A 115,343-nucleotide genomic window follows, 5' to 3' on the forward strand; every position below is an offset into this window, starting at 1 on the left:
GGCCCGCCGGTGCGGGCCGGAGCACCGTGCGGCCGTCGTTTAGAACCAGCAACATCACTACCGTCACACATCATGCTGCAGAACCCAGCTGACACCTCGGGCCACAAGGGGGCTGCATTCCAGGACAGGAACCCAGGCGCGATTGGCCCGCCGGCGCAGGCCAGAACGCCGCACCGACGCAGGCCAGAATGCTGCGCCGCACCGACCAGAACACCGCACAGCCCCGGACCAGAAGCCGGAAACAAGAAACGACACCCAAACCACCCCGGTCGGGGCCCCGCAGGATGGTGATACATTGCCAATAGCCCATACATGCGGGTGAACGCACGCCCCAGCACCGCACCCCGACCATCACGCCGAAACCGTCCCATGCCCCTGAACGAAGACATCCTCATCAACGTCACCCCCTTTGAAACCCGCGTAGCCCTCACCAGCCAGGGAGTAGTACAAGAACTGCACATCGAGCGCAGCATCCAGCGCGGCTTCGTCGGCAATCTATATCTGGGACGAGTGGCCCGCGTACTGCCGGGCATGCAAAGCGCCTTCGTGGACATCGGCCTGGAGCGGGCAGCCTTCATCCATGTGGCCGACCTGCGCCAGAACCGTCACGCGCGCAGCAGCGGCAGCGAACACACGCCGCAAATCCCCATCGAAAAGCTGCTGTTCGAAGGGCAACCCCTGTTGGTACAAGTCATCAAAGATCCCATCGGCACCAAGGGTGCCCGGCTTTCAACTCACATCAGCATCGCCGGGCGCATGCTGGTCTACCTGCCACACGAACCGCACATCGGCGTCTCCCAGCGCATCGACAATGAATCCGAACGCAACGCCCTTAAAGAACGCATGCTCGCGCTGCTGCCCGAGGACGAAGCGGGGGGCTTCATCGTGCGCACCCAGGCCGAGGGCGCCAGCGACACAGAGCTGGCCGCCGACATTCAATATCTGCACATGCTCTGGGGCAACATCCAGACGCGCATCCGACAGGTGCCCGCGCCTTCCGTGGTCTACACCGAACTCACCCTGGCGCAACGCGTGCTGCGCGACATGGCGTCGCCCGACACCAGCAGCATCACGGTGGATTCGCGCACCGTCACCCAGGAGCTGCTCGACTGGGCGCAGCGCTACACGCCGTCCGTGGTCGAACGCATCCACCATTACAGCGGCAACCGGCCGCTGTTCGACACGGCCAACGTGGACGAAGAAATCGCCCACGCACTGTCGCGCCGCGTGAATCTGAAATCCGGCGGCTATCTCATCATCGACCAGACCGAGGCGCTGACGACGGTGGACGTGAACACGGGCGGCTACGTCGGCGGGCGCAACTTCGACGACACCATCTTCAAGACCAATCTGGAAGCGGCGGTGGCCATCGCCCGCCAGCTGCGCCTGCGCAATCTGGGCGGCATCATCGTGTTGGACTTCATCGACATGGACGACCCGCGGCACCAGGAATCGGTGCTGGCGGAGCTGCACAAGGCGCTGGCGCACGACCGCACACGCATGACGGTGAGCGGCTTCAGCCAGCTGGGGCTGGTGGAGATGACGCGCAAGCGCACACGCGATTCGCTGGCGCACCAACTGTGCGAGCCCTGCCCCACCTGCCAGTCGCGCGGGTCGGTGCGCACGGCGCGCACCCTGTGCTATGAAATCTTGCGCGAAATTCTGCGCGAGGCGCGGCAGTTCGACCCCAAAGAGTTTCGCATCGTCGCCGCGCAGTCGGTCATTGACTTGTTTCTGGAAGAGGAAAGCCAGCACCTGGCGATGCTGGGCGACTTCGTCGGCAAGCCGATTTCACTGGCGGTGGAAGTCAATTATGGGCAAGAGCAATACGACCTGGTGCTGCTGTAGACGACCGGGCGATCGGGCCTGCCACGTTGTCGCCAGTGCGGCGACCTAGCCGGCGAAACCTCACTCGCCCACGTCCAGCTTGTTTTCCCAGCTCTTGTCGGCCCGGCAGCTGTCGGGTTTCATCATGGCGGTGAGCATCTGATGCACGCGCCCTATCTGGCCCGGATAGTAGCTATAGGCCTTGACGTTGACCGAGCGGTCTTCGAGCAGCACCAGCGACAGCACCACGCTGTGGGCCCAGTCGGCATCGGGGCTGGGTCGGTACACGATGCGGCCATACGATGCTTGCCGGGGCTCCATCTCGAAGGTGTAGGTCTGCCCGCAAACGGCCGCATGGCGAAACAGGTTTTGCTGTGCCTTGGCAAAATCGATGGGCAGGCGGTTGCGCTCGGTGATCTGGTAACGCGAGGTTTCGAGCTCGTTGAGGGTGAGGCCGACTGGCTGGTTGGCGCAGGCGGACAGCACGGCCAGAGAGGCCAGGGCAAACAGGGCTTTCATGTGGATACTCCTGAAAAATGACCGGCCGCCAGGGCTCGGGCTCGCCTACGGCGATGGCTGCCTGCCACCGGGCCGTGGCCACAGCGCACTCAGGCAAGCCCATCGGCGGCTGAAAGAGGGTCTGTCGACGCCCGCAGTGCGGGGCTGTCATCGTCGCGAAACTGCAGGCGGTACAGGCTGGCGTACAGGCCGCCCAGGGCGAGAAGATCGGCGTGCGTGCCCTCTTCCGCGATGCGCCCGCGATCCAGCACGATGATGCGATCAGCCTTTTGCACCGTGCTGAGCCGGTGCGCGATGACCAGCGTCGTGCGCCCGGCCATCAGGCGTTCGAGCGAGGCCTGCACCTGGCGCTCGGATTCGTTGTCCAGGGCGGACGTGGCTTCATCCAGGATGAGGATAGGCGCATTTTTGATGAGCGCGCGGGCGATGGCCAGGCGCTGGCGCTGGCCACCCGACAGGGCGCTGGCGTTGCTGCCCACCTGGGTATGGATGCCCTCGGGCAGGGTATCGACGAAATCGAGCAGACTGGCGGCCTCGAGCGCCGCCCGTACGCGTTCTTCGGGCACTGCGTCGCGGATGCCGTAGGCGACGTTCTCGGCGATCGTCCCTTCGAACAGCACCACGTCCTGACTGACCAGGGACAGCTGCGAACGCAGGGCCCGCAGGCGGAATTCACGCACGTCGATGCCGTCGATGAGAACTTGCCCGCCGGTGGGCTCGATGAAACGCGGCAGCATGTTGACCAGCGTGGTCTTGCCGCTGCCCGAGCGCCCGACCAGGGCGACGGTCTGCCCGGCGGCGACCGACAGCGAGACTGATTCAAGGGTGTTGGCCGCCGCCTCGGGGTAGCGGTGACTGACGGCCTGGAACTGCACGTTGCCACGCAGGCGCCCGGCGACGTCGCGGGTGCCGGTGTCCTGCTCGATGGGATCTTCGATAAGGGAAAACACGCTTTCCGCGGAAATCAGCATGCGCTGGGTGGCCCCGGCAATGTTGGTGAGCCGCTTGAGGGGATCGAAAATCTGCCCCAGGGCCGCCATGAAAGCGGCGAAGCTGCCGACGGTCAGCCCTTCGTGATTGGCCTGGTACAGCGCCACCGCCACCACGATGGCCACCGACAGCGCGACGAAGAACTGCGAGATGGGCGACATGGCCGAATCGGCGCTGGCCGCGCGCATGGAAAAGCGGCGCAGGCGCGCATTGACGTAGGCAAAGCGCTCGCGCTCGCGCGTGTAGCCGTCGAACAGCTTGATGACGCGCTGCCCGGCAATGCCCTCGGACACGACCCGCGTGAGTTCGGCGTTCATGTTGATGGTGTCGCGGTTGATGCGCCGCAGCCGACGAACGAAGTAGCGCCCGGTGAGCACGGACAGCGGCAGCATGACGAGCACGATGAGCGTGAGCTGCCAGGACATGTACAGCAGCACCGCCAGCAGCGCCACGACCGTGAGCGATTCGCGCACGATGACGCGGATCACCTCGGTGGACAGGCCGCTGACGTTACCCGCATCGATGGTGAAGCGGTTGAGCAGACGCCCACGGTCGCTCGCGCGGAAGGTTTCGTCGGCCATGCCCAGCAGGCGCTCGAACATTTCGCGGCGCAGGCCCAGCAGCATGTTGCTGGCGACCCAGGACATGAGATAGGTGCCGCCGAACGTGGTGATGCCGCGCAACAGCATGAGCCCGACCACGGCCAGGGGAATCGACCAGATGTATGACGGTTCGCTGCCGTTGAAGCCTTCGTCGAGCAGGGGTTTCATGATGACGGCCAGGACAGGCTGCGTGGCCGAGGCGATGCTCAGCAGCACCAGGGCCAGCAAGGCGATTTTCCAGTCTTTGCCCAGGCGCTGATAGATCTGGCGCCAGAGTTCCAGGCGCACGGGACGGCTGCTGGTGGTCTGATCAGAATCGGATTTCAACCGGCACGCTCTCTTATATACTGTCGGAAACCACGCATTTTAGCCTGCGGCACACGGTGTCCGGCGCTCGCGTGCAGATTCAGGCTGCCGCGCGACACCACGCCGCCCGCGGGCGACCGGAGCCCTCGCGTTGACACCCACCGTCAGACCCGCCCTTTATGTCCGCCTGCCCAACTGGGTGGGCGACGTCTGCATGAGCCTGCCCAGTCTGCAAGCCCTGCTCGACACGGGGCTGCCGGTCGTCGCCTGCGCGCGCCCGTGGGCGCAAGACCTGTTGGCGGCCTACCCGTTGGCTGGTTTCATCCCCATGCAGGGCACTTGGCGCGCCGACCGCGCCGCCGTGCGGCGGCACCTGAAACAGGCGGGCTACAACCGGCCCCGCGGCCTGCTGCTGCCCGATTCGCTCTCGAGCGCGCTGGTGTTCCGCTTTGCCGGCATCGCCTGCGCCGGATACCGCGACGACGGGCGCAGCCTGCTGCTGCGCTGGCCGTGCCGCAAGCCCAAGGGGCCGCTGCATGCGGTGCAGTCCTGGTATCACCTGACGCGCTTCGCCCTGGGGCAATGGCACCTCGCGCACACTGGCCCGGCCGAACCCGCCGACGAACTCAGCTGGACGGCCACGCAGGCCCACGAACAACAAGCCATCCAGGCCCTGGCCCAGGCGGGCCTGCGCCAGGGGGCCTTCGTCCTCATCGCGCCCACCGCCGTCGGCCTGCACAAGGGCCGCATCAAGGCCTGGTCGGGCTTCGACGGCCTGACACAATCGCTGCAGGCGCGCGGCCTGGCAGTGGTCATGGCGCCCCCGTCGGCCGAACGCGAAGCAGCCCAGGCAGCCGCGCCCAGCGCCCAGCTGCTGCCGCCCCTGGGGCTGGGGGCCTTCGCCGCCCTCACCCGCCACGCCGCGCTGGTGGTCTGCAATGATTCCGGGGTGTCCCATCTGGCCGCCGCCGCGGGCGCCCGGCAGCTCACGCTGTTCGGGGTCACCCACCCGACGCAGACGGGGCCGTGGTCCAATCGGGCCACGCGCCTGGGGCGCATGAACGCCTGGCCCACCGCCACCGAAGTCTTCTCCACCGCCATTGAACTGCTGAATCCCTCTCCTGCCGCATGAGCGTGTCCGAATTCCTCACCAATCTGGTCGTCCCCCTGAACCTGTCCATCACCCTCGTGCTGCTGGCGCTCGTGCTCGCCATCATCCGCTGGCGCAAGACGGCGGCCCTGCTGGCCACGATCGGCCTGGCCTGGGCGGTCTTCTGGTCGCTGCCCACCTCGTCGCTGTGGGCCGGCGGGCTGCTGGAACAACGCTACCCGCACCAGGCGGCAGACGCCCTGCCCAGCGTCCAGGCCATCGTCGTGCTGGGCGGCAACACGGCCAACGGGCGGCAAAACTGGTTTGAATCCTACGACCGCAAGACGGCCATCTTGCGCACGGATACCGCGGCACAGCTGTACGCCGCCGGGCGCGCGCCGCTGGTGATCGTCTCGGGGGCGGCGCTGGACGGCGGCGTCAGCGAGGCCCGGGTGATGGCCGCATCGCTCGAACGCGACGGCGTGCCGTCCGCCGCCATCGTCCAGGAAGACCACAGCCTCACCACGCACCAGAACGCGGTCTACACGGCCCGGCTGCTGCGCCAGCGCAATATTCAGCACTTTTTGCTGGTCACGTCCGCTCTGCACATGCCCCGCGCCATGGCCAGCTTTCAAAAGCAGGGCTTCAGCCCGATTCCGGCGCCATCGCCAGCCCAGATCGTGGTGCCTGAAAAGCCGGACTTTTCTTTCTGGCTGCCCGACTGGCGGGCCCTGGAAGCCAGCCGCTCGATCGTGAAGGAATACCTGGGCCTGCTGGTGTACTGGACGCGCGGTTGGGCCTGAAAGGCTGGATCACGCGCGTGCCGGAGGCGAGGCCACGTCAGGCCCGCCCGTGGGGCGCCGCGCAGCGCTCGCGCAGCACCTCGTCGTACAGCGCCAGGTAGCGGCGCGCCACTTCTGGCCAGGCATGGCGCGCCAATACCTGCCGCATCCCCTGCCGCAGATGGACGCGCAAAGCCTCATCCGAGCACAGCCGCGCAACGGCCGCCGCCAGCTCGTCAGCCCGCTCGGGGTGGCTGATAACCAGCGCCTCGTCGCCGTCTTGCACGTACTGGGCAAAGCCGCACCACGGCGCGGGGCTGAGCACCACTGGCAGGCCGAAGGACATGGCCTCGAGCGGCGCCATGCCGAAGCTGTCGTTGAGGGTGGGATGCACGTAGAGATCCGCCGCCTGATAGTAGGGCGCAACGTGCGAGGTTTCGGCCACCAGGTGCACCCGGCGGCGCACGGCCTCGGGCGCCTGCGCCACGCAATCGCGGGCGGCGGCATTGGCCCCCACCACCAGTAGCAGCACGTCGTCGGGCAGCGTCGTGAGTGCATCGAGCACGGTGGGCAGACCCTTGCGCATGGGGTTGCGCGCCACCAGCAGGCACAGGGTGCCGTGCGCGGGCAGGCCCAGTTCGGCACGGCGGCGTTGGCGCTGCCCGGCCGATACGGCAGGCACCGCCGCCACGCCGGGGGCGATGACCGGGAAGTCGGCGACGGGCCGCCGGTAGGCCTGTTCGAGCTGGTGCGCAATCAAGTGGGACACCGCCACCACCCGATGGCCCGGGCGCGCATGCACACGACGCGCCTCAAGCCCCAGGTAGGTCTGCACACGCGGACTGATATACGAAAACAGCCGTTTGACGGCCCCCACGGGCTGCACCCGCCAGCGATAGCGCACGGGCGTGACGTGGATGACTTCAACATCGCCGCACCAGCCGTTCATGTGGGAATGCACGATGTCGAAGCCCTGCCGCGTCAGGCGGGCGGCGCGGCGCGCGAACAGCCAGACCCGCACCCAGCTGGGCCAGCGGCGGCTGAGACGGATGGCGTGAAAAGGCAGCCGCAACTCACAGGCGGGATCGTATTCTCGAGCGAAGACCGTGACGCGGTGCCCTGCGGCGACCAGCTCGCGCATGAGCGCCACGCCGTAGGCTTCGGCGCCGCCAAAGCGGCTGCCGAAGCGATCGACGACGAAGGCGATGGAAAGGCTGTCAGGCGCGGCGGACATCGATGCCGCGGACGCCTGCCCGCCAGGCAACGGCGCACCGGACGAAGGTATGCCGGATGGCTGCGTGCCGGACGGCGGCGCACTGGAAAATGCTCCGGCAGACGGCGGCCCGCCCTGCGGCCCCGGCGTGGCAGCAGGGTTCATGCGCCCCCCATCTCGGCCTGGCGACGCTTGCGGTCTTCGAGCTGCGTGAGGCACTTCTGTAAAAAACGGACGAGCAAAGTGGAGCGCATGACAGCGACGCGCGGCAGGCCGAAGAGATCGTCCTGCGGGCGCGCCAGCCCGCGGGCGGTGGTGGTGGCCGTCTCGTAGCCCGCCTCGCGCGCACAAGCCGCCAGCGCGGCCGTGTACTTGCCATAGGGATAGCAGAAGGCGCGCACCGGCGCACCGGCCAGTTGTTCGAGCGCATCGCGGGAATCGCGGATTTCGTTGGCGGCCAGCTCGGGCGACAGGCGCGGCAGCACGGGGTGGTTAAGCGTGTGCGAACCGACTTCGTGCCCTGCGGCCAGCCAGTCGCGCAGGCCTTGTGCCGACATGAGCGGCGCGGTCGGCACGCCTTCGGCCTGATCCCAGAGATTGCTGCCCCCCAGCTGGCGTACGACAAAATAGTTGGTAGCGTGAAACCCGCAGGCTTCGAGGACGGGCACGGCATGGTCGAGCACGTTCTGGTAGCCGTCGTCGAAGGTAATACCAAAGACCTTGCCCTGTTTTTCCCCCCGCAGGTAGGGCATGAGCCGCGCCATGGACAGGCCCCGGTAGCCCAGCAGCCGCAGCCAGCCCATTTGCCGCCGGAAGTCGCGCGGATGCACCGTGAGCCCCCGGTAGGGCGTGCCGCGTGGATTGGGCTCGCCAATCTGGTGGTACATAAGAATGGGAATCATGGGCAAATTATATCGGCACACTCAGGACTGGGCGCAGACCCGCTGGTAGAAATCCAGCGTCTGCCGGGCGATGAGCGGCAGGGAAAACAGGCTCAGGGCGCGCTCGCGCGCGGCCTCGGCCATGCCCGTGGCCTCGCGGGGAGCCGCCAGCTGCCGCGCCAGCCATTGCTGGACGGCCGGCACGTCGCCGGCCGGCACAATCCAGCCGTCGATGCCGTCGCGCACCAGCTCGGGCAAACCGCCCGCATTGGAGACGAGCGTGGGCAGGCCCATGGCCAGCGACTCGCAGGCGGCATGCGAGCCCGCCCCGCGCGGCGACAGCACAACGCCGACGTCGCAAGCCGCCAGCACTCGGCGCGGGTCGTCCACCTGACCGGGAAAAACCACGTACGACGTCATGCCCAGCGCATTGACTTCTTTCCGCTGCTGTTCGGAAGGCGGATCGCCCGCAATCAGCAGGCGGAAGCGGCGGCGCTGCGTCAGGGGCAGCTTGGCCACGGCCTGCACGAGCGTCATCCAGCCCTTGCCTCCGACGCAGCCCAGCACCAGCACCTCGCTCGGGATGGCGCCCAGAAACTGCTGGCGGGCCTGAGCGCCGAACGACGCCGTCTGGGGCCGGAACCAGTCGGTATCCACGCCCGGACGGATCGTCTGCACGCGGCGCACGCCGTAGGCAGAAGCCATCAGCTGGCGGCTGGACGCATCGCAAGTGCCAATGACGCCGTCCGTGCCCAGCCAGGCGCACAGCTTGTGGCCCAGAGTCCGCACACTGGCGCCATCGTGCCGCGTCCAGAGAATGTGCGGTTTCTTGTGCAGGTTCAGGCTTGCCAGCAGCACCTGGCGGTGATCCGCCAGGCCGTTGACGTGCACCAGATCGAACCGCTCGTCGCGCAACAGGGTGCGCAACGCCAGCGTCTGGATCAGCAAGGGCCTGCGCCGGGTGCCAAAGGCGAGATCCCAGCAGCGGATGCCGGGCAATTCGCTGACCTGGGCATACAGGCGGCTGGCCGCCGGTGTGGCGATGGTCAGCTGATGTGTCTTGCGAAACGCGCGCACCAGGCCGGCGACGTACGCGGCGGATTCGTCCTCGTCTTGCGCAAGGGCATTGGTATACAGGATTTTCATGTTGTTACGGCGCCTTGTCGCCCGCCTGCCGTCGGCTCAGGCAATACAGCTTGACGTAACGGTAATAGCTGCCCGTGGCCGCCATTCCGGCCAGCACCAGGCCCTGCCAGCCGTCGAGAAAGCCGCGCCTGAGCCAGTAATGGCGCACGAACGTCCAGGCGGCGTGCCCGAAGACACCGGGCAGGCTGGTGCGGCGCCCCTTGTCGTGGGCAGCCTGCGCGGCCTCGGTGGAATAGCGGTTGATCTTGTCGATGAAGACTTCGAGGCTGGCGTACGGATAATGCAGGAAATGGCCGGACAGGGTGTCGATGCGCCCCTGCACGCGCACGTGCTCGTGCACGCGCGCCTCGCTGAAACGCCCGGCGTCACGACGAAACAGACGCACGACATAATCCGGCCACCAGCCGCTATGACGTATCCAGCGGCCGCAGAAATTGGACAGGCGGGCGATGCGGTAGGCGGTCGCCCGCGGCTGCTGCAACACGTGCTGAATGGCCTGGGCCAGCTCGGGCGTGACGCGCTCATCGGCGTCGATGGACAGCACCCAGTCGCCCGTCGCCAAGTCGAGGGCGCGGTTTTTCTGCGGCCCGAAGCCCGGCCAGTCGACGCTGGACTCGACCCGCGCCCCGTGTTGGCGTGCGATGGCGCACGTCGCATCGCTGCTGCCCGAGTCGAGCACGATGATTTCATCCGCAAACCCCAGGGATTGCAGGCAGGCGCCAATGTGCGCCGCTTCGTTCTTGGTGATGACGATGACGGAGAGCCTCATGCGGCGAAGCCCCAAGAACACGGCGGCGTGCGGCGCACCTGTCGTGACAGGCGTTCAGCCGACATAGGACAGCCCCTTTTTCCAGCGCTTCCAGGTGTTGAAGGCAGGTGCCAGCAGCGGGTGGGCGGCCACCTGAATTCGACGGCCCAGCGAGGCCCCCGTGGTATCGCGCACGGCAAAGCGGTAGATCGACGCCAGATCGCTGCCGGGCCGGTTGCGGCCAAACGCGCGCGTGGTGTAGAGATGCTGGAACCCGGCCTCATGCGCAATCCGCACGTAGTCGGCATCAAAGTAACCCTGTGGCCAGCAAAGCTGATCCGACACCTCGCCCAGCTGCTCACGCAGGCAGGCGCGGGACTGGGCCAGCTCGTCGCGCATATGGGCATTTTTATTGTCGGCATCCAGCAAATCCCAGCGGGTATGGGTGTGCGTGTGACTGTGGAACTCGACGGTGCCTTGATCTTGCAGCGCGCGCACCTCGGACCAGCGCAAGATAGCCTCGTCGGCGCGTCCCTGCGCGATCCGGCGCTCGCACTCGCGGTGTTCGGGGGTCTCGGGCAGCGGGTCGGGCCCGCCCAGGCAGGGCCGCACAGGCCCCTGCCCCACCCAGCCCGTCACCAGAAAAATGGTGGCACGCATGTGGTAGCGGCGCAGCAGCGGCGCCGCATACACCCAGTTGTCCAGGTAACCGTCGTCGAAAGTGATGAGCACCGAGCGGCGCGGCGCGCCGCCGTGCCGGACGTGGCGGATGAATTCCGCTGTGCTCAGCGCCGTATAGCCGCGCCGGGCCAGCCAGCGCAGCTGATCTTCAAAGTGCTCGGGTGTGGTCGTGATCATGCCGCCACCGGGGCGCACGTGATGGTACATCAGCACGGGAACGATATTGCCAGCCATCAGCTCACCTCTTTCAGCCACTGGGTATAGCACTGCTCGGTGTTACGCACGAGCGCGTCCAAGGTGAAGCGGCCCTCTTCATGGACTGCCCGCTGCCCAGCTTGACCCATGGCTCGGCGGCGTGCTGGATCGTCTACCAGCGCCTGGATGGCATCGGCCAGCGCCGTTTGATCATGCAGGGGCACCAGCAGGCCCGTCACGCCGTCGTGCAACATCTCGGCGACGCCACCCACATCCGTGCCGATGACCGGCAGCCCTGCCGCGGCGGCCTCGACGAACACGGTGCCCGACGCTTCTTGTTCGGTTGCCAGGGCGAAGAGATCGAAGGCGGCCAGCACGTTGGCGATGTCATTCCGCCGACCGGTGAACAGCACCTTGGCCTGCAAGCCAAGACTGTGTACATACGCCTGCAAGGCCTCGAAGGTAGGCGAGCCGTCGCCCACCAGCACGAGAAACACGTCCGGGCGCTGCCGCAGCAGCCCCGCCATGGCGTCGATCAAGGCCCGATGGCCTTTTTTCTCGCGCAGGACGGCAACACAGCCGACCACCACCGCCGCGTCGGGCAGCCGCAGCTCGGCACGCAGCGTGGACTGGGCAACGGGGGGCGGCAGCGCAATGGGCGAATATACCGTTGCCACCCGGTCGGGCGCGGCGCCGCGTTCGATGAGCAGACGGCGCACGTGCTCGCTGACCGTCGTCACGCAGTGCGGCACCCAGGTATAGGCCAGCAAAGACTTCGGCCTGACTGCCAGGTGGCGGGTGCGCACGATAAGGGGCGTGCCCGCCAGGCGCGCGGCCACGCCGGCCAACAGCGTATCGCGGCGGCTATGCGTGTTGAGCACGTCGAAGCGGCCTGCTCGAAGAATAGCGCGGGTCTGCCACACGCCTCGCACATAATTGCGCAGGCCGTCCATCGGCAAGGTATGTACCTGAAACCCTTCGTCGCGCAAGCGTGTCGTCAGCTTGGCGTGCGGCTGGCACAGGGCTTCGAGATGATGTCCAGCAGCCCGCATGGCGCACATTTCCTTGAAAATACGCCCTTCCTGGCCACCAAAACCGGTAGCAGCCTCAGCGTGCAGAATGCGCAGCGGCCTCATCCGTAAAATACCTCGACCTGGTCGTAGGACAGCCACTGGCGCGCGTTGGCGATCAGGGTGTCGTCCATGCGCACGCGCCATTCGTCGCCCAGGCGCAGCAGGCACGAAAAGCCCGGCTGCTGCAGGCGCAGTTCGACGGGCACGCCGGATTCCGAACGCCAGTCGCCCAGCAGCGTCTGCAGCTGGTCGGGACTGAGGCCCCGGGGGGCGGACAGGCGCAGGCTGCGCGCGCGGGTTTCGCGCACGCGCTGCAGGTCGTAGAGTTCGTCGGCCGAGACGCGCAGGCCGCCCGAATAATCGTCATGGCTGACGCGCCCCTGGATGACCAGCGGGCGGTCTTCTTTGAGGCTGTTGCGGTACTGTTCGTACATCTCGTTGAAGATCGCCACTTCGATCTGCGCGCTGCCGTCGTCCAGCAGGGCGTAGAGCATTTTGCCGCGCTTGGTCATGCGCACGCGCACGGCGGCCAGCACGCCGGCCAGCCATTGCTGGCCGCGCGCGGGCGCCAGGCGCGCCAGCGGCGTGGGCGCCACGCGGCGGATTTCATCGCGCCAGGCGTCAAACAGATGACCGCTGAAATAAAAGCCCAGGGCGGTCTTTTCTTCGGTGAGGCGGGTTTGCAAATCCCAGGGGGTGACGCGGGCCAGCTCGCCCGCCACCAGCTGGTCGGACTCATCGGCAAACAGCGAGCACTGGTTGGCGTTGCGTTCGGCCTGCTCGGCCGCCTCGATGGCGCTGGAGAGTGTCGCCAGCAGCGCGGCGCGGTTTTCTTCGAGCGTGTCGAAGGCACCGGCGCGGATAAGCGCCTCGATGGTGCGCCGGTTGACCGTATGACGATCGACCCGGGCGCAGAAATCGAACAGGCTGGCAAAGGGGCCGCCCGCCTCGCGCGCCGCCAAAATGGCCTCGACCGCCGCCTGGCCGGTGCCCTTCACGCCCCCCAGGCCATAGCGGATGGTGCGCGGCGGCTGGCCCTTGGCCGTGTGCTCGTCGGCCACTGGCGCAAAACGGTAGCCCGAGGCGTTGACGTCGGGCGGCAGCACGGCCACGCCGTTGTCCAGGGCATCGCGCCAGAACACCTGGATTTTGTCGGTGTCGTCCATGTCGGACAACATCGTGGCGGCGAGGAATTCGGCCGGGTGATAGCGCTTGAGCCAGGCCGTCTGGTAGGAAATCAGGGCGTAGGCCGCGGAGTGACTCTTGTTGAAGCCATAGCCCGCGAACTTTTCCATGAGGTCGAAGAGGTGGGCGGCGAGGTCGGCATCGTAGCCCTTCTTGACCGCGCCCTCCTGGAAAATGGCCCGGTGCTTGGCCATTTCCTCGACCTTCTTCTTGCCCATGGCGCGGCGCAGCAGGTCGGCGCCGCCCAGCGAGTAGCCGCCGATGATCTGCGAGATCAGCATCACCTGTTCTTGGTAGACGATGACGCCGTAGGTGCTCTTGAGCACAGGTTCGAGGTCGGGATGGAAATAATCGACTTCGGCGCGGCCATGCTTGCGGTTGACGAAATCGACCACCATGCCGGATTCGAGCGGCCCCGGACGGAACAGCGCCAGCAAGGCGATGACGTCTTCGAAGGTGTTGGGCTGCATGCTCTTGAGCAGCTCTTTCATGCCACGCGATTCGAGCTGGAAGACCGCCGTGGTGTTGGCCGAGGACAGCAAGGCGTATGTTTCAGCATCGTCGAGCGGCAGGCTCATGATGTCGAAGTCGCGCTTGTCGGGATTGAACTCGCGCACGTAGCGCACGGCCCAATCCAGAATGGTGAGGTTGCGCAGTCCCAGGAAGTCGAACTTCACCAGCCCCACGTCTTCGACGTCGCCCTTGTCGTATTGCGAGACCACGCTGGTTTCGCTGCCCGGCTGGCAGTACAGCGGGGTGTAGTCGGTGAGCTTGCCGCGCGCGATGATGACGCCCCCGGCGTGCATGCCGATGTTGCGCGTCAGCCCTTCGAGCGGCCTGGCCAGGTCGATGAGCGCGTGGATTTCCTCGTCGGTATCGTAGCGCTCGCGAAAGGCGGGTTCGTTTTCCAGCGTGCGTTCGAGCGACCAGGGGTCGGCTGGATTGAAGGGGATCATCTTCGACAGGTTGTCGCAGACGCTATAGGGCATTTCGAGCACCCGACCCACGTCGCGCACCACGGCCTTGGCGCCCAGGGTGCCGAAGGTAGCGATCTGGCTGACGGCATCGCGGCCGTATTTTTCTTTGACGTACTCGATGACGCGTTCGCGGTTGTCCTGGCAGAAATCGACGTCGAAGTCGGGCATGGAGACCCGCTCGGGATTGAGAAAGCGTTCGAACAGCAAGTCGTAGCGCAAGGGGTCGAGGTCGGTGATGCCCAGGCTGAAGGCCACCAGCGAGCCGGCCCCCGAACCGCGCCCGGGGCCCACGGGCACCCCATGCCCCTTGCCCCAGTTGATGAAGTCTTGCACGATGAGGAAGTAGCCCGGAAAGCCCATCTTGACGATGGTCTGGCATTCGCGGTCGAGCCGCTCTTGATAGGTGGGCATCTGCCGGGCGCGTTCGGCGGCATCGGGATACAGCTGCGCCATGCGCCGCTGCAGGCCTTCGTTAGCCAGGTGCACCATGTAATCGTCGAGCGACACGCCGTCGGGCGTTGGAAACAGCGGCAGTTCGGGGTGGCCCAGGGTCAGCGTGAGGTTGCAGCGCCGGGCGATCTGCACGGTATTGGCCAGCGCCGAGGGCACGTCGGCAAAGCGGCGCGCCATCTCGTCGGTGTCCGGCATGTACTGTTCGGCCGTGAAGCGTCTGACGCGGCGCGGGTTGCCCAGCAGCTCGCCCTCGGCAATGCACACGCGCGCCTCGTGCGCGCGAAAATCGCTGGGTTCGATGAACTGGATGGGGTGCGTGGCCACCACGGGCACGCCGCATTGTGCCGCCAGCCGCAAGGCGGCCTGCACATAGGCCTCGTCGCCGTCGAAGCCGGCGCGCTGCAGCTCGATGAAATAATTGCCGGGAAAATCGGCCGCCCACTGTCGCGCGAGACGGGCAGCCTCGTCTTCGCGCCCGGCTTCGAGCGCGCAGCCGACGTCGCCCGCACGCGCGCCCGAAAGCACGATGATGCCGCTTGCGCCCGACAGCCACTCGCGGCGGATTTCGGCCCGGCCGCGCTGGCCGCCCTCGATCCAGGCGCGGCTGAGCAGCTGGCACAGGTGCAGATACGCAGCGTGCTGCGGGGCCAGCAGCAGCACGCGGAACGGCTTGTCGGTGTCGTCCGGGTTGTGCAGCCAGACGTCGCTGCCCGCCACCGGCTTGATGCCCGCCTTGCGCGCCGCCCGGTAGAACTTGATCCAGCCAAAGAGATTGCACAGGTCGGTGAGCGCCATGGCGGGCTGGCCAAAGGCCTTGGCCCGCTTGATGAGGTCGGGGATGCGCGCAATGCTGTCCACCACCGAAAATTCGGAGTGGCTGCGCAGATGGACAAAAGAAGGGCTTGCGGAAGACATCGTCATGGGGGAATTGTACTGAAGGGCGCCGGGCTAACGCGGCATGGCCGCCCAGGCTTTTTGCAGGCGCTTGACCGACACCGGAAACGGCGTGCGCAGGGTCTGTGCGAACAGGGCCACGCGCAGCTCTTCGAGCTGCCAGCGAAAGGCTTCCAGCTGCGCGTCGGGCGCCCCCTTGAGGGCGGCGCGCGCACGTTGCCAGGGCGTGATCAGGGGCGCCATCTCGGCCATCAGGCGCGCGTCGCGGTCGGGATCGTCGCGCAGCTTGTCGATGCGCATCTGCACGCCTTTCAGATAACGCGGCACGTGCTTGAGCTGTTCGGGCGGCGTGTCGCGCACGAAGTAGTGGCCCACCAGGACGTCCAGCTGCAGGCGCATGTCTTGTTGCGCCTGGGGCCACGAGCGGGCCTGGGGCAACTTTTTCTGCACGGCGGCGCGCTCCTGCAAAATGGCCGACACCAGCCGGGCAAGCTCCTGGGCCAGCAAGCCCAGGCGCGCGCGCCCCTCGTCGCAACGCGCGGCAAAGGCCGCGGCGTCCTCGGGCCAGGGATCCATCAGGCAGGCCTGCGTGACGGCGGCGTCGATCAGCTGGTCGCGCAGCTCTTCCTGGGTGCCCAGATCCATATACAGCATGGCCATGCGGGTGAAATCGGGCAGGTTCTTTTCCAGATAGCGCACCTGCTCGCGCAGGGCCAGGCGAAAAAGCCGCCGCAAGCCCCCCTGATGCACCCGGCGCGCCTGCTGTGGATCGTCAAAGACGTCCAGCTCGCAGCAATCGCCCCGATCGCGCAGGGCCGGATAGCCGATGAGCGACTGGCCGCGCCGATGGATTTCCAACAGCTCAGGCAAGGCGCCGAACGTCCAGCCAGTGAGGTTTTCGTGCTCCAGTACCTGGGCCGCCGCCTGGTCGCGAGCGGCCAGCTGCTGAAACGAGGCCTGCGCCTGACGGCCATGCTCGGCACGCAGCTGGTCGAGGCTGCGCCCGCCCGAGAGCATGCGGCCATGCTCGTCCACCACCTTGAAATTCATGAAGAGGTGCGCGGGCAGCGTTTCGAGCTTGAAGTCGGTGGGCAGCACGCGCACGCGGCGCTGATCCCAGATGTCGCCGATGAGCGCATCGATCAGCCCCATGCCGGGATCGGCGGCGCGCTCGAACCAGCGCTCGTGAAAGCCGGCGGCGTAATCCGGCAAGGGTACGCAGTGGCGGCGCAATTTTTGCGGCAACGATTTCAGCAGCAGGTGCGCCTTTTCTTTCAGCATGCCCGGCACCAGCCATTCGCAACGCGCGGCATCGATCTGGTTGAGGGCAAACAGCGGCACGGTGAGCGTCATGCCGTCGCGCGGCGAACCGGGCTCGAAGTGATAATCCACGGCCAGCTCGGCGCCCGCCCACCGCAGGTGGCGCGGAAACACCTCGGTGGTGACGCCCGCCGCATCGTGCTGCATGAGGTCGTCGCGGTTGAGGTTCAGACGCTTGGCCGCCTGCGGGTCGAGCGTGGCAAACCAGGCTTCCAGCGAGGCCGTCTGGCTGATCTCGGGCGGAATCTGCTGGTCGTAGAAGGCGTAGATGAGCGCGTCGTCCACCAGGATGTCGGGACGGCGGCTTTGATGCTCCAGGCGCTCGATGGAGGCGATCAGGCGGCGGTTGTGCGCGATGAAGGGCAGCTTGCTGTCGATATCGCCCGGCACCAGCGCGTCGCGGATGAAGATCTCGCGCGCCGCCTTGGGGTCGATGCGACCATAGTGCACGCGCCTGCCGGTGTACACCGGCAGGCCATAGACCGTGCCGCGCTCGTTGGCCACCACCTGACCGGCCTTTTTTTCCCAACGCGGATCCGACCAGGCGCGCTTGAGCAGGTGCGCGCCCGCGCGCTCGACCCAGGTGGGCTCGATCTGGGCCACGCAGCGCGCATACAGGCGCGTGGTCTCGACCAGTTCGGCGGCCAGCACCCAGCGCCCGGCCTTTTTCTGCAGCGGCGAACCCGGATGGATGGCGAAGCGGATGTCGCGCGCGCCCTGGTACAGGTTGGCATCGTCGGACTTCATGCCGATATTGCCCAGCAGGCCCGCCAGCAAGGCCAGGTGGATCTGTTCGCGCGTGGCGGGCGTCTGGTTCAGGCGCCAGCCCTGCTCGCGCGCCAGGGTGAGCAGCTGCACGTGCGTGTCGTGCCATTCGCGCAGGCGGATAGGCGAGAGAAACTTGGCGCGCAGCTGCTCGGTCAGCCTGCGCTGCGAGGCCTTGTGCGCCACCTGCTCGCCATACCAGGCCCAGAGCTTGAGCCAGGCGAGAAATTCGGACTGCTTGTCGCGGAACTGCGCATGGGCGTTGTCCGCCGCCTCGCGCGCCTGCATGGGGCGGTCGCGCGGGTCTTGAATCGACAGGGCCGAGGCGATGACGAGGATTTCCGCCAGGCACTGCTGCTCGTGCGCGGCGAAGATCATGCGCGCCACGCGCGGGTCGACCGGCAGCTTGGCCAGCGAACGGCCCACGGCGGTGAGGTGATTGCGCTCATCGAGCGCCCCCAGCTCTTGCAGCAGCTGGTAGCCGTCGGCAATCGCACGCCCCGTGGGCGGTTCGACGAAGGGAAAGGCCTCGACGTCGTCCAGGCGCAAGGCTTTCATGCGCAGGATGACGGCGGCCAGCGAAGAACGCAGGATTTCGGGGTCGGTAAACGCGGGCCGCTGCTTGAAGTCTTGCTCGCTGTACAGCCGCACGCAGACACCCGGCCCCAGACGCCCGCAGCGTCCGGCACGCTGGTTGGCCGAGGCCTGGCTGATGGGCTCGATGCGCAGCTGCTCGACCTTGCTGCGCCACGAATAGCGCTTGATGCGCGCCAGGCCGCTATCGACCACGTAGCGGATGCCCGGCACCGTGAGCGAGGTTTCGGCCACGTTGGTGGCCAGCACGATGCGCCGGGTATTGCCCTTGGGGTGAAAAATCTGCTCTTGTTCGGCGCGCGACAGGCGGGCATAGAGCGGCAACACCAGCGCGCCCACCGGATGGCGCTTGCGCAAGGCCTCGGCACACTCGCGGATTTCGCGCTCGCCGGGCAGAAACACCAGCACGTCGCCCGTGCCGTGGCGGGCGCACTCGTCCACCCCGTCCACCACGGCATCGACGAGGTCGCGTTCTTCATCGCCCCGGCCTTGTGCGGCATCGTCCGCCGTGTCTTCGCGCACGGGGCGGTAGCGCAGCTCGACGGGATACAGCCGCCCCGACACCTGGATGACAGGAGCCGGACGATTGGGCGTGCCGAAATGCTGGGCAAAGCGGTCAGCATCGATCGTGGCCGAGGTGATGATGAGCTTGAGATCCGGGCGGCGCGCCAGCAGTCGCTTGAGAAACCCCAGCAGGAAGTCGATGTTCAGGCTGCGCTCGTGGGCCTCGTCGATGATGAGGGTGTCGTAGCGGCGCAGCAGCGGGTCGCGCTGCGTTTCGGCCAGCAGGATGCCGTCGGTCATCAGCTTGATGGCCGTGGCTGGCCCGGCGCGCTCGCTGAAGCGAATCTGGTAGCCCACCCAGTCGCCCAGCTCAGTCTTGAGTTCTTCGGCCACGCGTTGGGCCACCGACGTGGCCGCCAGCCGGCGCGGCTGGGTGTGGCCGATCATGCCCTGGCGGCCGCGCCCCAGTTCGAGACAGATCTTGGGCAGCTGCGTGGTCTTGCCCGAGCCCGTCTCGCCGCAGACGATGACCACCGGGTGCCCGGCGATGGCGCGCGCGATCTCGTCCCGGCAGGCGCTGACGGGCAGCTCTTCGGGATACTGGATGGCGGGCAAGGGACGATCGCCCGCGCCCGCGGGCTGGGGGCCGGGCGCGGGGCGGGCATGGGCGCGGGCGCCCGCCGCGCGGGGGGCTCGTCGAGAGGGGCGCGTGGGCGGCACGGCGGCGTCAGGGGTCTTTTCTGGCAAAGCAAGGAATCCCGCAAAATGAAGTCGGCCCACACGCCAATGGGGTGGGCCAATCCCTTATTATAATTTCGAGGTCTAGCCCCGCCACGAACCGTCTGCCATGAGCGCCACTGAAACCGATACCTACTCCGCCCAGGATGCCCCCGAGTTTGCCGCTGCCCAGTTCGTGCGCTGGTTTCGCGAGGTGGCGCCCTACGTGCACGACTTTCGCGGCAAGACCTTCGTCGTGGCCTTTGGCGGCGAACTGATCGAAGACGGCGGCCTCGAAGACCTGGTGGCCGACCTGTCCCTGCTGTCGGCGCTGGGCATCAAGCTGGTGCTCGTGCATGGCTCGCGCCCCCAGGTCAACGAACAGCTGCGCCTGAAAGGCTACAGCACCCAGTTTGGCCGCGGCACCGAACCCACCACGCCCGAGGCCCTGGAATGCGCCAAAGAGGCGGCGGGCGAAATCCGCCTGGACATCGAGGCCGCCTTCAGCCAGGGCCTGCCCAACACGCCCATGTCGCACGCCAAGATTCGCGTCATTTCGGGCAACTTCGTCACGGCGCGGCCCGTGGGCGTCATCGACGGGGTGGACTACAAGCGCGCGGGCACGGTACGCAAGCTGGACATCGACGCCATGCGCAACGTCATCAGCCAGGGGGCTATCGTGCTGCTGTCGCCCCTGGGCTTCTCGCCCACCGGCGAAGCCTTCAACCTCGCCATGGAAGACCTCGCCACCAACGCCGCCGTGGCCCTGCGGGCGGAAAAACTCATTTTCCTGACGCAGAACCGCACCGTCACCGAAACCGACGGCTCGGTGGACACCGAACTCGCGCGCGCCGACGCCGACGAACTGCTGGCACAAGACATCCTGGACGAAGACACCAGCGCCTTCCTGCGCCACGCCTCGCTGGCCGTCAAGCGCGGCGTGGCGCGCGCCCACCTCGTACCCTATACGCTGGACGGCAGCATTCTGCTCGAAATCTTCACCCACGACGGCGTGGGCACCATGGTGGTCGAAGACACGCTCGAAGATCTGCGGCCCGCCGTGGCCGACGACGTCGGCGCCATCGTGCAGCTCATCGAACCGCTCGAAGCCGACGGCACGCTGGTGCCGCGCGGACGCGCCGTGATCGAGCGCGACGTCGAACGCTTCACTGTGCTGGAGCACGATGGCGTCATCTACGGCTGTGTCTCGCTCATCCCCTACCTGGACGAAGGCATGGCCGAAATGGCCTGTCTCATCGTCCACCCCGAATGGCAAGGCGCGGGCGACGGCGAAAAGCTGCTACGCCACGCCGAGGCCAGCGCCCGGGCGCTGGGCGTGCGGCGCCTGTTCGTGCTCACCACGCGCACCTCGCACTGGTTTCTCAAACGCGGCTTCGTGCAAGGCGGCGTCTCCGACCTGCCCCACGACAAACGCGCCCACTACAACCGCTCGCGCAACAGCCTGGTCTTCATCAAGCGACTATGAAAATTCTCGTCACCGGCGGGGCCGGCTTTATTGGCTCGGCCCTGATCCGCCACGTGCTGACGCACACGCGGCACACCGTGGTCAACATCGACAAGCTCACCTACGCGGGCAACCTGGAATCACTGACGCCGGTCGCGGATCACCCAGGCTATGCCTTCGAGCAGCTGGACATCTGCGATGCGGCGGGCCTGGCGCGGGCCTTCGCCAGGCACCAGCCCGACGCCGTCATGCACCTGGCCGCCGAATCGCACGTGGATCGTTCCATCGACGGGCCGGCGGCGTTCATCCAGACCAATATGGTGGGCACCTACACGCTGCTGGAAGCGGCGCGGCACTACTGGACAGGTCTGGACGCCCCTGCCCGGCAGGCGTTTCGCTTCCACCATATTTCCACCGACGAGGTGTACGGCGACCTGGACGGCACCGACAGCCTTTTCACCGAAGCCACGCCCTACGCGCCCAGCTCGCCCTATTCGGCCAGCAAGGCCGGTTCGGATCACCTGGTACGCGCCTGGCACCGCACCTACGGCCTGCCGGTGCTGGTGACCAACTGCTCGAACAACTACGGGCCGTATCACTTTCCAGAAAAACTCATTCCGCTGGTGATCCTCAACGCGCTGGACGGCAAGCCGCTGCCCGTCTACGGCGCAGGCCTGCAGGTGCGCGACTGGCTGTACGTGGAAGACCACGCGCGCGCCCTGCTGCGCGTGGTCGAGGCCGGCACGCCGGGCGACACCTACAACATCGGCGGCCACAACGAGCAGCGCAACATCGACGTGGTGCGGGCCATCTGCGCCCTGCTCGAAGAACTGGCACCGCAACACCCCGCCGGGGTGCGTCGGTATGCCGATTTGATCACCCACGTGACAGACCGCCCGGGCCATGACCGGCGCTACGCTATCGACGCGGCAAAAATCCAGCACACCCTGGGCTGGACACCGGAAGAAACGTTTGCCAGCGGCCTGCGCAAGACCGTGCAGTGGTATCTGGCGCAGCGCGACTGGTGCCGACGCGTGCAGGACGGCAGCTATCAGCGCGAACGCCTGGGCCTCGCGCCGCAAATCGCAACAGCCACCAAGGATACGGCTGTCAAAGGGTCGGGCGCTGCGATCGCCGACAGTCCGACAACAGGCGCGCACGGCAGCGCATCGTGCTGACGTCCGGCCAATCGCCGTCCGCCACAGGCGACGGCCTTGGCACCGGCCCGCGCATTCTGGTCACCGGGGCCAATGGCCAGCTGGGCCGTGCGCTGCAGGCCCTGGCAGCGCGCGAGACAGGGGCTGCGCGCTATTGCTTCGCCAGCCACCAGCAACTGGACATCACCCAGCCCGAAGCGCTGACGCGCTGGCTGGACGCGCATCCCGCCGACTGCCTCATCAACGCGGCGGCCTACACGGCAGTGGATCAGGCCGCACACGAGCCGCAACAGGCACTGGCCCTGAACGCCAAGGCGCCGGGCCAAATGGCCCGGCTGTGCGCCGCGCGTGGCGTGCGCCTGCTGCACGTTTCCACCGACTACGTTTTTGACGGGCACCTGGGGCGTCCTTACCGCGAGACCGACCCCGTCGCACCCCTGAATACCTACGGACGCAGCAAGCTGCTGGGCGAGCAGGCCGTCTTGCAGGCGGTGCCCGAGGCGCTGATCATCCGTACCAGCTGGGTGTTCAGCGCCTGGGGCGCAAACTTCGTGCGCACGATGCTGCGCCTGGGGCGCGAACGCGAGCAACTGCGCGTGATCGCCGACCAGCGCGGCGGGCCTACCTGGGCGGGGCACCTGGCGCACGTGCTACACGCCCTGGCGCTGCGGCCCGCCGCGCAAACGCCTGGCGGCCTGTACCACCTGAGCGGCAGCCCGGATGTCAGCTGGTACGAATTCGCCCTGGAAATCTTCCAGCAGGCACTGGCGCTGGGCTTGATTGTGCGAGTCCCCGCCGTGACCCCCATCGCCGCACACGAATGGCCTTCACCCGAGCCGCGCCCCGCCAATAGTCGGCTGGACTGCGCCCGCCTGGAATCCCTGCTGGGGCCCGTCGCCCGCGACTGGCGCGCCGGCTTGGCCTGCGTGCTGCAAGACTGGCAGCGGCAGGGCCTGTGACCCGGGCTTCCAGCACCCCGCCCACTCGCCCGACGGCATGCATCGTGCCTGCCAGCAACCGGCTTCACAGTCGGCAGGGGCCTGCCACTAAAATAGCCGTTGCCGCATTCACGCTTCAAGCATTCATCGAGGACACTGCCGTCATGGCCCGCACGATCTACTGCCACAAACTCAAGCGCGAGGCCGACGGCCTCGACTACCCGCCCTACCCTGGCGATCTGGGCGTGCGCATCTGGCGCGAGATATCCAAAGAAGCCTGGGCCGCCTGGCTGGACATCCAGACGCGCCTGGTCAATGAAAACCATCTCAGCCTGGCCGAGCCCGAAGCCCGCCGCTTTCTGGCCGAGCGCATGAAGGCGTTTCTGTTCGAGGACGAACACGTCGAAGCGCAGGGCTACACGCCGCCGGGCACCTGATACGCCACCGATCGCCTGATCGGCACAGCGGCCATACCCGTACGCAGCACCGCAGCAAGCGGGCGTCCGGGCAACAGGGCAGCAAGCGGCCTAGTGCCGCGGCTCGGGTGGCTCGCCGCGCGCCATGCGCTCGGTGTTGTTGACCCCGGTATGGCGCACGTCGTCGCCGCGCACCATGTAGATGACGCGTTCAGCCATGTTCTTGGCATGGTCGCCAATGCGTTCGAGCGCCCGGGCGATGAAGATGAGATCGATGGAGTGCGAAATGGTGCGCGGGTCTTCGATCATGTAGGTGATGATGTGACGCAGCGAGGCCTTCCACTCTTTATCGACCTCTTTGTCGTTGCGCACCACCTGGGCGGCGGCCACCGGGTCTTCGCGGGCAAAGGCGTCCAGCGCCGCGCGGATCATCGCCGCCACGGCGTCGCCCATGTGACGCAGTTCGACCACGGGTTCGTAGCTGGAATCGCCCTCGTGCAGGCGACGCGCCACCTTAGCGATCTTGTCGGCCTCGTCGCCGCAGCGTTCCATGTCGGTCAGCATCTTGGAAACCGACAGCAGCAGGCGCAGGTCGACCGCCGTGGGCTGATTGCGGGCAATCAGCTGGCTGATGCGCTCGTCGATATCGACCTCGAACTGATTGACCTGCCGCTCGCGCTCACGCACGCGTTCGACCAGCTGCACTTCGCCCTCGGTCAGCGCCTGGATGCCGTCGAGCACCATGGATTCGACCAGGCCACCCATCTGCAGGAACATGGAGCGCGTGGTTTCGAGTTCGCTGTGAAATTGCTTATTGGTGTGTTCCAGCATCGGAGACCTCTATCCGCCTGCCGCGCAGGCGCATTCAACGAGCGCAAAGCGTACCATCACGCCCGGCAATTGCAAAGAAAAGAGCGTTGTGGACATCCCGTGCGCTCGTCGGCGATCTGGCGCATGCAGCCAGCCACCTGGTGGCAGGATAGCAAGCCGATATGACAGCGGCGTGACAGCCGCCGCCAGCCATCAACCATCAGCCACTAGCCGTCAGCCACCGCCAGCTATCGGCTACCGGCCTCCCCCCACTGGAACAACGGTGCGGGAACAACGGCTGCTTCACCCCGCCCGGGCGTGCCCTCAGTCTTGCAATTCCAGCCGCGACACGCCGTTTTGCCCGGCCACCAGGGCCACGTGGGCCCCCGAAATGGCAAACAGGCCGCAGCACACCACGCCCGGGATGTTGTTGAGCATGGCTTCGAAGGCAATCGGGTCGCCGTAGCGCAACCCGGCCACGTCGAGAATCTGGTTGCCGTTGTCGGTGGTAAAGCCCGCACGCAGCACGGGCTGGCCGCCCAGCTGGCGCACTTCGCGCGCCACGGCCTCGCGCGCCAGGGGGATGACTTCGATGGGCAGCGGAAACGCCCCCAGCTGCTCGACCAGCTTGGACTCATCGACGATGCACACGAAGCGATCCGCCACCGAGGAGACGATTTTTTCGCGCGTCAGCGCCCCGCCCCCACCCTTGATCATGCTGAGCTGATGATCGACTTCGTCGGCACCATCCACGTAGAGCGCCATGGACGACACGTCGTTGAGATCCAGCACCGTGACGCCCGCCGCCCGCAGGCGCTGCGTGCTGCGCTCGGAGCTGGACACCGCCGCCTTGAAATCCGCCCGGTGGGCGGCCAGCAGATCGATGAAGCGATCCACGGTCGAGCCCGTGCCCACCCCCAGGATGCTGTCGGGCTGCAGCTGTGGCAGCACGTAATCGAGCGCGGCCTGGGCGGCCTGCTGTTTGAGTTCATCCTGGGAAAACATGGGGAGCGTCCGTTCGATATCGTGATCAGAAGACGCCTATTTTACGGGGGAGCCCCGACCACGGGCAATTGAGCCGGGCAAGGCCGCCATCGAGCACGGCAGGAACCGGCCCAAGCCAACCGCCCCGCCACGCCGACACCCCGCAAAAGCCTGCCCGCGTCAGTGGGGCCGAGGACGGTTGGAGCCTGCCGCCGATTAACGGTGCCTATTGACGATGCGCGTGTATTCGATGGCCCCTGTCGTTCCATTGACGTAGAGTTTCACGCGCTGGCCCTGCGCATTGGTGGCCTTGACTTCGTAACGACCATCGTCCCAATCAATTTCGCTGATGCTGTGCATGCCGGCGTCCTGCATACGTTTGAAAACCTGTCTGATGTCCAGCTGCGCCCCTCGCGGCGCGAGCGAGGCAGCAGCCTGGGCGGGCGCAACTGGCGTGGCCGACGCGGGCGAGGCCGACTGCGCCTGAGCCCCCAGAGACGTCGATAAGGCAAAGGCGGCGGCAGAGGCGATGAGCAGACGACGAGTAGACAGAAAGGTCATGGTGTATCTCCTTGGGATGAAGCCCTGAAATGTGTTGAAGCAAGGGCATTATTTCAGGGAGCGCATGAACCGACGGTGAAGGGTCTGTTCATGGGGTGTTCACCTTGGCACGGAGACTGGCCGATCTGATCGCGCGTCTACCCGTCGCCGCAGGGCCGCCAGGTCAGGCCCGAGGCCTGCAACGGAGCCATGTCTCGTTCCCCGCCCCTCCTTGGAACAGGCCCATCCAAACCCTCCGTCGCCAAATTTGCAATAATTCGGCGTCTCCCGAACGCAACCCTATCATGTTCGACCTATTCTCCGGCCTGCCGCTCGCGGTTGGGCTCAGCCTGGTGCTGGCGCTGGCCTTGGTGCTGGTCTTCGAATTCATCAATGGCTTTCACGACACGGCCAATGCCGTGGCCACCGTCATCTACACCAAGGCCATGCCCCCGCACCTGGCAGTCCTCTTTTCGGGGATCTGCAATTTCCTGGGCGTCTTATTGGGCGGCGTGGGCGTGGCCTACGCCATCGTCCACCTGCTGCCGGTCGATCTGCTGCTCAATATGGGCAGCGGACGCAGCCTGAGCATGGTGTATTCGGTGCTTGCCACGGCCATCGCCTGGAACCTGGGCACCTGGTACTTCGGCATCCCGGCGTCCAGCTCGCACACGCTGATCGGCGCGATCCTGGGGGTAGGTCTGGCCAATGCCCTGCTGACCGGCCTGCCCGTGGGGGTCGGCGTCAACTGGGGCAAGGCACTGGAGATCGGCCTGTCGCTCATCATTTCGCCGCTGGCCGGCTTCGCCCTGGCGGCAGCCCTGTTGCTGGGCCTGAAGAAAGTCTTCGTCGGCTCGAAGATGCACAAAACGCCCGAAGAGCGCCGCGCGATCGACAAAAAGAAACACCCGCCCTTCTGGAATCGGCTGGTACTGGTGCTCTCGGCCCTGTGCGTGAGCTTCGTGCACGGCTCCAACGACGGCCAGAAGGGTATCGGCCTCATCATGCTGGTGCTCATCGGCATCGTCCCGGCCAAATTCGTGCTCGACCCCGTCAGCACCCCTTATCAGATTCAACGCACCTACGACGCCGCCGCCCACCTGGGCGACCTTTACCAGCGCAACGCCGATACGCTGGGCGACTACCTGGCGCTCCAGCGCCCGCCCCGCGCGCCCCTGCCCTCCGACACCCACTGCGACCCGCAGGACACGCTGTCCGCGATCCAGGCGGTGCGCCACAGCCTGGAAGGCGTGCGCAGCTATGAGGGGCTGCCGCTCGATGCCCGCCGCCACGTGCGCCGCTACCTGTTGTGCCTGGACGACACGGCGCGCAAGGTGGCCCAGCTCGGCGTACTGCCCAGCTACGAGGCGGCCGACCTGCAGCGCCTGCGCACCGAGCTCACGGCCACGACGGAATACGCGCCGCTCTGGGTGATCGCCGCCGTCGCGCTGGCCCTGGGCGTGGGTTCGATGGTGGGCTGGCGCCGCGTGGTGCTGACCGTGGGCGAGAAGATCGGCAAACAGGGCATGACCTACGCCCAGGGCATGGCGGCCCAGATTACCGCCGTGGCGGCCATCGGCGTGGCCAACGCGTTCAGCCTGCCCGTCTCGACCACCCACGTACTGTCCTCGGGCGTGGCGGGCACCATGGTGGCCAATTGCAGTGGCCTGCAACGGGGCACGGTGCGCACCATCCTGCTGGCCTGGGTGCTGACTTTCCCCGTGAGCATGCTGCTGTCGGCGGGCCTGTTCAGCGTGACCGTGCTGCTGCTGGAGATGTGAGCGGCAGTCGTCAGGATAGCTGCCGGTAGCTCGAATCCAGTGCGTCCCACCACGGCACTGCGCGCGCGCCGACGACCTTGACCAGAGACCGGCGCAGGCGCAACCGGTTTTTGCGCCGCTGTTCCGACGACACGACACCCAGGCGCGCACGATCGAAATCGATGAGCCAGACGCGGTCTTGCGCATCGAACAGAATGTTGAAGGCGTTGAGATCGGCGTGCCAGACCCCGGCCTCGTGCATGGCGAAGATGGCCCGCGCGACAGCCTGTGGATCAGCCGCGGCCAGGCGGTGGGCCAGCGTGCGCGCCTGCGGGATGCGCGCAATCAGGATGGCAGCCCGGTAGAACAGGCCCTGGCGCCAGTAGGCCGCGGCCAGGGGCTCGGGCACCCGCACGCCCGCCTGGCGCAAGTGGGCCAGCACGCGCACCTCGGCAAACGATCGCACACGCGCCTCGCCCAGCCACAGGTACGATGCGCGTCCCAGGCGCGCGCGCAGGCCGCCGCGCCGGTAGTGGCGCAGGACGGCGGCCCCGTGGGCCCCATCGACAAACCAGGCCGCCTGCCGCCCGCCTTCGGCCACCGGCACCGCGTCCGGGCGACCGACATCCAGCCAGCCCGGCTGCCAGACGGCGGACAGGCGGCTGGGGATGCACACCGCGCCGTCGGCATCCGCGCGTTTTTCCCAGGTGGGCGGAATGGAGTTCATGCGCTTCCCCGCGCCAGCAGCAGGGCCATGATGACCAGCAGCATGCAGGCAAAAATGAATTTGAGACGCGCCTCGGGCATGGCATAGGCCAGGCGCACGCCATAGGGCACGCACAGCAGGCTGCCCAGGGCAAGCGGAATGCCGACCAGGCCGTGCGCCTGGCCGTGCCAGGCATAGGTGGCCAGGGCCACGACGGTGCCGGGCACGATCATGGTCAGCGCCAGGGCCTGGGCCGAGGTCTGGCGCAGGCGAAACAGGGTCGTCATGAAAGGCACGGCCAGCACCGAGCCGCCCACCCCGAAAATGCCCCCTGTCAGCCCGGCGAAAATACCCACCAGAAAGTACCACAGCCGTCGCACCTCGCCGACCTCATGGTAGTGGTTGGCCGGGCGCGCGCGGGCCTGGCGCCCGAGGCTCTCGCGAAAATAGAACAGGGCGATCACGAAGACGAAGCCGGCATAGATGCGGCGCAGCAGCCAGGGGTCGATGCCCAGGGCGATCTGCGCGCCGATCCAGGTGAAGACCACCGAACCGGCGGCACCCGCCGCTGCGGATTTCAGGTCGATGGGCGCGCGCTGATGGTATTTGCGCACCGTCAGCAACACGGCGGGCAGCACCATGATGAGCGCCGTGCCCTGGGCCGCCTGCTGCTCGAAGCCAAGCACGATGCCCAGCAGCGGAATGGCGATGAGCCCACCGCCGATGCCCAGCACGCCGCCCGCAAAACCGATCACGCCGCCGACGGCCAGGCAGGCCGGAATCAGCCAGAGACTGTCCGCCACCGACGCCTACCCCGCCTGCAGGACGCCGAGCACGTCCTCGATGCGATCGACCGGCTGGATGTCCAGCCCCTCGATGGCCTGGCGCGGCAGGTTGGCGCGCGGCACGATGGCGGTGCGAAAGCCCAGCTTGGCGGCTTCGCGCAAGCGTTCTTGGCCGCGCGGCGCCGGGCGGATTTCGCCCGCCAGCCCGACTTCGCCAAAAGCCAGCAGGCCCGCGGGCAAAGGCCGGTCGCGCATGGAGGAAAGAATGGCCAGGGCCACGGCGAGGTCGGCCGCGGGTTCCATGATGCGTACGCCGCCCACGGCGTTGACGAAGACGTCCTGGTCGAAGGTGGCCACGCCCGCGTGGCGGTGCAAGACGGCCAGCAGCATGGCCAGGCGGCTGCTTTCCAGGCCGACGGACAGGCGGCGCGGGTTAGGCACGTGGGCGGTGTCCACCAGGGCCTGAACCTCGACCAGCAGGGGGCGCGTGCCCTCTTGGGTGGCCATCACGCAAGAACCCGCGACCTCGCGCGAGTGCCCGGCGAGAAAAAGGGCCGAGGGGTTGCTCACGCCGCGCAGCCCGCGGTCGGTCATGGCGAACACGCCCAGCTCGTTGACGGCGCCAAAGCGGTTCTTGATGGCGCGCACCAGGCGAAATGAGGAATGCGTGTCCCCCTCGAAATACAGCACGGTATCGACGATGTGCTCGAGCACGCGCGGCCCGGCCAGCGCGCCATCCTTGGTGACGTGGCCGATGAGGATGAGCGTGACCCCGGTCTGCTTGGCGATACGCGTGAGCTGCGCGGCGCATTCGCGCACCTGCGACACCGAACCCGGCGCGGCGGTCAGTTCGCCGGAATACAGCGTCTGGATGGAATCGATCACCGCGACGCTGGGCCGACGCTCGGTGAGTGCCGCCGTGATTTGTTCCAGGCGGATTTCCGCCAGCAGATCGACGCCATCGCCCGAGACCCCGAGGCGCTGCGCGCGCAAGGCCACCTGCTCGGCGGATTCTTCACCCGTGACGTAGAGCACCGGCTGCTGCTGCGACAGGCTGGCCAGCGCCTGCAACAGCAGGGTGGACTTGCCGATGCCGGGATCGCCGCCGATCAACACCACGGCCCCGGCCACCAGGCCACCGCCCAGGACGCGATCGAATTCTTCGATGCCGGTGGGGTTGCGCGCCTGCTCGCGCGCCTCGATGTCGGCTAGGCGCCGCACGGGGGTCGAGGCAGCCAGCGGGGCGTAGCGGTGCGCCGCCGCGGCGGGCGATTCACGCGATTCCTGCAGCGTGTTCCAGGCCCCGCACTGCGGGCAGCGGCCTTCCCATTTGGCGCTGGTGCCGCCGCACTCGCCGCAGACGAACAGGGTCTTGACCTTGGCCATCAACGGCCCGCCAGGCTGCCGCCCCCGTCCACCCCCAGTTCTTGCCCGGTGATGAAGGCGGCCTCGTCGCTGAGCAGGAAAACCACGGCGGCGGCCACTTCGTCGGCCTGCGCCAGGCGCCCCATGGGGATGCTGGCCAGCACGGCGCGCTCGGCCTCGCTGCCCACGGGGCATTCGGCCCGAAACAGCCCGGTCTCGACCGGGCCCGGCGACACGGCATTGACCGTGACCCCGTAAGGGGCAAGTTCGAGCGCCCAGGTGCGTGTGCAGCCCAGCAGCGCGCTCTTGGCCGCCGAATAGCTGATGTGCCCCACCGAGCCGTAGACAGCCCGGCCGCACAGATTGACGATGCGCCCGGCCTTGCGCGCCTTCATGCCTGGCACGAAGGCCTGCACCGCCTGGACGGCGACGCGCACGTTGAGGTCGAAGGTCTGGTAAAGAGAGCCCAGATCGACTTCGCCCAGCGGCTCGGGCACGACCGGCCCCACGCAGTTGACGACGGCATCGACCGGATATTTTTCGCGGATGACGCGCAGCAGCTCTTCGGTTTCGCCGGCATTGGCCAGGTCGCAAGCATAGAGGTAACCGGGGAAATCGATGTCCGCCGTATGGCGCGCCAGGCCCACCACGTGGCAGCCCTGGTCGGCCAGCCGCTGGCTGACGGCCCAGCCGATGCCCTTGGTTGCGCCAGTGACCAATACACAGCTATTTTTCATGAAAGGTCCTTGAGGTCAGCATCATAATTCGCGGCGCGGCACGCGGGGCGCCACGGCGCACAGCAGCTCGTAGCCGATGGTGCCGCAACTGGCGGCGACTTCATCGACCGACGGCCCGCCCTGCCCCCACAGCACCACCTCGGCCCCGACCCCGGCCTGTGGAACCGGGTCGAGATCGACGGCCAGCATGTCCATGGACACCCGCCCGACCAGCCGCGTGCGCACGCCCGCGACGCTGATGGGCGTGCCGCTGACGGCATGGCGCGGATAGCCGTCGGCATAGCCGCAGGCCACCACCCCCACGCGCATGGCGTGCGGCGCGCGGAAGGTCTGGCCGTATCCCACGGCTTCGCCCGCCGGCACGGTGTGGGCGCTGATGAGCTGTGCGCTGAGCGTCATGGCGGGCCGCAAGCCGAAGGAGGCCGCCGTCTGGCTGGCAAAGGGCGACGCGCCGTACAGGCAGATGCCTGGGCGCACCCACTGCGCCTCGCTGACGCGCACCCCGGCGGCAAAGCCGGGGGTGAGCGTGGCCGCCGAATTGCAGACGCTGACCGGGCCAGGCAGGTCCTGCGTGGCCTGCTCGAAGCAGTCGAGCTGGGCGCGCGTGACCGCGGGGTCATCGTCGGCGCGGGCGAAGTGCGTCATCTTGCCCACCGTGCCCAACACCCCCTGGGCCTGCAAGGCCTGGGCGCGAGCGAAGGCGGCGCGGTATTCGTCGGGCTGAAAACCCAGGCGGTGCATGCCGCTGTTGAGCTTGACGAAGGCATCGAGCGGCGCGCGCACCTCGCCTTGCGCCAGCATCCGCAGCTGTTCGTCGCAATGGATGGCCGTGGCGATGCGATACTGCGCCAGCACGGCAAGGTCGGCGGGCTGGAAGAAGCCTTCGAGCAGCAAAATGGGGCCCGTCCAGCCCAGCTCGCGGCAGCGCACGGCCTCATCGAGATCGATCATGGCCAGGCCGTCGGCCTGGGCGAAGCCGCGCACGGCGGCCTCAAGGCCATGGCCGTAGCCGCGCGCCTTCATCACCGCCCACACGAACGGCGCGGGGCCGCCGCGGGCATCGTTGGCAAGACGCTGCACAACCTGCCGCAGGTTATGCGCCAAGGCTTCGGTATCGATGGTTGCCAGAATCGGACGCGGCATGGAACCCCCAAAAACATGAACGGCAAGATGCGCCGCATCCTGCCTGATGTCCGTTGCGATAAGCCAGCACGATGGCGCCACCCGTCGTGGCCGGAAAGCTCCCCAGTATACTGCCTCATCATGGCCGTTGATCACTACGAGAACTTCCCCGTCGCCTCAATCGTGCTGCCCGCGCGGCTGCGCCCCGCCGTGCGCGCCCTGTACGCTTTTGCCCGTGGCGCCGACGACCTGGCCGACGAAGGCGACGCCCCGCCCGCGCAGCGGCGGGCCGTCCTGCAAGCCTGGCGCGCCGCCCTCCAGGACATCGGCTGCCAGCGCGACGTCCCGGCCACGCTGGCGCCCGGACACCAGCTGGTGTTCACGCGCCTGGCGCGGATCATCGCCGCGCACCACCTGCCAATCCAGCCTCTGCTCGACCTGCTGTCGGCCTTCATCCAGGATCTGGACACGCCCTATTACCCGGACGAAGCCGCCCTGATGGACTACTGCCAGCGCTCGGCCAACCCGGTCGGACGCCTGATGCTGCACCTCTTTGGCGCCACCGGCGCGCAAGACCTGGCGCAGTCCGACGCCATCTGCTCGGGCCTGCAACGGGTCAATTTCTGCCAGGACGTGGCCATCGACCAGGCCAAGGGTCGCTGCTATATCCCGCTGGACTGCCTGGCCCGCCACGAGCAGACGCTGCAGTCCCTGGGCGACCTGTGCGCCCAGGCCCCGCAGACCGTACCCGCGGCCTGGCAGGCCATCCTGCGCGAGCAGGCCGGGCAGGCCCGCCATCTGCTGCTCACCGGCAGCCCGCTGGCCTGGCGCCTGCCCGGGCGCATCGGCTTCGAGCTACGGCTGGTGGTGCACGGCGGGCTGCGCATTCTCGACAAGCTGGCCGCCGGCGGCTACAACCCTTACGCCAACCGCCCCATCCTGGGCCCGCGCGACCGCTTCCTGCTATGCTGGCGCGCAATCGGCCCGGCCCCTGCCGCGCCCGCCTCTCCCAGCCATCATGACTCCTGACGAATACTGCCAGCGCAAGGCCGCTCAAAGCGGTTCGAGCTTTTACTACTCTTTTCTGTTCCTGCCGCCCGCCCGGCGCCGCGCCATCACCGCGCTCTACGCCTTCTGCCGCGAAGTGGACGACATCGTGGACGAGGTCAGCGAGGCCTCGGTCGCGCGCATGAAGCTCGCCTGGTGGCGCGGCCAGGTGGATCAAATGTTCCACGGCACCCCCGATCACCCGGTGGCCATCGCCCTGGCCCAGCACATCCAGCCCTTCGGCCTGCGCGCCGAGCCGCTGTACGCGGTGATCGAAGGCATGGAAATGGATCTGGATCAGTTCCGCTACCCCGACTGGGACGCGCTGCGCCAGTACTGCTGGCGCGCGGCGGGCGTGGTGGGCGACCTGTCGGCCAGCATCTTCGGCTACACCGACCCCAAGACCCTCGAATACGCCGAGACCCTGGGCCTGGCCTTCCAGATGACCAACATCATCCGCGACGTGGGCGACGACGCGCGGCGTGGGCGCATCTACCTGCCCGAAGACGACATGCGACACCACGGCGTCAGCATCGACGACGTGCTGGACAGCCGCTACAGCGACAACTTCCAGGCCCTGATGCGTCAGCAGACCCAGCGCGCCCGCACGCTCTACCGCGACGCCATGCGCCTGCTGCCCGAGGCCGACCGGCGCGCCCAGCGCCCCGGCCTCATGATGGCCGCCATCTACGCCACCCTGCTCGACGAGATCGAGCGCGACGGCTGGCACGTGCTCGACCAACGCATCGCCCTCACCCCGATCCGCAAGTTCTGGCTGGCCTGGAAGGTCTGGGTGGGCGGCGGCCACAGCCTGGTGCGCCGCCTGGCGGCATGAGCATTGCGGTCGTCGGCGCTGGCTGGGCCGGGCTGGCGGCGGCCCACGCGCTGCTGCGGGCGGGCCGCCAGGTGCACGTCTACGAGGCCGCCGCCCAGCCTGGCGGACGCGCGCGGCCCATCGAACACCCAACCCTGGGCGTGCCGCTGGACAACGGCCAGCACGTTCTGCTGGGCGCCTACCACGCCACGCTGGATCTCATGCGCACGCTGGGCATCGACCCCGCGCACGCCTGCCACGTGCAGCCGCTGCGGCTGGCCTCGGCCGACCGCGCGCTGCGCCTGAACTTCTGGCCCCTGCCCGCCCCCGCCCACCGGCTGGGGGTGCTGCTGGGCAGCCATGGGTTGGACGGCTGGCGCGGGCGGCGCCACCTGGGGCGCGTGATGCGCGCCCTGAACCCGGAACGCATCGCCGCGCACGAGACGGTACAAGATTGGCTGTGCGCGTTGGACTGTCCGCCCACGCTGCTGTCCTCCCTGTGGGCCCCGCTGTGCCTGGCCGCCTGCAACACGCCCATCGCGCAGGCCGACGCACGCATCTTCGCCCGCGTGCTGCGCGACAGCCTGGGCGCCCGCGCACCAGACAGCCACCTGTACATCCCGCGCACACGTCTGCACGCGCTGTGGCCCGCCCAGGTCTGCGCGCAGCTGGGCGCACGGCTGCGCCGCCAACGTGTGCAGTGCATTGAACAAGAACGGCATGCCCGGAGCGATGGCGCGCCGGGGGCCTGGCGCGTGGACGGCGAACGCTACGACCAGGTGATCCTGGCCGTGCCGGCATACGAAGCGCAGCGCCTGCTGGCGTCCCTGCCCGGCGCAAACGGCTATTTGAACCGCTGGCCCGCCTGGCAATACGCCGCCATCGGCACCGTGACGCTGCGCCTGCGCGCCCCCTGGCACTCGGGCCAGGCCATGAGCCTGCTGTGGGACGACCCCGCGCGCAATGCCTGGGGGCAGTGGTGTTTCGACCGCAGCGTCAGCGCGGCCCCAGGCCCCGAACAGCATCTGGCGCACGTGGTCATCAGCGGCGCCGAGCGCTATGCCAACTGCGATGCGCAGGCCGTCATCGAAGGCACCGTGGCCCAGCTGCGCGCCCAGGCCCGACGCCCGTTGCCCGCCATCGACGCGCAGGCATTGGTGACGGAAAAAAGGGCTACTTTCTTGTTGACCCCAGGCCTGGCCCGCCCCCAGACGCGCACGCCCTGGGCGGGCCTGCTGCTGGCGGGTGACTGGACGGATACGGGCTATCCCGCCGTGCTGGAAGGCGCCGTACGCAGCGGACAAGGCGCCGCCGCCCTGGCGCTGGCCGCGCCTGCCTGAGCCCGGGCCGCACCTCCGGAGCAGGCGCCGCCCGGGCTCAGGCAGGCCGCCGACGCACGAGCGTGGATTTGCCGAACAGGCTTTCGATGAGTTCGACCGCCACCTTGGCCGTGCCGTTGCGCACGTCGAGCGCCGGGTTGAGTTCGACGATGTCCACCGAGCCCACCAGGCCGGTGTCGGCCAGCATTTCCATGCACAGCTGCGCCTCGCGCCACGTGGGGCCGCCGCGCACCGTGGTGCCCACACCGGGCGCGTAATCGGGATCGAGGAAATCGACGTCGAAGCTGACGTGGATGTGCGCCCGTTCGGGCAGGCTGTCGAGGGCGGCTTCCATGACGGCGCGCATGCCGCGCTCGTCGATCGTGCGCATGTCGTAGATGTCGAGCCCCTGTTCGTGCACGAACTGGCGTTCGCCCGCATCGACGCTGCGGATGCCCACCATGCGCAACTCGTCGGGCCGCAAGGCGGGCCCCGCGCCGCCCAGTTCGGTGAGTTCACGCGGGCCAAAGCCGCACAGGCAGGCCACGGGCATGCCATGCACATTGCCGCTGGGCGTCAGCTGCGCGGTGTTGAAATCAGTATGGGCATCCAGCCAGAAGACCCGCAGGGGCCGACCTTCGCGTCGGCAATGCCGCGCCACCGCGCCCACCGACCCCATCCCCAGGCAGTGATCCCCCCCCAGCAACATGGTGAGACGACCCGCCTGCAGCTGTTCTGACACCGCCCGATAGACCTGCTGGTTCCATTGCACGACTTCGGGCAAATGCCGGTAGCCATGCACCGCTGGCAACCAGGGGTTGGGCGGCCCGGAAAGGTCTCCGGTGTCGATCACCTGGCAGCCTTGACGCTCGAGCGCGCGTACGATGCCCGCCACCCGCAGGGCTTGCGGGCCCATCGAAGCCCCGCGAGAGCCAGCCCCTATATCCGTCGGGGCACCAATCAATGCAACAGTGTTGGCCACATCAGGTTCCTTGCGTCCGGTATCTCAAGCCAGCGCGGGCTCGGCATGCTCGTGCGCAAGCAGCCAGCCGTAGAGGTCGCGCGGGTCTTCCTGGCCCGGCGTGACATCCACCCACCGGCCCACACCGTACTGTGTAGCAGCCGCCTGGATGAAGTGCAAGGCGCAGTAGTCTTCGAGCGCAAAGCCGACCGAATCGAACAAGGTAATTTCCGCGTCGCTGCGACGCCCTGCCACTTGCCCGGCCAGCACCTGCCACAGCTCGGTGATGGGGAAATCAGCAGCCATTTGCTGGATCTCGCCTTCGTGGCGCGTTTGCGGCGAAAACTCGACAAACACGCTGGCCTGTTCGAGAATTTTGGGTTCGAGCTCGGTCTTGCCCGGGCAGTCGCCCCCCACCGCGTTGAGGTGCATGCCCGGTTCGATGAGGTCGGCGGTGAGCACCTGTTCCTGCCCCTGATAGGCGGTGACGGTGGTGACGATATCCGCGCCGCGCACGGCCTCGGCAACAGAATCACAAATGCGGATTTGCAGTGGTTTGCCGCCCAGCTCGCTGGCTTGCAGGTTGCGCTGCAGGCGCACGCTGGCCTGGGGGTCGATGTCGTACAGGCGCAGCTCGTCGATGCCCAGCAGCGCATGAAAGGCGATGCACTGGAAATCGCTTTGCGCGCCATTGCCGATCACCGCCATCGAGCGGCTGTCGGGCCGTGCCAGGGCTTGCGCCGCCATGACCGAGGTGGCCGCCGTGCGCAAGGCCGTGGTGAGCGTGAGTTCGCTCATCATGCGGATCATGCCCGTGTCGCAATCCAGCAAGGCCCCCATGGCCATGACGGTGGGCAGGCCGTAGGCGCCATTGCCGGGATGGCCGTTGACGCACTTGAAGGTATAAGACGTGCCATCCGTGATGGGCATGAGTTCGATCGTGCCCTGCTCGGAATAGGCGGCGATGCGGGCTTCTTTGTCGAACTCGGGCCAGCGCAGGTAATCGGCCTTCAGCCGGCCGACGAGCGCACGAAAGGCCTCGGGCAGCCCCATCACGCCCAGCAGGCGCGCCACGTCGTGCGTGTCCAGAAAAAGCGTACGGGGCCGGGCGGTGAAAGACGATTGCATGGCGGTCTCCTGTGGAATCTTGGTGTATGACCAGTGTGACCGAAGCGCGCGTCAATGTATATCGTCAACAATGCACGTATTCTGCTATAAAAATGACAAAATGCTTGCATACAGGACGCACTATGAGCAACAACCTTCGTATCGATTCCACTGACCAGGCGCTCATCCGCCTGCTGCGCGCCAATGCACGCGCCAGCGTCGCCACCCTGGCCAAGCGGCTGGGGGTGGCGCGCGGCACCGTGACGCAAAGAATGCACCGGCTGGAAGACGCCGGGCTGATCGTGGGCTATACCGTGCGCCTGCGGCCCGACGTCGAGCCCCAGACCATCCGTGCCTGGATGGGCATCGCCGTGGAAGGCAACGAGGCGCGGGCGGTGATCGCCAGCCTGCTGGGCGAACCGGGCGTGGCCGCCCTGCACGACACCAATGGCCGCTGGGATTTGCTGGCCGAACTGCGCGTGGCCGACCTGCAAGAACTCTCGCAGGTACTCGAACGCATCCGCCTCATCCGCGGCATCAGCCAGTCGGAAACCAGTCTGCACCTGCAGACGTACCGGCTGGCCTGACCCGGGCGTTTACAGCGCGTGCCGATGCAGGTAATCGGCCACCTGGCGCGCGTCGCAATCCATGGTCTCGACGCGCTGCGGACGCTGCTGCAAATCCTGCAAGGCGGCGGGCACGGCGGGCGCCTGTCCGGTGGCTTCGAGGATGGTCTCGGCGAACTTGGCCGGCAGCGCCGTTTCGAGCACCAGCATGGGGATGCCCGGCTCGAGGTGCGCCTGGGCTACCTTCACGCCGTCGGCGGTGTGCGGGTCGATGAGCACGCCGGTCTCGTCGTGGATGGCCCGGATGGTGGTCAGGCGATCAGCGTGCGAGCTGGCGCCCGCCACGAAACCGTAGCGTTCGGTGAACTGCGGCTTGAGCGCCGACAGGTCGAACTGCCCGGTTTGTTGCAGCTCGGCCATGAGCGCGCGCACGCGGGCGGCATCCTGGCCGACGAGGTCGAAGACGAAGCGCTCGAAGTTGGACGCGCGGGAGATGTCCATCGACGGGCTGGAGGTGGCGTAGGTCTGGCTGGCCGGGCGCGGGCGATAGACCCCCGTGCGGAAGAACTCTTCGAGCACGTTGTTTTCGTTGGTGGCGAGCACCAGGCGATGGATGGGCACGCCCATCCGCCGCGCCAGGTGCCCCGCGAGGATGTTGCCGAAATTGCCCGACGGCACGGCAAACGAAACCTGCTGCCCTGGTCCCTGCGTGGCTCGCAGCCAGCCCCAGACGTAATAGACGATCTGGGCGGCGATGCGCGCCCAGTTGATGGAATTGACCGCGCCCAGGTGATGGGTGCTCTTGAAGTCGAGGTCGCCCGCCAGGGCCTTGACGATATCCTGGCATTCGTCGAACACGCCGCGCACGGCAATGTTGTGGATGTTGGCGTCTTGCAGCGAATACATTTGCGCGCGCTGGAAGGCGCTCATGCGGCCTTGCGGCGAAAGCATGAAGACCGCCACACCGCGTTTGCCGCGCAAGGCGTATTCCGCCGCCGAGCCGGTATCGCCCGAGGTGGCGCCCAGAATATTGAGCGTCTGGCCGCGCTGATCGAGCACGTATTCGAAGACCTGGCCAAGAAACTGCATGGCCATGTCCTTGAAGGCCAGCGTGGGGCCTTCGGACAGGCCCAGCAGCGCAAGACCGGGGCGCAATGGTTTGACTGGCGCAATCTGCGGAAAGACATCGGGGGCGTAGGCCGCGCGCGTCATGCGCAGCAAGTCGTCCGCCGGGATGTCGTCGATGAACAAGCCCAGCACCTGCGCGGCCAGGTCGGCGTACGACAGGCCGCGCCACGATTCCAGGGTATCGGCATCGAGTTGCGGCAGGGTTTCGGGCAGGCTCAGGCCGCCGTCGGGCGCCAGGCCTTCGAGCAGGATGTCGCAAAAGGGCAAGGGGGCCATGCCGCCCCGGGTCGAGCGATACTTCAATTGAGACTCTCCACGCGCAGGCGGGTGACGCCCGAACGTACAAACGACAGCGCCTGCATGGCCTGCAAGGCGGTATCCACGTCGCCCTCGCGCGCTTCGTGCGTGAGGAAAATGATGTCGGCCTGATGCTCGCCATGCGGCTGCTGAAACATCGAGCCCACCGAAATCTGCGACTGCGACAGAATGCGCGCCAGATCGGCCAGCACGCCAGGGCGGTCATCCACACGCAGGCGCAGGTAGTAGCTGGAGCGTACCTCGCTCATGGGCAGGATGGGAATATCCACCACGGACTCGGGCTGGAAGGCCAGGTGCGGCACCCGATGTTCGGGGTCGGCCGCCTGCAGGCGGGCCACGTCCACGAGATCGGCCACCACCGCCGAGGCCGTGGGCAGGGAACCCGCCCCCTGGCCGTAATACATCGACAGCCCCACGGCGTCACCACGCACCAGCACGGCGTTCATGGCGCCTTCGACGTTGGCCAGCAGGCAGTCGGCGGGGATGAGCGTAGGGTGCACGCGCAGCTCGATGCCTTCGGGGCGGTGACGCGTGATGCCCAGGAGCTTGATGCGGTAGCCCAGGCGCTCGGCGTGCACGATATCTTCAGAGGCCAGGTGCGAGATGCCTTCGGTGGTGGCCTTGTCGAACTGCACCGGCACGCCGAAGGCCAGCGAGGCCAGCAGCGTGAGCTTGTGGGCCGCGTCCACGCCTTCGATGTCGAAGGTGGGGTCGGCCTCGGCATAGCCCAGCTGCTGCGCTTCGGCCAGCACGGTCTCGAAGGGCAGGCCGCGCTGGCGCATTTCCGACAAAATGAAATTGGTGGTGCCGTTGATGATGCCCGCCACCCACTGAATGCGGTTGGCCGTCAGCCCCTCGCGGATGGCCTTGATGATGGGGATGCCGCCCGCCACGGCGGCCTCGAAGGCTACCATCACGCCCCGCCTTTGCGCCGCGGCGAAGATTTCATTGCCATGCAGGGCAAGCAGGGCCTTGTTGGCCGTGACGATATGCTTGCCATTGGCGATGGCGGCCAGCATGCACTCGCGCGCCAGCGTGTCGCCGCCCATGAGTTCGACCACGATGTCGATGTCCGGGTCGTGCGCCAGCGCCATGCCGTCGGTCACGACGCGCACGTCCGCCCCGACCAGGGCGCGGGCCTTGGCCACGTTGCGCACCGCCACGGCGGCGACTTCGATGCGACGCCCCGCGCGGCGGGCGATTTCGCCGCCATTTTGCGCAAGCACCGTCCAGACCCCGCTGCCGACGACACCCAGCCCCAGCAAACCGACGCGTATGGGTTTCATTTCAGCAGCCCGTCCTTGCGAAACATGTCCTTGATGCCGCGCACGGCCTGACGGGTGCGCTGCTCGTTTTCGATGAGGGCGAAACGCACGTATTCGTCGCCGTATTCGCCAAAGCCGATGCCGGGCGACACGGCCACTTTGGCGTCGGCCAGCAAGCGCTTGGAGAATTCGAGCGAGCCCAGCGCCCGGTAGGGTTCGGGGATGCGCGCCCAGATGTACATGGAGGCCTTGGGCACGTCAACCGGCCAACCCGCCTCTTGCAGCCCCTTGGCCAGCACGTCGCGGCGCCGCTGATACTGCGCGACGACTTCGCTGACGCAATCCTGCGGCCCTTCAAGCGCGGCGATGGCCGCCACCTGGATGGGCGTGAAAGTGCCATAGTCGTGGTAGCTTTTGATGCGCGCGAGCGCGTGCACCAGTTCGCGGTTGCCCACCATGAAGCCGATGCGCCAGCCCGCCATGTTGTAGCTTTTGCTCATGGTGAAGAACTCGACCGCGACTTCGCGCGCGCCGGGCACCTGCATGATGGACGGCGCCACATAGCCGTCGAAGGTGATGTCGGCGTAGGCCAGGTCGTGCACCACGAGGATGTGGTGCTCTTTGGCCAGCGCGACGACACGCTCGAAGAACGACAGATCGACGCACTGCGCCGTCGGGTTGCTGGGAAAGCCCAGGATCATCATCTTGGGCCGGGGGATGGTTTCGCGCACCGCGCGTTCGATCTCTTCGAAGAAATCGAGCCCCGGCGTCATGGGCACCGAGCGGATATTGGCCCCGGCGATGACGGCGCCATAGATGTGGATGGGATAGCTGGGATTGGGCACCAGCACGGTGTCGCCCCGGTCGAGCGTGGCCAGCATCAGGTGCGCCAGGCCTTCTTTGGAGCCGATGGTGACGATGGCTTCGCTGTCCGGGTCGAACTGCACGCCGTAGCGCCGCTCGTACCAGCCGGTGATGGCCCGGCGCAGGCGCGGGATGCCCTTGGACACCGAATAGCCGTGCGTGTTTTCGCGCTGCGCGACCTCGACCAGTTTGTCGACGATGTGCTTGGGTGTGGGGCCGTCGGGGTTGCCCATGGACATGTCGATGATGTCTTCGCCCCGGCGCCGAGCGGCCATCTTGAGCTCCCCGGTAATGTTGAATACATAGGGGGGCAAGCGTTCAATGCGCGGGAAAGAAGTCATGGTGTTCCTTGGCTGGGCAGAAACGAAGAACCTGCACGCTGGTCGGTGCAGTGCAGCAAATCCGATAATCTAGCGCATGCGCCTGCCGCCCGCAAATCAGGCCGATGGGGCACCATGGGCAGCACGCCGTTTGCCGTCACACAGCTGCGCTATCATCACAGGAACTCAGGAGCTTTCCGTGCTATTGCAAAAAGACTTCAACCCCAGCCTCAACACCGTCACGGCCTACGGAGACAGCCACCTGGAAATCAACCAGGTGCGCTTTGAAACCGCCATCTGTTTCGGCCCCGAAGGCCCCATCCGCGAACTCGAACTGCGCACCGTCGCGGACATCGACGCCGCCGTGCTCAAGGCCCTGGTCGGCCTGGACGCGGGCGCGCAAGACCCGCTGGCCTTTCTGGACGAAACCCTGCCTGCCCGCCCCGACGACGCCCCCGAGGTCGTCATCATCGGCACGGGCACGCGTCAAACGTTTCTGCCCCCCGATGTCATCCGGCCCCTGCTGCAACTGGGTATCGGCGTCGAAACCATGACCACCCAGGCGGCGGCCCGCACCTACAACATCCTGATGTCCGAAGAACGACACGTCCTGGCCCTGCTGCTACCCGGAGAACCCCACGCATGAATCCCATCACCACCGGCCACCCGCTGCCCGCCCTCAGCGCCCCGTCCACCCAGGGCGACTTCAGCACCCAAGCCCTGCGCGGCAAACCTTTCGTGCTGTACTTTTATCCCAAGGACAACACGCCGGGCTGCACCACCGAAGCGCAAAATTTTCGCGACCTGCACACGCAGTTTCAGGCGATCGACTGCCAGATCTACGGCATCTCCAGAGACTCGCTCAAATCCCACGACGGCTTCAGCGACAAGCAGTGCCTGCCCTTCGCACTCATTTCCGACCCCGACGAAGCCCTGTGCGAACTGTTCGGCGTCATGAAGCTGAAAAACATGTACGGCAAACAGGTGCGCGGCATCGAGCGCAGCACCTTCCTCATCGACCGCCAGGGCGTGCTGGTGCAAGAATGGCGCGGGGTACGCGTCCCCGGTCACGCCGAAGAAGTCCTGCAAGCCGCCCGCAACCTGGCCGCCTGACCCGGCCGCCTCAATTCGCCTGGAGCCTCAATGCCGCTTCCCAAACCGCCCACCCGTCTGGGCGACACCGTCGATGCCAGCACCACCGCGCAAGCCCGCCCGGCGGTCCCTCTGCCCGCCGACACCCCCACGGCGGCGCCCAAGGCCAGGGCGACCACACGCAAGCCCGCCCGCCCGCTGGCCGCTCTGCTCAGCGCCGCGCACCCGGCCAGGCCCATCCAGGCCGACGGCCAGGCCGCCCCGGCAGCCAGCGCATCGCGGATGGCACCGTCGGCCGCCGCGCCAGCGGCCAAGGCCAGTACAAAGTCGGCACCGGCGGCACTGACGCCCCCGGCACCGGCACCGGCACAAGCACAACCGGCACCGGCGCCAGCCGCCGTGCCGCAAGCAGCAGCGCCCGCCGCCGCGCCTGCCGCACGCACCACGCCCGCCGCTGCCGCCCCCGCCGCGAGCCTGGCGCCAGCCCGCCCGGCCGCCACGGCGGACGCCAAACCCGCCGCCAGCGCCCAGGCGCGTGCCAAAAAGCCCGAAGCCGACAAGGCGGAAGCCCCCCAGCCCGCTACCCGGCAGGCCGCGTCCACGGCGGCCGGCAAGGCCAAGGCGCGCACCCGGCGGCTGCCCGCCGCGCAGCGCAAGCTGTTCGTGCTCGATACCAATGTGCTGCTGCACGACCCCACCTCGCTGTTCCGTTTCGCCGAGCACGACGTCTTCCTGCCCATGATCGTGCTCGAAGAGCTGGATCATCAGAAAAAAGGCATGTCCGAAGTGGCGCGCAACGCACGCCAGGTCAGCCGCTACCTCGACGAGCTGATCGCCACCGCCGACATCAGCAAGGGCGTGCCGCTCGACGGCCTGGGGCACAGCGATGCCCTGGGGGCGCTGCACTTCCAGACCCGCGCCACCAACGCGCACCTGCCTGTCGAACTCCCCATCGGCAAGGCGGACAACGTCATCCTCAGCATCGTGCACGGGCTGCGCCAGGAATCCCCCGGGCGCGAGATCATCCTGGTGTCCAAGGACATCAACATGCGCCTGAAGGCGCGTGCCCTGAACCTGCCCGCCGAAGACTACCTCAGCGATCACGTCCTCGACGACTCCGACCTGCTCTACGACGGCGCCATGCCGCTGCCCGACAACTTCTGGGTGAAGCACGGCAAGGACATCGAATCCTGGCAGCAAAACGGCCTGACCTGGTATCGGGTGCGCGGCCCCCTGTGCGGCCAGTTCATCGTCAACGAATTTGTCTACTACGACGGCGACATGCCGCTGGCCGCCCAAGTGCGCGAAGCCACCGGCAAGAGCGCGGTGCTGGCCACGCTGCGCGACTTCAGCCACAGCAAGAACAGCGTCTGGGGCATCACCGCGCGCAACCGCGAACAAAATTTCGCGCTCAACCTGCTGATGAACCCCGAAATCGATTTCGTCTCTCTGCTGGGGCAGGCGGGCACGGGCAAGACTCTGCTCACCCTGGCCAGTGGCCTGGCGCAAACCTTCGAGACCAAGCGCTATACCGAGATCATCATCACGCGCGCCACCGTGCCCGTGGGCGACGACATCGGCTTTCTGCCCGGCACCGAAGAAGAAAAGATGCTGCCCTGGATGGGGGCGCTGGAAGACAACCTCGAAGTGCTGCACCAGGGCTCGGGCAACACGGTCAGCACCAGCAACAACGGCAACGGGCAAGACTGGAGCAAATCCCCGGCCATGGATCTCATCCGTTCGCGCATCAAGGTCAAGTCGCTGAACTTCATGCGCGGGCGCACCTTCCTCAACAAGTTTCTCATCATCGACGAGGCGCAAAACCTGACGCCCAAGCAGATGAAGACGCTCATCACCCGGGCGGGCCCCGGCACCAAGATCGTCTGCCTGGGCAACATCTCGCAGATCGACACCCCCTACCTCACCGAGGGCAGCTCGGGGCTCACCTACGTGGTGGACCGCTTCAAGGGCTGGCCGCACGCGGGGCACATCACCCTGCAGCGCGGCGAACGTTCACGGCTGGCGGATTATGCAAGCGACGCTCTCTGACACCGGGCGCCGCACCCTGCCCCTGGCCTTCACGATGGGCGACGCGGCAGGCATTGGCCCCGAACTCATCGCCCGACTCTTTGCCCAGGGCCTGCCCCACCCCGCCGTGGTGTACGGCGACGCGGGCATGCTGCGCCGGGCCTGCCAGCTGCTGGGGCTCGACCAGCAACTGCGGGTGCGGGCGCTCGATGCGCCCGGCACGGGCTCCACGAGCGGCGTCATCGGCGTACTCAACCGCTGGCAGGCGCTGCCCGCCGACCTGCCTTTCGGACACGAAAACGCGCTGGCTGGACGCGGCGCCTATGAATACCTGTGCCAGGCCATCGACGACGCACAGGCGGGCCGGGTACGGGCGCTGGTCACGGCCCCGCTGCACAAGGGCGCCCTGCATGCGGGCGGGGCACACTACCCCGGGCACACCGAAATCCTGGCCGAACGCACGCACACCCGCGACTACGCCATGATGCTGGCCAACGACGAACTGCGCGTGCTGCTGGTCACCATCCACATGGCCCTGGCCGAGGTGCCCGCCGCCATCGACCAGGCCGCCGAACTCAGGGCCATTCGCCTGGCGCATCTGGCTGGCCGCCAGTGCGGCATCGCCGCGCCGCGCGTGGCCGTGGCCGGCCTGAACCCGCACGCCGGAGAAGGCGGTGCCTTTGGCGACGAAGAAGCCCGCTGCATCCGCCCGGCCATCGACCAGGCCCGCGCCCAGGGCATCGACGCCTCGGGCCCCTGGCCAGGCGACACCGTGTTCATGCGCGCGCGCCAGGGCGAATTCGACATCGTCGTGGCGCAATACCACGACCAGGGCCTGATCCCGGTGAAATATCTGGGGCTGGACGAAGGGGTCAACGTGACGGTGGGCCTGCCTTTCGTGCGTACCAGCGTCGATCACGGCACGGCCTTTGACATCGCGGGCAAAGGCATGGCCGATCCAGCCTCGCTGCGGGCGGCCATGCGCATGGCCCTGCGCATGACGGCCTGAACCGCCCCCCCCCCCTGGCGGCCGCCTGGGCCGATGCCCGTACTTGACAGCCATCTGGCTGCGGTACGGGGGCGGCCTGATTGAACGGGGGACTAAAACCCCGGTGTCGTCGAAAAATTGAGAAAACGCGTGCTCGAACCCTGGAAGGTCAGCCGCACGGTGCCGATCGGGCCGTTACGCTGCTTGCCGATGATGATCTCGGCGGTGCCCTTGTCGGGCGAATCGGGGTTGTAGACCTCGTCGCGGTAGATGAAGATGATGAGGTCGGCGTCTTGTTCGATGGCGCCCGATTCGCGCAGGTCGCTCATCACTGGGCGCTTGTTGGGGCGCTGTTCAAGGCTGCGGTTGAGCTGCGACAGCGCAATCAGCGGGCAGTTCAGCTCTTTGGCCAACCCCTTCAGGGAACGGCTGATTTCCGAGATTTCGGTCGCCCGGTTCTCACCCGAGCCATTGGCCGACATGAGCTGCATGTAGTCGATGATGATCAGGCCCAGCTGGCCGCACTGGCGCGCCAGGCGGCGTGCCCGGGCGCGCACCTCCATCGAGGTGAGCGCCGGGGTCTCGTCGATGTAGATTTGCGCCTGCTCGACCTTCTGCACCGCGTGGGTCAGGCGCGGCCAGTCGTCCTGGTTGAGCTTGCCGGTGCGCATGCGGTGCTGGTCGAGCATGCCCACCGAGCCGATCATGCGCATGGCCAGCTGCACGGCGCCCATTTCCATGGAGAACACCGCCACGGGCAGGCCCTGCTCGATGGCCACGTGCTCGCCGATGTTCATGGAAAACGAGGTCTTGCCCATGGACGGGCGCCCTGCCACGATGACCAGGTCGCCCGGCTGCAGGCCGGAGGTCATGCGGTCGAGGTCGTTGAAACCGGTGGGCACGCCGGTGACGTCGGAATCGCCCTCGCGGTGGTAGAGCTCGTCGATACGCTCGACCACCTGCGCCAGCAGCGGGCGGATTTCCTGGAAACCGGCCATGCCCCGCGCGCCTTCTTGCGCGATCTGGAACACGCGGGTTTCGGCTTCGTCGAGAATCTGCCGGGCCTCTTTGCCCTGGGGATTGAAGGCCGCCGAGGAAATCTCGTCGGCGATGGTCACCAGCTTGCGCAGCATCGAGCGCTCGCGCACGATCTCGGCGTAGCGGCGGATATTGGCTGCCGACGGCGTGTTGTGCGCCAGGGCGTTGAGATAGGGCAGCCCGCCGCACTCGTCGGCCTTGCCCGCCGTGGTGAGCGCCTCGTGCACCGTGATGACGTCGGCCGGGCGCGCCAGGCCCACCAGGCGCGTGATGTGCTGCCAGATCAGGCGGTGATCGAAACGATAGAAATCATCTTCGGTCAGGACATCGGCCACGCGATCGAAGGCCGCGTTGTCCAGCAGCAGGCCACCGAGCACCGATTGCTCGGCCTCGATGGAATGCGGCGGCACCCGCAGATAATCCAGTTGAGCATCGGTTTCGATTTCCACCTTGCAATCCTTTGTTTCAATGCAAAAGGCCGGCGTGATGCCGGCCTTTTTTTACCCCGCCATTCCTGTCAGAAGGAATGTAGCACGGTCGTTGACGCGATTACGCCATCTCGCCCTGAACGGTGAGGGTGATGTCGGCGACCACGTCCGCGTGCAGGGCAACCTGCAGGGGGAACTCGCCCACGGCCTTGATGGCGCCGTCGGGCATGCGCACCTGACCCTTGTGCACGCCGTCGAAACCGGCCTTGACCAGTGCGGCAGCCACGTCCATGTTGGTGACCGAGCCGAACAGGCGGCCATCGACACCAGCCTTCTGGCTGATGACGAAGGCGTAGCCGTGCAACTTCTCGGACATGGCCTGCGCAGCGGCCAGCTTCTCGGCCTGCAGTTTTTCGAGCTCGGCGCGGCGGGCTTCGAATTCTTTGAGCGCGGCGTCGGTGGCGCGGCGGGCAATCTTTTGCGGAATCAGGTAGTTGCGGGCGTAACCATCGCGCACGCGAACCACGTCACCCAGGTTGCCGAGGTTGACGACTTTTTCAAGCAGAATGACTTGCATGACGGATATCCTCGGCTTAGTTGTGGTTGTCGGTGTACGGCAACAGCGCCAGGAAGCGGGCACGCTTGATGGCGGTATCCAGCTGGCGCTGGTAGTGCGCCTTGGTGCCGGTCAGGCGGGCGGGGATGATCTTGCCGTTTTCCTGGATGAAATCGCGCAGGGTGTCGAGGTCTTTGTAATCGATCTCTTCGACCTTGGCCACGGTGAAGCGGCAGAACTTGCGGCGCTTGAACAGCGGGTTCTGCTGTCCGAACTTGCGTTTTTCTTTCGACTTTTTGAAGTAAGCCATGATGTTTACCTTTGTCTGGTTCCGGGCCGGGCCCGGTATTTCATTCAATGTGCCGACACGAGCTGCTGGATGTGCAATACCAGCCGATCCGAGCCTTGGCGCTGCGGCGCGAGAAAACCGACGACCTGGATTTCACTGTTGGCCTGGACACGTGCCAGGGTGACGGCGAGTTCGCCCAGGGCAACGGCTTTCAGGCTGAGCGTCACTGCGCGTGGCAGGCCGGCTTCAAGCACCTCGGATTCGTGTTCGAGCTGCATGCGCAATACCGGCAGGCCGGCAGGCGTGTGGCGCAGAGGCTCGGCTTGTGCCAAGCGGGCCAGCAGTTCGACGCGATTCACGGATCGTGCCAGCGCCCTGATCAGGAATTCGTGGTTTCGGCGGACGCCTTGCGGGCTTCTTCGCGCTCGACCGATTTCATCATGACGGAAGGCTCGGTGTGCGCGTGCTTGGTCTTGATGAAGAGGTGACGCAAAATGGCGTCGTTGTAGCGGAAGGAATGCTCGAGCTCATCGACCGCGGTCTGGCCGCATTCGATGTTGAAGCACACGTAGTGGGCCTTGACGAGCTTCTGGATGGGGTAGGCCAGCTGGCGGCGGCCCCAGTCTTCGACACGGTGGATTTGACCGCCGTTGGTCGTGACCATGGCCGAATAGCGCTCGATCATGGCGGGCACTTGCTCGCTTTGATCGGGGTGCACGATGAACACTACTTCGTAGTGGCGCATGAATGACTCCTTGTGGATATCTGCGATGTTGACAGACAGCCCGTCGGCACTGCGTTGACCCTGCTTGCGCAGAAAAAACGACAGGAACGATCGGGCAAGTAACCCAGCATTCTAGCACAGGAATGAAAGCAATGGGCTATCCCCTGGTGCCGGGATGTGGCGCGCTCAACCGCGCACCACGGCGTAGGCCGAGTGGTTGTGGATGGACTCGAAATTCTCGGCCTCGACCTCGTACGACGCGACGCCGGGCAGCTGCCGGAGCATGACGGCCACGTCGCGCACGAGGTCTTCGACGAACTTGGGATTCTCGTAGGCGCGCTCAGTGACGAATTTTTCATCGGCCCGCTTGAGCAGGCCCCAGAGCTCGGACGAGGCCTGGGCCTCGATGCGCGGCACCAGCACATCGAGCGTCGGCGCCTGATCGGCGGCGCAGGCCAGGCGCACGGTGACGTGCGAGCGCTGGTTGTGCGCGCCGTACTCGGAGATGGCCTTGGAGCACGGGCACAGGCTGGTGACGGGCACCAGCACCTCGAGCGAGAACTGCGAGGGCTGGCCACGGCGCGCCTGGACGGCCCAGCGCACCTGGTAATCGAGCAGGCTGCGCACGCCTGAAACCGGTGCCGCCTTTTCGATGAAATACGGAAAATTAACGCTCAAGTCGCCCGCATCGGCCTGCAGCTGGTCGAGCATCTCGTGCGCCATGAGCGACAGCGCCACGGGCGTCATGGGTTCGGCCCGATGGGCCTCGAGCAGCGCGATGAAGCGCGACATGTGCGTGCCCTTTTCTTCGGCGGGCAGCGCGACGGTCATTTCCCACTGGGCAATGGTCGCCTGCGGCTGTTCCGCCGCCACCAGCAAGGGGTGGCGCACGCCACGCACGCCTACACGCTGGATGGCGATGTGCCGGGTATCGGCACTGCTTTGCACATCCGGCATGGCAACCGCCACCGGGTCGAGCACGGTGTTCATGAATCTGTCCTTTGCAAACGCTGGCGTATCGACGCCTCGATCCCTCGGGCATCCAGACCGAGACCGGCCAGGATGACCTTCTGGTCCCCATGATCGATGAATTCGTCCGGCAGCCCCAGCTGCAGAACCGGGCGCACGATCGCCTCCCGATTGAAATATTCGAGCACGGCGCTGCCCGCCCCGCCCATGATGGCAGCCTCTTCGAGGGTGACGAACAGCGCGTGACTGGCAGCCAGTTCGCGCAGCAGGGCCTCGTCCAGCGGCTTGACGAAACGCATATCGACCAGGGTCGCGTCCAGCGCCTCGGCCGCCTCGGTGGCTGCGGGCAGCAAGGTGCCAAACACCAGAATGGCCACCCCCTGCCCTGCGCGGCGCACGACGGCCCGGCCGATCTCGACGGTCTCCAGGCTGTCACCGGGCTCGGCCCCGCAGCCCGCTCCGCGCGGGTAGCGCACCGAGGCCGGCCCGGGGTGCCGGTAGCAGGTGCTGAGCAGCAAGCGCGCCTCGTGTTCGTCGGAAGGCGTGGCCACCACCATGTTGGGCACGCAGCGCAGATAAGCAATGTCGTAATTGCCCGCGTGGGTGGCGCCATCGGCACCCACGATGCCCGCGCGGTCGAGCGCGAAGGTGACGTCGAGGTTCTGCAGCGCCACGTCGTGGATGAACTGGTCGTAGCCGCGCTGCAAAAAGGTGGAATAAATGGCGACGACCGGCTTGCAGCCCTCGCACGCCAGGCCGGCGGCAAAGGTGACCGCATGCTGCTCGGCAATGCCGACATCGAAGTAGCGCTGGGGAAACCGTTTTTCGAACGACACCAGGCCGCTGCCCTCGCGCATGGCCGGCGTGACCCCCACCAGCCGCTCGTCGGCAGCGCCCATGTCGCACAGCCACTGGCCAAAGACCTGGGTGAAGGTCTTGCGCGCGGGCTGAGCCGGTTTCTGAATGCCCACCGAGGGGTCGAACTTGCCCGGCCCGTGGTAGAGCACGGGGTCGGCCTCGGCCAGCTTGTAGCCCTGCCCCTTGCGGGTGACGACGTGCAAGAACTGCAGGCCGCTCAAGGAGCGCAGGTTTTCGAAGGTAGGGATCAGGGCATCGAGGTCGTGGCCGTCGATGGGCCCCATGTAGTTGAAGCCCAATTCTTCGAACAGGGTGGCGGGCGAGAGCATGCCCTTGGCGTGCCCTTCGAGCTTGCGCGCCAGCGCCAGGGCGGGCGGTACGTGCTGCAACACGGCACGCCCCATCATCTTGGCGCGCGCGTAGAACTGCCCCGACAGCAGGCGCGCGAAATAGTAGTTGAGCGCCCCCACCGGCGGGGAAATCGACATGTCGTTGTCGTTGAGCACCACCAGCAGGTTGACGTCCGGCGTGACGCCAGCGTTGTTGAGCGCCTCGAAGGCCATGCCCGCCGTCATGGCGCCATCGCCGATCACGGCAATGTGCTGACGGTTGATGCCTGCGTTGCGCGCGGCCACGGCCATGCCCAGCGCCGCGGAAATCGAGGTGGAGGAATGCGCCGTGCCAAAGGCGTCGTAAGGCGATTCGCTGCGCTTCGGAAAGCCGGAAATCCCGCCCATCTGCCGCAGGCCGGTCATGGCCGCGCGCCGCCCGGTGAGAATCTTGTGCGCGTAGGCCTGGTGGCCGACGTCCCAGACCAGCCGGTCATCGGGCGTATTGAATACATAGTGCAGCGCCAGGGTGAGTTCGACCGTCCCCAGGTTGGAGGACAGATGGCCGCCCGTGCGCGCCACCGAATCGAGCACGAAGCCGCGCAGTTCGACGGCAAGGTCTTTGAGCTGACGGCGATCCAGGCGGCGCAGATCCGCAGGCGAATCGATTCCTTCCAATAGCGTTGTCATGATGTCTTCTGTCATGGTGGCCCGGCAAGCGCCTTCAGTGCGAGCGGCCAATGATGTAATCGGCCAGCTCGCGCAGGCGCCCGCCCGAAGGCCCCAGCGGCAGCAGCGCCGCCTGGGCCTGCTCGCGCAGCCCCAGCAGCAGTTCGCGCGACCCTTCGAGGCCGAGAATGGATACGTACGTGGGCTTGCCCTGGGCGGCATCCTTGCCCGCCGTCTTGCCCAGCGTGGCTGAATCGGCCGTGACGTCGAGGATGTCGTCCACGACCTGGAACGCGAGCCCCATGGCCGAGGCGTAGGATTCGAGCCCGGTGCGCACGGTGGAACTGGCCCCGGCCACGACCCCGCCCAGCAGCACGCTGGCTTCGAGCAGGGCGCCGGTTTTCATGCGATGCATCTGCTGCAGGCGCTCGATGGGCAGCGCCTGGCCGACGCTGGCGCAATCGATGGCCTGCCCGCCCACCATGCCGTCGCTGCCCGCGGCGCGCGCCAGCAGCTGCACGGCCTGCACCACCAGCGCGGGGGCGATGGGCATCTGCACCAGGCAGTCGAAGGCCAGCGGCTGCAGGGCGTCGCCCGCCAGCATGGCCAGCGCCTCGTTATCGAACTGCCGGTGCACCGTGGGTCGGCCACGGCGCAAGTCATCGTCGTCCATGCAGGGGAGATCGTCATGGATGAGCGAATAGGCGTGGATGAGCTCGACGGCCGCCGCGGCGCCATCGAGCGCCAGCCCCTGGGCCGCGTTGGCGGCACCGGGCACCTGGCTGGCTTCGCCGGCGGCCTGCACCAGCGCGGCGCGGATGCGCTTGCCCGGCCCCAACACGGCATAGCGCATGGCCTCGTGCAGGCGGGCGGGCCCATCGGCTTCGATGGGCGGCAGCAGCTCGTCCAGCACTTCGGCCGTGTGTTCGACCGTGACCGCCAGCCACTGCTCGAAGTTTCCCTGAACCGGGCTCATGAGGCGTCTCGCGAGGCGGTGTCGTCGTAGGGTTCGAGCAGTTGCCCCTGCAAGACCTGCACCTGCTGCTCAGCGGCTTCCAGGCGCTGCTGACACACGCGCGCCAGCGCCACCCCGCGCTGATAGAGGGCGATGGATTCGTCCAGCCCCAGGCTGCCGTCGCTCATGCGCGCCGCCAGCGCTTCGAGCTCGGCGAGCGCGGTTTCAAAGTCGGCTGGCACTGCGGGTTCCGCAGTCGCGGCCGACGCCTGCGATGAAGTTTGATCCTTGACCATGAAGGGCTTCGTGTTTGCGTTCCAGACTGGATTGTACGAGAACCCCGGCGGGGGGCGAAATCGCTTTCTGGGCAGCGAGGCGGGTGGGGTACAATTTTGGCCCCCGGTAACCAAGCAGCCCGCCTCGAACTCTCTGCGGGGGAACCATGAACCACCCAAGCACCCTTTTCACTGCGGATCTGGCCAGCCAGCTGCCCGTACACCAGTACTTTGACGACGCTGTCCTGGCGGAGGAACGCCGCCGGATCTTCGCTCACAGTACCCGCTACGTCGGCCACGAGCACATGGTGCCCCAGCCCGGCGACTGGCGCACGCTCACCCACGAAAACGGCGGCCGGGTCTTGCTGCGCGACCGCCACGACATCCGCCTGCTGTCCAATGTCTGCCGCCACCGCCAGGCGCTGATGCTGGGCAGCCAGAATGGCCGCGACACGGCCTGCGCCGCGGGCAACCTGTGCCAGACGGGCGGGCGCATCCTGTGCCCGGTGCACCACTGGAGCTACAGCCCCCAGGGCCAGCTGCTGGACGCCCCGCTCTTTCCTGAAAAGCCCGAACTGGCGCTGCAGGAGTTTCCCCTGCAGCACCTTCACGGCCTGCTCTTTGAGGGTGCGCGCGACGTGCGGCAAGACCTGGGCGCGCTCTTTGAGCGGCCCGAATTCGATTTCTCCAACTACCAGCTCGATCACGTCGAAGTGCATCCGTGCCACTACAACTGGAAGACCTTCATCGAGATCTACCTGGAAGACTATCACGTGGGGCCGTTTCACCCGGGCCTGGGGCAGTTCGTCACCTGCGACGACCTGAGCTGGGAGTTCGGCGACTTCCACAGCATGCAGCGCGTGGGCGTGAACCAGGCGCTGGGCCAGCCCGGCACCGACGTCTACCGCCAGTGGCACGACCGCCTGCTGCAATACCGCTCGGGCACGGCCCCCGACTTCGGCGCCATCTGGGTGACGTATTTCCCCACCCACATGATCGAGCTCTACCCGCACGTGCTGGTGCTCTCCACCCTGCACCCGGTCAGCCCGCAAGAAACGGTCAACGTCATCGAGTTCTACTATCCCGAGGAAATCGTCGCCTTCGAGCGCGACTTCATCGAGGCGCACCGGGCGGCCTACCTGGAGACCGCCATCGAAGACGACGAGATCGGCGAGCGCATGGACGCCGGGCGCCGCGCCCTGCTGGCGCGCGGCACCAGCGAATGCGGCCCCTATCAGAGCCCGCTGGAAGACGGCATGGCGCACTTCCACGCCTGGTATCGGCGCATGATGGGCAGCGAGGCCTGATTCTCTGGCCCGGCTCACAGGCCGGGCCCGTGGGCTGGGTCAGGCATTGCCCTTGGCCACGGGGCGGCTGGCGTCGCTGCACCATTCGCTCCATGAGCCGGGATACAGGGCCGAACCGCGCAAACCGGCGAGTTCCATGGCAAACACGTTGTGGCAGGCCGTGATGCCCGAGCCGCACTGGTGCACGATGCCGTGGTCGAGCCGCTCGCCCAACAGCGATTCGAATTCCTGGCGCAGCTGGGCCGACGGCTTGAAGTGGCCATCAGCCAGCACGTTGAGGGCGAAGGGCCGGTTGATGGCCCCGGGAATGTGCCCCGCGACGGGGTCCATGGGCTCAACCGCGCCGCTGAAGCGGTCGGGCCCGCGGGCGTCCACCACGGTGAACCGCGGCTCGTCGAGATTGGCCAGCACGGCGCGCGCATCGACCACCGGCATGGATGGCTTGCCCGACAGCCCCAGGCTTTGCACGGCCTGCGCCTCGCTGACCGAGGCGGTGCGGGTGCCGGTCTCGACCGCCCCGCCGCTGGCCTGCCAGGCCGCCCAGCCGCCGTCCAGCACCGAGACGGCCTCGTGGCCGACCCAGCGCAGCATCCACCACAAGTGGGCGGCGAACATGCTGTTGTCGGCATCGTAGACCACGACCTCGGAACGCGCCGTCAGCCCCTGCGCCCGCAGCAGCGCGACGAACTCGGCGCGGTCGGGCAAGGGGTGGCGGCCGTTGTGCCCCGTGCGGGGCGCGCTGAGCTGCGTCTCGTGATCCAGAAAGAGCGCCCCCGGAATGTGCCCCGCCTCGTAGGCCCGGCGCCCGGCCTGGTGATCGGATAGCTGGTGGCGCACGTCGAAGACCAGGCAGCCCGGTCGGGTCAGGCGCGCGCGCAAGGCCTCGGCTTGAATCAATAAGTCGCTCATGATGAATGGACCTCCTGGGTTGGCTGAGAAAGGGGGGCGTCCTGGGGCGCGCCGACGGCGGGCGCGTCAGCCCCCTGCAAGGCGCGGGACTCGGTATATGTGCGCCAGATGGACAAGAGGCCCGAACCGATGATGAGCGCGATGCCCGCCCACGCCAGCGGCGCCAGGCGGTCGTTCCAGAACACGATACCGATGAAGGCGGCAAAGATGATGGTGGTGTACTGCAGGGCCGCCGTCAACAGGGTTGACCCCAGGCCAAAGGCGCGCGTCATGGTGAGCTGTCCCACCAGCCCGGCCAGGCCCAGGCCGGTCAGGGCCAGCAGGGCCAGGGGGTTGGACGTGTGCCAGCCCTGGATGGCGATGCCGCCGATCCCGGTGAGGCACACCCCGACGGAAAACAGCAGCACCGTGCGCCACTCGGGCTCGCCGATCTGGCCCAGCTGGCGAATCTGCATCATGGCGATGCCCGCCATGCCGCCCGCCCCCAGGCCCAGCAAGGCGGCCAGCCACTGATCGTGCTCGATGCTGGGGCGCAAGATGCCCAGCACCCCGAGAAAGCCCGCCACCACGGCCAGCACGCGCACGGGGTCGCGCTGGGCGCCGCCGAAAAACAGCAGCCAGCCAGCGATGAACAGCGGCGCGGTGTAGTTGAGGCTGGTGGCCGTGGGCAAGGGCAGGTGCGACAGCGCATAAAAGCCCAACCACATGGAAGTGATGCCGCTGACGTTGCGCCAGATATGCAGCCGCCAGCTGGACGGGCGGATGGTACGGCGCGTGGAGCGGGCCCAGAAAAACAGCAGCAGCACCGAGGGCACCCCCCGAAACAGCACGATCTCGGGCAGCGTGGCGCCCAGATCGGCCGCCACTTTGACGAAGGCCCCCATCATGGCGAACATCGCACACGCCAACAACATCCACAAAGACTGCATTGTCCGGCACCACGACAGAGAACCATTCAAGAAGCCGATACTATACACTTTGGGCTCGTCACATCCCCACTCGCGGAGCAGTCTTTCACATGAAACGCATCGTCCTGTTTCTGGCGACCAACCTGGCCGTGATGCTGGTTCTCAGCATCACCATGAACCTATTGGGCGTTGGCCGTTATCTCACCGCCAACGGCATCAACCCCGCCCAATTGCTGATCTTCGCCGCCTTCATCGGTTTTGGCGGCGCGTTCATCTCTTTGCTGATGAGCAAATGGATGGCCAAGACCAGCACCGGCGCCCAGGTGATCGACCCGCAGGCGCCGCGCAACCCGCGCGAAGCCTGGCTGGTGGACACCGTGCATCAGCTGGCCGACCGCGCCGGCATTGGCCGCCCCGAAGTGGCCATCTACGAAGGCGCACCCAACGCCTTTGCCACCGGGGCCTTTCGCAACGACTCGCTGGTGGCGGTGTCCACCGGCCTGCTGTCCTCCATGACCGAAGAAGAAGTCACGGCAGTGCTCGGGCACGAGGTCTCGCACATCGCCAACGGCGACATGGTCACGCTCACCCTCATCCAGGGCGTGGTCAACACCTTCGTGGTCTTTCTCTCGCGCCTGGTGGGCTACTTCATCGACCGCGCCATCCTCAAGAACGAGCGCGGGGTGGGCATGGGCTACTACGCCAGCGTGCTGGTGTGCGAAATCCTCTTCGGCGTCGTGGCCTCCATCATCGTGGCCTGGTTCTCCCGCCTGCGCGAATACCGCGCCGACGCGGGCTCGGCCCATCTGCTGGGCGGACGCGAACCCATGATCCGCGCCCTCGCCCGCCTGGGCGGGGTCGAGGCGGGCGAACTGCCCAAGTCGTTCCAGGCCGCGGGCATCACGGGCGGCGCCCTGGGCGCCCTCTTCGCCTCGCACCCGCCCATCGAACAGCGCATCGAGGCCCTGCGCCGCCTGCAAGCGTAAGGCCGGGGTCAGCCTGCCATGCGCGAATTCCAGGTCATCGTCGCCTTCAGCGGTTTCATCGCCCTGCTGCTGTGGGGCGTGCACATGGTGCAGACCGGCGTGCAGCGCGCCTTCGGCAAGGCGCTGGGGCTCTGGCTGGGCCGCGCCATGGGCTCGCTGCCGCGGGCCTTCGGCACCGGCCTGGTGATCACGGCGGCCATTCAAAGCAGCACGGCCACCGGCCTGATGATCGCCGGCTTCGCCATGGACGGCCTGGTGCCCCTGGTGCCGGGCCTGTCGGCCATGCTGGGGGCCAACGTCGGCACCACGCTCATCGTGCAGGCGCTGTCCTTCAATCCGACGGCGCTCGCCCCCGGCCTGGTGCTAGTGGGGGTCTGGATGTTTCGCCACTATGCGCCCGGCCGCGTGCGCGACCTTGGGCGCGCCTTCATCGGCCTGGGCCTGCTGCTGCTGTCGCTGCACGAACTGGTCACCATCTTCGAGCCGCTGAAAACCGCCCCCATGCTGGGTACGGCGCTCGACGCACTGGGCGACGCGCCCCTGCTGGCCCTGCTCGCCAGCACGGCCCTTACCTGGGCCTCGCATTCCAGCGTGGCGGTCGTCGTGCTCATCATGTCGCTGGCCCACCACGGCCTGGCCAGCCCCGAACTGGCCTACACCCTGGTGCTGGGGGCCAACCTGGGCACAGCCGTCAACCCGGTGCTTGAAAGCGGCCAGGACGACAACCCGGCCTCACGGCGCCTGCCCATGGGCAACCTGGGCACGCGCATCGCCGGCTGCCTGCTGGGCATGGCGCTGCTGCCCTGGGCCCACGACATCATGAACGTCCTGGGCCGCGACCCGGCGCACGGCGTGGCCAACTTTCACCTGGTTTTCAATCTGGTGATCGCCGCCTGCTTCATGCCGATTCTGTCGCCCTACGCCCACCTGCTGCAACGTTTCCTGCCGCAGCGCATCAACCCGGACGACCCGGCACGCCCCCGCTACCTGGATGAATCCGCCCGCGAGGTGCCCGCCGTGGCCCTGGGTCAGGCGGCGCGCGAGGCGCTGCGCCTGACCGACCTGCTGCGCGAATCGCTGCAGCTGACCCAGCGCGCCCTGCTGCAGGGCGACAACAATGCCATCGGACGGGCGCGCTACCTGAACGGGGCCATCGGCCAGCTCGACCAGGCCATCACCGCCTACCTGGCCACCCAGGACCAGGAAAGCCTGAGCCCGGAAGACGAGCAGTACCTGAAAACCATCCTCACCTTTTCCATGAATATCGCCCACGCCGCCAGCGTCTCGGGCATGGGGCTGCTGGGGCACGCCAGCCGCCTGAACAAGAAACACTGGGCGCTCGACGCGGAGCAGCAGGCCGAACTCAAAGAAACGCTCGAACGCCTGCAGCGCAACCTGCGCCAGGCCTCAGCGCTGTTCGTCTCGAGCGACCGCCAGGTGGCGCGCAGCCTGGCCTTCGAAAAAGAGTATTTCCGCGACCTCGAAGCCAAGGCGGCCGACCGCCACCTGCAGCGCATCAAGATCGGCCGCATCGAAGCCGCCGACGTCGGTGCCTTCTATCTCGAGGTGCTGCGCGACGCGGGCGGCGTGAACGCCTATCTGGTCAACGCCTCGGCCTACCCGATCCTGGCCCGCTACGGCGAGCTGCTGCCCAACCGGCTGCGCGAGGCCGACTGAGCCCAGGGCGCCGGTCGGCGGCGCCCCGCCCCCGGCTAGTGCGCCGCTCCCCAGTCGGGGCCCACGCCTACTTCGGCGATCAGCGGCACGGCCAGCTGCGCCACCCCCGCCATCAGCCGGGGAACCTGCGCACGCAGCTGCTCGACCTCGTCGGGCGCCACGTCGAACACCAGCTCGTCGTGCACCTGCATGACCATCAGGCTGCGCAAGCGCTGGCCTGACAGCCAGTCTTGCACGGCCACCATGGCCATCTTGATGAGGTCGGCGGCGGTGCCCTGCATGGGCGCATTGATGGCTGCCCGTTCGGCGGCCGCGGCGCGCGGCCCCTTGGCCCCGGAAAGCTCGGGAAAATACAGGCGGCGGCCAAAGACGGTTTCGACGTAGCCCTGTTCGCGCGCCTGCTTGCGGATGCGATCCATGTAGTCGGCCACGCCCGGATAGCGCATGAAATAGCGGTCGATGTACGACTTGGCCGCCGCCCGGGTGATGCCCAGGTTGGATGCCAGGCCGAACTCGCCCATGCCGTAGATGAGACCGAAATTGATGGCTTTGGCCGCGCGCCGATGTTCGGCATCGACCTGGTCGGGCGCGATGCCAAAGACCTCGGCGGCCGTCGCCCGGTGAATGTCCTGGCCCTCGGCAAAGGCGCGCCGCAGATTGGCGTCTTCGGAGACGTGCGCCATGACCCGTAGTTCGATTTGCGAGTAGTCGGCCGACAGCACGCTGCCCAGGCTGGACACGAAGGCCGCGCGTACCCGCCGCCCTTCGGCGGTGCGCACGGGGATGTTCTGCAGATTAGGGTCGGACGAAGCCAGGCGCCCGGTGATGACGGCGGCCTGCGCGTAGCGGGTGTGCACCCGGCCCGTGCGCGGGTTGATCATGCGCGGCAGCTTGTCGGTGTAGGTGGACTTGAGCTTGGCGATGCCGCGGTAGTCGAGCAGCAGGCGCGGCAGCGGATAGTCGGCGGCCAGGCGCGTGAGCACTTCTTCATCGGTGGAAGGCGCGCCGCTGGCCGTCTTGCGCACCACCGGCAGTTGCATCTGTCCAAACAGGATCTCGCCCAGCTGCTTGGGCGAATTGAGATTGAAGGGCTGGCCGGCCAGCGCATAGGCCTGCGCTTCGAGGTCGATCATCTGCTGGCCCAGCTCGTGGCTTTGCCGCGCCAGCACCTGGGCATCGATGGCCACACCATTGCGCTCGACGCGCGCCAGCACCGCGGACGTCTGGATTTCGAGTTCGTAGGTGCGCTTCAGGCCGGGCTCGGCCAGCACCTTGGGCAAGAGCACCTGATGCAGGCGCAAGGTGAAGTCGGCGTCTTCGGCGGCATAATGCGCAGCGGTGTCGAGATCGACCTCGTCGAAGCCGATCTGCTTGGCGCCCTTGCCGCACAGTTCTTCGTAGGTGGTGCCGGTGACGCCCAGCCACTGGATGCAGAGGTCTTGCAGATTGACGCGCCGGTGCGACTGCAGCACGTAGGCCTGCAGCATGGTGTCGTGCTGCACGCCTCGCAGCGCCAGGCCCTCGTTGGCGAAGACGTGGGTGTCGTACTTGGCGTGGTGCAGCAGCTTGGGTGCCGCCGGGTCTTCGATCCAGGGGCGCAGCTGTTCGAGCACCCAGGCGCGATCCAGCTGCTCGGGCGTGCCCGGCGCCCGGTGCCCCACGGGAACGTAGGCGGCACGCCCCGGTTCGACCGAGACGGAAAAGCCCACCATCCGGGCTTCCATGGGGTCCAGGCTGGTGGTTTCGGTATCCAGGGCCACCAGTTCGGCGGCGCGGATTTTTTCCATCCAGCGCGCAAAACCGGCCTTGTCGAGCACCGCTTCGTATTCGACCGCCGCAGGGGCCTCGGGCACCTGATGACGGGCCGCCGCGGAGCGCGCATCCTGCTCGGGGACGCTGTCGGGATTGCCGGTGAGTTCGCGCAGCCAGGTGCGAAACCCGTAATCGTCGTACAGGCGGTGCAGGGTCTGCGTGTCGGGCGCGTGCAGTTTCAGGGCGCACACCGCATGTTCGGGAGGCAGGTCGCAATCGAGCTTGATCGTGAGCAGCTCGCGGGTGAGCGGAAAATTGGGGATGGCGGCGCGCAGGTTGGCCCCGGCCACGCCCTTGAGCTGCCCGGCCTGCGCGATCAGGGCATCGATGCTGCCGTATTCGTTGAGCCACTTGGCCGCCGTCTTGGGCCCCACCTTGACCACGCCCGGCACATTATCGACCGCATCGCCCATCAGCATCAGGTATTCGACGATGCGCTCGGGCGGCACGCCAAACTTGCGCACCACACCGTCCGGGTCTTGCCGGTCGCCCGTCATGGTGTTGATGAGCTCGACCTGGTCGTTGACCAGCTGGGCGAGATCCTTGTCGCCCGTGGAAATAATGGTATAAAAGCCCTCTTTTGCCGCCTGGCTCGCCAGGGTGCCGATGACGTCGTCCGCCTCGACCCCCGGGGTGCAGATGACCGTCCAGCCCAGCGCGGCCGCCGCCTCGTGTATGGGGGCGATCTGTACGCGCATGTCGTCGGGCATCGAAGGCCGGTTGGCCTTGTACTGCGGGTAGAGCTGCTCGCGAAACGAGCCGCCAGGGGCATCGAAGACGCAGGCACCGTACTGCGCCGCGTCCTTGTAATCGAGCATCAGCCTCCGTAACATGGAGATGACGCCATACAGAGCCCCGGTGGGCTCGCCGCGCGCGTTGCGCAGATCGGGCATCGCATGATAGGCGCGGTACAGATAACTGGACCCATCCACAAGCAACAAGGTTTTTTTCATGACAGACAACAAAACGAAACGGGTCTCGGCAGAACAACAGATTCCCACAATTATTGCAGAGATGCGCGCCGCCGCCGTGGCTTTTCAGAAAATCGGCCTGGGCGTGAGCATCTTCGGCAGTGCCCGCATCCCCCGCGGGCACCCCTTCTACGAACTGGGCCAAGAACTGGGCGGGCGCATCGCGCAGCTGGGCGTGCCCGTCATCGCCGGCGGTGGCCCGGGCCTGATGGAAGCCGCCAACCGCGGCGCCTTCGAGGCGGGCGGGCGCAGCGTCGGGCTCAACATCCGGCTGCCGCGCGAGACCACCAACAACCCCTATCAAACCGACAGCCTGCACTTTGAATACTTCAATTCGCGCAAGGCATCGTTTTTCATGCACAGCCTGGCGTATGTGGTGCTGCCCGGCGGCTTCGGCACGCTCGACGAACTCTTCGAGGCCATCACGCTGGTGCAGACCATGAAGCAGCCCCCCGCCCCCATCATTCTGGTGGGCACCACGTTCTGGTCGGGCCTCATCGACTGGGTGCGCGACCAATTGGTCACGCACGGCACGGTCAGCCCCTTCGACGTCGATCTCATCACCGTCACCGACGACATGGACGAGATCATCCGTCTCATTCAAGAAGCCGTGCAGATCGAGCCCAGCCGCGAACCGGCACTGCCCGAATAAGGCGGTTCTACGGGTAATGCTTGATGCACCGCATCGGCCACCTGAGTTAACATCACGCCTTGTTACCACCGGGAGGCATGCCTTGCAACCCGGTTTCACAGGAGACCACTCGATGAAAACCACCCTGTTGGGCGCCGCTTTGCTGGTTGCAGCCGGGCTCATCCCCGCCGTCAGTTCCGCCGCCGACACACAAGAGCTGAAGATCGCCACCGAAGCCGGCTACCCCCCCTTCGAATACCGCAATCCCAATGGCCAGCTCGAAGGCTTTGACATCGACATCGGCAACGAGCTGTGCAAACGCATGCAGCGCAAGTGCGTCTGGATCGACCAGTCGTTCGACAGCCTCATCCCGGGCCTGCAGGCACGCAAGTTCGACATCGCCAACTCCACCATGACGGCCACCGAAGCGCGCAAGAAGGTCATCGACTTCTCCACGCCCATCTTCATCGTGCCCGTCAAGTTGATGGTCAAGAAAGGCAGCGGCCTCGAACCCACGCCCGAATCCCTCAAGGGCAAGCGCGTCGGCGTGCAGCAAGGCACCACCATGGAAACCTACGCCCGCAAATTCTGGGCGCCGAAAGGGGTCGAGGTCATTTCCTACCCCAGCTACACCAATGCCTACGTGGACGTGACCGCCGGCCGCCTGGACGCCACGTTCCAAGAGGCCCAGAGCGCGGTTGACGGCTTCCTCAACAAGCCCGAAGGCGCCAACTACGAGCTGGCCGCCATGACGCTCAAAGACCCGATCCTCAACGAACCCATCGCCATGGGCATGCGCAAGGGCAACACCAAGCTCGAAACCGAGGTCAACAAGAACCTCAAGGCCATGCTGGCCGACGGCACCATCCAGGGCTTCGCGAAGAAATACTTTGCCAGCGGCCTCATCGAGTTTCCCGCGCAATAAACCGGCAGGCTCCGGCCCGCACCATTCAGTGCCCGCCAGCCCGCCGCCACACGCGGGGGCCGGGTGCGCGGGACACTGACCGCCCGAACGTGCCTTGCCACGCGCCCGTTCGGGCGGTCACCTTTTCTCTATCTGGCATTCCATGTTTCTAAACGGCTATGGCCCCTTGATACTGGCGGGAACCTGGGTCACGATCCAGCTCGCACTGCTGTCCCTGGCGGTTGCCGTGGGGCTCGGCCTGCTGGGCGCCTGGGCCAAGCTGTCCAGCTCGCGGCTGGCGCGGCTGCTGGCCACGATCTACACCACGCTCATCCGCGGGGTGCCCGACCTGGTGCTGATGCTGCTGATTTTCTTCAGCCTGCAAATCTACCTCAATGAATTCACCGACCTGCTGGGCATCGACCCCATCGACATCAACCCCTTCGGAGCCGGCGTGGTCACCCTGGGCTTCATCTACGGCGCCTATTTCGCCGAAACCTTCCGCGGCGCCTTCATGGCCGTGCCGCACGGCCAGATGGAAGCCGCCACGGCCTACGGCATGCGCGAATTTCAGGTGTTCCGCCGCGTACTGTTTCCGCAGATGATGCGCCACGCCCTGCCGGGCATTGGCAACAACTGGCAGGTGCTGCTCAAATCTACCGCCCTGGTGTCGCTCATCGGCCTGGCCGACCTCGTCAAGGTGGCGCAGGACGCGGGCAACGTCACCTTCCGCGTGTTCCTGTTCATCTCGCTCACGGGCCTCATCTACCTGGCCCTCACCACGGTGTCCAACGGCATTCTCTACTGGCTGGACAAGCGCTACAGCGTCGGCGTGCGCGAGGCGGCCCTATGATCGACGTCCTCGAACAATTCTGGCAAGCGTACCTGTACAGCGCCAACGGCAGCCTCTCGGGCATGGCCGTCACCCTGTGGTTGCTGGTGCTGTCCGTCAGCATGGGCTTTTTCCTGTCGATCTTCCTGGCGGTGGCACGGGTGTCCTCGCGGCGCTGGCTGTCAGTGCCGCTCTGGACGTTCGGCTACGTCTTTCGCGGCACGCCGCTGTATGTGCAGATTTTGTTCATCTACGCGGGCATCTACAGCCTGGATTTCGTCAAGCACACGCCCACCCTGGCCACCTTTTTCCAGAACGGCTTCAATTGCCTGGTGCTGGCACTGACGCTCAACACCGTCGCCTACACCACCGAAATCTTCGCCGGTGCCATCCGCGCCACCAGCGCGGGCGAAATCGAGGCCGCCCGCGCCTACGGCATGACGCGCTTCTCACTGTACCGGCGCATCATCCTGCCTTCGGCCTTGCGGCGCGCCCTGCCCGCCTACAGCAACGAGGTCATCCTCATGCTGCACGCCACGTCGCTGGCCTTCACCGCCACGGTTCCTGATATCCTGAAGGTGGCGCGCGACGCCAACTCGGCCACCTACCAGACCTTTGCCTCGTACGGCATCGCCGCCCTGCTCTATCTGTGCCTGTCATTCCTGCTGATCGGGCTGTTCCGCTGGTACGAAAACCGCGTGCTGGCCTATCTGGGCACTCACCGATAACACCATGTCCAAACTCGACGTACTCAACATTCACAAGCGCTACGGCGACAACGAAGTCCTCAAGGGGGTCTCGCTGCAGGCCAACGCGGGCGACGTGATCTGCATCCTGGGCTCCAGCGGCTCGGGCAAATCGACCTTTCTGCGCTGCATCAATTTTCTGGAAAAACCCAACCAGGGCTCGGTCTCGCTCAACGGCGAACTGCTCAAGGTCGTGCATGACAAGCACGGCGAGCCGCACGCCGCCGACCTCGACCAGCTGCGCCGCCTGCGCTCAAAGCTCGCCATGGTGTTCCAGCACTTCAACCTGTGGGCGCACATGAACGTGCTGGGCAACGTCATCGAAGCCCCCATGCAAGTGCTCAAGCTCAGCCGCGCCGAGGCCGCCGAACGCGCGCGCCACTACCTGGCCAAAGTGGGCCTGCCCGCCAACGTCGAAACCCAGTACCCCTCGTCGCTGTCGGGCGGCCAGCAGCAGCGCGTGGCCATCGCCCGCGCCCTGGCCATGGAACCCGAAGTCATGCTCTTCGACGAACCCACTTCCGCGCTCGACCCCGAGCTGGTGGGTGAAGTGCTCAAGGTGATGCAAAAGCTGGCCGAAGAAGGCCGCACCATGCTGGTGGTGACGCACGAAATGGGCTTTGCCCGCAACCTGGCGTCACACGTATTGTTCCTGCACAAAGGGGTGGCCGAGGAAACCGGCGCGCCCGCCGATATCTTCGACAACCCCCAAAGCCCGCGGCTGCGGCAGTTTCTGTCGGGTAACCTGAAGTAGTCGCCTGCGCGCCGGGTCAAAATCGCAAACGCATCCGGCGATGCTCGATGCCCGCATCCATGAAGGTGCCGCCTTCTTCTACGAAGCCGTGGCGGGCATAGAAGGGGCGGGCGTGCAACTGCGCGGCTAGGACGACCTCGGCATCGCCGCGCTGGCGGGCCAGATTCACCAAAGCGACGAGCAGTAAAGAACCGACGCCCACACCACGCCAGGGCTGACGCACGGCCATGCGGCCAATGTGACCATCGGGCAGCAGGCGGCCCGTACCCACGGCCTGCCCAGCGGCATCATAGGCAATGGCGTGCAGGCACTGGGCATCCATGGGGTCCAGTTCTTCTTCCAGCGGCACTTGCTGTTCCTGGACGAAGACTTCCAGACGGATACGACTGGCCTCGGCGCCCAGACTGGCCCAACCACCGGTGACGACACGATAAGCGGTAGCCGAACCGCCGCCCAGGGTGAAATCCAGTACCTCGGGCAGCCAGCGGGCAAAGTCGGACAAGCCGTGGTCGCTACCGGGGATGATGTGCTGGTGGCTGCCAACAAAGCGGGCCTGCATTTCGCGCCAGTCGAGCACTTCGTCGCCCGTGGCGGCCAGCAGCAAGTAGCGCTCGGGCCGGGTCAGCTGGCGGATGTCGGCTTCGGCGCGGGCCAGCTCATCGACGTATTCGGGCAGGAATTCGAATGGCTCGTCGCCATGAAAGGTGCGGTGCGAGCCCACTTGCGTCGCCAGATCGCGGGCCGCATGCACCACGGGGTTGAGCAGTACGGCCCGGCAGCCCAGGCGTTCGGCCAGCCAGGTGGCGTAAAAGCCGCCCAGCGACGAACCGATGACGACAAGGCCATCGCGGCCCGCCGACGCCGCCGCATCTGTCCGCGCCAACGCTGCGTTCTCTTGCCCCAACCCCGTCCCTGCGAGGTTCAGCGCCAGCTGCAGCGCCGCCGCGGGGCTGGCGGGCAGCTGCGGGCAGCACCACTGCCCGGCCAGCCCGCGCCGGGCCAACTCGGCGGCCAACAGGCGGGATTTGAACGAATCGGGGGAAGAACGAAAGCCGTGCAGGTAGAGAATCATGCGCATCACCATCAAGATGACTCCATTCTACCGAAGGGCGGATGTGCGCAACCGCGGCGCGGCGGCCCCATATGCAAGAAACCCCCTGTCAGCACGAGGCCGCAGGGAGCTTGTTCCATGGCCTGAAGCCACGAGGCGTCAGGCTCGGCGCTCAGCGGCCCGAGGCCGTGCTGCCGAGGCCGTCACGCGTTCAGTCCGCGTCGCGCAGGCTGCGGCGGCGCTCGTGCTCTTTCAGGTAGCGCTTGCGCAGGCGGATCGACTTGGGCGTGACTTCGACCAGCTCGTCGTCGGAAATGAACTCGACCGCGTACTCCAGGCTGAGCGGAATCGGCGGCACCAGGTCGATGTGCTCATCCTTGCCGGAAGCACGCACGTTGGTGAGTTTCTTTTCCTTGATGGGATTGACCACCAGATCGTTGTCGCGCGAGTGGATGCCGATGATCATGCCTTCGTACACCGGGTCTTGCGGCGACACGAACATGCGCCCGCGCTCTTGCAGCTTCCACAGCGCATAGGCCACGGCGGTGCCGTCGTCCTGGCTGATCAGCACACCGTTGCGCCGTTCGCCCACGCCGCCTTCGCGCACCGGCGCGTAGTCGTCGAAGATGTGGCTCATGAGGCCCGTGCCGCGCGTGAGCGTCATGAATTCGCTCTGGAAACCGATCAGGCCACGGGCCGGGATGCGGTACTCCAGCCGGGTGCGGCCACGGCCGTCGGGCTGCATGTCCTGCAGGTCGCCCTTGCGGCGGCCCAGCTCTTCCATGACGCCGCCCTGATGGGTGTCTTCCACGTCCACCGTCAGCAGCTCATAGGGCTCGCAGCGTTCGCCGTTGATTTCCTTGAACATCACGCGCGGACGCGAGACGGCCAGCTCGTAGCCCTCGCGGCGCATGTTTTCCAGCAGAATGGTCAGGTGCAGTTCGCCCCGGCCGCACACCTCGAACACGGTGTCGTCGCTGGTGTCGTTGACGCGCAGCGCCACGTTGGACTTCAGCTCGCGATCCAGGCGATCGCGCACCTGGCGGCTGGTGACGTACTTGCCCTCGCGCCCGGCCAGCGGCGAGGTGTTCACCATGAAGTTCATGGTGAGAGTGGGCTCGTCGATGCGCAGCATGGGCAGGGCTTCCTGCACCATCGGATCCATCAGCGTGCAGCCGATGCCGATGTCCTCGATGCCGTTGATGAGCACGATGTCGCCCGCTTCGGCGGAATCCACCAGCACGCGATCCAGCCCCTGGAACTTCAGCACCTGGTTCACACGGCCCTTGAAGGCCTCGCCCTCGGGGCCAAACTTGACGGCCACGTCCTGGCCCGCGTGCAAGCGGCCCCGGTTGATGCGGCCCACGCCGATCTTGCCGACGTAGCTGCTGTAGTCCAGTGAAATGATCTGCAGCTGCAGGGGGCCTTCGGCGTCATCGTCGCGCTGCGGCACGTATTGCAGGATGGCATCGAACAGCGGGCGCATGGTGCCCGAACGCACGTCGTCGGTCAGCCCCGCGTAGCCCGACAGGCCCGAGGCGTAGATCACCGGGAAATCCAGCTGTTCTTCAGTGGCGCCCAGCTTGTCGAACAGGTCGAACGTGGCATTGACCACGTAGTCGGGGCGCGCACCGGGGCGATCCACCTTGTTGACCACCACGATGGGCTTCAGGCCCAGCGCCAGCGCCTTGCGCGTGACGAAACGGGTCTGCGGCATCGGCCCTTCGACGGCATCGACCAGCAACAGCACGCCATCGACCATCGACAGCACGCGTTCGACCTCGCCGCCGAAGTCGGCGTGGCCCGGGGTATCGATGATGTTGATGTGCGTGCCTTCGTATTCGACGGCGCAGTTCTTGGCCAGAATCGTGATGCCGCGCTCGCGCTCGATATCGCCGGAATCCATCACCCGTTCGGACACCTGCTGGTTGTCACGGAAGGTGCCGGACTGCCGCAGCAGCTGGTCGACGAGAGTGGTCTTGCCATGGTCCACGTGGGCAATGATGGCCACGTTGCGCAAAGCTCGCTTCATAGGTTTTCCTCGATTGAAACACTTGCCGGACGCAGTCCGTCCGGCAAGGCGTGTAATGGGATGAGCGCCGCTTGCGGCGCGGCCATGGACTGCAGGGCTTCCAGCCCCACGGCCTGCTCGATTGAAAAAGGCCCGACCTGCGTGCGCCGCAAAGCGGACAGATGGGCCAGGCACCCCAGGCGGCGGCCAATGTCCTGCGCCAGCGTGCGCACGTACGTGCCTTTGCTGCAATGCACGCGCAACCGCGCCGTCCTGCCCTCGCAGGCCAGCAGGTCGAGCGCGTGGATGGTGATCCGCCGAGGCGGGCGCTCAAGCTCGATGCCCTGGCGGGCATATTCGTACAAGGGCTTGCCGTCGCGCTTCAGCGCCGAAACCATGGGCGGAATCTGCTCGATCTCACCGCGAAACCCGGCCAGCGCCGCCTCCAGCGCCGCCGCGTCCACCCCGGTGAAATCGGCGGGCGCCTGGGCCACGATGTGCCCGGTGAGGTCGCCGCTGTCGGTTTCCTCGCCAAACGTGAGCGTGGCTTCATAGACCTTGTCGGCCTCGAGCATGGCGCCGGAAATTTTGGTCGCGCGCCCGAAGCAGCAGATCAGCAGCCCCGTGGCAAAAGGGTCGAGTGTACCGGTATGCCCCGCCTTGTGGGCATCGACCGTCCGTTTGGCGCGCTGCAGCGCATGATTACTGGACAGTCCCTCGGGTTTGTCCAGCAACAGGACACCGTCGAGCAACTGCCCGCGTCGGGAAGCCATCGTTCAATCCGTAGAGATGAGTGACGACCGCCCGATCAGGGCTGGCCGTCCGGGTCTTCGAGTTCGGGGATGTCCGACACGCCCGCCTGGGGACGGTTGGCCCGATCGATGAGTTGGGTGAGTTCGATGCCGCGCGCCAGCTGCACGTCGTGCACGAAGCGCAAAGTGGGCACCGTATGGATGTGCAGCAGCTTGAAGAGCTGCGAGTGCAGCCAGCCGGCCTTGTCGTTGAGCGCCTGGGCCGCGGTGCCGGGTTCGGCCCCCAGCACGGTGAAATACACCTTGGCGTGCGCGTAGTCCGCCGACAGATCGACGCCCGTGAGCGTGATCAGGCCGGCGCGCGCCACGTCGAGCTCGCGTTGCACCAGACCGGCCAGATCCTGTTGGATCTGGTCGGCCAGGCGGGTATTGCGGCCCGGGTTTGGTTTGGATTTATGACGACCCATGATTCCGTGCCGCGCCCTTACAGCGAGCGGGCGATTTCCTTGATTTCAAAGACTTCGAGCTGGTCGCCGATCTGGATGTCGTTGTTGCCCTTGAGCGTGATGCCGCAGTCAAAGCCGGACTTGACTTCCTTGACGTCGTCTTTGAAACGACGCAGGGAATCGAGCGTGCCGGTCCAGTGCACCACGTGGTTGCGCAGCAGACGCACTTGCGAATCGCGCTTGACCAGACCTTCGAGCACCATGCAGCCGGCGATATTGCCCACTTTGGATACCGTGAAGATTTCGCGGATTTCGACCATGCCGATGACCTCTTCGCGTTTCTCGGGGGCCAGCATGCCCGACAGCGCGTTCTTCACGTCGTCGATGGCGTCGTAGATGATGTTGTAGTAGCGCAGGTCGATCTCGTTGTTCTCGGCCAGCTTCTTGGCCGACTGGTCGGCCCGTACGTTGAAGCCGATGATGACGGCGCCCGAGGCGATGGCCAGGTTGACGTCGCTTTCGGAGATGCCGCCGACCGCGGCGTGCACCACCTGCACCCGCACCTCGTCGGTGGAGAGCTTGAGCAGCGACTGCACCAGGGCTTCTTGCGAACCCTGCACGTCGGTCTTGACGATGAGCGGCAGCGTGCGCACGCCCTCGCCCAGGTTGTCGAACATGGACTCGAGCTTGGCGGCCTGCTGGCGCGCCAGCTTGACGTCGCGGAACTTGCCCTGGCGGAACAGCGCGATCTCGCGCGCCTTGCGCTCGTCGGACAGCACCAGTACCTCGTCGCCTGCGGCGGGCACCTCGGTGAGGCCCTGGATTTCGACCGGCGTGGACGGCCCGGCTTCTTGTGTGGGTTTGCCCGTGTCGTTGAGCATGGCACGCACCTTGCCGAACGCCGCCCCGGCCAGCACGGCATCGCCGCGATGCAGGGTGCCGCTTTGCACCAGGATGGTAGCCACCGGGCCGCGCCCCTTGTCGAGACGGGCTTCGATGACGATCCCCTTGGCGGGCGCATCGACCGGTGCCTTGAGTTCGAGGATTTCGGCCTGCAGCAGCACGTTTTCGAGCAGTTCGTCGATGCCCTGCCCGGTCTTGGCCGACACCGGGATGAAGGGCACGTCGCCGCCGTATTCTTCGGGCACGACTTCTTCGGCCACGAGTTCTTGCTTGACGCGCTCGGGGTTGGCTTCTGGCTTGTCGATCTTGTTGATGGCCACGACCAGGGGCACGTTGGCCGCCTTGGCGTGGTGGATGGCCTCACGCGTTTGCGGCATGACGCCGTCGTCGGCCGCCACCACCAGGATGACGATGTCGGTGGCCTGGGCACCGCGCGCCCGCATGGCGGTGAACGCCTCGTGGCCCGGGGTGTCGAGGAAGGCCACCACGCCGCGGCTGGTCTTCACGCTGTAGGCGCCGATGTGCTGCGTGATGCCGCCCGCTTCGCCCGTGGCGACCTTGGTGCGACGGATGTAGTCGAGCAGCGAGGTCTTGCCGTGATCGACGTGGCCCATGACGGTGACCACCGGTGCGCGCGGCAGCAGCTCGGCTTCGGGCGCATCGGTGTCGTCGGCCAGGAAGGCCTCGGGGTCGTCGAGCTTGGCGGCGATAGCCGTGTGGCCCAGTTCTTCGACCACGATCATGGCCGTTTCCTGATCCAGGATCTGATTGATGGTGACCATCTGGCCCAGCTTCATCAGGTGCTTGATGACCTCGGCCGCCTTCACCGCCATCTTGTGCGCGAGGTCGGCCACCGAGATGGTCTCGGGCACGTGCACCTCGCGGGCGATGAATTCGGCAGGCTGCTGCTCTTGATGGTGGTGATCCGCCTGACGACGCCCACCCTTGCGGCCACCCTTGCCGCCGCGGCCGGATTTGCCGCCGGCGCGCCAGGCCTCTTTGCCCGAACCGGCCGACAACGTGTCGGCCTTGGACGGCTTCTTGCGCCCGTCGTTGGACCACGTGGACGACACGTCGGCTGTCTTAATGACTTTCTTGCCTTCGGCCTCTTTCTTGACGCCGCTCTTGGCCGCGGGCTTGTGCAAGGTCTTGGCGGCGGTCTCTTCGGGTTCGGGCGCGCGCAAGACCTTGCGCGGCTGGCGCATCATCTCGCGCAGGGCGGCGGCCTCGGCTTCGGCGGCGCGGCGCGCGCGCTCGCGGTCGGAGTCGGCGGGCGCGCGGCGCGCCTTGCCCGGCGTGGCCGCCGAGGAAGAAGCCGGAGCCTCGTGCCGCGCGGCGGCGGGCCGGGCAGCCCCGGCATGATGGGAAGTGGACGGTGCGGACGCCTTGGCGGATTTGGCCTGCGACTCGACGACAGGGGTTTCGCTCACGATTTCCTGCTTGGTTTCGGTATGGGGTACTTCTGCAATAGCGGCGGGCTGAGCCACGTCAGGTGTGCCGACGGCTTCCGGCGCAGCCGGAGCTGGCGCGGCGTCGGCGACCGGCGCGGATTCACTTGCTGCGGGGATCGCTTCGGATGTGGCAGCCGCCGTTTCGACGGGCGCCGGCGGTGCGGCGGGTGCCGTGGTTTCAGCCGACGGGCTGACGGGTGCTTCCGGTGCCACAGCCGCAGCGGCGGGCACTTCAACCGCGGGCGTGGGTGCCGCCGCAACAGGCGGTTCTTGCACAGGCGCGACGGGTGCCGCAGCCGGAGCCGCCGCACTGGCCCGCTGAGCGGCCGCCACCTGGGCAGCCTCGGCGCGCGCGGCATCGAGCAGCTCGGGGCGGTCGCGCTTGACCAGCACCCGCTTCTTGCGCACTTCGACCTGGATGGTTCTGGAACGCCCGGAACTGTCCGCCTGGCGGATTTCGGACGTTTTGCGACTGGTGAGAACCACTTTCTTGCCCGAATCCGAGCCATGAGAGCGCCGCAGCGACTCGAGCAAGGCGCTTTTGTCGGCTTCTGTCACGCCGGCATTCACCGAATCGAGCTGGACACCCGCCGAGCGGAAATGATCCAGCAGGACGTTGGCAGGCATGTTCAGTTCTTCGGCGAATTGGGCGACGGTGTTACTCGGCATTCGACTCTCTCTTTGACTACGTTGATGGGCGGATGGAACGGGGGCTGCGCGGCGATCAGGCGGCGCCATCCTCGAACCAGTGGGCCCGTGCCTGCATGATCATGGCGCTGGCGTCTTCTTCAGACAGCCCCGTGAGCTCGGCCAGCTCGTCGGCAGCCAATTCGGCCAGGTCATCCAGGGTGGTGATGTTGCTTTCCGCCAGCTTGGCGACCAGCCCCGGATCCATCCCCTGGATTTCCAGCAGATCACGCGCGGTTTGTACACGCTCTTCCTGGGCAATGGCCTCGGTCAGCAACGCGTTGCGGGCGCGGGTGCGCAACTCGTTGACGGTTTCCTCGTCGAAGGCCTCGATGTCGAGCAGTTCTTGCAAGGGCACGTAAGCGACTTCTTCCAGGCCGGTGAAGCCTTCGTCGATCAGGATGTCGGCCACTTCTTCATCGACGTCGAGCTTGGTGACGAAGGTGTGACGCAGATCGGCACGCTCGGCATCCTGGCGGTTCTGGCTTTCTTCGGGCGTCATGATGTTGATCTGCCAGCCCGTGAGTTCGGACGCGAGGCGCACATTCTGGCCACGCGCGCCGATGGCCTTGGGCAGGTTTTCTTCATCCACCACCACGTCCATGGCGTGCTTGTCTTCGTCCACCAGAATGGACTCGACGTGCGCAGGCGCTAGAGCGCCGATGACGAACTCGGCGGGGTCGTCGGCCCACAGGACGATATCGACCTGTTCGCCGCCCAGCTCGTTGCGCACGGCGGTGACGCGCGAGCCGCGCATGCCGACGCAGGTGCCGATGGGATCGATGCGCTTATCGTACGCCACGACGGCGATTTTGGCACGCACGCCGGGGTCGCGCGCGGCAGCCTTGATTTCGAGCAGACCCTGTTCGATTTCGGGCACTTCGTTTTCGAAGAGCTCGCGGATGAAGTCGGGCGCGGTGCGCGACAGGATGACCTGCTGGCCGCGAGCCGTGTGATCGACTTTGAGCACCCAGGCGCGCACGCGGTCGCCCGAGCGGATGTTTTCCTTGGGGATCATCTCGGCACGCGGCAGGCGCGCCTCGACCTTGCCGATTTCGATGATGGCGTCGCCCTTGTCGAGGCGCTTGACCGTGCCCGACACGATGGTCTCGCCACGGTCGAGGAAGTCGTTGAGCACTTGCTCGCGCTCGGCGTCGCGGATTTTCTGCAGGATGGCCTGCTTGGCCGCCTGCGCGCCGATGCGACCGAATTCGACCGGTTCGAGCGGCTCTTCGATGTACTCGCCGATTTCGATGCCCGGCACGATGTCTTGCGCATCGGTATAAAGCTCTTGCGCGTCGGGTTCTTGCAGGCCGGCCTCGTCGGGCACGACCAGCCAGCGGCGAAAGCCCTCGTGCTCGCCCGTCTGGCGGTCGATGGCGACGCGGATATCGACGTCTTCTTTGAAGCGCTTTTTCATCGCGGAAGCCAGCGCGCTTTCGAGCGCGCCGAACACCACTTCGCGTTCGACGTTTTTTTCGCGCGCCAGAGCGTCTACCAGTAGAAGAATTTCGCGACTCATCGCTTCTTACCCTTGAAATCGAGAACAGGATCCAGGTGTGCCCGGTCCACATCGTCAAAAGAAAACGGCAGCGTCCGCTGCTGCCCCGACTGATCTTCGTAGTCGAGACTGAGCACCGGCGCATCAGGATTGGCAACCCGCAGGATGCCCGTAAAGACCTTGCGGGAATCGACCGCCTCGTGCAGGCGGATTTCGACCCGCTGACCGGCGAACCGGACATAATCGGCCAGGCGCCGCAAGGGCCGATCGACCCCGGGCGAGCTGACTTCGAGACGCTTGTAGTCGATGTTCTCGACCTCGAACGCGTGGGACAGCTGATGCGAGACCTGTTCACAGTCTTCGATGCGCACCCCGCCGGGACGATCGATGAACACGCGCAAGACCCCGAGGGGCGCGCGCTCGACCTCGACCAGCTCAACATCGAAACCCAGCAAGGCTTGCTGGGTGACTGTAAAGATATCTGCCATAAAATCCAAAAAAAAGGGGCTGTCCCGCAGCCCTCTGTTGCTTTTCAGACGATTGCTGAAAGCGTATCGAAGAACCGCCAAAAGCCTGCGTGACTTGTTTGCCAAGACCCAAACATGAATCTGGCCACACGCAAGCTTTCGGTCGTCACAGCAATTCAATATGCTGTAAAGCCTTAGATTATAACAGCATTTCGCCGTTTTACCAGGATGCGCACCCGGCCATCAGCACCGCCTAGCGGCCGCGCCCCAGGCGCCCCAGCTGCGACTCGTGGGCATGCGCACCCTTGGGCTGGTGCTCGCCGCCAGCCCCGCCCTGCTTGCGCGGCTTGGGCGGACGGCGGTTGCCCTTGGGCGCGGCGGGCTGGGCCGCCTTGGGTGGCTTGGGCGCCTTGCCGCGCGGCGGACGCCGCGTCTCGGGCACCGCCACCGCGCCCGCCTGCACATTGGGCGCCGCGCCTTCGGGCGCGGGCTTGCGCCCCTTGGCGCCACGCGCCGCCGCCGCGGGCTTGCCTGGCCGGGCCGCCTTGCCACCCGGCTTGCGCGGCCCCTTGGGCGCGGCCGGCTTGCCGCCGGCATGCCCGCCACGGCCTTCGGTGGGATGGCCGTTGGCCAGCCCGCCGCTGATCAGCAGCCCCGTGGTGAAGGGGTCGATCCCCCCCTTGCGCCCGGCGGACACGCGCCCCCGGCGATTGAGACGCGCCCCGTTCTGGCCGTTTTGCGCGGGGGTGCCAAACCCCGGCGGCAGCGCACTGGCATGCGACAGGGGCTGGCGCTCGATGGGTTCGCCGTCTTCGTCGTCCGTCGCGCGAATGAGACCCAACTGCACCATCAAGGCCCCCACCAGCGGAGCATCCAGTTCTTCCCAGCGGCCACGGCGCAGATTGGTGGGCAAGATGACCTCGCCAAACCGCGTGCGGATCAGGCGGCTGACCAGCACCCCCGCCGCCTGGAACATGCGCCGCACTTCGCGGTTGCGCCCCTCGGACAGGGTGACCCGATACCAGCGATTGCTGCCCTCGCCGCCCAGATAATCGAGCGAATTGAACTGGGCCTGACCATCGTCGAGCTGAATGCCCGAGAGCAGTTCGGCGCGCTTTTCGTCTTCGAGTTCGCCCAGCACGCGCACCGCGTATTCGCGCTCGGCGCCGTAGCGCGGGTGCGACAGGCGATTGGCGAGCTCGCCAGAGGTGGTGAGGATCAGCAGGCCTTCAGTGTTGAGGTCGAGCCGCCCCACCGACAGCCACTTGCCGCTGCGGATGCGCGGCAGGCGGGCGAACACCGTGGCACGCCCTTCGGGGTCGTCGTGGCTGACGATCTCGCCCGCCGGCTTGTGATACAGCACAACCCGGGGCAGCTTGCCCGCCTTGGGACGCGTCACCAGGCGCCCATTGACGCGCACTTTGTCGTCGGGCCCCACCCGCTGGCCGACGTGGGCCGGTTCGCCATTGACGGACACGCGCCCGGCGATGATGAGTTCTTCCATGTCGCGCCGCGACCCCACCCCGGCCTCGGCCAGCACCTTGTGCAGCTTGGGCATGAGCGCGTCGTTGTTCAGATAGCGGCCAAGACGCTGGGCGGTGTGATCCGCCGCGTCGAGATAGGCCAGGGCGCGATCGGCTTCTTCGGCGCTGCCCGCATCCAGCTCGTGACCCGCGGCGGGGGCTTCGGCGCCCGTCGCCGCCGCGCTTGCCTGGGCGTCGCCGCGGCGACGGCGAAAGGGCGTGCGCAGCTTGCGGCCGCTGCGCGCACGAGGCGCGGTGCCGCGGCCCTCGGCGGACTCGGCCTGTGCCTGCGGTTGTTTCGAGTTTTCGCTTACCGCATGCGGCGTTGCTTCTAGTTCTGCTGTCATGGGGTTCAGTGACTCCTACACAAAATTCTGGTCGTTCATGGACGGGCTTCGGGCGGCAGTTTCGGGGCCTGCGCGAATTCGGCGGCATCGGACGCGGGCAGCTCGTCGAGCGCCCGCAAACCCAGATCGTCGAGAAAGCGCCGGGTGGTGCCCAGCAAGGCGGGTCGGCCCGGTGCATCGCGATAGCCCAGCACTTCGATCCAGCCTCGGTCTTCGAGCGTACGAATGATCTGCGCCGATACCGTGACGCCGCGAATGTCTTCGATGTCGCCACGGGTAACCGGCTGGCGCCAGGCAATGATGGCCAGCGTCTCTAGTACGGCACGAGAATATCGCGGTGGCTTTTCCGGGCTTAAACGCCCCAGATGACGCTGCACATCGGGGCGGCTTTGAAAGCGCCAGCCACCTGCCAGCTGAACCAGTTCGAGCCCGCGTTCTTGCCAATCGAGCTGCAGGGCAGCCAGATGGCGACGAATATCGTCTGCGGAAACCGCTTGATCAAACAGACTGCGTAATTGAGCGACCGAAAGAGGCGTATCAGCGCACAGGATGGCGGCTTCCAACACACGCAGGATTTCCGTTTCCGTCATTTTATCGTGAACTCCGAAGGTTTGCTTGCATTATTTTCGCAGACTATGTTATAGTTCTGTCTCTGCCGCGGGGTGGAGCAGTTTGGTAGCTCGTCGGGCTCATAACCCGAAGGTCACAGGTTCAAATCCTGTCCCCGCAACCAATAAAATCAAGGGCTTGCCAAATTTTGGCAAGCCCTTGTGCTTTCTAAATTCGGTTTTTGCTGCAATTTTGCCGCATTTGTCGCTACATCTGACTCCAACCACTCTCTGTCTGAAGCAGAAAACATGGCAAGCAGACCATCCACCTCTCAGGTTCGGACCGCAAGATCTGTGAGCATGTTCGCCCACTTAATGAAGCCCAGGTAGTGCTTGATTCATTCCGGAGAATCAGCGCTTGTCCGCTGCAGCATAGACTGCATTGCGTTCACGCTTGCCAACGGCGACGACGACTACGACGACATCCGCATCGCGCACCTCATAGACCAGCCGGTAACCACTGGACTTGAGCTTGATTTTGTAACGGTCGGCGTGGCCAGACAGCTTCGCAGCGGGCACGCGTGGGTCTTGCACACGTTCGGTGAGCTTCTTCTTGAATTGTTCGCGCAGCGTGTTGTCGAGCTTATGCCACTCTTTCAAGGCCTCGTCTTTGAACTTCAGCCTATAGGTCATCCAGCGAGACCTCGATTTCCGCTTGGTCTTGACGGGCATTGGCGATGGCGTTCAGCTCAAGGTCTTCCAGACGGTTCAGCAAGGCTTCATAGGCCTTTGCAGGGACGCAATAGAACGCGGGTTCATTGCGGTTGAGGATGGCTACGGGCCACCCTTCGCCTGCCGCAACGGTCCCCATGGGGTTGCGTTTAAGCTCAGAAACGCTAGCCGTCGTTTCGGCAAGAACAGTGTGGGCCATGTGAAAAGTCCTCACAAAAGCATCATTAGATGCTCTTATGCTAGCACCCTAAATAGGTCTTTTCAATGGAAAAAGCCTGAGTGGCAAGCAAGGCTCGACACCGCTGCCTTGCCCTGGCTGATGAAGACTTCGCTAAACCAGCCAAGGCTCCTTCGCCACTACCAAAACTTTTCCACGTCGTCGGACATAAGCCCGATCCACGACAGGGCTGCGATCCCGATCATGCCCCTCGGGGTCGCTTGCGCACCGCCGGGCAGGCCGTACAGTGCGTTCGCGCGCCCATGGCGGCCCCATGACTGATCAGAGTCACAGGGATTGCCCGCCGCCATCGGCCTGGCGAACCAGCGACGCGATCTCGTCGCGGCCGACAACCGGACTTCGGACTTTCCCTTATTACTCTCACTTAGTGAGAATTTATCTCTTGTATTTGGGAATTTCCTACTACGCTAGTAGCCATTCACCTACTCGGCCTGGAATTTTCCGCATGCCCAGTTCATCACCCGCTCACGCTTCTTCGACGACGGCTCCAGCACCCTCCCTTGCGATAGCCGGCTCCGAAAGGCTGCTCTTGATTCTGACCACACTGGCCAACGTGGGGCGCGAAGTGACATTCGCCGAATTGAAAGACAAGACCGGGCTGGCGCAAAGCACGCTGTACCGCCTGCTCGGGCAGCTCAAGCGCTGGGGCTTCGTCACCGAAGACGACGGCGACTACATGCCTGGCCCCATGTGCGTGCCACTGGCATGGGGCTTCGACAATTTTTCTTATCTGGTGCAGGAAGCCCAAGAAGTCATGAACCAGCTACGGGATAAAACGGGCGAATCGATCGGCCTGCTGGCCGCCGTCGGAACCCGCGCCATCTGTCTGGGCATGGCCGAGAGCGCGCACATGCTGCGCTGCTCACTGAGCAAGGGCCGCAGCGTGCCTTTGCGCAGTGGCGCTTCGGCCAAGGCACTGCTGGCCTTCATGCGCCCCGAACGGCAGCACGAAGTGCTCAATCAAATCATGCGCGACGGCCTGCTGGACGCCAGGGCGCGCAATGAGCTGGAACACGAACTGGTCGTCATCCGCCGACAAGGCTATGCAACGTCAGACAGCGAGGTAGACGCCGGCATCTGGGGCATCAGCGTCCCGATCATGGCCACACCGACAGCGCACGCCGACTCCGTCATCACCCTGATGGCTCCCGTATCCCGCGTTCACAACCAGGAACAACGACTGCAAGCGCTGGTATTGCACGGCACACAGCAGATTCTGCAAAAAACACGCGGCGCGCACCACCCTATGCGGCCGTGAAGCACCTTTCCCTGGTGGACTCCTCCATGACAACTCCGCTCGCGGCGCACCATGCCGCCCATCAAGCCCGCCGCCAGATCTGGCGCGACGTCACCCTGTTTGACGGCAGGCACACCAGCACAGAACGTATGGCCGTGGTCGTGGATGGCGACCGTATTGCGCAGGTGTGCCAAGAATCCGCCATCGATACCGACGCCTTCGCCGACGCGATAGAGCGCGGCCGCGGTGGCGTGCTGACGCCGGGGTTGATTGACTGCCACACGCACCTGGTCTACGGCGGCAACCGGGCGCACGAGTTCGAGATGCGGCTCGAAGGCGCCACCTACGAGGCCATCGCCCGCGCGGGCGGCGGCATCATGAGCACGGTGCGGGCAACCCGCCAGGCCGACGAGGACACCCTCTTTGCGACAGCGGCCAAGCGGCTGGCGGCGCTGATGGCCGACGGCGCCACAACGGTAGAGATCAAATCAGGCTATGGCCTGACCCTCGCCGACGAGCTCAAGCTCCTGCGCGTGATGCGCAGGCTCGGCCGACACTACCCGGTGCACATCGTCACCACGCTCCTGGGGGCGCACGCCCTGCCGCCAGAATACGCGGGGCGCAGCGACGACTACATCCGCCTGGTCTGCAACGAAATGATTCCCGCCGCTGCCCAGGAAGGGCTGGCCGACGCGGTGGATGTGTTCTGCGAAAAAATCGCCTTCTCCGTCGCGCAGTGCGAGCAGGTATGGGAAGCGGCGGCAGCCCATCAACTCGCCGTCAAAGGCCATGTAGAACAGCTGTCCAACCTGCGCGGCGCCGTGGCGGCGGCGCGCCACCGGGCGCTGTCGGCAGATCACCTTGAATACCTGGCCGCCGAAGACGCACCGGCCCTGCAGGCGGCCGGTACGGTTGCGGTACTGCTGCCGGGCGCCTTTTATTGCCTGGGCGAAACCCAGCTGCCGCCCATTGCGGCGCTGCGCGCCGCAGGGGTCGCAATGGCGGTGGCGACCGATGCCAACCCGGGGACTTCGCCCATCGTCATGCCGACGCTGATGCTGAACCTGGCATGCACGCAATACCGCTTGACGCCCCGTGAAGCGCTGGCAGGCATGACCGCGCACGCAGCCCGGGCGCTGGGGCTGGCCGATCGCGGCCACGTCACCCCGGGCGCCGTCGCCGACCTGTGCTGGTGGGACGTGGAAACCCCGGCCGAACTGGCCTACGCCGTGCAGCCCGGCCGACTGCGTCAACGCATCTTCGAAGGAAAAATCACACATGAACAAGCCTGAATCAGCGCAAGAAGACGCGCCAGTCTGGACGGGCCGGGTGGACGACGAGCCCGCAACGCCACGCTGGCACCAGCAGGTGCAAGCGCCGACGACCGGGGCGGCGCCCGGGGTCTTTCTCCTCGGGTTCGCCTGCGATGCCGGCGTGCTGCGCAACCACGGCCGCATCGGCGCCCGCAAAGGGCCCGCCGCGGTGCGCCGGGCACTGGCCGGCATGGCCTGGCACGGCGACACACCCGTCTACGACGGCGGCGACGTCACCTGCGGCGACGACGCCCACGGCGGCGCCCTGGAAGCCGCCCAGCGGCAATTCGCGGCACGCGTCACGGCTGCGCTCGAGGCGGGGCATCGCCCCCTCGGCATGGGCGGAGGCCACGAAATCGCCTTTGCGAGCTGGCAAGGCATCGCCGCGCACCTCGCGCACGCGTCCCGACCGCCACGCATCGGCATCGTCAATTTTGACGCGCACTTCGACCTGCGCGCACCCGTGCACGGCGGCACATCGGGCACGTCGTTCGCGCAGATTGCCGCCGACTGCGCCCAGCGCGGCTGGCGCTACCGCTACGCATGCCTGGGCGTGTCCCGCGCCAGCAACACGCAAGCACTCTTTCACCGTGCTCGCGAGCTGGACGTACTGGTGCACGAAGACCTCGACTTCGAACGCGCCCCGGATACGGTGCGGCGCAACCTGGCGGCGTTCGTCGCCGACAACGACTTCATCTACCTGACGATCGACATCGATGCCCTGCCCGCCGCCGAGGCCCCTGGCGTCAGTGCGCCAGCCGCCCTGGGCGTTCCTTTACGACACATCCAGCCTTTGGTGGCAAGCCTGCTTGCCAGCGGCAAGGTCATCGCCTGCGATCTCGCCGAATTCAACCCCGACCACGACATCGACAACCATACTGCGAGGGTGGTTGCCCGCCTCGTACACCAGATGGCCGGGCAATCATGAGCCCTCGCTTCCCTTCGACTACACAAGGAGCACGAACCATGGCTTCCACCCCTACCCGCCGTGACCCGAGCCGCATCATCCACCCGCCACGCGGCCCCGAACTGCACTGCAAGAACTGGCTGATCGAAGCGCCCTACCGGATGATCCAGCACAACCTCGACCCGGACGTAGCCGAAAACCCCGCGGAACTCGTGGTCTACGGCGGCATCGGCCGGGCCGCACGCAACTGGGAATGCTTCGACGCCATCCTCGAAAGCCTGCGCAAGCTCGAAGCCGACGAAACCCTGCTGGTGCAGTCGGGCAAGCCGGTGGGGGTATTCAAGACGACCCCGGATGCGCCCCGCGTGCTCATCGCCAACTCGAACCTCGTCCCCCACTGGGCGACCTGGGAACACTTCAACGAACTCGACCGCAAGGGCCTGATGATGTTCGGGCAAATGACCGCGGGTTCATGGATCTACATCGGCTCGCAGGGCATCATCCAGGGCACCTACGAAACCATCGTCGAGATGGGGCGGCAGAGCTACGGCGGCAATCTCAAGGGCCGCTGGGTGGTCACGGCGGGCCTGGGCGGCATGGGCGGCGCGCAGCCGCTGGCCTGCGTCATGGCGGGGGCCTGCATGCTGGCCATCGAATGCGACCAGACACGCATCGACTTTCGCCTGCGCACGGGCTACGTCGACGAGCAGGCCGAAAACCTGGACGACGCCCTGGCGCGCATCCAGAAATACACCGCCGCCGGGGAAGCAAAATCCATCGCCCTGCTAGGCAACGCCGCCGACGTACTACCCGACATGGTCAAGCGCGGCATCCGGCCCGACGCGGTCACCGACCAGACGTCAGCCCATGACCCGGTACACGGTTATCTGCCGCGCGGTTGGACCCTCGAACAATGGCACGAACGCGCGCAAAGCGATCCCGAAGGCACGGCCAAGGCGGCCAAGGAATCCATGCGGGCACACGTCGAAGCCATGCTGGCTTGGCACCATCAAGGCATCCCCACCTTCGACTACGGCAACAACATCCGTCAAATGGCCTTCGACATGGGCTGCAAGGATGCCTTTGCCTTCCCCGGCTTCGTGCCCGCCTACATTCGTCCCCTCTTCTGCCGCGGCGTCGGGCCGTTCCGCTGGGTGGCACTCTCGGGCGATCCCGAAGACATCCTGAAAACCGACGCCAAGGTAAAAGAGCTCATCCCGGACGACGCGCACCTGCATAACTGGCTGGACATGGCGGAAGAGCGCATCCACTGGCAGGGGCTGCCGTCACGCATCTGCTGGGTGGGCCTGGGCGACCGCGATCGCCTGGGCCGGGCCTTCAACCAGATGGTGAAAAACGGTGAACTCAAAGGCCCGATCGCCATCGGCCGCGACCATCTCGACTCCGGCTCGGTGGCCAGTCCCAACCGCGAGACCGAGGCCATGCAAGACGGCACGGACGCCGTCTCCGACTGGCCCCTTTTGAACGCGCTGCTCAATACCGCAAGCGGCGCCACCTGGGTGAGCTTCCACCACGGCGGTGGCGTGGGCATGGGCTATTCACAGCACGCCGGCATGGTCATCGTGTGCGATGGCACCGACGCGGCCGACGCCCGCCTGGCACGCGTGCTGTGGAACGACCCGGGCACTGGCGTCATGCGCCATGCCGACGCAGGCTACCAGATTGCCATCGACTGCGCCCACGAAAAGGGCCTCAAGCTTCCCATGGTCAAGTAAACCGAAGGTAGAAAAATGAATTTGATCATTCACCCTGGCTCCCTGACGCTGGCCCAACTGCGTCAGGTCTATGAAGGGCCGGTAACAATCAGCCTCTCCCCGGATGCCGACGCGGCAATCGCCGCCGCGCGCGCCTGCGTCGAGGCAAAAGTAGCCAAGAACATCACGACATACGGCGTGAACACCGGCTTTGGCCTGCTCGCCCAAACCCGCATTCCACCCGACAAACTCGAACTGCTGCAGACCTCGCTGCTCAAGTCCCACTCGGCCGGCGTGGGTGAGGCGATCGACGACGGGCTCGTACGGCTCATCATGGTGCTGAAGATCAACAGCCTGGCGCGTGGCTTTTCAGGGATACGGCGCGATGTGATCGACGCGCTCATCCGGCTCGTGAATGCCGAGGTTTATCCACGCATCCCGCTCAAAGGGTCGGTCGGCGCATCCGGCGACCTCGCGCCGCTGGCGCACATGAGCAGCGTGCTCATCGGCGAAGGCCAGGCGCGCCACCAGGGACAATGGCTGGAAGCGGCGGACGCCTTGAAGATTGCCGGCCTGCAGCCGATTGCCCTGGCCTCCAAAGAGGGGCTGGCCCTGATCAACGGCACTCAAGTGTCCACCGCCTACGCGCTGCGCGGCCTGTTTGAAACCGAAGACTTGTACGCCAGCGCCATCGTCACCGGCGCGCTCTGCGTGGAAGCCGTCCTGGGCTCACGCAAGCCGTTCGACGCCCGGGTGCAGGCCGTGCGCGGGCACCAGGGGCAGATCGACACGGCCGCCGCATATCGCCACGTACTCACCGAGCACAGCGGCCTGGGCGACTCCCACATCCATTGCAGCCGCGTACAAGACCCCTACTCGCTGCGCTGCCAGCCGCAGGTCATGGGGGCATGTCTGACACAGATCCGCCACGTGGCCGACGTCCTGCTGATCGAGGCAAATGCCGTATCCGACAACCCTCTGGTCTTCGCCCAGGAAGACGACATCATTTCCGCCGGCAACTTCCACGCCGAACCCGTGGCGATGGTGGCCGACAACCTGGCGCTGGCGATTGCGGAAATCGGTGCCCTGGCCGAGCGCCGTATTGCGCTGCTGATCGACGTGCACCTCTCGCAACTGCCCACCTTCCTCGTGGAGGACAGCGGCGTGAACTCCGGCTTCATGATCGCGCAGGTGACGGCAGCCGCGCTTGCCAGCGAAAACAAGTCCATGGCGCACCCGCGCAGCGTGGACAGCCTGCCCACCTCGGCAAACCAGGAAGATCACGTCTCCATGGCGCCCGCGGCGGGCAAGCGCCTATGGGAAATGGCCGCCAACACGCGTACTGTCATCGCTATCGAATGGCTGGCAACCTGCCAGGGCCTGGATTTCCGCCAAGGGCTGCAATCATCCGCCCCGCTGGAGCGGGCCCATGGCCTGCTGCGCGCCCAGGTGCCCTTCTACGACAAGGATCGCTTCTTTGCATCCGATATCGCTGCGGCAACACAGTTGCTGGCAGACCGCGTGCTTACCCCGCTCATGCCGCCACACCTGCTGCCCAGCCTCGGATAAGTGAAAGCCATGCAGACGCCACAGAACAACCGCCTGTCGCCCTCCGCCAGTGCCGCGCGCCACGATACGGCCGCGCAGCGGCCCGACGATGCGCGCTGGATCTGCCGCGTTCTGCCCGCCTCCGGCGCGCTGCGCCAACCGTGGCGCAACGGTGGCGGCATTACCCACCAGATAGCAGTCTGGCCGCCCGCCGCCCAGGGAGGCGATCTCATCTGGAGAATCAGCACGGCAGATGTGGCACAGCCCGGCAGCTTCTCGAACTGGGACGGTTTCGAGCGCCAGCTATGGGTCACGCACGGTGCCGGCATGCGGCTCACCGACCCCGCCAGCGGCGTCGTGACGCTCCTGCGCCAGGGCATGAGCCTGGATTTTCCGGGCGAACGCCGCTATGCCTGCGATTTGCTGGAAGGGCCCGTGCGCGACCTGAACGTCATGCTGCGCCGTGGTCACGGCGCGATACGCTCTGCCCGGCTGTGCGGCGCGCATACGGTTGACCTCGGTACGGGACACACTATTATTTACTGCGTGCGCGGCAGCGCACAGGTACGCGTCGCCGACTCGCGCTCCACGGCGCTGGCCGCCGGAGACGCCCTGCTCGTGCAGCAGGCAACAGCCACCGACAGACCACGCCAGGCGGTCATCCACGGCCAGGATTCGACCACCGAGTGCATTGCCATCGCGCTGGACTGCGGCACACCGCTGCCGCCGGATCCCGCCCTGCCTGGAAAATGAGAACGCGACCATGACCAAGCTCAGCGACTTCTACGCCATTCTTGCCCGCCAGGGCATGCATCCGGCATCGGTCGAAGACCCTGCCTTGTACTGCCAGGACGAAAGCGGCCTGCGTGCCGACGGCTCACCCGCGGCGGTACTGCGCCCCGTAACCGTGGCGGAGGCGGCGGAAATCATGCGCGCCTGCCACGCGGCGCGGATGTCCGTCACACTGCAAGGCGGGCGCACCGGCCTGGCAGGCGGTGCAGTACCCGACCCGGGCGACATCGTGCTCAGCACAGAACGCTTGAACCGCATCGAAAGCATCGACGCAACCGGCGGCACGGCAACCGTCGAGGCGGGCGTGACGCTGCAGGCCTTGTGCGATGCGGCAGCCGAACTCGGCTGGTACTTCCCCATGGACAGCGGGGCCCGCAGCGCGTGCCAGATCGGCGGCGCCATCGCCACCAACATGGGTGGCAACCGCGTGTTGCGCTACGGCACCATGCGGGCGCTGGTGCTGGGGCTGGAAGTCATCCTGCCCGACGGCGAGCGTGTCCGCAGCTTCGGCTATGGACTGAAGAACAATACGGGGGTCGATCTGAAGCAGCTTTTCATCGGCAGCGAAGGAACCCTGGGCTTGATTACCCGTGCCGTCCTGCGGCTTTTCCCGCAGCCGACACGCCGGCAAAGCGCGCTGCTGGCGCTCCCCACCGCCGAGCGCCTGCCGACCCTGCTCAGGGATGCGCGCGCCGCACTGCCCACGTTGTCTTCTTTTGAAGTCATGTGGCGCGATTACCTGCAGGCCGCAGCTCATTCGACCGGTCTGCAGGCACCCTTCGAGGGCAAGCACCCGATCACGGTATTGCTTGAAACCGAATCTTTCTCGGACAGCGAGCGGCAGGCCACCGAACTGCACGAATTTCTCGAAACCCAGCTGGATCGCTCCACCATCGTGGACGCGATATTGCCGCACAGCGAAGCACAGGCCGCAGACCTCTGGCGCCTGCGTGACGCCATCGGGGAAATCCTGCCGCGCATCGCGCCCTGCGTCGCATTCGACATCGGCATTCCCTTACACCAGCTCACCCCTTTCATCGACGGCATCCTGCCCACGCTCGAACGGCGCTGGCCCAAGGCGACACGCCTGCTTTTCGGCCACCTGGGCGACGGCAATCTGCACCTGTCCATCGGGCCGCTGCCGACGCAGGACCTGCCCGCCGTCGAAACCTGCGTCTACGAAGCAGTCGCCCAATTTCACGGGAGCATTTCCGCCGAACACGGCATAGGGAGGATCAAAAAGCCATTTCTTCATTTCAGCCGCTCGCCGCGCGAGCTCGAACTCATGCGGCAAATCAAGACCTTGTTTGACGGCGCCGCACGCGTCAACCGAGGCCGGATTCTGAACTCATGAACGACCGTGAACCGGCGCTCGCCGTCCGGTAAAGACCCTCACCGTCGTCATCCGCATCGCCACTCGTCATAAAGGAAACTTCTCATGCGCACCCAGTACATCCTTCGAGCCGCCACCGCCGTGATCGGCTTCGCGCTCGGCACCGCCACGCTGTCGGCCAACGCGGATCAGCTCGCAGACGTCCAGAAGGCGGGCGTCATCACCTTGGCTACCGACATGCACTACCAACCTTTCGATTTCGTGAAGGACAACCAGCACGTCGGCTTCGACAAAGAGCTCTGGATAGAAATCGGCAAAGAAATGAAGGTCACACCCAAATTTCTGGATCTGCCCTGGACGACCACGCTGCCTGGCCTCCAGGCCAAGCGCTTCGACATGGTGAATTCTCCCGTGGTCGTCACCAAAGAGCGCATGACCAAGTATCACTTCACGCTGCCTTTTGCCGACGCCACCGTCGCACTGCTCAAGCGCGCCAACGAAACCGGCATCACCAAGCCAGAAGATTTTGCAGGCAAGCGCGTTGCCAGCCAGCGCGGCACATCGCAGCAGGCGCAGCTGGAAGCCTATGCCAAGACACTGAACCCGCCAGCCAAAGTCAGCGCATATCTGAACCTGACCGAGGCATACGCCGATCTTGCCAACGGCCGCATCGACGGCGCGGTGGACTCGATCACGCTGCTCGAATCGGTCGCACAGACGCGCCCCGATACGTTTGCCGTCGTCCAGCCGTCCTTTGGCCCGAAAGCCTATTTTGCCTACCTGGCCCGCAAAGGGCCGGACAGCGACTCCCTGGTCGCCGCAGTCAATGATGCCATCCGCAAGATCGAGCAGGACGGTCGCATGGAAGCGCTGCAAGTGAAATGGTTCGGTGCCAAGCAGGACGTCCCGACGGGCGATTTCGAGCCGAACCTGTAACGTCACCCCCGGCGGCGGCCTCCGCTGCCGCCACCGCTGTCCCACCAGGCGGCGGTCACACAACTCGAAGGAGACAAATATGCCGATTTTCCGTTTTTTAAAACTCAGTGCGCTGTCCGTCGGACTGACGCTCGCGTTCACGCAGGCACCGGCCAACGCCGACCAGCTCGCCGACGTCCAAAAGGCAGGGGTCATCACGCTGGCCACGGATATGAATTACCAGCCCTTCGACTACACCGAAAACAATCAACACGTCGGCTTTGACAAAGATTTGTGGGCGGCAATCGGCACAGAACTGGGTGTCAAGCCGAAGTTCCTGGATCTGCCCTGGACGACGACCCTCGCGGGCCTGCAGGCAAAGCGCTTCGACATGGTCAATTCACCGGTGGCCATCACCAAGGAACGCATGGAGAAGTTCCACTTCACCCTGCCGTTTGCCGACGGCACCGTCGGCCTGATCAAACGCGCCAGCGATCACAGCCTGAGGACACCGCAGGACATCGGCGACAAGACGGTCGGCAGCCAGCGCGGCACGATCGAATTGCAAGAACTGGAATCTTTTGCCAAAACACTGCCATCGCCAGCAAAACCCAAAGCCTATCTCGATCTGACCGGCGCATACGCCGACCTGGCCAACGGCCGCATCGACGCAGTGGCCGATGCCGTCACTTTGCTGGAAGCGGTCGCAAAATCCCGGCCGGATACTTTCGCAGTCGTCCTGCCGCCATTTGGCCCGAAATCCTACTTCGCTTACCTTGCGCGCAAGGGGCCCGACAGTGACACCCTGGTCGCGGCAGTCGACAAGGCCATTCTCAAGATCGAAGCCGACGGCCGCATGAAGGCCCTGCAGGAGAAATGGTTCGGGACGGCTCAAGCCGTGCCCCAAAGCGCTTTCGTACCCGATCTCTGATTCACTGACCAACCGGCGGAGGCACTGCCATGATGAGCACTTTGCTCTTTCTCACCGAAGCGGCCCGAATGACGATCTACGTCTCGGCCGCCGGGATCATTATCGGCTTCGTCATCGCCGTCATCGTGACCGTCTTCAGCGTTTCCCGGTCACCGCTGCTGCAATGGCTCAGCCGGGCATACGTGTTCATCTTTCGTGGCATCCCTCTGCTGGTTCAGCTGCTGGTCGTCTACCTGACGCTGCCGTTCATCGGCATCGATGTGCCCGCCGCGGTCGCAGCGATCATTGCCATCGGATTTTGCGAAGGCGCGTATATCGGCGAAATCCTGCGGGGCGGCTTTCTGGCGATTCCAGCGGGCCAGATCGAGGTCGCGCAAATGCTCGGGCTCAAGCCCCTGGCCACCCTGTCAAGAATCCAGCTGCCGCAAGTACTGCGCATGACCCTGCCCGCGCTCACGAATGAAGTCATCCTGCTCACCAAATCATCCTCTCTGGTTTCCGTCATCGGCGTCGCCGAGATCACACTGACGGCACAAAACATCTCGAGCAGCAATTACAAGCCGCTTGAAGTCTTCTCGCTGGCAGCGATCGTCTATATCGTGCTCTGCGGTGCCATCGCCTTTGCGGGCCGCTATCTCGAAAACCGCTATGCGGAGGCGAAATAGATCATGCAGGAAATCAACGTCATCATCGACAACTGGCCCACCATCGCATCCGGGCTGAGCATCACCGTATTGAGCTGGCTGGGCGCCGTCGTGCTGGGCATCGTCCTCGGCTGTGCCATCGCCGTCCTCCAGCTTTTTGCCGGCAGGTTCATCGCCAACATCCTGCGCGTCTACATCGAGTTCCTGCGCTCGGTGCCGGATTTGATCCTGCTGTTTTTGCTGTATTACGGCGGGCCATCGTTTGGCCTCACGCTCGACGCCCTGAGTTCCGGCATCGTGGCGCTCGGCATCTATGGCAGCGCCTATTTTGCCGAAATCTTCAGGGCCGGTTTCATGGCCGTACCCAAAGGACAGATCGAAGCGGCGGACTGCCTCGGCATCACGCGGCTGGCAACGGTCTGGCGCATTCAAATCCCGCAGATGCTCGTCATGATCCTGCCGCCATTGACGAACATGATCATCTTCCTCAGCAAAGAAACCGCCATCCTGTCGATCATCACGGTGCCGGAACTGACCGCGGTATTGACGGGGCTGAGTTCCGAAAAATTCATCTTCATGGCGCCACTGGCGCTGCTGTGCATCGCCTATCTCGCGTTGGGCGCAGTGGCCCAGAAGCTGGGGGCCTCGGTAGAACATCGCGTCGGCAGGTTTTTGCGGCGCTGATGGCCGCGCGCCAGCGGCCAAGATCATGAGCAACCGCTCAACCAACAAGGAACGCAATGAATACCGACAGCAACGAAATCCTGATCCGCGCCGAACAGGTCTGCAAACGTTACGGCGACCGCGAAGTACTGCATGACATTTCGCTGGAAGTCAGCAAATCCGAGGTCGTCTGCGTCATCGGGCCTTCGGGGTCTGGCAAGAGCACGTTTCTTCGCGCTCTGGCATTCCTCGAAAAGTACGACTCCGGCAGCGTCTTCATCGAAGGCAGGCTGCTGGGCTACGTCGAGGAAGGCGGTACGCGGCGCCTGGCGCGCCGGGCCGAACTGCGCGAAGCGCGCAAGAACGTCGGCATGGTGTTCCAGCAGTTCAACCTGTGGCCCCACATGACGGCCATCCGCAACGTCATCGAACCGCTCATCCAGGTCAAAAATCTGGACAAAAAAACGGCCCTGAAAAAAGGCCATGCGCTGTTGGAACGCGTGGGGCTGGGGTCGCTGGCCGATCACTACCCCGCGCAGCTGTCGGGCGGCCAGCAGCAGCGCGTGGCCATCGCCCGCGCACTCGCAATGGAGCCGCATATCATGCTGTTCGACGAACCGACCTCCGCGCTCGACCCCGAGCTGGTCGGCGAAGTGCTGCAAGTCATGAAAGACCTGGCGCGCGACGGCATGACCATGGTCGTCGTCACCCACGAAATGGGCTTTGCCGCCCAGGTCGCCGATCGCGTGATGTTTCTCGATGCCGGGCAGGTTGCCGCCCTGGGTTCACCGCACGTCATCTTCCGCGAGACGACCCAGCCCCGGCTTCAGCAGTTCCTGCAAAACTACCTGGAACGCAACGCCTTCTGGAACGACTAGCGCCACGACGAGGAGATTGACAGCATGAGCCTGTTTGACCAACTGCAGCCGCAGCCCGGCGACCCGATCTTTGCTCTCGCGGATCAGTGCCGCCGCGATTCGCGCAAAGACAAGATCGACCTCACGATCGGAATTTATCACTCGGACGACGGGCGCATACCTGTGCTCGCAAGCGTGCGCGAAGCGGAAGACAGTCTCACGGCGCAACACCAACCCACGCCCTATCTCCCGATTGCGGGACTGCCCGCCTACCGCAGCGCGGCGCAGGCCCTGGTTTTCGGTCCCGACAGCGCCCCCGTGCGCGAGCACCGGGTCGCCACAGTGCAGACGCTGGGCGGCTCGGGCGCGCTATGGCTGGGGGCCCGGCTGCTGCACTCGGTACGCCCCGACAGCGGCGTCTGGATCAGCGATCCGGCCTACCCCAACCACGCAGGCCTGTTCAGCGACGCGGGCACCGCAACCCACAGCTACCCCTATTACGACGTCACACAGCAGCAGCTGACGTTCGACGCCCTGATGGGCTGCGTACGCAATTTGCCAACCGCCAGCATCGTGCTGCTGCACGGCTGCTGCCACAACCCATCGGGCGCGGATCTCACGCCAGCGCAGTGGCGCGAGCTGCTGGCCCTCATCGGGCAGCGCGGCCTGATTCCCTTCATCGACCTCGCATACCAGGGGTTTGGCCAAGGCCTGGAAGAAGATGCCTTCGCGGTACGCGCGTTGGCTGCCAGCGGGCACCCATTCCTGGTTGCGCAGTCGTTCTCCAAGAACCTGTCGCTCTACGGAGAGCGCTGCGGCGCGCTCTCGGTCGTTTGCAGCTCGGCGGAGGAAGCCACGCGCGTCGAAGCGCAACTGGTGGCGTTGATCCGCCGCAGCTACTCCAATCCGCCCAGCCACGGTGCGCGTATCATCGCCCACGTGCTCGGCAATCCCACGCTGCGCAGCCAATGGATCGGCGAAGTCGAACACATGCGTCAACACATGCTGCGCATGCGGCAGACGGCACGGGCCCACCTCGCGGCCGCGGCACCATCCTATGACGCCAGTTACCTGGAAAAACAGCACGGCATGTTCAGCCTCGCCCGGTTGACGCAGCAACAGATTCACGCCTTGCGCGACGTGCACGGCGTCTACGTGCTCGACAACGGCCGCCTCTGCATTCCGGGCCTGAACAGCCGCAACGTCGAGCACTTTGCACGCGCAATGGCCGCCGTCACACAACTGGCATGACCATGAAGCGCCGCTATCTTCATGCCCACCAATGGCCATACGCAGTCAGCACGCTTGAACTGGGTGCCATGGCACAAGCACGCCTGCCGGCATTCGCCTGGGAATACATTGCCGCCGGAGCCGAGGAAGAAAGCACCCTGCGCGCCAACCAGGCCGCCTTCCAGGCAATCCGGCTGAACGCGCAGCCGCTTGGCGGCGTGGCGGAACCCGCGCTCGCCATCCAGCCACACGAGCACCGGTGGCACCTGCCGCTCGCCATCAGCCCCACAGGCTACAACGGCCTGCTGCGCAAAAATGCCGATATCCTCCTGGCACAGGCAGCCGCCCAGAACCACATTCCATTTACCCTGAGCACCGTCTCGTGCAACAGCCTGGAAGAGGTCGCCGACGCGGCACCCGACGGCGAGCGCTGGTTTCAGCTCTATCCCTTCGCCGACGAGAACATCACGCACGATCTGCTGCGGCGAGCCGCCACCTGCGGATTCGAGACGCTCCTGGTCACCATCGACGCAGTCACCCTGGGCCACCGGGAGTGGTATCAACGGGCCTTCAAGAAACCAGGAAAGCTCTTCCTGCGCCACATCCTGGACACCGGCATGCACCCCCGCTGGATGTACCAAACCTTGTGGCCCTCGGGGCTGCCCGGCCTGGGCAATCTTGCAAAGTACATCGGCGCCGACCAGACCATCCTGGGCGCGCTGGAATTTACCGACTCCTGCTTTCTGAAAACCCTGGCCTGGGATCACCTGGCCGGGATACGCAAACGCTGGGACGGGCGCCTCTACGTCAAGGGCGTGCTGACCGCAGAGACAGCCATGCGCGCCTGGGGTATCGGTGCCGACGGGGTCATCGTTTCCAACCACGGCGGTCGCCAGATCGACGGCGTCCCCGCCACGATCGAAGCGTTACCCAAAATCGCCGCCACCCGGCCATCGGGCGGTGACGTCTTGCTCGACAGCGGCATACGACGCGGCAGCGACGTGCTCAAAGCCATCGCGCTGGGCGCAACAGCAGTCATGCTGGGCCGCCCGACCCTCTACGGCGTCACCGTCGGCGGCAGCGACGGCGCGGCGCGCGCTTTGCAAATCATCGCTGGCCAATTGAAGGATCTGATGGCGCAGTTGGGCATTGCGCGGATTGCGGACATCACACCCGCCGTACTCAGGTAACCGTGCGGCGCCACCTGAGGCATCCGTCCAGGTAGGCCCGGGCGTCGGCAGACAGCCTGCCCACCCCAGCCAGCCGGGCCAAATCCTTGATTGGATCTTCGCTGACGTCCAGCTGTTCAGCATGCGCGTCATACAAGGCAGCGATTTCCGCACGAGAGATTTCGCGGAGGTCCCGATTCAAGCTGTGCCGAAAAGGAATACGGTTGGCCGATGTCCGCGCACTCCAGACAAATGGCACGCCATCTTCCTCGATGACGTCCACACCCTGCAAAGAACGCCGAATTCGATCGACGATCCGGCGGCCAGTACGCTGCCAGCCATGCTGCACGGCCAGCTGCCGACACAGCGCTGGTAACGGCAAAGGCCCTGCCTCACGCACCGTTTCAATCACCAAAGCCCGCAACACGGCATCATATTCAGGCAAAAAGAACAGATCCGGGTTGGGCGCCAGACTGCCCGCCGCAGCGCGGTAAGGTTGCCCAACATCCATTGCCGACCTCCCCCCTCCGGCGGTGGAAAGCATGTAGCGCGCAAGCATCTCCTCGGCAGTCTCGGACGTGCATTCGGGCGCGACGCCAGGCTTTTGTTCAGGCGGGTCTTCACCTGCTGTCGGAGGGCATGGAGCCTCATGGCACGCACCAGCCGCACCAGCCTCCGGCGCCGCAGCGTCTTCTCCGACAGCATGCACCGTCTGTGAATCGACATTCTCCTCGACCGTACCAGGTTCGGCTGGCGGCTCGATGCGGCTTTGCGCAAGCAAAGCCTGCAACGCGTCATGCGTGCGCTCGATGGCGGCAGCGGGATTCTTGAACCAATCGGTAGACCAGACGCGCAGAATGGACCAGCCCAGCCCCTCGAGCACCGCCTGGCGCGTCTTGTCCCGATCTCGTGCCGAAACAGAACTGTGATAAGTTGCGCCATCGCACTCGATCCCAGCCAGGTAAGTTCCCGCTCGATCCGGATGCACGACACCCAAGTCGATGCGGTAGCCAGATACACCAATTTGCGTGCGGACTTCCCAGCCATGGCGCTCGATGGCCTGTTTGACGGCCCGTTCGAAGGCATTTTCAGCCGGCCCCTGAGAACCGGTGTCCTGGGAAATCAGTGCGAGCGCCCCGCGATCGGCATAATCAAGAAACCCCTTGAGATGCCGAACGCCCATGGCCTTGGTGCGGCCCAGGTCGATCTGATCGGCCCGCAAGGACGAGAATACGTGCAGCTCACGCCGTGCCCGGGTGACTGCCACATTGAGGCGCTTTTCACCGCCTTCACCATTCAGCGCCCCGAAGGCCATGGAAAGCTTGCCAGCCGCATCGCTGCCATAGGTGATGGAAAACAGCATGACATCGCGCTCGTCGCCCTGAATGTTTTCCAGGTTCTTGACGATCACGGGTTCCTCTCTGGCATCCTCGAAGAACCATTCGAGGCGCCTGTCCGCGCGCCGGGCCTCGTCCAGCAGATCGAGGATCAGGCCCTGCTGCTCAATATTGAACGTGATGACGCCCAAAGTTTGGCGGGCTGCCTCGGGCAATGCCAGCCATTGCTCCAGGCGCCGCACAATGAAACGCACGATGGCGCGTGCCTCGACCACATTGGTGCGGCTTCCTCCCCGATCGTAGACCCCCTCAATCGCATGCAAGCGCACCGCGCCAGACTCTGTGCTCGGCGAGGGAAACGTCACCAGACGGCCGTCGTAATAGTTCCAGTTGGAGAAAGCAATCAGCGACTCATCCCGACTTCTGTAATGCCAGTTGAGCTGCTGGGCAGGAATGCCGGCGCCCACCACTTCGTCGAGAATGGATGCCAAATCGCGCTCCATTTCAGGCACATCTTCCTGCTCATCCGCGCGACCGAAGAAGTTGGTGGGCGGCAATTGCTTGGGATCACCCACGATGATGGCCTGACGGCCCCTGGCAATGGCGCCCACCGCATCCCACGTAGTGATCTGCGAGGCCTCATCGAAAATGACCACGTCAAACGGCGCCTGATCAGGCGGCAAATAATGGGCCACGGACAACGGCGACATCAGGACACAAGGCGCCAGGCGGGTGAAATGCTCCGGCATGGCCGAAATGAGACTGCGCAAGGGCAGGCTGGGGCGCTGCAGCCCCAATTGGTGCCGCAAAATGCCCAGTTCAGAGTTTCTGGCCACACCATCCTTGCGCGGCAAACCATGTTGAATCCGCCGCAGCACCTCGCCAGCAGCCAATTGGTTCGCCTGGTCAACCAGCGCGCGAAACTGCTGGATCGTATCTTCATGCGACCATTGAGAAAACTCACGCAAGCAGGAATCAGCATCCATGGCCAGCGGCAGCCACCAGGCGGCATAGGCACGCTCAAAGGCTTCCGTGGCCGGAACCATCAGCGCCTGCGCCTGTAACGCATCCGCCAGCGCGCCTATGCCGGATAGGCGCGCCTGATCCCGCACATGAACCCAATGCGTCCAGTTGGCGATTGACTCGCGTGATTGCACGAGAAGATCAAGCTGCGATTGCAGTGCGGACAAATCGAAGGCATCAGCACGGCCACCCGCCTGCGCGATGAAATCGGCCGCGGCCTGCTGCCACTGCCGATACACACCCAGAAACTGGGTCAGCAACTCGCGAATATCATCAGCCTGGCGCCCGGCCAAGGCACGAAGTGCCCGAGCCCAGCGATCAGCATCCTCGACATGGGCTTCCAGGCTCGTCGCCGACTGGACGAATGCGTCAGCCTGAACCATCCAGGCCCGTACATCGCCTTCATCGCTCTCCAAGCCTGCAAACACAGGGCACCCGACCAGAGGGGTTGCCTGTATCTGCGTTTCATGACCGACGATCTGCTGCAAAATCGAAATATCCCGCGCCGGATCGGCTGTCCCGGATCTTGCATACGTCTGCAAGAGTCGGCGTACCCCCGATTTGGCAAGCGCACGGGCAGGCCACCACTTGACCTGAGCCTCCCGCCAGGAAGCATCCAATTTTTCTACGTCAGACAGTTTCAACTTCCCAGCTGGATACTGCGCGGCCAGTTGTGACTGCAGCGATCGCAAGGCGGCAAGCTGCTCGACCAGCGCATCAGCGCTGCGCCGTACCCCCGCGCAATCCTGGCCAAGCACCCAGCTGACGTCTTGCTCCAGCGCGCTCGCCCGGGCCAAAGCAGACAGTGCGGCCAAACGCTGGGGGCGTCCAGCAGGGTCTGCGACCAAACCTAAAGCCCGGTTCAATTCCGCAGCCAATTGCGCAAGCCGGGACGATTGATCCAGCAATTCACGTGCCACCCGCAGCAGCGCGGCCTGCCAGGCAAAAGACCATTCATCCTTCTCGATCAGCGCCAATGCTGGACGCTCGCCGACCACGTCATATGCTCGCTGCAAGTCGCCTGCCAGCTGGTGTAAGCGCAAATAGCTTTGAGCATCATGCGCGTCACGGCCTGCAAATTGCAGCTCGATCCCACACGGCCCGGCAGCCACCTTGCCAATTGCCTGATATACGCTGAAGCCTTGCGTCCCAGGTCGATGCAAGGCCTGTACGTATCCATTGAGCCGATCCTTGTCCTGTGCAAGCGTCCCAGTCACCTGATCCCACAACGAGGCATTGTTGACGGTGACTCGATCCCAGCTGCGACCCAACTGATCCAGCACCGATTTGCGATCGGCCTTGCTTGAATGCAGCTCGAGCACGGCGTCCGCCAAGCCATGCGCTGCCAGACGGCGGTATACGACATCCAGCGCCGCAGATTTTTCAGCCACAAACAAGACAGTTTTCCCAACAGCGAGACACTGCGAAATGATGTTGGCAATCGTCTGGCTTTTGCCTGTGCCGGGCGGACCAATCAAGACGAAATCCCGGCCCTCCTGGGCAGCCAGCACCGCTGCCAGCTGAGACGAATCGGCGGGCAGCAGCGTGTAGAGGTTCTTAGGTGAAAACCGCCGATCGACGTCATCGGCCTGTGGCAGGCCGGGATCGTCCGGTGCCAAAAACGGTTGCGATGGATTATCGATCAAATGCCGAACCAGACGACTTTGACGCAGACTGTCCGTACGATCGACCAAGTCTTTCCACATGAGAAACTTGGCAAAGGAAAACGTTGACAAGGCCAGTTCTTCGACGACCTCAAAGCCCGGCACATCACGCACCCTCTGGCGCAAAATCGCGAAAATGCGCGGCAAATCGTAACCACTGGCATCCCGCGGCAAGTCACCCTCAAGCTCGGGCACCTGCAAAGCAAAATCCCTTTTCAGGAACTCCAGCAAAGTTGCATTGAAGCGCACGTCATCTTCATGATGCTCCAGCACGAAGTCCGACGTGGCGGATCGCCGACTCAGTTTGACGGGGATCAACAACAGTGGGGCTCGATAACTGCGCGTGTCCTCCGGCGTTTTTTTCCAGCTCAAGAAGCCCGCCGCCAAAAACAAAGTATTCGCGCCCCCTTCTTGCAAGTCGCTCTTGGCACGGCGAAAGAGCTCCAGCAAGCGGCCATTCATCTCTTTCAGTCCCAAGGGGACGGCCACTTGCTTGCGCTCAAAGGCATCCCGGGCCACATCCGCCCAGACCGCCTTGCGGCTGGCGGCCAACTGATCCCGATCGCCGATCGGGTCCTCATCCAACAATGACAGCGCCTTGAAACGAGTGCCCGCCGCCAAGCGATCTTCAAGCAAAGAGACGTCAGGGCAGACGAACGGCAGCGTCTGCTTGCTGTCACGGAAATTCAGCAGACGGTTACGCAGGGACAAGTCAAGCAGTTTCCGCTGCCAGCGAGCGATCCGGTCGTCCGGCGTCTGGGGCGCGACGTCGATCTGATCGTTGGGCAGACTCCCCGCCCCCAAAGGGCTGGGCAAGGCAGCGGCCTCGGGGATCGATGTGGCATCAGACCGCAGCCCCGCGTCCGCCACTTGGTGGCTGGCCAGCGGCCTCACCCTCGCCGCCCTGGCCCGGCCGATATCCACGGCCAGCGCAAACGTGTGCTCATTGGCTTCAACCGTGTGCTCGACAGCTTGCTCGAAGGCCGTTTCAAAGGCAACGGCAGGCCGCCTGGTCAGCAGTGTGGTCTCGAGCACCACCAACTCGCGCGCAGCAATCGCCTTGCGTACGGCCATCACATCGCGTTCTTCGACTGACCCGAAATCTCGTTGGACGAGCCACACACCCGCCCAGGCATGCCCTTTGGAAAAGAGCACGACAGAATTGAGCCCCGCCGCTTCAAGGCAGGCAGCCAGCAACAAGGATGCATCCAGGCATGTGGCCAGACCTTCGGAGCGTATGCGTTCGGGGCTGCGAACCTTTTGGCCGCGCTGCTCAAACGAGGCCGGCGGCACCGCGTAGCTGAGCCCCAGCGCTGTCAACGCGGACCAGATGGCGCCTGCCAACATCCACGACCGTGCGGGATCCCCGGATTGATAACCATCCAATGCCCCATCGTGTCCGGCAGCCTCAAGACGCCGCGAGGCATCCTTGATAACCGCGGCAACCACCGCGTCGTTGGGCCACACAAAGGCTGCCAGCAGGTGCGGCATCTCGGCAATACCGCCCCACTGGTCTTTGGCCAGCAGGTCAATTGTCCGGACTTCACGCTGCAACACGCCCTGTGCATCCGACAGCTCAAGAACCAGCTCGCCTTTCTCAGCCTCATTGAGCCCCCGAAGCAAATCCATGTCGAATTGAGTTTCGAGGTCGGGAATGGCGATTTGCGTCCCTGGCAACACCTGATCCAGCACCCAGGATTTTTCACGAATGAGCGAGGGACGACACGACAGCTGCAGGGTCAGGTGCTCGCATATGGTCGACCCGGTGTAGGTCAGCAGCAGCCGCCTGAGCACCGACACACCATTCTGAGCAGAAGCAAAATTGACACTCGCCGCCACAGCGAGATCAACCACGAACGCCTGTACCGCCGACGCGTCTTCAACCTCAAGCACTGAATCCGACATTTTTTCTTCCTCTCAGTGCACGCGCCGGAGCCAAGCCGTCCGCTGCAGCGCACACGTCGGCAAGCCCACGTTGCGCCAAGAAGCGCCACGAGACTTGCTACAAAAATTTTGAACGAGTGACCAAAGATAGCAGATTTGCCACCACGAAGGCGCCCTCAGTCACCCGTTGGTGCCGCGGGCGGCTGATCCGGCGAAGCAGATGCAGGCGACACTGCGGGCTTGACCGTGTCCGGCAGCGACACGGCGTACTTGCCCCCCGCCACGAAATTGGCGGCCTGCATTTCCGCGCGGCAGGTGGAATTGCCGAAGAACACCACCTTGCCGTCCCTGGAAACGAGGACGGCGTCTTCGGTGACCGAGTACACGCCAGCGTACTGGTAGCAGACAAAACCCTGCAGATTGCCCGATTTTTCCTTGGGCGGCACCGCCATCTGTTCGAGTACGGGGGCCACGTCCTGGCCCACGTTGAGCGCATTGAGCACCTCGCGGGCATGCTTGGCGTCGGCCGAGCCCATCGAGTTGCTGATCGAGGTCTTGGCCACGTCGTAGCCCGCCTGCGCCAGCTGCCCGGCGGCCACCGCCGTGCAGCCGGACACGACAGCCGCCACCGCAGCCATACCGATTGCTGCGCCATAGCGCAGCCACTGCCTGTCTACCACTTGCGTTCTCTCTGAAGAAATCGGGCGAAAACCGTGCACCCAAAAAAACTGTCGAACCGACAATATCCGGTTCGACAGCATAGTAAATCAGAGACGTCCGAAGTGCTTAGAACTCATCGTCGAAGACGACGCCTTCGTCGGTGCGGCGCATGACCCCCACCTTATAGGCGGCGATGTCCTGCTCTTGCGGCGAGGCCTGCGTCTTGCTGATGTTGAGCCACTTTTCCATGTACTTGAGCGGATTGGCCTGCGGGAAGACGTAGCGGCTGGTCTCGATGCCCAGGGTGTTGAAGACGTCTTTGGCGCAATAGAGCGTCCAGGCGGCCAGGCGGTCGGCGTTCATGCCCACGAGCTCGCGGCCCTCGGAAAACAGGTATTGGATCCAGGCAAGCTCGCTATCGACGACCTCGGCGATCAGCTGCTCGATGTCGTCGCGACACTGGGCAAAGGCCGCGCGCCCGCGCTCGGTGCGCAATTCGTTGCGCAGCACCGCGCGGTCGAGCTCGGCGTGGATTTCGAGTTCGTCTTGCGCGATTTTCTGGATGGCCTTGCCAATGGGCTGAAACATGCCGGTATCGCAGATGGCGAAGGTGACGGCAAACGAGGCCATGAACTGGATGCGCTCCATGCAAAAAAGCGCCACCACCATCATGAAGACCGTGTTGTAGGTTTGCTGGTCGTTGTCCAGTTCGCCCAGTGCGTAGCGGTGCGAGGCCTTGAAACCGTCGTCAAAGGCCTTGACGACACGCGACAGACGGGCGTGGGCCTGCTCGACGCTGAGGATCTCGTCGATGATGGCCGAGGGGTCGTCAAAGGAATTGCGCACGATCTCGGAATACGTGGCGGCGTGCACCACCTCGTTGTCGGAAATGCGCTGCCAGGCCGCCCAGAGCTCGGACGAGGTGATGAACGGGGCGAGCACCGGCGCGATGGCGCGCGAAGCCACGCTGTCGGCTTCCCACTGCCAGGCGAGCGTCTTGACCATCATGTCGTAGGTGGCGCGCGGGCAGCTTTTGAAGTCGGCGTTGCAGGAAGAATAGTCGAACTCGTTTTCGTCCCAATCGAGCGACTTCTGTGTCTTGTACAGCGCCCAGATGTCGGGATAGTGGCGATTGATGGTGTCGAACAGGCCCTGCTTCTCGCCCAGGAACAGCAAGGGCTTGGCGTAATCCTGCTTCTGATAGTTGAATACGTTGTCGGACATGGTGTGCGTTCTTGATGTCGTGAGGGTTACAGGGTGCAGCCGCCCAGGCAGACGGGATCATCCGCATCGAGGGTGGCGTCGGGCACCGGCTGCGACGGCGCGGCCTGCGCGCCCGTGCCGACCAGCTTGACGAAGCCCTGGGCCGCCGAGAAATCGGCCACCTTCTTCATGCCCGCCGAGGTTTTCTGGTTCATGTAGTACTTGGACTTCAGACCCATCTTGACCCGGTACAGGTAGTTTTGGATCATCTCGGTGGATTCGATGCTGGCATCCCCGATCACCTTGCGGTAGAAGTCGGCGGAAATACCCTGGTCGGTCCATTTCTGGATGATGGCGTAGACGTCGGTCATGTCTTTGGCCGGCACTTCCCAGGCGGACTCGTACCAGGCGCCCAGGGTGTCGCCTTCGGGGGCGGCCCAGTAATTGACGCGCTGGTTGTCGGTCTTGATCATGGTGAGTTCGCGGATGGGGTACACGCCATTGGTGGTGCCCGACGAATTGGCCGAGGTTTCGGTGGGCATGTGCGCCGCCACCACCGAATTGCGGATGCCACCATTGGCGACGATCTCGGCGCGCAGGGTTTCCCAGTCGTAGCGGTTTTCAAACGTGGCCAGCTTGTCGACGTTGCGGTTGTAGGTGTCGATGGGCAGCCAGCCTTGCGGCCACTTGGACTTGTGCATCCAGGGGGCGTTGCCCAGCTCTTTGCCCAGACGCAGGCTGGCGCGCACCAAGTGATAGTAATGGCGCTCGGCCACCCAGTGGATGAACTGCTTGCCTTCGTCTTCGGTGTAGCGCTTGTGATTCTTGGCCATCAGGTGCGCCAGGCCCAGCATGCCCACGCCCGCGTTCAGGCGCGCCTTGGAGGTCACGCCCACGTGGGGCAGCTCGTAGTCGGCCAGGTGGATGCACTTGTCGATCATGAGCAGGGCGTAGTAGGCCACTTCGTCGTACTGCGCATCGGACTCGATGTTGGACACCACGATGCCCGCCAGATTGCAGGTGGCCACCTCGGGAGACGAGTGACGCACGATCTGCGCCAGCCGCGTGCCGTCGGCCAGCACGTCGCCCGCCACGAGGTCTTCAAGGTACACCATGCCACGACGCGTTTCGATGGCCCCCGTGCCCGGCTGCAGCGTATGCGGCTGACCCGCGTCGTCGAGAAACTCGACAAAGGAGATGTCCTGGGTCTGGTAGAGCTCGGTGATGTGGTTGTAGGGGGCCGTGGGCAGCGCGATCTCGGAGCACAGGTTGGAGCTGTAGATCGTGCCCTTGAACGGCGTGTGGTGGTTCATCTCGTAGATGTTGTGCTCGTAGATGCGCCCCGTCTCGTTCCATTCGTTGATGGCCGTGATGAGCAGCTCGCGGGCATTGACGTAATGCTTCTTGAACGCCACGTTGCGCTCGTACTGCTGGTACAGGGCCTCGAAGCGTTCTTCGTCGTCGCTGTACAGGGCCTGGTAGAGATCGGGCGCGGTATAGCAGTTGAACAGGAAGATGTTTTCGTTGCGCGCCACCTTGCGCGCGAAGAAACGGTTGCCGCCCCACGAGTAATCCATGCCGCGGATCTTGCGGTCTTCGGTGGACATGGGGTTTTTCAGGCGCAGCAGGGTATCGACCTCGGGATCGAAGATGGAGAAATAGCTGGTGCAGGCACCGCCCCGGCCATTTTGCAGATTGGCCTTGATCTCGGCCACGACGGCGCGCAGGTAGGGCAGCTTGCCCTGGTGGCGGATGACTCCGCCGCGCACCGGATCGTTGACCGAGCGCGTCTGCAGGTAGGAACCAATGCCCGCGCTCATGTAGGTCATGGTGTTGGCAATGTGATTGCCCACGGCGATGGAGCGCGCCGAATCGCCCGACGCATACAGGCAGCAGCTGGCGTAGCCACGCAGGGGCGTGCCCAGGTTGATGTGGTTGGGCGTGGGCGCATTGATGCGGTTCTTGGACAGGTGCTCGTAGAACTTGGCCACGTCGTGCATGCGGCGTTCTTTGGGCTGATCGACCGACAGCGCCATGGCCATGCGCATGTACACGAACTGCGGTGTTTCGTAGTGGATGCCCTTGACGCGGTCGGAGATGGCGTACTTGGAGCGGTGCGTGTGGATCTGGTAGTGCGCGTATTCGAAGTCGCGCGTGTGATCGATGAGTTTTTCGATCTCGGCATATTCGGCGTCGGAATACGCCAGGTGTTCCATGTAGCCCAGGTGTTCGAGGCGCTGGTGCAGTTCTTGCACCGTGGGAAACTTGCCCTCGCAGACGTCTTTCAGTTCTTTGTGGGCCAGGGCGGCATACAGACGCCCGGCCATGCGGTTGTACGACCAGGTGTCGGCGTCGAGACAATGCCGGATGAGCTGCATCTGCAGAAACTCGGAGGAGCATTCCTCGGGCATGTTGGTGACGGTTTCGAGCACCACGGAGGGCCAGTCCACCTGATCGCCCAGCGTAGTGGCACCCCACTCGCCCCAGCCATTGAGCTTGGAGGGGATGAAGGGCTCTTTGTGCCCGTCTCGCTTGATAACGGTCTTGATCATGGTGTGTTGTGTTTTTTTGGTGGGTAAATGAGAGAAGATTTGGGTTTGCCGCCAGGTTTGCCACCCAGACTCAACACCAAATCTTGTACTCATAGTATACCAAACCACCACATCTAGTGATTCAAAAACAGATGCCCGCCGAAGCGACGGGCATCAAATTTGCACTAGTCAAGCAGGGAAAACCGCGCTTAAACCCCCACCACCGACACCGTCTTGGTGTTCAGATAGCCCTCCAGCGCCTCGGGCCCGCCTTCGGTGCCGTAGCCGGAATCCTTGATGCCGCCAAAGGGCAGTTCGGCGGACGGGGTGGATGGCTGGTTGATCCACAGCATCCCGGCCTCGACCCGGTCGGACAGCAGGCGCACGTTCTTGAACGAGCGGGTGAAGGCGTAGGCCGCCAGCCCGTAGCTGAGCCGGTTGGCCTCGGTGATGGCGTCTTCGAGCCGATCGAAGGGCAGGATGCCCGCCACGGGCCCGAAGGGCTCGTTGTTGAAGAGGTCGGCCTCGGTGGTGAGCCCGGCGATCACGGTGGGGGCAAAGAAATTGCCCACATCGCCCACCCGGTGTCCGCCAGTGAGGACGTCGCCGCCCCGCTGCCGGGCATCGGCCACGACCTGATCCATGGCCGTGAGGCGCCGCGCGTTGGCCAGCGGCCCCAGGGTGGTGGCCTCTTCGAGCCCGTTGCCCAGCCGCATGGATTCAGCCTGCTGCACGAAGGCCCGGGTGAATTCATCGACCAGGCTGCGGTGTACCAGATAACGCGTGGGCGAAATGCACACCTGCCCGGCATTGCGGAACTTGGCCCGGCCCGCCACCTTGACGGCCAGGGCCACGTCGGCGTCTTCGGCGACGATGACCGGCGCGTGGCCGCCGAGTTCCATGGTGACCCGCTTCATGTGGGCCCCCGCCAGCGCCGCCAGCTGCTTGCCCACGGCGGTCGAGCCGGTGAACGTCACCTTGCGGATGACCGGATGGGGGATCAGGTAGCTGGAGATTTCGGCCGGATCGCCATACACCAGGCCAATGACGCCCGCCGGGATGCCCGCGTCGACAAAAGCCTGCATCAGCGCCGCCGGAGAAGCCGGCGTTTCTTCGGGGGCCTTGCACAGGAACGAACAACCGGTGGCCAGGGCGGCGGCCAGCTTGCGCACCACCTGATTGATGGGGAAGTTCCAGGGGGTGAAGGCCGCCACCGGGCCCACCGGCTCTTTCAGCACCAGCTGCTGGGCGGCCGGATTGCGCGACGGCACCAGGCGGCCATAGACGCGCAGGCCCTCGTCGGCAAACCATTCGATGATGCTGACGGCGGCCAGGGTCTCGGCGCGCGCCTCGGCCACAGGCTTGCCTTGTTCCTGGGTCATCAGCCGGGCCACATCGTCGGCGCGCTCGCGCAACAAGGACGCCGCGCGGCGCATGACGGCGGCACGTTCGTGCGCGCTGCTGGCGCGCCAGACCTCGAAGCCGCGCTGCGCGGCGGCCAGCGCCCGATCGAGATCGGGTCGGCCGGCATGGGCCACGTGGCCGATGACCTGCCCTGTGGCAGGGTTGAGGACGTTCAGGACGCGGCCATCGGCCGCATCCACCCAGACGTTGTCGATCAGCAATCGGGTATCCGGGTAGTTCGGGGTGCTCATGCGTGTTTCCTCCAGGGTGGTCGCAAGCCGTCGCTGGGGCACCAATCGGTGATGACCGTCAGGACGGCATCCCCACATGGTAGACCACCTGCGCACGGGCCGTATCACCCCCCTGCCACCACCCTTCCAAGGCAGTCGGACAGGCTGGTCGGGGATATCAGTCGGCCGCGGGTTGCTGCAATGGATGACGCCCCGCCTCCCAGTCGCGCAACAGGGCCTCGAACTGCGCAACGGGCACGGGCCGACTGAGCAGATATCCCTGCCAGGCGCGGCAGTGATACCGTTCGAGGCACTGGCGCTGCGCGGCGGTTTCCACCCCTTCGGCAATGACCCGCATGCCCAGGCTGACGGCGAGCGCCACGATGGTACGCGCGATGGCGGCATCGTTGGGGTCGGTCAGGATGTCGCGCACGAAGCTTTGGTCGATCTTCAGCTGGTCGAGCGGCAGGCGTTTGAGATAGGCCAGGGAGGAATACCCCGTGCCGAAGTCATCCAGCGAAAAGCCCACCCCGTAGCTCTTGAGGCGCGACATCTTCTGCACGGTGTCTTCGACGTCCTGCAGCAGCAGACCCTCGGTGAGTTCCAGTTCGAGATGGTCGGCGCGCGCGCCCGTGCTGGCCAGCGCGGCCAGCACCTGATCGACGAAATCGGCCTGGTGGAACTGGCGCGGGCTGACGTTGACGGCCACGCGCAGGGACGCAAACAGCGGGTCGCCCGCCCAGACTGCCAGCTGGCGGCAGGCGCTGTGCAGCACCCACTGTCCCAGGGGCAGGATCAGGCCGGTTTCCTCGGCCAGCGAGATGAAGGCCGCGGGCGGCACATAGCCGTCTTTGGGATGGTTCCAGCGGATCAGCGCCTCGCAGCCGATGATCTGTCGGCCATCCACCTGAGGCTGATAAAAAAGCTCGAACTGCTGACGCTCAAGCCCCTCGCGCATGCCGCCCTCCAGCGCCGCGCGGGTATGCACGACGGCCTGCATGTGCGGGTCGTAGAACTGCATGCCGTCCCGCCCCGCCGCCTTGGCCTGGTACATGGCCAGATCGGCGCGCCGGATCTGTTCATCGACGCCCGCGTCGGTGCCGAGAAACAAGGTGGCGCCCAGGCTGACGCTGGAATGATAGAACTGGCCCGCCAGCTGGTAAGGCGCGCGCAGCACGCGGAGAATACGTTGGCCCACCTCTTCGGCCACCGACGCGGCGTCCTCCAGGTTTCTGGACAGATCTTCGAGCACCACCACGAACTCGTCGTCGCCGTGGCGCGCGATCGTGTGCGAATCGTCCAGGCAGCGCTTGAGGCGGGCGGCCACCTGGCGCAGCAGTTCGTCGCCCGCATCATGGCCGCGCGTTTCATTGGCCATCTTGAAGTGATCCAGATCGAGCATGAGCAAGGCGCCGTAGCGGCGGCGACGCGCGCTGGCCGCCAGCACCTGCTGCAGCCGATCCAGCAGCAGACGGCGGTTGGGCAGCCCCGTGAGCGGATCGTTGTACGCCAGGTAGCGGATTTCCTCCTCGGCGGCCTTGCGTGCGGTCAGGTCTTCGAGCGTGACCAGGAACCCCTGTTCCAGCTGCAGGCCGATGAGTTCGACGGTGCGCAGTTGCGCATCCCGGCAGCGGATCTGGAATTCGAGCTGTGCGCGGGCATGCCCGCCGGCATGCACCTGCTGCCACTGCCGCTCCCAGTGGCTGCGCGTGCGCTGGCGCAAGAGGCGATCGGGGATCGTCAGCGCCCACCAGGCGCGCACGTCGGGCATTTCCTCGACACTGTAGCCGCAGATGTCCAGGAAGCGCCGATTGCGAAACACGATGTTCTGGCTGGAATCCACCAGCGACACGCCGACCGGCAGGTGGTCGAGCAAGGTGCGCAGGCGGCGTTCGCTGTGGCGGATGGCCTCGCGCATCTGCCGCCGCTCGGTGATGTCCTGGATGACGGCGACGTGATAGTCGGGCACGCCGTCCACCTGGCGGATGGCCGAGACCGTCAGATCGACCCAGACGAAGTGCCCGTCTTTGTGCAGCATGCGTTTTTCAAGCTGGAACTCGGTGATTTCGCCCGACTGGACGCGCGCGCACTGCGCCAGATCGCCCGGCAGGTCATCCGGATGCGTCAGGGACTGGAAGGGGCGGCCCAGCAGCTCGGCCTCGGTGTAGCCCAGGATGTCGGCATAGCGCCGGTTGAGGCGCACCAGGCGTCCGGAGCCCATCTCGCTCAGCGACACGCCGATCGCCGCCTGGTGAAAAACGGCACGGAAACGCTCTTCGCTGTCCTCCAGCGCCCGGTGCGCGCTGCCGACCTCGACAGCAGCGCGCCGGTGGCGGTTGAACAGCACGCCGACCAAACCCGCCAGCAAGAGCGACAACGCCCCACCCGCCCCCGCCATCCACCAGGGCAGCCAACGTTCGCCGGGCAGCAGCAAGGGCCGCGCCTGCTCGTAATCCAGGCGCCAGCGCCGGTTGAGCACCTGAATCACCCGGCTGGCGCGCGGACGGGACGCCGCACTGGGCGCGGCCTCGATGATGGAGGCGCCCAGCACCTGGGGCCCCGCCATCATCTGCGGTGGGTGGCCGGCACGCAGGTCGTCCACCGCGCCGATGTCCAGCACCTGCAGGGACACGCCGCGCAAAAAGCCCGACGCGCGGATCACGGAAAGCATGCCGCTGACGCGCACCACCGCCCCCACGGCGCCGATGAACGCCGTGGATCGCGCTCCCGGTGTCTGCGGAGGCTGGAAGACGGGATAGCGCACGACGAAGGCCGCGCGGTCCGTGGGGGCCTGGACGAGCTCGAATGGCGCGGACGCCGCGGGCTCGCCCGTGGCGCGCGCCGCCAGCAGTGCCACCAGATTGGTCGGCTGGGACGCGATGTCCAACCCCGGCACACCCTCGTTCTGGTCGGCGGGCCAGAGATAATCGACTACATAATGGTCGGGACGCGACAGCGTCGGGTGCACGCCGGGGCCGGACGCCGCGTTCAGCCCGCCCGTCGGCGGCACCCGGCCCCGCAAGCGGGCCTCGTAGGCCGGCAGCTGTTCTGCCGTCACCCAGCGGACAAAGGACAGATTGACGATTTCGGGGTAGTTGCGCCGCACGTCGTGCGCGGCCACCACGCGCTGGAACTGCTCGCGCGACAGGTCGGGATTCACCAGGAACAGGTCGCGCAAACCCGCGACGACGTCGGCATAGGCCACGAGACGCTGGGCGATGGCATCGGACGACGAGCGCACCTCTTCGCTGAAGCGCACTTCGCTGACCGCCTCGGCCGCGGCTATCTGCTGGCGCACCAGCGCGAGGGTCAAGGCAAGCCCCAGCGCCCCGAGCAGGATGCTGGGCCACCATTGTCTGATTACCCGACGCCACCGGATACCCACCATGCGCGGTACTCCCCAGGCTGCCCGCCTGATGCCCATCCAGCGTGTGCGGGCATCGGCGCGGCGTTAAGCACAGCATACCGAATTTTCCGGATAGCCACACATTGAAGCATCTGGAAAACCGACGTGACATCGCGCGTCACCTTTGACGGCGAGATGCCAAAGCTGCTGGCCCGGCACCGCGCAGCCCGGCCACGGCCTACCACAGGACGAAGAACAGCACCCAGGCCCAGCAAAACGGTAACAGGCCCAGGGCGACGGCGGTCGTGGCGGCCAGGCGGCGCAGCGGCTGGCGCGTGCGCAGGCCCGCCAGGCGCCACTGGAAGCGCAGGCTCCAGCCCAGCGCCAGGGTCAGCAACACGAAACGCACGGGGTTGGCCCAGCCGGTCGGCAGGCCCTCGTGCTGCAACAAGGTAAGCGTGGTGGCCGACAAGCCCAGAAACACCCCGGCCCCGGCCGCCGGAATCAGGCCCTGGGCCAGTTTATGCACCCCTTCCAGACGGCTGCGCAGCAGCTGGCCGGCGGCATCCCGCACGCCGGGGCGCGCCACCACGGGCAGCAGGCGGTCGGCCAGGCACAGCCCCGCGAACACGGCCCCGCCCACCACGACGGCGGCGCCGAAAATGAACAGCAAGATGACGCTGCCATCCAGCCAGCTGAAGCTGTCGTTGACCTCGGGATAGTGGGTCAGGATGAACCAGGGCGCGTTGTCGGCCAGCGGCCAGTAGACGTCGCGATTGACCAGCCAGGTGGCGATGGCCTGCTTGAGGGTGACGAACCAGGGGCTGGCGCTCCAGAGAAATGCCCCCACGGCCAGGCCCATCAGGCCGAAGACGATCAGCAGGGTCTGCCAGCCACTGCCCGCCGCCACGTGCACGATTTCCATCTCGGGCGAGCGCGGCGACAGCGTGATGGCGCCACGGTAATCGCTGCAGCGGCCGCACATGTGGCATTCGGCGGCCCCTTCCATGTTGCGCAGGGGCAGCAAGGGTGCACAGTTGATCGATTCAGTACGCCGCACCGGCGCGCGCCAGGCCTCGGCGTCCACGCGGTAATACCAGGGCGCCAGCTTGGCCAGCAGGTTGAAGACACCGCTGACCGGGCACAGATACTTGCACCACACCCGCTTGTTGCGGCCATACAGCCAGCCCACGATCATGGCGGCCACGGTGGAGCCGCCCAGCACGGCGGCCACCGCCCAGGGGTACTGATAGACGCTCACCAGCTGACCGTAGATCGTGGTCAGGCTGAAGGCAACGAAAGGCCAGCCGCCCCAGCGCATCCAGCGCGGGATCGCCCCGCCCCGGCCGTGCCGACTGGCCCACTCGGTGAGCGCCCCTTCGGGACAGAACAGGCCGCACCAGGCGCGCCCCAGCAGAGGAATCGACACCAGCACGAACGGCCACCAGATGCCCCAGAAGGCAAACTGGGCGACGACCGTCAGGTTGTTGAAGACCGATGCCGTGCGGTCGGGCAGCGGCAAGGCCGCCGGGATGACGAGCAAGGCCAGATAAAAGCCGACGATGATCCACTGCATCGTCTTGATGGCCTGCTGGTGATCGCGCAGGAAATCACCCACACGGGCAACGCCCGCGCGAAAGCCCCGCCCCCGCGTATCCGACCCGATCATGGCATCATCTCTGATTGCGCCCCCTGGCGCACAAGGCGCAAAGCGTATACCGTCCCGGCCACCACCGCAAATCCGCGCGACACTAGAGGCTGGCGGGGGTGGTGGACGAAGCGCCCGCCACTCGCGCCGTGGGCACGCCAGGCTGCCCCGAGGCCCGGCGCAGGAGCCAGGCCACCAGCCCCCAATAGGCCAGCCAGATCAAGACCTGCGAGAGGGCCGGGTAGGCGCGATAACCGGCGAAGTCGGCCAGAACCTTGCCCAGCCCCTCTTCGGTGCCGAGCAGCCAGCTGCTGTCCCACAGCGGGTCGATCAGGGCAGGCAGGACATCGAGTGAAATGAGGCGATCCGTGGCCGAGACCAGCAGGGCGCCCGCCAGCAACAGCAGCAGCATTTCGGTCAGCTTGAAAAAGCGTCGCCAGGTGATGATGCGCCCGCCCAGCTGCAGCAGCCAGAATGTGAGCAGCGCGGCGGCAAACCCCCCGAGCCCGGCCAGCACCATCCGGACGACATGACCGCCGCCTTGCGACGACAGGACGGTGCCGTACAGAAACACGACCGTCTCGCTGCCCTCGCGGGCGACGGCGATCATCACCAGGGCCAGCAAACCCCACCAGTGATCGGCCTGCAGCCGCGCGGAGGCGCCCGTCTCGAGTTCGCGCTTCAGGCCGCGCCCGTGCCGCCGCATCCAGACCACCATCTGCACCACCAGGCCGCAGGCCAGCAGCGCCATCAGCGCCTGGAACCATTCCTGGCCCGTATCGGACAGCCAGGAGGCGACCCCGAGCAGCACCAGGGCCAGGGCACCCGCCAGCAGCAGGCCGGCCCCCACGCCGCCCCAGAGCCAGGGCAGGCCGCGACGGCCCTCGGGCGAGGCACGCAGCCACGAATAGAGGATGCCCACCACGAGCAGGGCTTCGACGCTTTCACGCCAGACGATGAAGGCAACTTGTTCCATGGTGCATGTCCGCTGTGGAGGCGATGGTCCGGGGGTGGTCAGGGCTTGGGCAGCACCACCAGCGTACCTTTCACCTGGGGATGGAAATCATCGAAAAAGGGATATTCGCCGGGCCGGGAAAGCGACAGCACCACGAACGACGTGACGCCGGGGCCGAGCACTTTTTCCTTGCGCAGGGGCAGGCTTTCAAATTCGACCGCCTCGGTGCTTTCGTTGACCAGCACGATCTTGAAGCGCCCGGCGGGCACTTCAAGCCGGGCGGGCTCGAAGGTGCCGTTGGCCTTGAAGGTCAGCGTGTAGGTGGGCATCTCGGCGTGCGCCGCCAGCGGCGCCATTGCGCCCAGCAGCATCGCCGCCCCCAGCAGCAAGGCCCGGGTGGCCCGGATACCGGCCCGGGCCACCCGGGCCGACCCGAAGGCCGCCCTACCCAAAGCCCGATGATGGCTTGCGTCAGCCACGCGATTGTTCATATGCGGCATACCCTGGACAAAGCGAAGCCGGGCATCCGCGCCCGACCCCTGAAAAGCACCGGACAGCGGCTCAGTAGCCGCCCTTCTTGCCGGTGCCGGCATAGACGAAGTCGTACTTCACTTCAAAGGTCTTGAACCACGGCGCCACGCCGGTTTCCTTATCGACGTGACGGCCGAAGTGGTTGTTGTGCGCGGTCTCGGGCGAGCCGATGACGAAGGTGAGCTGGTACTTGCCCGGCCCTTCGAGCTTGACGTTGTCGCCATAGTGCGGCCCGTCGTTGGCCACCATGGGCATGAGGTCGCCCTTGAGCACCTTGTCGCTGCCCTGCTTCTGCAGCACGTACTGGATGTTGAGGTAAGGCGCCCACGCCCCTTCCGGCAGGCCGTTCTTGTTGTCCGCCGTGGCGTGGATGTCGGCCTCGAGGTGGATGTCGGATTCCTTGGCGGCGCGCATCATGCCATCGGGCTGCATCTCGACCGGCTGCAGATAGACGGCTGCCACTTCGAGCCCGTTGATTTCGTGCGGCTGACCGATGGGATATTCGGCCGCCAAGGCCGAAGACGCCAGACCCAGGCCCGCCAAGGCGAGCAGCAGCTTGTTTACCATGAATGATCTCCGTGATGGTGAGACGAGGGTAGGAAAATAATTCTGTTTAAGAATGATTCTCGTTAATTTACCATCTTACGGTGCAAAAAAAGGGGCTGGCCGCCCCATTTTCTATTTTTTCTTTTTGGGCGCCTCGGGCTGCCCGGGGAACGGAAAGCCGGTGAACAGATTGCGCGTCTGATCCTGCATCTGATCTTGCATCTGCACGAACAGGTTGCGGCTCTGTTCGATGTAGTTGTTCATCATGTTCTGCAGGGCGGGCGTCTGCATGTTCATCAGCTGCGCCCAGGTTTCGGGCCCGAAGTGCTGCGGATACAGGCCTTGCGATTGCTCGGCCATGCGATCCTGGATGTCCATGAGCACCTGAATGTTCTTTTCGAGAAAGGTGCCCATGACGCCCTGCATGGCGTGGCCATAGAAGCGGATGATCTGGGCCAGGGCATTGGCGGAGAACATCGGCACGCCCCCCGATTCTTCTTCAAGAATGATCTGCAGCAGGATGCTGCGGGTGAGGTCGTCGCCGCTTTTGGCATCGACGACACGAAACACCGCGTGTTCGAGCACCAGCTGCTTGATGTCGGCCAGCGTGATGTAGGCGCTGGACCGCGTATCGTACAGCCGACGGTTCGGATATTTCTTGATGAGCCTTTCTTCGGATTGCGTTGCCGTTGTCTGTGACATCTGTCTTAACCCATATGCAGACCGCCGTTCAGCGAGAAGTCTGCCCCCGTTGAGAACCCGGCATCATCGGATGCCAGCCAAGCGACCATCGAACCGATTTCCTCGGGCGTGCCCAAGCGTTTGACCGGAATCGTCGCGACGATCTTTTCGAGCACGTCGGGCCGGATGGCGCGCACCATATCGGTGCCAATATAACCCGGCGAGACGGTGTTGACGGTGACCCCCCGGCCAGCCACCTCTTGTGCCAGAGCCATGGTAAAGCCATGGATGCCGGCCTTGGCCGTGGAGTAATTGGTCTGGCCGAACTGCCCTTTTTGGCCGTTGACCGAACTGATGTTGATGATGCGGCCCCACTGGCGCTCGACCATGTCGTCGATGACCTGCTTGGTGACGTTGAATAGACTATTGAGGTTGGTGTCGATGACCGCGCGCCAGTCGTCCAGCGTCATCTTGCGAAACGTGCCGTCGCGCGTGATGCCGGCGTTGTTCACCAGGACATCGACAGGGCCGAACTGCTCTTTGACCTTGACGAAGGCCTGCACCGTGGAGTCCCAGTCGGAGACGTTGCCCACCGAGGCATTGAACTTGTAGCCCAGGGCTGCCTGTTCGTTGAGCCACTTTTCGTAGTCGCGGCTGGGGCCGCAGCCGGCCACCACGTTGAAGCCTTCTTTGGCCAGGCGCTGGCAAATCGAGGTGCCGATGCCGCCCATACCGCCGGTCACATATGCCAGTTTTCCACTCATAGGGTTCTCCTTCAGTCTGCTTTCACTTTGACATAGCGCCCGGGAGCGGGCTCTAAGACGGGATACCGCCGATTGCCCAGGGCCTTGGGCGCCTTGCGCAGCGGGCCTGCCTGCGCGGCCAGCCAGGCGAGCCAGTCGGGCCACCAGCTGCCACGGGTGTGCCGGGCGCCATCGAGCCAGCTGTCGGGATCGCTGGGCAGGTGGGCGTCGTCGCCCGCCCAATACCCCCGACGGCCTTTTTCGGGCGGGTTGATGACCCCCGCGATGTGGCCGGATTCGCCCAGCACGAAACGCAGGGGCCCGCGCAACAGCAAGGTGGAGGCATACGCCGAGCCCCAGGGCACGATGTGGTCGTCGCGGGACGCGTACAGGTAGACAGGCATGTCGAGCGTGCGCAGATCGACCACCTGGCCGCAGACCCGCAGCTGCCCGGTCTTGAGGCGGTTTTCGAGATACGTATTGCGAAAATACCAGGCGAAGAACGGCCCGGGCAGGTTGGTGCCGTCGGCGTTCCAGGCCAGCAGGTCGAAGGCCCGCGGGGTCTGGCCCATGAGGTAGTTGGCGCCGACGTAGTTCCAGACCAGCTCGGCGGGACGCAGGAACGAAAACGTAGTGGAGAGTTCTCGGGCGGTGAGCAGCCCGCCCTGGCCCAGCTGCTGGTCGCGGGTGCAAGCATGCCATTCATCGACGAAGACGTCGAGGATGCCGGTGTCGCGAAAATCGAGAAAGGTGGTGAGCAGGGTGAGCGCCGCCACGGGGTCTTGCCCGCGCGCCCGGGCCACCGCCAGCGCCGTGGACAGCAGGGTGCCGCCCACGCAAAAACCCAGGGCATTGACCTGCGGCTGGCCGCTGAGGTCGCTGGCCACCCGCAGGGCGCGCAGCACGCCGTCTTCGATGTAGTCGTCCCAGGTGCGCGTGTCAATGGCGTCGCCGTCGTCGGCGCGCGGGTTGCGCCAGGAGATCATGAAGACGTCGAAGCCTGCCCGCACCGCATGCAGCACCAGCGAATTGGCCGGCTGCAGGTCGAGGATGTAGTACTTGTTGATGCACGGCGGCACCATCAGCAAGGGGCGCTGGTGCACCTGCGCCGTTTGCGGCTGGTAGCGCAACACCTGCATGAGCTCGTTTTCGAACACCACGGCACCCGGTGTGACAGCCAGGTTCTGCCCCGGGGCGAAGGCGGACTCGTCGGTCTGCGTGATGCGGCCGCGCTGCAGGTCGGCCATCATGTTGCCCAGGCCACGCAGCAGCGACTGCCCCCCGCTGTCGATCATGGCCTTGAGCGCATCGGGGTTGCTGGCCAGGAAGTTGGACGGCGCGGCGGCCTCGACCCACTGCATGACCGAGAACTGCAGGCGCTCGCGCGCGGCGGGATCGACATCGACCGCCTGCGCCAGCTGCTGCAGGGTTTGCGCCAGGATGAGATAGGCATGA

96 protein-coding genes, 1 tRNA gene and 2 pseudogenes (1 of these 99 running past the window's edge) are annotated in these 115,343 nt (G+C 65.7%); 39 read left to right on the forward strand and 60 right to left on the reverse strand.

Annotated features, from left to right (window positions below; all coding sequences use genetic code 11):
- Nucleotides 1-375: 375 nt before the first annotated feature.
- Nucleotides 376-1,848, forward strand: coding sequence for a ribonuclease G (gene rng / locus CCA01S_RS07350; protein WP_066456548.1), 1,473 nt, complete (start codon nt 376-378; stop codon nt 1,846-1,848).
- 60 nt (nt 1,849-1,908) lie between these two features.
- Here the strand turns inward: rng and CCA01S_RS07355 are convergent, their stop codons facing one another.
- Both CCA01S_RS07355 and msbA read right to left on the reverse strand, forming a co-directional pair.
- Nucleotides 1,909-2,346, reverse strand: coding sequence for a hypothetical protein (locus tag CCA01S_RS07355; protein WP_066456292.1), 438 nt, complete (start codon nt 2,344-2,346; stop codon nt 1,909-1,911).
- Between the two features lie 89 nt (nt 2,347-2,435).
- Nucleotides 2,436-4,265, reverse strand: coding sequence for a lipid A export permease/ATP-binding protein MsbA (gene msbA, locus CCA01S_RS07360; RefSeq protein ID WP_066456294.1), 1,830 nt, complete (start codon nt 4,263-4,265; stop codon nt 2,436-2,438).
- A 193-nt stretch (nt 4,266-4,458) separates the two neighbouring features.
- Between msbA and CCA01S_RS07365 the strand changes: the two genes are divergently transcribed.
- Entirely contained in the window at nt 4,459-5,376 is a 918-nt protein-coding gene (locus tag CCA01S_RS07365) for a glycosyltransferase family 9 protein (protein WP_084386603.1), read from the forward strand.
- Nucleotides 5,373-6,137, forward strand: a complete 765-nt coding sequence (locus CCA01S_RS07370) for a YdcF family protein (RefSeq protein WP_066456299.1) — start codon at nt 5,373-5,375, stop codon at nt 6,135-6,137. Before CCA01S_RS07365 ends, CCA01S_RS07370 begins: the two co-directional genes overlap by 4 nt.
- A gap of 37 nt (nt 6,138-6,174) precedes the next feature.
- Here CCA01S_RS07370 and CCA01S_RS07375 read toward each other — a convergent pair whose 3' ends face one another.
- The 8 genes from CCA01S_RS07375 to hrpA all read right to left on the reverse strand — a co-directional run bounded on the left by CCA01S_RS07375 (nt 6,175) and on the right by hrpA (nt 19,492).
- Nucleotides 6,175-7,350 (reverse strand): glycosyltransferase family 4 protein, encoded by a 1,176-nt coding sequence (locus CCA01S_RS07375; RefSeq protein ID WP_066456302.1) that lies wholly within the window; start codon nt 7,348-7,350, stop codon nt 6,175-6,177.
- A 140-nt stretch (nt 7,351-7,490) separates the two neighbouring features.
- A complete protein-coding gene (locus tag CCA01S_RS07380) occupies nt 7,491-8,231 on the reverse strand; it encodes a polysaccharide deacetylase family protein (protein ID WP_373278665.1) in 741 nt (246 codons plus the stop codon).
- 21 nt (nt 8,232-8,252) lie between these two features.
- Nucleotides 8,253-9,356 (reverse strand): glycosyltransferase family 4 protein, encoded by a 1,104-nt coding sequence (locus CCA01S_RS07385; protein ID WP_066456307.1) that lies wholly within the window; start codon nt 9,354-9,356, stop codon nt 8,253-8,255.
- 4 nt (nt 9,357-9,360) lie between these two features.
- Nucleotides 9,361-10,125 carry a glycosyltransferase family 2 protein gene (locus tag CCA01S_RS07390; protein ID WP_066456309.1) on the reverse strand — a complete coding sequence of 255 codons (765 nt, stop codon included), beginning with the start codon at nt 10,123-10,125 and terminating at the stop codon, nt 9,361-9,363.
- Nucleotides 10,126-10,179: 54 nt separating this feature from the next.
- The gene (locus CCA01S_RS07395; RefSeq protein ID WP_066456311.1) at nt 10,180-11,019 is read right to left on the reverse strand and encodes a polysaccharide deacetylase family protein; all 840 of its coding nucleotides are present in this window, start codon (nt 11,017-11,019) and stop codon (nt 10,180-10,182) included.
- Nucleotides 11,019-12,116: a glycosyltransferase family 4 protein gene (locus tag CCA01S_RS07400; RefSeq protein ID WP_066456313.1), complete on the reverse strand. Its 1,098-nt coding sequence runs from the start codon at nt 12,114-12,116 to the stop codon at nt 11,019-11,021. Before CCA01S_RS07400 ends, CCA01S_RS07395 begins: the two co-directional genes overlap by 1 nt.
- Complete coding sequence (gene dnaE / locus CCA01S_RS07405; RefSeq protein ID WP_066456315.1) at nt 12,113-15,583, reverse strand: DNA polymerase III subunit alpha; 3,471 nt, start codon at nt 15,581-15,583, stop codon at nt 12,113-12,115. Before dnaE ends, CCA01S_RS07400 begins: the two co-directional genes overlap by 4 nt.
- 33 nt (nt 15,584-15,616) lie before the next feature.
- Nucleotides 15,617-19,492 carry an ATP-dependent RNA helicase HrpA gene (hrpA, locus tag CCA01S_RS07410; RefSeq protein ID WP_084386591.1) on the reverse strand — a complete coding sequence of 1,292 codons (3,876 nt, stop codon included), beginning with the start codon at nt 19,490-19,492 and terminating at the stop codon, nt 15,617-15,619.
- A gap of 100 nt (nt 19,493-19,592) precedes the next feature.
- On the opposite strand from hrpA, the gene argA reads away from it, so the two are divergent.
- The 4 genes from argA (at nt 19,593) to CCA01S_RS07430 (ending at nt 23,459) form a co-directional block, all read left to right on the forward strand.
- Nucleotides 19,593-20,948: an amino-acid N-acetyltransferase gene (gene argA / locus CCA01S_RS07415; RefSeq protein ID WP_066456317.1), complete on the forward strand. Its 1,356-nt coding sequence runs from the start codon at nt 19,593-19,595 to the stop codon at nt 20,946-20,948.
- The gene (rfbB, locus tag CCA01S_RS07420; RefSeq protein WP_084386592.1) at nt 20,945-22,105 is read left to right on the forward strand and encodes a dTDP-glucose 4,6-dehydratase; all 1,161 of its coding nucleotides are present in this window, start codon (nt 20,945-20,947) and stop codon (nt 22,103-22,105) included. The genes argA and rfbB overlap by 4 nt, the downstream gene beginning before the upstream one ends.
- Nucleotides 22,099-23,043 (forward strand): dTDP-4-dehydrorhamnose reductase, encoded by a 945-nt coding sequence (rfbD, locus tag CCA01S_RS07425; RefSeq protein ID WP_232305001.1) that lies wholly within the window; start codon nt 22,099-22,101, stop codon nt 23,041-23,043. Before rfbB ends, rfbD begins: the two co-directional genes overlap by 7 nt.
- A 143-nt stretch (nt 23,044-23,186) precedes the next feature.
- On the forward strand, nt 23,187-23,459 hold the full coding sequence (locus CCA01S_RS07430) for an oxidative damage protection protein (protein ID WP_066456325.1): 273 nt from the start codon (nt 23,187-23,189) through the stop codon (nt 23,457-23,459).
- A 90-nt stretch (nt 23,460-23,549) separates the two neighbouring features.
- On the opposite strand, the gene phoU is transcribed toward CCA01S_RS07430, so the two are convergent.
- From phoU to CCA01S_RS07445, 3 genes are all read right to left on the reverse strand, one after another.
- Complete coding sequence (gene phoU / locus CCA01S_RS07435; protein ID WP_066456327.1) at nt 23,550-24,269, reverse strand: phosphate signaling complex protein PhoU; 720 nt, start codon at nt 24,267-24,269, stop codon at nt 23,550-23,552.
- Nucleotides 24,270-24,572: 303 nt separating this feature from the next.
- Nucleotides 24,573-25,253, reverse strand: a complete 681-nt coding sequence (gene rpiA / locus CCA01S_RS07440) for a ribose-5-phosphate isomerase RpiA (protein WP_066456328.1) — start codon at nt 25,251-25,253, stop codon at nt 24,573-24,575.
- 195 nt (nt 25,254-25,448) lie between these two features.
- Entirely contained in the window at nt 25,449-25,793 is a 345-nt protein-coding gene (locus CCA01S_RS07445) for a PepSY domain-containing protein (RefSeq protein ID WP_066456329.1), read from the reverse strand.
- Nucleotides 25,794-26,077: 284 nt separating this feature from the next.
- Between CCA01S_RS07445 and CCA01S_RS07450 the strand changes: the two genes are divergently transcribed.
- On the forward strand, nt 26,078-27,553 hold the full coding sequence (locus CCA01S_RS07450) for an inorganic phosphate transporter (protein WP_066456330.1): 1,476 nt from the start codon (nt 26,078-26,080) through the stop codon (nt 27,551-27,553).
- A 10-nt stretch (nt 27,554-27,563) separates the two neighbouring features.
- On the opposite strand, the gene CCA01S_RS07455 is transcribed toward CCA01S_RS07450, so the two are convergent.
- From CCA01S_RS07455 to alr, 5 genes are read right to left on the reverse strand one after another with little or no spacing between them, the layout of a single operon-like run.
- Entirely contained in the window at nt 27,564-28,259 is a 696-nt protein-coding gene (locus CCA01S_RS07455; protein WP_066456333.1) for a 3-deoxy-D-manno-octulosonic acid kinase, read from the reverse strand.
- On the reverse strand, nt 28,256-29,041 hold the full coding sequence (locus tag CCA01S_RS07460; protein ID WP_066456335.1) for a sulfite exporter TauE/SafE family protein: 786 nt from the start codon (nt 29,039-29,041) through the stop codon (nt 28,256-28,258). The genes CCA01S_RS07455 and CCA01S_RS07460 overlap by 4 nt, the downstream gene beginning before the upstream one ends.
- Nucleotides 29,042-29,047: 6 nt before the next feature.
- On the reverse strand, nt 29,048-30,409 hold the full coding sequence (gene radA / locus CCA01S_RS07465) for a DNA repair protein RadA (protein ID WP_066456340.1): 1,362 nt from the start codon (nt 30,407-30,409) through the stop codon (nt 29,048-29,050).
- Nucleotides 30,409-31,125 (reverse strand): SDR family oxidoreductase, encoded by a 717-nt coding sequence (locus CCA01S_RS07470; RefSeq protein ID WP_066456342.1) that lies wholly within the window; start codon nt 31,123-31,125, stop codon nt 30,409-30,411. The genes radA and CCA01S_RS07470 overlap by 1 nt, the downstream gene beginning before the upstream one ends.
- Before the next feature lie 21 nt (nt 31,126-31,146).
- Nucleotides 31,147-32,268, reverse strand: coding sequence for an alanine racemase (gene alr, locus CCA01S_RS07475; protein WP_066456343.1), 1,122 nt, complete (start codon nt 32,266-32,268; stop codon nt 31,147-31,149).
- A gap of 120 nt (nt 32,269-32,388) precedes the next feature.
- Here alr and hpnC point away from each other — a divergent pair, with 120 nt between their 5' ends.
- From hpnC to hpnE, 3 genes are read left to right on the forward strand one after another with little or no spacing between them, the layout of a single operon-like run.
- Entirely contained in the window at nt 32,389-33,276 is an 888-nt protein-coding gene (hpnC, locus tag CCA01S_RS07480) for a squalene synthase HpnC (protein WP_066456345.1), read from the forward strand.
- Nucleotides 33,266-34,129, forward strand: coding sequence for a presqualene diphosphate synthase HpnD (gene hpnD / locus CCA01S_RS07485; RefSeq protein WP_066456351.1), 864 nt, complete (start codon nt 33,266-33,268; stop codon nt 34,127-34,129). The genes hpnC and hpnD overlap by 11 nt, the downstream gene beginning before the upstream one ends.
- Entirely contained in the window at nt 34,126-35,448 is a 1,323-nt protein-coding gene (hpnE, locus tag CCA01S_RS07490) for a hydroxysqualene dehydroxylase HpnE (protein WP_066456354.1), read from the forward strand. Before hpnD ends, hpnE begins: the two co-directional genes overlap by 4 nt.
- Before the next feature lie 37 nt (nt 35,449-35,485).
- Here hpnE and rocF read toward each other — a convergent pair whose 3' ends face one another.
- On the reverse strand, nt 35,486-36,409 hold the full coding sequence (gene rocF, locus CCA01S_RS07495; RefSeq protein ID WP_066456357.1) for an arginase: 924 nt from the start codon (nt 36,407-36,409) through the stop codon (nt 35,486-35,488).
- A 24-nt stretch (nt 36,410-36,433) separates the two neighbouring features.
- Nucleotides 36,434-37,516: an ornithine cyclodeaminase gene (ocd, locus tag CCA01S_RS07500; protein ID WP_066456361.1), complete on the reverse strand. Its 1,083-nt coding sequence runs from the start codon at nt 37,514-37,516 to the stop codon at nt 36,434-36,436.
- A gap of 122 nt (nt 37,517-37,638) precedes the next feature.
- Between ocd and CCA01S_RS07505 the strand changes: the two genes are divergently transcribed.
- On the forward strand, nt 37,639-38,082 hold the full coding sequence (locus CCA01S_RS07505) for an Lrp/AsnC family transcriptional regulator (protein ID WP_373278667.1): 444 nt from the start codon (nt 37,639-37,641) through the stop codon (nt 38,080-38,082).
- Nucleotides 38,083-38,091: 9 nt separating this feature from the next.
- Here CCA01S_RS07505 and thrC read toward each other — a convergent pair whose 3' ends face one another.
- Genes thrC through alaC form a run of 3 tightly spaced genes read right to left on the reverse strand, consistent with a single transcriptional unit; the run spans nt 38,092 to nt 41,977 of the window.
- Nucleotides 38,092-39,492, reverse strand: a complete 1,401-nt coding sequence (gene thrC / locus CCA01S_RS07510) for a threonine synthase (protein WP_066456363.1) — start codon at nt 39,490-39,492, stop codon at nt 38,092-38,094.
- On the reverse strand, nt 39,489-40,793 hold the full coding sequence (locus CCA01S_RS07515) for a homoserine dehydrogenase (protein WP_066456368.1): 1,305 nt from the start codon (nt 40,791-40,793) through the stop codon (nt 39,489-39,491). The genes thrC and CCA01S_RS07515 overlap by 4 nt, the downstream gene beginning before the upstream one ends.
- A complete protein-coding gene (gene alaC, locus CCA01S_RS07520; RefSeq protein WP_066456372.1) occupies nt 40,790-41,977 on the reverse strand; it encodes an alanine transaminase in 1,188 nt (395 codons plus the stop codon). The genes CCA01S_RS07515 and alaC overlap by 4 nt, the downstream gene beginning before the upstream one ends.
- 178 nt (nt 41,978-42,155) lie before the next feature.
- On the opposite strand from alaC, the gene CCA01S_RS07525 reads away from it, so the two are divergent.
- The 4 genes from CCA01S_RS07525 to pdxA all read left to right on the forward strand — a co-directional run bounded on the left by CCA01S_RS07525 (nt 42,156) and on the right by pdxA (nt 46,085).
- A complete protein-coding gene (locus tag CCA01S_RS07525) occupies nt 42,156-42,602 on the forward strand; it encodes an Mth938-like domain-containing protein (RefSeq protein WP_066456375.1) in 447 nt (148 codons plus the stop codon).
- Nucleotides 42,599-43,069 carry a peroxiredoxin gene (locus CCA01S_RS07530; protein ID WP_066456378.1) on the forward strand — a complete coding sequence of 157 codons (471 nt, stop codon included), beginning with the start codon at nt 42,599-42,601 and terminating at the stop codon, nt 43,067-43,069. Before CCA01S_RS07525 ends, CCA01S_RS07530 begins: the two co-directional genes overlap by 4 nt.
- A 261-nt stretch (nt 43,070-43,330) precedes the next feature.
- A complete protein-coding gene (locus CCA01S_RS07535; RefSeq protein ID WP_439951502.1) occupies nt 43,331-45,097 on the forward strand; it encodes a PhoH family protein in 1,767 nt (588 codons plus the stop codon).
- Nucleotides 45,078-46,085 (forward strand): 4-hydroxythreonine-4-phosphate dehydrogenase PdxA, encoded by a 1,008-nt coding sequence (pdxA, locus tag CCA01S_RS07540; protein WP_066456382.1) that lies wholly within the window; start codon nt 45,078-45,080, stop codon nt 46,083-46,085. Before CCA01S_RS07535 ends, pdxA begins: the two co-directional genes overlap by 20 nt.
- 92 nt (nt 46,086-46,177) lie before the next feature.
- Here pdxA and CCA01S_RS07545 read toward each other — a convergent pair whose 3' ends face one another.
- The 9 genes from CCA01S_RS07545 to CCA01S_RS07585 form a co-directional block, all read right to left on the reverse strand.
- On the reverse strand, nt 46,178-47,551 hold the full coding sequence (locus CCA01S_RS07545; protein WP_066456383.1) for a replicative DNA helicase: 1,374 nt from the start codon (nt 47,549-47,551) through the stop codon (nt 46,178-46,180).
- Between the two features lie 100 nt (nt 47,552-47,651).
- Nucleotides 47,652-48,107, reverse strand: a complete 456-nt coding sequence (gene rplI / locus CCA01S_RS07550; RefSeq protein ID WP_066456387.1) for a 50S ribosomal protein L9 — start codon at nt 48,105-48,107, stop codon at nt 47,652-47,654.
- A 16-nt stretch (nt 48,108-48,123) separates the two neighbouring features.
- Nucleotides 48,124-48,396 carry a 30S ribosomal protein S18 gene (gene rpsR / locus CCA01S_RS07555; protein ID WP_066456389.1) on the reverse strand — a complete coding sequence of 91 codons (273 nt, stop codon included), beginning with the start codon at nt 48,394-48,396 and terminating at the stop codon, nt 48,124-48,126.
- Nucleotides 48,397-48,440: 44 nt separating this feature from the next.
- Nucleotides 48,441-48,734: a primosomal replication protein N gene (priB, locus tag CCA01S_RS07560; RefSeq protein ID WP_066456394.1), complete on the reverse strand. Its 294-nt coding sequence runs from the start codon at nt 48,732-48,734 to the stop codon at nt 48,441-48,443.
- A gap of 20 nt (nt 48,735-48,754) precedes the next feature.
- Nucleotides 48,755-49,120 carry a 30S ribosomal protein S6 gene (gene rpsF, locus CCA01S_RS07565; protein WP_066456396.1) on the reverse strand — a complete coding sequence of 122 codons (366 nt, stop codon included), beginning with the start codon at nt 49,118-49,120 and terminating at the stop codon, nt 48,755-48,757.
- A 165-nt stretch (nt 49,121-49,285) separates the two neighbouring features.
- Nucleotides 49,286-50,089 (reverse strand): GTP cyclohydrolase FolE2, encoded by an 804-nt coding sequence (gene folE2, locus CCA01S_RS07570; protein WP_066456399.1) that lies wholly within the window; start codon nt 50,087-50,089, stop codon nt 49,286-49,288.
- The gene (gene dxs, locus CCA01S_RS07575) at nt 50,086-51,948 is read right to left on the reverse strand and encodes a 1-deoxy-D-xylulose-5-phosphate synthase (protein ID WP_103035816.1); all 1,863 of its coding nucleotides are present in this window, start codon (nt 51,946-51,948) and stop codon (nt 50,086-50,088) included. Before dxs ends, folE2 begins: the two co-directional genes overlap by 4 nt.
- Nucleotides 51,949-51,979: 31 nt before the next feature.
- Entirely contained in the window at nt 51,980-52,900 is a 921-nt protein-coding gene (locus CCA01S_RS07580) for a polyprenyl synthetase family protein (protein ID WP_066456402.1), read from the reverse strand.
- Entirely contained in the window at nt 52,897-53,175 is a 279-nt protein-coding gene (locus tag CCA01S_RS07585; RefSeq protein ID WP_066456409.1) for an exodeoxyribonuclease VII small subunit, read from the reverse strand. The genes CCA01S_RS07580 and CCA01S_RS07585 overlap by 4 nt, the downstream gene beginning before the upstream one ends.
- A gap of 146 nt (nt 53,176-53,321) precedes the next feature.
- Between CCA01S_RS07585 and CCA01S_RS07590 the strand changes: the two genes are divergently transcribed.
- Entirely contained in the window at nt 53,322-54,461 is a 1,140-nt protein-coding gene (locus CCA01S_RS07590; RefSeq protein WP_066456411.1) for an aromatic ring-hydroxylating oxygenase subunit alpha, read from the forward strand.
- A 39-nt stretch (nt 54,462-54,500) separates the two neighbouring features.
- Here CCA01S_RS07590 and CCA01S_RS07595 read toward each other — a convergent pair whose 3' ends face one another.
- Complete coding sequence (locus CCA01S_RS07595; RefSeq protein WP_066456413.1) at nt 54,501-55,370, reverse strand: sulfurtransferase; 870 nt, start codon at nt 55,368-55,370, stop codon at nt 54,501-54,503.
- Nucleotides 55,367-56,299, reverse strand: a complete 933-nt coding sequence (locus CCA01S_RS07600) for a DMT family transporter (RefSeq protein ID WP_084386595.1) — start codon at nt 56,297-56,299, stop codon at nt 55,367-55,369. The genes CCA01S_RS07595 and CCA01S_RS07600 overlap by 4 nt, the downstream gene beginning before the upstream one ends.
- Nucleotides 56,300-56,388: 89 nt before the next feature.
- On the opposite strand from CCA01S_RS07600, the gene htpX reads away from it, so the two are divergent.
- Nucleotides 56,389-57,264, forward strand: coding sequence for a protease HtpX (gene htpX, locus CCA01S_RS07605; RefSeq protein WP_066456416.1), 876 nt, complete (start codon nt 56,389-56,391; stop codon nt 57,262-57,264).
- An 18-nt stretch (nt 57,265-57,282) separates the two neighbouring features.
- On the forward strand, nt 57,283-58,941 hold the full coding sequence (locus CCA01S_RS07610; RefSeq protein WP_066456419.1) for a Na/Pi cotransporter family protein: 1,659 nt from the start codon (nt 57,283-57,285) through the stop codon (nt 58,939-58,941).
- A gap of 35 nt (nt 58,942-58,976) precedes the next feature.
- On the opposite strand, the gene polA is transcribed toward CCA01S_RS07610, so the two are convergent.
- Nucleotides 58,977-61,706 carry a DNA polymerase I gene (polA, locus tag CCA01S_RS07615; RefSeq protein WP_066456424.1) on the reverse strand — a complete coding sequence of 910 codons (2,730 nt, stop codon included), beginning with the start codon at nt 61,704-61,706 and terminating at the stop codon, nt 58,977-58,979.
- On the opposite strand from polA, the gene CCA01S_RS07620 reads away from it, so the two are divergent.
- From CCA01S_RS07620 to CCA01S_RS07640, 5 genes are all read left to right on the forward strand, one after another.
- Nucleotides 61,705-62,376 carry an LOG family protein gene (locus tag CCA01S_RS07620; RefSeq protein ID WP_066456427.1) on the forward strand — a complete coding sequence of 224 codons (672 nt, stop codon included), beginning with the start codon at nt 61,705-61,707 and terminating at the stop codon, nt 62,374-62,376. The genes polA and CCA01S_RS07620 overlap by 2 nt on opposite strands.
- Before the next feature lie 112 nt (nt 62,377-62,488).
- Nucleotides 62,489-63,280, forward strand: a complete 792-nt coding sequence (locus CCA01S_RS07625) for a transporter substrate-binding domain-containing protein (RefSeq protein ID WP_066456429.1) — start codon at nt 62,489-62,491, stop codon at nt 63,278-63,280.
- Nucleotides 63,281-63,422: 142 nt separating this feature from the next.
- The gene (locus CCA01S_RS07630; protein WP_066456431.1) at nt 63,423-64,112 is read left to right on the forward strand and encodes an ABC transporter permease; all 690 of its coding nucleotides are present in this window, start codon (nt 63,423-63,425) and stop codon (nt 64,110-64,112) included.
- Complete coding sequence (hisM, locus tag CCA01S_RS07635) at nt 64,109-64,819, forward strand: histidine ABC transporter permease HisM (protein WP_066456433.1); 711 nt, start codon at nt 64,109-64,111, stop codon at nt 64,817-64,819. Before CCA01S_RS07630 ends, hisM begins: the two co-directional genes overlap by 4 nt.
- A 4-nt stretch (nt 64,820-64,823) precedes the next feature.
- Nucleotides 64,824-65,591 (forward strand): ABC transporter ATP-binding protein, encoded by a 768-nt coding sequence (locus tag CCA01S_RS07640; RefSeq protein WP_066456435.1) that lies wholly within the window; start codon nt 64,824-64,826, stop codon nt 65,589-65,591.
- A gap of 16 nt (nt 65,592-65,607) precedes the next feature.
- On the opposite strand, the gene CCA01S_RS16020 is transcribed toward CCA01S_RS07640, so the two are convergent.
- From CCA01S_RS16020 to scpB, 10 genes and pseudogenes are all read right to left on the reverse strand, one after another.
- A complete protein-coding gene (locus CCA01S_RS16020; protein ID WP_258005674.1) occupies nt 65,608-66,060 on the reverse strand; it encodes a GNAT family N-acetyltransferase in 453 nt (150 codons plus the stop codon).
- Nucleotides 66,043-66,663: pseudogene (locus CCA01S_RS07645) on the reverse strand (YqiA/YcfP family alpha/beta fold hydrolase); the annotation flags it as partial. The gene CCA01S_RS16020 and the pseudogene CCA01S_RS07645, both read right to left, overlap by 18 nt.
- A gap of 190 nt (nt 66,664-66,853) precedes the next feature.
- Nucleotides 66,854-68,674 (reverse strand): translational GTPase TypA, encoded by a 1,821-nt coding sequence (gene typA / locus CCA01S_RS07650; RefSeq protein ID WP_066456437.1) that lies wholly within the window; start codon nt 68,672-68,674, stop codon nt 66,854-66,856.
- A complete protein-coding gene (gene truB, locus CCA01S_RS07655) occupies nt 68,671-69,426 on the reverse strand; it encodes a tRNA pseudouridine(55) synthase TruB (RefSeq protein WP_066456441.1) in 756 nt (251 codons plus the stop codon). Before truB ends, typA begins: the two co-directional genes overlap by 4 nt.
- Before the next feature lie 35 nt (nt 69,427-69,461).
- Nucleotides 69,462-69,872, reverse strand: coding sequence for a 30S ribosome-binding factor RbfA (gene rbfA / locus CCA01S_RS07660; RefSeq protein WP_066456444.1), 411 nt, complete (start codon nt 69,870-69,872; stop codon nt 69,462-69,464).
- Between the two features lie 17 nt (nt 69,873-69,889).
- Nucleotides 69,890-72,874 (reverse strand): translation initiation factor IF-2, encoded by a 2,985-nt coding sequence (infB, locus tag CCA01S_RS07665; protein ID WP_066456447.1) that lies wholly within the window; start codon nt 72,872-72,874, stop codon nt 69,890-69,892.
- 55 nt (nt 72,875-72,929) lie between these two features.
- Nucleotides 72,930-74,414 (reverse strand): transcription termination factor NusA, encoded by a 1,485-nt coding sequence (gene nusA / locus CCA01S_RS07670; protein ID WP_066456449.1) that lies wholly within the window; start codon nt 74,412-74,414, stop codon nt 72,930-72,932.
- Nucleotides 74,411-74,881: a ribosome maturation factor RimP gene (gene rimP / locus CCA01S_RS07675; protein WP_066456562.1), complete on the reverse strand. Its 471-nt coding sequence runs from the start codon at nt 74,879-74,881 to the stop codon at nt 74,411-74,413. The genes nusA and rimP overlap by 4 nt, the downstream gene beginning before the upstream one ends.
- A gap of 232 nt (nt 74,882-75,113) precedes the next feature.
- Nucleotides 75,114-76,730, reverse strand: a complete 1,617-nt coding sequence (locus tag CCA01S_RS07680; RefSeq protein ID WP_066456452.1) for a pseudouridine synthase — start codon at nt 76,728-76,730, stop codon at nt 75,114-75,116.
- Nucleotides 76,731-76,795: 65 nt separating this feature from the next.
- Nucleotides 76,796-77,320: pseudogene (scpB, locus tag CCA01S_RS07685) on the reverse strand (SMC-Scp complex subunit ScpB); the annotation flags it as partial.
- Nucleotides 77,321-77,386: 66 nt separating this feature from the next.
- Between scpB and CCA01S_RS07690 the strand changes: the two are divergent.
- Nucleotides 77,387-77,463 (forward strand) — tRNA-Met (locus tag CCA01S_RS07690).
- A 226-nt stretch (nt 77,464-77,689) separates the two neighbouring features.
- Here the strand turns inward: CCA01S_RS07690 and CCA01S_RS07695 are convergent.
- Together CCA01S_RS07695 and CCA01S_RS07700 are read right to left on the reverse strand one after the other, a co-directional pair.
- Entirely contained in the window at nt 77,690-77,971 is a 282-nt protein-coding gene (locus CCA01S_RS07695) for a type II toxin-antitoxin system RelE family toxin (protein WP_066456454.1), read from the reverse strand.
- Entirely contained in the window at nt 77,961-78,209 is a 249-nt protein-coding gene (locus CCA01S_RS07700) for a type II toxin-antitoxin system Phd/YefM family antitoxin (protein ID WP_066456457.1), read from the reverse strand. Before CCA01S_RS07700 ends, CCA01S_RS07695 begins: the two co-directional genes overlap by 11 nt.
- A 568-nt stretch (nt 78,210-78,777) precedes the next feature.
- Between CCA01S_RS07700 and CCA01S_RS07705 the strand changes: the two genes are divergently transcribed.
- The 14 genes from CCA01S_RS07705 to CCA01S_RS07770 all read left to right on the forward strand — a co-directional run bounded on the left by CCA01S_RS07705 (nt 78,778) and on the right by CCA01S_RS07770 (nt 93,523).
- Nucleotides 78,778-79,506 (forward strand): IclR family transcriptional regulator, encoded by a 729-nt coding sequence (locus CCA01S_RS07705; protein ID WP_232305003.1) that lies wholly within the window; start codon nt 78,778-78,780, stop codon nt 79,504-79,506.
- Between the two features lie 26 nt (nt 79,507-79,532).
- A complete protein-coding gene (hutI, locus tag CCA01S_RS07710) occupies nt 79,533-80,777 on the forward strand; it encodes an imidazolonepropionase (RefSeq protein ID WP_066456566.1) in 1,245 nt (414 codons plus the stop codon).
- The gene (gene hutG / locus CCA01S_RS07715; RefSeq protein ID WP_066456460.1) at nt 80,764-81,726 is read left to right on the forward strand and encodes a formimidoylglutamase; all 963 of its coding nucleotides are present in this window, start codon (nt 80,764-80,766) and stop codon (nt 81,724-81,726) included. Before hutI ends, hutG begins: the two co-directional genes overlap by 14 nt.
- A 38-nt stretch (nt 81,727-81,764) precedes the next feature.
- Nucleotides 81,765-83,441: a urocanate hydratase gene (hutU, locus tag CCA01S_RS07720; protein ID WP_066456464.1), complete on the forward strand. Its 1,677-nt coding sequence runs from the start codon at nt 81,765-81,767 to the stop codon at nt 83,439-83,441.
- Between the two features lie 15 nt (nt 83,442-83,456).
- Nucleotides 83,457-84,989 (forward strand): histidine ammonia-lyase, encoded by a 1,533-nt coding sequence (gene hutH, locus CCA01S_RS07725; RefSeq protein ID WP_066456467.1) that lies wholly within the window; start codon nt 83,457-83,459, stop codon nt 84,987-84,989.
- A 9-nt stretch (nt 84,990-84,998) separates the two neighbouring features.
- The gene (locus CCA01S_RS07730) at nt 84,999-85,721 is read left to right on the forward strand and encodes a HutD/Ves family protein (protein ID WP_146030630.1); all 723 of its coding nucleotides are present in this window, start codon (nt 84,999-85,001) and stop codon (nt 85,719-85,721) included.
- A 10-nt stretch (nt 85,722-85,731) separates the two neighbouring features.
- A complete protein-coding gene (locus tag CCA01S_RS07735) occupies nt 85,732-87,114 on the forward strand; it encodes an FAD-binding oxidoreductase (protein WP_066456470.1) in 1,383 nt (460 codons plus the stop codon).
- Between the two features lie 120 nt (nt 87,115-87,234).
- Nucleotides 87,235-88,029, forward strand: a complete 795-nt coding sequence (locus CCA01S_RS07740; protein WP_232305004.1) for a transporter substrate-binding domain-containing protein — start codon at nt 87,235-87,237, stop codon at nt 88,027-88,029.
- Nucleotides 88,030-88,108: 79 nt separating this feature from the next.
- On the forward strand, nt 88,109-88,939 hold the full coding sequence (locus CCA01S_RS07745; protein WP_084386598.1) for a transporter substrate-binding domain-containing protein: 831 nt from the start codon (nt 88,109-88,111) through the stop codon (nt 88,937-88,939).
- Nucleotides 88,940-88,968: 29 nt separating this feature from the next.
- The gene (locus CCA01S_RS07750; protein ID WP_066456475.1) at nt 88,969-89,604 is read left to right on the forward strand and encodes an amino acid ABC transporter permease; all 636 of its coding nucleotides are present in this window, start codon (nt 88,969-88,971) and stop codon (nt 89,602-89,604) included.
- Nucleotides 89,605-89,607: 3 nt separating this feature from the next.
- Nucleotides 89,608-90,267: an amino acid ABC transporter permease gene (locus CCA01S_RS07755; RefSeq protein ID WP_066456478.1), complete on the forward strand. Its 660-nt coding sequence runs from the start codon at nt 89,608-89,610 to the stop codon at nt 90,265-90,267.
- A gap of 56 nt (nt 90,268-90,323) precedes the next feature.
- The gene (locus CCA01S_RS07760) at nt 90,324-91,124 is read left to right on the forward strand and encodes an amino acid ABC transporter ATP-binding protein (protein WP_066456480.1); all 801 of its coding nucleotides are present in this window, start codon (nt 90,324-90,326) and stop codon (nt 91,122-91,124) included.
- Nucleotides 91,125-91,148: 24 nt separating this feature from the next.
- Nucleotides 91,149-92,354, forward strand: a complete 1,206-nt coding sequence (locus tag CCA01S_RS07765) for an amino acid aminotransferase (RefSeq protein ID WP_103035657.1) — start codon at nt 91,149-91,151, stop codon at nt 92,352-92,354.
- A gap of 68 nt (nt 92,355-92,422) precedes the next feature.
- Nucleotides 92,423-93,523: an alpha-hydroxy acid oxidase gene (locus CCA01S_RS07770; protein WP_198149939.1), complete on the forward strand. Its 1,101-nt coding sequence runs from the start codon at nt 92,423-92,425 to the stop codon at nt 93,521-93,523.
- On the opposite strand, the gene proA is transcribed toward CCA01S_RS07770, so the two are convergent.
- From proA to phaC, 13 genes are all read right to left on the reverse strand, one after another.
- The gene (proA, locus tag CCA01S_RS07775) at nt 93,516-99,431 is read right to left on the reverse strand and encodes an anti-phage protein ProA (RefSeq protein WP_066456483.1); all 5,916 of its coding nucleotides are present in this window, start codon (nt 99,429-99,431) and stop codon (nt 93,516-93,518) included. The genes CCA01S_RS07770 and proA overlap by 8 nt on opposite strands.
- Nucleotides 99,432-99,586: 155 nt before the next feature.
- The gene (locus CCA01S_RS07780) at nt 99,587-100,090 is read right to left on the reverse strand and encodes a hypothetical protein (protein WP_146030629.1); all 504 of its coding nucleotides are present in this window, start codon (nt 100,088-100,090) and stop codon (nt 99,587-99,589) included.
- Between the two features lie 106 nt (nt 100,091-100,196).
- Entirely contained in the window at nt 100,197-101,294 is a 1,098-nt protein-coding gene (locus CCA01S_RS07785) for a ribonucleotide-diphosphate reductase subunit beta (RefSeq protein WP_066456487.1), read from the reverse strand.
- A 26-nt stretch (nt 101,295-101,320) separates the two neighbouring features.
- Entirely contained in the window at nt 101,321-103,825 is a 2,505-nt protein-coding gene (locus CCA01S_RS07790) for a ribonucleoside-diphosphate reductase subunit alpha (RefSeq protein WP_066456490.1), read from the reverse strand.
- Nucleotides 103,826-104,013: 188 nt separating this feature from the next.
- Nucleotides 104,014-105,459 (reverse strand): NAD-dependent succinate-semialdehyde dehydrogenase, encoded by a 1,446-nt coding sequence (locus CCA01S_RS07795; RefSeq protein ID WP_066456492.1) that lies wholly within the window; start codon nt 105,457-105,459, stop codon nt 104,014-104,016.
- A gap of 157 nt (nt 105,460-105,616) precedes the next feature.
- A complete protein-coding gene (locus CCA01S_RS07800) occupies nt 105,617-108,751 on the reverse strand; it encodes a bifunctional diguanylate cyclase/phosphodiesterase (protein WP_232305005.1) in 3,135 nt (1,044 codons plus the stop codon).
- Between the two features lie 271 nt (nt 108,752-109,022).
- Complete coding sequence (locus tag CCA01S_RS07805; protein WP_066456510.1) at nt 109,023-110,453, reverse strand: 4Fe-4S binding protein; 1,431 nt, start codon at nt 110,451-110,453, stop codon at nt 109,023-109,025.
- A gap of 82 nt (nt 110,454-110,535) precedes the next feature.
- Nucleotides 110,536-111,408: an FTR1 family iron permease gene (locus CCA01S_RS07810; protein ID WP_066456514.1), complete on the reverse strand. Its 873-nt coding sequence runs from the start codon at nt 111,406-111,408 to the stop codon at nt 110,536-110,538.
- Between the two features lie 38 nt (nt 111,409-111,446).
- Nucleotides 111,447-111,794 (reverse strand): cupredoxin domain-containing protein, encoded by a 348-nt coding sequence (locus CCA01S_RS07815; RefSeq protein WP_103035658.1) that lies wholly within the window; start codon nt 111,792-111,794, stop codon nt 111,447-111,449.
- A 154-nt stretch (nt 111,795-111,948) separates the two neighbouring features.
- A complete protein-coding gene (locus tag CCA01S_RS07820; RefSeq protein WP_066456520.1) occupies nt 111,949-112,485 on the reverse strand; it encodes an iron transporter in 537 nt (178 codons plus the stop codon).
- A gap of 111 nt (nt 112,486-112,596) precedes the next feature.
- Nucleotides 112,597-113,166 carry a polyhydroxyalkanoate synthesis repressor PhaR gene (phaR, locus tag CCA01S_RS07825; protein WP_066456523.1) on the reverse strand — a complete coding sequence of 190 codons (570 nt, stop codon included), beginning with the start codon at nt 113,164-113,166 and terminating at the stop codon, nt 112,597-112,599.
- 5 nt (nt 113,167-113,171) lie between these two features.
- Nucleotides 113,172-113,909, reverse strand: a complete 738-nt coding sequence (gene phbB, locus CCA01S_RS07830) for an acetoacetyl-CoA reductase (RefSeq protein ID WP_066456529.1) — start codon at nt 113,907-113,909, stop codon at nt 113,172-113,174.
- Nucleotides 113,910-113,920: 11 nt separating this feature from the next.
- On the reverse strand, nt 113,921-115,343 hold the 3' portion of the coding sequence (gene phaC, locus CCA01S_RS07835; RefSeq protein WP_066456531.1) for a class I poly(R)-hydroxyalkanoic acid synthase. 197 nt of this gene lie beyond the right edge of the window; 1,423 of the gene's 1,620 nt are visible here — the last part of the coding sequence; its start codon lies beyond the right edge, outside the window — the gene reads right to left on this strand; the stop codon is at nt 113,921-113,923.

This window comes from Castellaniella caeni NBRC 101664, from assembly GCF_001592225.1.
Classification (GTDB): Bacteria; Pseudomonadota; Gammaproteobacteria; order Burkholderiales; family Burkholderiaceae_B; genus Castellaniella; species Castellaniella caeni.

What these genes read in the sequence shown, in the direction of transcription:
- CCA01S_RS07630 (WP_066456431.1), top strand. Translation starts at nt 63,423, where the DNA reads ATGTTTCTAAACGGCTATGGCCCCTTGATACTGGCGGGAACCTGGGTC.
- CCA01S_RS07585 (WP_066456409.1), bottom strand. Translation starts at nt 53,175, where the DNA reads ATGGTCAAGGATCAAACTTCATCGCAGGCGTCGGCCGCGACTGCGGAA.
- ocd (WP_066456361.1), bottom strand. Translation starts at nt 37,516, where the DNA reads ATGCAATCGTCTTTCACCGCCCGGCCCCGTACGCTTTTTCTGGACACG.
- CCA01S_RS07700 (WP_066456457.1), bottom strand. Translation starts at nt 78,209, where the DNA reads ATGGCCCACACTGTTCTTGCCGAAACGACGGCTAGCGTTTCTGAGCTT.
- truB (WP_066456441.1), bottom strand. Translation starts at nt 69,426, where the DNA reads ATGGCTTCCCGACGCGGGCAGTTGCTCGACGGTGTCCTGTTGCTGGAC.
- hutG (WP_066456460.1), top strand. Translation starts at nt 80,764, where the DNA reads ATGAACAAGCCTGAATCAGCGCAAGAAGACGCGCCAGTCTGGACGGGC.
- CCA01S_RS07455 (WP_066456333.1), bottom strand. Translation starts at nt 28,259, where the DNA reads ATGAACTCCATTCCGCCCACCTGGGAAAAACGCGCGGATGCCGACGGC.
- alr (WP_066456343.1), bottom strand. Translation starts at nt 32,268, where the DNA reads ATGCCGCGTCCGATTCTGGCAACCATCGATACCGAAGCCTTGGCGCAT.
- hutI (WP_066456566.1), top strand. Translation starts at nt 79,533, where the DNA reads ATGACAACTCCGCTCGCGGCGCACCATGCCGCCCATCAAGCCCGCCGC.
- CCA01S_RS07620 (WP_066456427.1), top strand. Translation starts at nt 61,705, where the DNA reads ATGACAGACAACAAAACGAAACGGGTCTCGGCAGAACAACAGATTCCC.
- CCA01S_RS07505 (WP_373278667.1), top strand. Translation starts at nt 37,639, where the DNA reads ATGAGCAACAACCTTCGTATCGATTCCACTGACCAGGCGCTCATCCGC.
- rpsF (WP_066456396.1), bottom strand. Translation starts at nt 49,120, where the DNA reads ATGCGCCACTACGAAGTAGTGTTCATCGTGCACCCCGATCAAAGCGAG.
- CCA01S_RS07755 (WP_066456478.1), top strand. Translation starts at nt 89,608, where the DNA reads ATGCAGGAAATCAACGTCATCATCGACAACTGGCCCACCATCGCATCC.
- CCA01S_RS07760 (WP_066456480.1), top strand. Translation starts at nt 90,324, where the DNA reads ATGAATACCGACAGCAACGAAATCCTGATCCGCGCCGAACAGGTCTGC.
- CCA01S_RS07515 (WP_066456368.1), bottom strand. Translation starts at nt 40,793, where the DNA reads ATGAAACCCATACGCGTCGGTTTGCTGGGGCTGGGTGTCGTCGGCAGC.
- CCA01S_RS07640 (WP_066456435.1), top strand. Translation starts at nt 64,824, where the DNA reads ATGTCCAAACTCGACGTACTCAACATTCACAAGCGCTACGGCGACAAC.
- CCA01S_RS07745 (WP_084386598.1), top strand. Translation starts at nt 88,109, where the DNA reads ATGCCGATTTTCCGTTTTTTAAAACTCAGTGCGCTGTCCGTCGGACTG.
- CCA01S_RS07590 (WP_066456411.1), top strand. Translation starts at nt 53,322, where the DNA reads ATGAACCACCCAAGCACCCTTTTCACTGCGGATCTGGCCAGCCAGCTG.
- CCA01S_RS07770 (WP_198149939.1), top strand. Translation starts at nt 92,423, where the DNA reads ATGGCACAAGCACGCCTGCCGGCATTCGCCTGGGAATACATTGCCGCC.
- CCA01S_RS07790 (WP_066456490.1), bottom strand. Translation starts at nt 103,825, where the DNA reads ATGATCAAGACCGTTATCAAGCGAGACGGGCACAAAGAGCCCTTCATC.
- CCA01S_RS07730 (WP_146030630.1), top strand. Translation starts at nt 84,999, where the DNA reads ATGCAGACGCCACAGAACAACCGCCTGTCGCCCTCCGCCAGTGCCGCG.
- rimP (WP_066456562.1), bottom strand. Translation starts at nt 74,881, where the DNA reads ATGGCAGATATCTTTACAGTCACCCAGCAAGCCTTGCTGGGTTTCGAT.
- pdxA (WP_066456382.1), top strand. Translation starts at nt 45,078, where the DNA reads ATGCAAGCGACGCTCTCTGACACCGGGCGCCGCACCCTGCCCCTGGCC.
- CCA01S_RS07810 (WP_066456514.1), bottom strand. Translation starts at nt 111,408, where the DNA reads ATGGAACAAGTTGCCTTCATCGTCTGGCGTGAAAGCGTCGAAGCCCTG.
- rfbB (WP_084386592.1), top strand. Translation starts at nt 20,945, where the DNA reads ATGAAAATTCTCGTCACCGGCGGGGCCGGCTTTATTGGCTCGGCCCTG.
- CCA01S_RS07470 (WP_066456342.1), bottom strand. Translation starts at nt 31,125, where the DNA reads ATGAAAAATAGCTGTGTATTGGTCACTGGCGCAACCAAGGGCATCGGC.
- dnaE (WP_066456315.1), bottom strand. Translation starts at nt 15,583, where the DNA reads ATGTCTTCCGCAAGCCCTTCTTTTGTCCATCTGCGCAGCCACTCCGAA.
- CCA01S_RS07385 (WP_066456307.1), bottom strand. Translation starts at nt 9,356, where the DNA reads ATGAAAATCCTGTATACCAATGCCCTTGCGCAAGACGAGGACGAATCC.
- CCA01S_RS07355 (WP_066456292.1), bottom strand. Translation starts at nt 2,346, where the DNA reads ATGAAAGCCCTGTTTGCCCTGGCCTCTCTGGCCGTGCTGTCCGCCTGC.
- htpX (WP_066456416.1), top strand. Translation starts at nt 56,389, where the DNA reads ATGAAACGCATCGTCCTGTTTCTGGCGACCAACCTGGCCGTGATGCTG.
- CCA01S_RS07535 (WP_439951502.1), top strand. Translation starts at nt 43,331, where the DNA reads ATGGCACCGTCGGCCGCCGCGCCAGCGGCCAAGGCCAGTACAAAGTCG.
- alaC (WP_066456372.1), bottom strand. Translation starts at nt 41,977, where the DNA reads ATGACTTCTTTCCCGCGCATTGAACGCTTGCCCCCCTATGTATTCAAC.
- CCA01S_RS07370 (WP_066456299.1), top strand. Translation starts at nt 5,373, where the DNA reads ATGAGCGTGTCCGAATTCCTCACCAATCTGGTCGTCCCCCTGAACCTG.
- CCA01S_RS07695 (WP_066456454.1), bottom strand. Translation starts at nt 77,971, where the DNA reads ATGACCTATAGGCTGAAGTTCAAAGACGAGGCCTTGAAAGAGTGGCAT.
- CCA01S_RS07395 (WP_066456311.1), bottom strand. Translation starts at nt 11,019, where the DNA reads ATGGCTGGCAATATCGTTCCCGTGCTGATGTACCATCACGTGCGCCCC.
- CCA01S_RS07625 (WP_066456429.1), top strand. Translation starts at nt 62,489, where the DNA reads ATGAAAACCACCCTGTTGGGCGCCGCTTTGCTGGTTGCAGCCGGGCTC.
- hisM (WP_066456433.1), top strand. Translation starts at nt 64,109, where the DNA reads ATGATCGACGTCCTCGAACAATTCTGGCAAGCGTACCTGTACAGCGCC.
- CCA01S_RS07805 (WP_066456510.1), bottom strand. Translation starts at nt 110,453, where the DNA reads ATGATCGGGTCGGATACGCGGGGGCGGGGCTTTCGCGCGGGCGTTGCC.
- CCA01S_RS07530 (WP_066456378.1), top strand. Translation starts at nt 42,599, where the DNA reads ATGAATCCCATCACCACCGGCCACCCGCTGCCCGCCCTCAGCGCCCCG.
- infB (WP_066456447.1), bottom strand. Translation starts at nt 72,874, where the DNA reads ATGCCGAGTAACACCGTCGCCCAATTCGCCGAAGAACTGAACATGCCT.
- folE2 (WP_066456399.1), bottom strand. Translation starts at nt 50,089, where the DNA reads ATGAACACCGTGCTCGACCCGGTGGCGGTTGCCATGCCGGATGTGCAA.
- CCA01S_RS07600 (WP_084386595.1), bottom strand. Translation starts at nt 56,299, where the DNA reads ATGCAGTCTTTGTGGATGTTGTTGGCGTGTGCGATGTTCGCCATGATG.
- CCA01S_RS07365 (WP_084386603.1), top strand. Translation starts at nt 4,459, where the DNA reads ATGAGCCTGCCCAGTCTGCAAGCCCTGCTCGACACGGGGCTGCCGGTC.
- CCA01S_RS07580 (WP_066456402.1), bottom strand. Translation starts at nt 52,900, where the DNA reads ATGAGCCCGGTTCAGGGAAACTTCGAGCAGTGGCTGGCGGTCACGGTC.
- hutU (WP_066456464.1), top strand. Translation starts at nt 81,765, where the DNA reads ATGGCTTCCACCCCTACCCGCCGTGACCCGAGCCGCATCATCCACCCG.
- CCA01S_RS07680 (WP_066456452.1), bottom strand. Translation starts at nt 76,730, where the DNA reads ATGACAGCAGAACTAGAAGCAACGCCGCATGCGGTAAGCGAAAACTCG.
- CCA01S_RS07610 (WP_066456419.1), top strand. Translation starts at nt 57,283, where the DNA reads ATGCGCGAATTCCAGGTCATCGTCGCCTTCAGCGGTTTCATCGCCCTG.
- CCA01S_RS07445 (WP_066456329.1), bottom strand. Translation starts at nt 25,793, where the DNA reads ATGACCTTTCTGTCTACTCGTCGTCTGCTCATCGCCTCTGCCGCCGCC.
- hutH (WP_066456467.1), top strand. Translation starts at nt 83,457, where the DNA reads ATGAATTTGATCATTCACCCTGGCTCCCTGACGCTGGCCCAACTGCGT.
- CCA01S_RS07735 (WP_066456470.1), top strand. Translation starts at nt 85,732, where the DNA reads ATGACCAAGCTCAGCGACTTCTACGCCATTCTTGCCCGCCAGGGCATG.
- rbfA (WP_066456444.1), bottom strand. Translation starts at nt 69,872, where the DNA reads ATGGGTCGTCATAAATCCAAACCAAACCCGGGCCGCAATACCCGCCTG.
- CCA01S_RS07430 (WP_066456325.1), top strand. Translation starts at nt 23,187, where the DNA reads ATGGCCCGCACGATCTACTGCCACAAACTCAAGCGCGAGGCCGACGGC.
- proA (WP_066456483.1), bottom strand. Translation starts at nt 99,431, where the DNA reads ATGTCGGATTCAGTGCTTGAGGTTGAAGACGCGTCGGCGGTACAGGCG.
- CCA01S_RS07820 (WP_066456520.1), bottom strand. Translation starts at nt 112,485, where the DNA reads ATGGTAAACAAGCTGCTGCTCGCCTTGGCGGGCCTGGGTCTGGCGTCT.
- argA (WP_066456317.1), top strand. Translation starts at nt 19,593, where the DNA reads ATGAGCGCCACTGAAACCGATACCTACTCCGCCCAGGATGCCCCCGAG.
- phoU (WP_066456327.1), bottom strand. Translation starts at nt 24,269, where the DNA reads ATGCTGGAACACACCAATAAGCAATTTCACAGCGAACTCGAAACCACG.
- CCA01S_RS07750 (WP_066456475.1), top strand. Translation starts at nt 88,969, where the DNA reads ATGATGAGCACTTTGCTCTTTCTCACCGAAGCGGCCCGAATGACGATC.
- hpnE (WP_066456354.1), top strand. Translation starts at nt 34,126, where the DNA reads ATGAGCATTGCGGTCGTCGGCGCTGGCTGGGCCGGGCTGGCGGCGGCC.
- rplI (WP_066456387.1), bottom strand. Translation starts at nt 48,107, where the DNA reads ATGCAAGTCATTCTGCTTGAAAAAGTCGTCAACCTCGGCAACCTGGGT.
- rpiA (WP_066456328.1), bottom strand. Translation starts at nt 25,253, where the DNA reads ATGTTTTCCCAGGATGAACTCAAACAGCAGGCCGCCCAGGCCGCGCTC.
- CCA01S_RS07390 (WP_066456309.1), bottom strand. Translation starts at nt 10,125, where the DNA reads ATGAGGCTCTCCGTCATCGTCATCACCAAGAACGAAGCGGCGCACATT.
- CCA01S_RS07375 (WP_066456302.1), bottom strand. Translation starts at nt 7,350, where the DNA reads ATGTCCGCCGCGCCTGACAGCCTTTCCATCGCCTTCGTCGTCGATCGC.
- hpnD (WP_066456351.1), top strand. Translation starts at nt 33,266, where the DNA reads ATGACTCCTGACGAATACTGCCAGCGCAAGGCCGCTCAAAGCGGTTCG.
- CCA01S_RS07380 (WP_373278665.1), bottom strand. Translation starts at nt 8,231, where the DNA reads ATGATTCCCATTCTTATGTACCACCAGATTGGCGAGCCCAATCCACGC.
- hpnC (WP_066456345.1), top strand. Translation starts at nt 32,389, where the DNA reads ATGGCCGTTGATCACTACGAGAACTTCCCCGTCGCCTCAATCGTGCTG.
- CCA01S_RS07595 (WP_066456413.1), bottom strand. Translation starts at nt 55,370, where the DNA reads ATGAGCGACTTATTGATTCAAGCCGAGGCCTTGCGCGCGCGCCTGACC.
- phbB (WP_066456529.1), bottom strand. Translation starts at nt 113,909, where the DNA reads ATGAGTGGAAAACTGGCATATGTGACCGGCGGTATGGGCGGCATCGGC.
- CCA01S_RS07765 (WP_103035657.1), top strand. Translation starts at nt 91,149, where the DNA reads ATGAGCCTGTTTGACCAACTGCAGCCGCAGCCCGGCGACCCGATCTTT.
- rpsR (WP_066456389.1), bottom strand. Translation starts at nt 48,396, where the DNA reads ATGGCTTACTTCAAAAAGTCGAAAGAAAAACGCAAGTTCGGACAGCAG.
- nusA (WP_066456449.1), bottom strand. Translation starts at nt 74,414, where the DNA reads ATGAGTCGCGAAATTCTTCTACTGGTAGACGCTCTGGCGCGCGAAAAA.
- phaR (WP_066456523.1), bottom strand. Translation starts at nt 113,166, where the DNA reads ATGTCACAGACAACGGCAACGCAATCCGAAGAAAGGCTCATCAAGAAA.
- polA (WP_066456424.1), bottom strand. Translation starts at nt 61,706, where the DNA reads ATGAAAAAAACCTTGTTGCTTGTGGATGGGTCCAGTTATCTGTACCGC.
- CCA01S_RS07400 (WP_066456313.1), bottom strand. Translation starts at nt 12,116, where the DNA reads ATGAGGCCGCTGCGCATTCTGCACGCTGAGGCTGCTACCGGTTTTGGT.
- CCA01S_RS07450 (WP_066456330.1), top strand. Translation starts at nt 26,078, where the DNA reads ATGTTCGACCTATTCTCCGGCCTGCCGCTCGCGGTTGGGCTCAGCCTG.
- radA (WP_066456340.1), bottom strand. Translation starts at nt 30,409, where the DNA reads ATGGCCAAGGTCAAGACCCTGTTCGTCTGCGGCGAGTGCGGCGGCACC.
- CCA01S_RS07785 (WP_066456487.1), bottom strand. Translation starts at nt 101,294, where the DNA reads ATGTCCGACAACGTATTCAACTATCAGAAGCAGGATTACGCCAAGCCC.
- typA (WP_066456437.1), bottom strand. Translation starts at nt 68,674, where the DNA reads ATGAAGCGAGCTTTGCGCAACGTGGCCATCATTGCCCACGTGGACCAT.
- CCA01S_RS07795 (WP_066456492.1), bottom strand. Translation starts at nt 105,459, where the DNA reads ATGAGCACCCCGAACTACCCGGATACCCGATTGCTGATCGACAACGTC.